Raw genomic sequence first — 115,343 nt, 5'->3', positions numbered from 1 at the left:
TTCCAGATCCTCCAAAGAAACGAAGGATTGCCAGAGTTCATTCACATAGCCGCCTTTGAAACCAAATGGAGCGAGTAACGGTTCGCGTTCTACAATAAAATTCGTTTGCTTGATCGTTATCATCCTAATGTCCTTTCACTTTCATTCGATACTGTGCAGCGAAAGCGGGTCCTTCGTAACCTTGATCTTCGTCTGATAAATGCTTCAAAGCTACTTGCTGTCCTCCCGACAAGAATGATTTTCTCGCGGCCATCGCAGCGAGTTCTGCTTCTAGCAACTGACTTATTGTAACGAAAGGTTCCGCATCCCCTGCCAAGTATGGCAAGCTCGCTTCCAAAAAAGAACGATATAATCGGCTGCTATCCACCTGTAGATGCTTGACTGTATGTTCGGTCACAATCGTCGCATAGAAGGGCAAGTATCCCTTTGTATTTCCGACACTTAAGAATCCCTTGCGCCCATCCCGCCATATGAGCTCAATTTGATGCTGTAGGTAGATGCCTGTGGATCGTACGCTTTCAATACCCGCTCCCATAATCGCTTGTAGGAAGTAGAACGCATGTATGCCGTAATTAAATTCATCAACGGAACAGCCCGCTAGCACAGTCACAATCTCGTCGTTCGGATCATGTTGCCGATGCCATTCTTTGGCCTCTTCGCAGACGCTTAACGAAGAACCTCCTGTTATACGAGCACCACTGCGTTCCCACTCCAATAGTTGCTGGATGTCACGCATGTTCCCTGCCATAGGTTTATCTATCAGTATAGCTTTACCCGCGTTGACAAAAGGACGTGCACGCTCGACATGCAAGTCCCAATTCACGCTATGGATAATGACCGCATCTACGAGTGGCACCATGTCTTCCAACGAATCACAAACCATTTGGATGTCATGCTTCTCCGCAAATTGTGTGGCATACCCTTCCTCATGAACGGTTCCCCCATCGAATACGGCAACCACCTGATGGCCTAGTTCCTTAATGATAGGCACCCAATTGCCCGGATGTGATGTGTCTAGATCTACAATTCCAATGCGTAGCGTTTGCATTCTTATGCCTCCTATTTAAAGCTCTATTCGCCAAGGCATGAAAAGAGCCTCTTCTGCACGATGATATCACCGTGATTATGTGCATATCTTTATGTCGCCGTCATTCACTTACGGGTACAGATCGGTGCTTAAATATTTCAAGCCTGAATCGTTAATGGTCAATACGATCCGAGCTCCTTTCTCTCGCGACTTCAATAGCTGCAGGGCTGCAGCGATGTTGGCCCCGGAAGAAAAACCCGCAAATATTCCCTCTTCGCGCGCTAATCTCCTACAAGCTTCAATCGCTTCCTCATCGGTAACCGTCAAGAAATCAGAGATCAAGTTTCGATCGACCAATGGCAACTCCATACTGTACCCGCCGCCTTGCAGCCTGTGGTTCGGATTGGTCTGCGTCCCACCCGCCAGATAAGGAGCCCCTTTCGGTTCTACCAAATAACTGCGAATGGCAGGATTATAGGCATTCAACCTTTTGGCACAGCCAGCAAACGTTCCACCGCTTCCTGCAAAGTCAAGAAACACATCAAATTCACCGCAAGTTTGCTCCCATATCTCTTCTGCCGTATGTAACTCATGAGCGAGCAAACTCCCTCGATGATGAAATTGATCCGCACGGAATGCGCCTCGTTCTTTAACAATGTGCAGCGTTTCTGCATCTACTAACGCAAGATCTTCGCCAGACACTTGACCAGGTACTGACCCAGTTGCTTGTTCAACCAGTACGACCTCAGCTCCTAGCGCACGCATCATCCGCGCTCGCTCCATCGAATTCCCTTTCGACATAACAGCAACAAACGGGTACCCTTTCACCGCGCAGACGATGGCAAGCCCAGTACCGGTATTGCCACTCGTTAGTTCCACAACGTTCTGACCTGGCGTAAGTGTGCCATCTTGCTCTGCTTCTTCTATAATTTGGAGCGCAATTCGGTCTTTCTTGCTAAAGCCAGGATTGAGGTATTCGAGCTTGGCATAAATTTCCCCGTCTAATTCCTTGGTTAAGCGGCTCAATCTAACTATAGGTGTGTTCCCTATCGCTTGATGAGCACCATCCAGAATTGTTTTACGATAGTCAATCATTGGCACCACTCCTTCCAAATTAAAGCTCTATACGCCCAGGCATAAGCCGGGCCTCCTCGGATCGACAGAAATAATCATCCATCAGCTCCAGCCCAAACTCTGCAATAATATCGTTCACAGTGAAGTCCTCAGATTCGCTAGTTAACAGGACACAACCCAAAAAACCAGGGTCATGAATCTTGACTTTCGTCCCATATTTCTGTTTGATTTTAAGAAAATGTGCACCATTCTCATCAATATGAATAACAGCGTAATCCAAGTTAACCTTGGTTGTAATAAATGGATAGTAATTCGTGCTCTGTGCTGCCACCTCCCCCAATGGAGAGATAACTGTGCAAGGTAAGCCCGATATCGCACCGGCAAAATAGGATCTGCAGGAATAAGCCCAATAGTTTTGCATAATCCCACCATGATACATGGAAGGAAATACGATTAAATCCGGTTTTGCTTTCACATACTGCTCCCGAAGCCCATCAAAGTTCAAATCAAAGCATATCGCTGCTGCAACTCTCCCAAAATCACATTCAAAAATGGGGGCTTCCTTCCCATAAAGAATATGATGCTTGTTATATTCATCAGGAACCAAATGGTTTTTATGGTAGGACCCCATCACTTGCCCCTCGCGATCAATCAACTGCATCGCATTTCGCCAGCTGCCGTCCTCAGCTTCAATATGTGCTGGATACGTGATATAACAACGGTGCTGCTTCGCAACGCCTGCCAGAAAATCACGAATTTGATTTTTTCGGAATCGATAATAGGCTAATTTTTGATCTTGCGGGAACTTCCGTTGATCCGGCCTGTCACTGGCTTCGTGCAGTACGATTAAATCTGGACGATCCGGGAGCACCTGGTCTAGTTGACTCTGCCAATGTTGAATCATACGTTCCACAGCCTCTTGAGCAGGAATATCTGCTTCTATCACCAAAGGTCTAGGACCTAAACAACTTATCGTTACATATTTCGCCATGATGACTCGCCACCTTGCTTGAATAATTGTACATGATGCAGTATGTGTCCGAATTATACGATCCGTACAGAAAGCTGATTAAATTGGAACTGATTTAATAGTTGCAATACCATGCCCCCCATTCATACACTCATCCAACATAAACTGGAATGCAATCAAAAGAAAAGTGCAAGATCTGCACTTTACTCTCTTATGGAACTAAATGTTTTAAATTCTTACTTTTGAATAACCGAGGTTCATTAAAATATAAATGTTTCAGCTTGATTCAAGAGTAAAGTACGGATATTAGACTTTTTATTATTTGGCAAATTGATAAGTTAGAAGTATGGATATTGTCCATAACTACTTATCGAGGAGGCTTGTGTAATGCGAAAAAAATCGAAGCTTGGGTATGGCTTGGCGTTAACGTTAACGCTAGGCTTTATCGGTGGGTTGCTGCCCGCACCAAGCGCATTTGCGGCTGCAACGACCTACTACGTGGCTCCGAACGGAAATGACGCCGTAGCAGTAAATTCAGAGGCGACACCATTCAAAACGATCAATAAATGCGCCCAAGTTATGCTGGCAGGGGACACCTGTATCATCGCATCGGGTACGTATCGCGAGACGGTTACTCCAGCTGCGTCCGGTAATAGCGGCCAGCCCATCACCTTTCGGCCAGCCACGGGCGCAACCGTAATTGTAAGCGGTACCGAGCCAATTAGCGGCTGGACGCAACACACAGGACAGATATATAAAGCAGATTTATCTTGGAGCCTCGGGAAAGAAAACCAGCTTTTCGTAAATAATGGCTCGGCTGTTGCTCCCCTTTGGGAAGCGCGTTGGCCAAATATCAGCGAATATACTCTGCCTGGTTTAAAAGCAGGTGTCGCCACCGCAGACTCAGGATCAGCGACGTCGATTGTTGATTCAGATCTGACGCAGTCTAATGACTTTTGGAAGAACGCTCTGGTCTGGGAAAGAGGCGGGAATGCTTACCAAGGCATGACCAGCAAGGTAACAGGCTACAATAGTGCGACCCATACCCTTACATATGAACCGATTACAGGTGACTATCAGGAACTGTATCCTCGGTTAGGCAGCACGTACTTCCTTAGCGGAGTTTTAGGCGCATTGGATGCTCCAAACGAGTGGTATGTGGATGAGACAGCCCAAAAGGTTTATTTGTGGGCACCGAACGGCGGGGTTCCCTCCAATGTTGAGGTTAAAAAGCGCAAGACCGCATTCAATTTGAACGGAAAATCCTTCATCCAAATGAAGGGGATTCGCACTTTTGCTGCCAACATCACAATGAACGGTTCAAGCAATAACGTTTTGGATGGCATTCAGGCTGATTATGTGTACTTTTCGAACTATTCCCAAAATACAACAAATGCCGATCAGCTTAATGGCGGAATTAGCATCGTCGGAGACAATAACGAAATCAAGAACAGTAAGATTGGCTACTCCTCGGGAACGTTAATCAATATTGAGGGGAACAGCAACCGCATTGTGAACAACATTATTCATAACGGCAGCTATATGGCTTCCTATGATCCCCTGGTGAAGCTTTCTAGCGGGACCAGCAACCTGATCAGTTACAACGAGATTCGAGACTCTGGAAGATTCAATATTTATTGGAGATCCGGCAGCGGGGAGATTTCATACAACGATATTTCTAATGGGATGTGGCTTTCCCGAGACGGAGCCCTGCTATATAGCTGGGGTCTCGATATGGGTAACAGCGACATTCATCACAATCTGATCCACGACAGCAAAGGCTCAGATATGAGCGTCGGTCTCTATTTTGACAACTATGCGAACAATGTGGTGGCGCATCATAACGTCATCTACAACAATGACGTAGGGATTCAAATGAATACGCCTGGTAATTACCGACTCATCTATAACAACACAGTTGTAAATCATAGAACCAGCAGCATAGGCTTCTGGGGATCTCCACCCTATAACCAGGAGTTGTTTGGATCTAGGGTGTATAATAACATTTTTACGAACAGTGTCTCCTTAACAACAGATACGGCCAACGGGTACAACACGACATCTGGCACTGGCGTGAATTTTGTGAATCCAGCTGCCAATGACTTCCGACTAAATGCCGGTTCAACGGCTATTAATACAGGGGCGGTTATTAAGGGAATCACGGACGGTTATGTGGGTATTGCTCCGGATGCAGGTGCCTATGAGTTCGGCGGTGTCAATTGGAAGGCAGGGCCAGATTTTGCTAATCCTCCAAGCGTGACCTACACCCAGATCGATACGCCTTATATGAACCTGATCAAGAACAGCGGCTTCAACGGGACGACCGATAACTGGCTGAAATGGACGACCAACGGAACCACTGATGTCCAATCCGTACCCGCATCTCCAGACTGGCAAGTACGAGGAAGACAATTCCGTTTGAAGCTGGGGCCAGGTGGAGCTGGTGTGGAACAAAAAATTACAGGTCTAAAACCGGACACCGAATATAAATTTGTGGCTTGGGTATACAATGAACCTGGGGAATCCATCGTTCTCGGCGTATTTAATTATGGCGGAAACGCAATCGAAATCACATCAAAAGATACCCAATATGTTCGCAAAGAAATTACTTTCCGAACAGGTCCTACGAATACGGATGCACGCGTGCGCATCTACAAGTCTGGTTCAGCTGTAGGCCTTTCATATGCAGACGATACCGGTTTGATTGAAAATACGCCGTTCGATGCTGGCGTTAGCCAAACCTTCTTGAAAGAAGTCCAGTTCACGACACCGGTAAATCTCTTTACGGTTGGAGAGCAAGGGACCTTGAATTTGACAGGAGCACAGCAAAATGGCTCGCCGGCGGATCTGTCTACTGCCGATATCCAGTTGGTCTCCAGCGACCCTCAAGTACTGCGTATTAATAGCGTAAGTAATGGCTCCGCTTCCGTGACAGCCCTTGCAGCAGGTCAAGTCACCGTATCGGCAACCGTCTCCAGGGACGGCATTACGAAAGCGGCAACACAAATATCGACGGTCTTCCCTACCGGCGGAACGGACACTGGGCCGGCAGGCTGGGCTCTGAAGACTTACGGTTCTCATAGCAAGAGCTTCGTCACAACGAATCCCGATGGCACCTATTCGCTCGTAGGCGTAGGGGACAATGTATGGGACAAAACGGATGATTTCGTCTACCTTAGCAAAAACGTTCATATCGCTGACCCTAGCGCTAAAGTCACGTTTACAGCAACGATAGACGCCTTCGATTTCCCGGATCCTGCAACGATTGGATTGATGTTCCGTGCAAAAGACACGGCGGATTCGAAGCATGTTCAATTCCGCACAGACGGAACCGGCAAGGTGCTAAGGTATGTATTCCGCAACAACGAGAGCTTGCTGGATGCGCAGAATCCACCTGCTCAGCAAAAATACTGGGGCTCATCGACAGGGCTGCTGCTGGACTATGCGGGCAAGAGCATTAACGCCCCATTCCAAATGAAATTGGTCAAAGAAGGCAACAACGTTACTGGATATTACTATAAAGATTCACAATGGCTATCCATCGGTTCCACGACTGTGGAGTTCGACGGAACCGACTTCCTTGCCGGTATCGGCATGTTCTCGGGAAGCGGAAAGCCGCCGGTAAAGGCGGTCATCTCGCAGTTGGACATACAAGTTGAAGATGTGCTTTCTTCCGTTTCGATGACAGCAGATAGCATGTATGTAGGAGCTGGAAGCCCGGCCCAATTGTCAGTGACCGGCTATGTATCTGATGGGTCTCTTGCAGATCTAAGCCAGGCAACATTCTCGTACAGAAGCGACAATAGCGCAGTAGCCACTGTGGATAGCAATGGAATCGTAACCGCAACTGGGGAAGGCATTACTTCCGTTCATGCTTCAGTTACCCTGGGCGCTGTAACGAAGGAAGCGAGCGTAGGATTCCTAGCTGATCTAAGAGCTCCAATCACAGTAGCTGAGGCTGTCTATGGGGCACAAACGACGGTGGTGGCCCTCTCATCAACCGACAATTTGTCAGGTGTCGCAAGAACCGAATATCAGATTGATAACAGTGGGACTTGGAGCACGTATACAGGACTTATATTATTGGGTCAAATCGGCACACATACGGTCCAGTATCGTTCTGTCGATAAAGCGGGCAATACAGAAGCAATCAAATCCATCGTCGTAGGCTTAATGGACAGGACAGCTCCGGTACTTAACGTAGCGCTAAGCAAATCTTCGATTTGGCCGGCGAACCATAAGATGGTCGCTATCCAGGCCAGCGTGAACGCAAACGATGCGGATTCGGGCGTTGCATCGGTCATCTTGAGCTCCATTACAAGCAGCGATCCAAACAGCAGCGCAAGCGACATCCAAGCTGAGATCGGTACTCCTGCTACATCATTTAGCTTGCGAGCCGAGAAGGATCGCACTTATACCATAACCTACACGGCTACCGATAAAGCAGGCAATAAAACCATTGTTTCAAGCGTTGTCACCGTCGAGAAATAATAAAAATCGCAAAGAAACACCCTCGTATCGGATTTCGAAACGAGGGTGTTTGTTTTCTTCCAGTCTCACTTTGGTAACAAGCTGCTCCAATCCATTTCCAAAGAATGCCCCGATTCCATGGAAGTATCGGCCCGAAACCCGACAAGGTGACCAATGATGCTATGCTCCAAAGAAGTGGAAAATTGGGCGGAAGTGTCTCCTCGCACAACCCGCACAAAATCTTCGACAAGCCGGTGATCACCACCGCCATGCATATCCCGGCTGACCGGAATATCGACGCGTTGCTCGCTATAAACACCGCCTTCTCGCAGATGCGGGTGACGCACCACGAAGGAGCCTTCCTCGAGCTCTCCGTAGATCTCCCCCTTCGTTCCCGTAATATGCACGGTGCGACAGGCCTTCGCTGCCCCGCCTACTAGATTGTGAACGGCAGTACTTCCGTTCTCAAATTCCATCATCACCGCCTGATGATCGACGATATCGTTATCGCACCGCCAGACGCAGCGGCCGAATGGGTTGTCCGTGCGCAGGCTCTCTAGCTTCTCCTCGTCACTGAGCCGCACGCCGTCCAGGTAACGTGGCCACACATAAACCGGCCACAGCGGCTGGTCAACGTAGAGCTTCTTCGCCGAATACACACAGTTCTCTTCGATTGCGCAGTCAGTCAAGCAGCGGGTGCCCGAGCCTTGAGGAGCCCGCGACTCGCGAAAATACGAACGACTGCCGAAGCTGCTCACCTTGACTGGCCGCACCTTGGATTGAAACCAAGTGACGAGGTCAAGGTCATGGCAGCATTTTTGCATGAGGAAAGACGAGCCTCCTCGCTCCTTATTCGCGAATTTACCGCGAACGAACGCCGTGGCCATGTGGTGATAGTCCACATTTTCCTCGGTCTGAATATGGAGGATGTCCCCAATTGTCCCAGCCTCCAGCTCCCTCTTCAGCTCCACGTAGAAGGGAGCATATCGAAGCACATGGCAGATCATAACCTTGCGGCCGTAAGCTTGGGCTGCGCGATGCAGTTCCAGCACCTCATCCTCCGCAATCCCGATCGGCTTCTCCAGCAGCAGGTCGTAGCCTTTCTGCAGCAGCGGCAAACTCGTCGCTACGTGCTGCGCGTCCAATGTCCCGTTAATCGCCGCATCCGCCAGCTTCGGCCTTGCTACAAGCGCCTCCACATCAGCGAACACCATGTCCTCCGCCAACCCATAACGTTCTGCCGTATGCGCGCGCCGAAGCGGATTCGGGTCCACTACCCCAACCACCCGCATTTGCTCCGGATGCTTCAGTGCATAGCTCGCGTAATTCATACTGCGGCTGCCTGCACCAACAATGATAACCTCTATCGGTTTATTCTCAGCTTTCATCGCTATCTCCCCTTCTGGTTGACTCCGATGCAACACTTATCGCTCGATTGACCCTTTCCCGAAGCCCGAGCAGCCATTCTGCATCTGTCGGATAACGGCTAAAGCTCAAAGGTTCTGTAAGTCCCTCTTCAATCAACGCCAGCACCCGCTCGCGCCCGACCATGCTTTCCAGCAGCTGCAGCGCCCTAAGGTCCTGCAAGCCCTCATAGAAAACTTCCATACGGATCGACTCTATCGGCCCTTCTTCCCCTGGATAGACCAAAAAGGCATCGCCGGATGGGAAGCTGCGGCCAGCGTCTGTCACGCGATAAGGATCAATTGCTTGCAGCGAATACTGCGTATTCCAAAAGTTATATCCCCAATGCAAGAACCCGGCAATTTGGAACTTGTACAGTTGAACGCCGATCACTCGATTGCGGGCGGACGGCATGTTGAAAAACCGATTGGATACTTGCCGGTACTGCACGCAACAGTAATACGTCCACAGGCCGGGAACTTGTCGCTCAAGGAACGGTTCGATGTGGTCGTTCGCTGGAATCGGACCTTTCACAAGCCCCTGTTCATAGTACTCATAATTCGTCAGCGCATCGATAATTGGGAAGTTACCTAAGTGCGCCTGCATCAACTCGCTCGCGCTGCGATACCAGGGCATATGCTCTAGCAGAGGCTCATCTGATATATGAAAATAGCAGCGATTCTCAAGTCCTCGCTCTCGAAGTAACGCTGTAAGTGCGGGTAAATATTGATTCAGGAATGACCTATACGCTTCCCCAGTCGCATCTGTATCCCAGCCGAAAATGCGACTCAGCTCTCCCCGCTCCTCCGCCATCACCTTCGGAGCGTGCTTTGCGCCCCATTGGGTGAACAGGTGCGAGAATTCAAAAAAACGGATCCCGACCTGATCGCACAGCTCGATCCAACGAACAAGTCGGCTGAAGCCGAATGCGTACGTGCCGTCCGCCTCCTTCCGCACATCCACCAGCTGAACCGTTGGGCGCTCACCGCCCACCTGAGTATCCAGCGGTGGCGTGAAGTGCGGCGTGAGTACCATGTTCATGCCGTGCCGCACGGCAGTTTGCAAGTATTGATTGATGAGCCCCCAGTGCGCATCGCTAAATACATCAACCTTGTAGTAATTCGCCAAGCAATCGGCATGAAACCACTCCGTGTGAATCAGCGTCTGAGGAGGCAGCACGGCTGGAATGACCTCTAAGTGAAAGCTCTCTTCACCAAGCTTCTCCCCCGTGGTCGTTGCAAACTGTACAGTCACGACATAAGCTTCCGATGGCGTCTCTTCATTTAGTTCAATGGTTACCCAGACGGATCTCCATTGATAATGGATTCCCACAACACCATGCTCTTCGTCTATAGGATACAACGGATCGGGATAAAGGCCTGGTGTGACTCGCAACACATTATCATCATGGCGACGCTGGCAGGGGAGCTCCGACGGTGCCAAACCGACTTCCCGCAAAATAATGGCCGCCTGCAAGGTGGAAGTGACGCTCACCCGGATCGGCTTGGTCAAAGCAGGTGCCCGGTAGGCGACCTGGAAATCAAACATCTCCCCGCGTAAGACAGAGCCACGCGTATAAGATTCCGCACGAAGCTCCTCGTCCGGAAACACTTTAACTAAGGAATGGAGACTCCGTGTCTCAAATTCAACTACATCTTGCATGTAAATTCCCCTTTGTTCTCGACATAGGATCAGCGTAACCCCCAGAAAAAGCAAAAGAAAGTGCAAGATTCGCACTTTCTTTCACCAAATCAATGAACAATTTGAACTTTTATGCACGATGAAGATGTGAACCGATTTGTCTACAACGACAGCGATTTCTTGATGCGGTAATCCTTCGGCGTCGTGCCGAAGCGCTTCTTGAACAGCTTGAAGAAGTAGCTCGGCGAGCTGAAACCAACCTTTTCGGAGATTTCGTTCACCGGCAGGTTATTGTTCTCGAGCAGCATGACCGATTTCAGCAACCGAATTTCGTTAATGTAATCCGCCACTGAGATCGTCTCCTGCTTCTTAAAAATGCGGCCAACATACGCAGATGACATCCGCAGCATATCGGCGATTTCTTGCAGGCTCAAATTCGGATTGGAGTAATTCGCTTGAATCACATCTTTGATCGTATCGATGATAAAATGATCCTTCGTCTCCGTCCCGCGTTTCTGATCCTCGAAGATCGAGCTAAGGATGGCACCGAATTCCGCAAAGATTTCGTCCAGTGTTTCCTTCTCGAATACGAGGCGATCAATGGAACGAAGGTCGATGAGCAGCGGCGACAGCTTGTTCTGGTTGATTTCGCGAACCGTCTGTTTGATCAGAATGCCGAGTTGAATCACGGATTGTACAACGGCGTCGGAGCTCATTCCGGCAATCACCCGACGCAGGTGCTCCAGCTCCTGGAAGACGTTTTCCGGATGTCCTGCTTTAATCGCCTCCGCGAATTTCCGCTCGAGCTCCAGCGGGATGTGAGCCTCAAGATTCGCGAGATTGCTCTGCACCATCTCCGGAGTGATTACGGTGCTGTAGCCAAAATTCATTTTATATAGATGGTAATCCAATGCTTTCTCGTAGCGGGCCGTAAGCTCGCGATAATGGGATGCGACATCGCCCAGCGCAGCCGTGAAAGTGACGTGATAGTACTCGCCGATGGTTTGCTGCGCCTGCTGCAGCAACTTCGTGATTGCAGTGTAACTTTCTTTTGGGCGCGTACCGGCCTCAAAGACCAGCACGAGATGCTCGCCACGAATGTCGACGACGTCCCCTCGCAGCTCCTCCGTTACAAATTCTCGAATGATATTGGACACGGCAAAATTCAGCAGCTTTATATCCACTCCGAGCATTTTTTCTTTCAGCTCTTCGTAACGATCGAATTTAAGGACCCCTACGATGGTCTCCTTTTCCAAATCAACGTTCACATATCCGCCCCGCATACACTCAGCCAATTCCTCAGATGTGAAGGCTTGGCTGTCAGTTACGAGCTTGCGCAGATAATAAGAGTGCACGATCGCTTCGTTGCTGTCGTGCCTCGTCTGCTCGGTCATGAGCTTCTCGATCAGATGGTTGTAAATGTGTGAGATATAGCTGATCTCATCCTGCTCGTTCGTGCGATCCGGCTCGCCTCCAGGAAGCCGCTTGGTCTGCTTAAGCAACACATTGATCGGCGAGTATAGACGGTTTGAAATGACCAAAGAAGCAAAAACAGCGATAACGAGACAGATTGCAGCTACCGTGATGAAGACGACCTTCAGCTTATCGACCGCAGCGATCACGCCTATATAAGGTTCAACATCGACGATCACCCAATTGACGGAACGGTTCACGATGTAATTGACGATCTGCTTCTCGCCGTTAACCATATATGTAAATTGGGACACCTGGCGGCCCGAAGAAGCGATTTGCCGATACACCTCGTCCTTTAGGTTCCCCAGATCTTGGTTGTCTTTAATATCTGGACTATACATTTCTTTATTCTGGTCCAAAACGAATATCCGGTTAGCCCGCTTTGAGGATTGGCGGTTCATCAGCTCCAGCTTTTCAAACAGCCATTCTGGCTTGACATTGATGATCAAAGCGCTCTCCTTCTTCGTATATGCGTCTAGCGAGTCATACATAAACAGGGAGAATACTTGTTGCGAGCGCTCCGGATGCTTTAGGTCCGGGACGTAGCGTAGCGGCATCATTTGCATTTTGAAAATTGGCTTACCGCCACTTAGAAATTCACCGATTTGATTCATGAGATTGCTCGTTGAGCTCGTGATCGCGTCGTCACCGCTCATGAAGTACATGCTTCGCTTGCTGTTGTAGATAACGATGGAGTGAATAAAGGAGTTATAAGCGATGGTCTTGTTCAACTTGTTTACACGGTTGGTGTCTTCAAAGGTTTCCTGTTCGCCACTAAATAACAAATGGGCCATATCTGTATCGTAGAACATAGAGATAGCGAAATTTTTCACGGTGTCATTCATATAAGTGATATTGTAGTTGATTTGTGAAAGCACCTTCTCATTGGCTTCTTGCTGCGAATCTAAACTAATTTTTTTTGAATACAGGAAAGCGGACAGTAAGGAGGCCAGCATAACGGATATAATAAGCAGATTGATCGATAGAATGATACGCATGAAATATTTCCGTTCCCGGTACTTACGCAAGTAATTGTTCAATGGTCCATCCCCTCTTCTCTCTCTAACTTTCTTTATTGGTTCCAATCGCCTCGAAATCTAGTCCGCGCGAAGTTGACCCTTTCTTATTTCAACATAAAACCCAGATTTCCTTTTCATTATAGATATACACCCTTCGGATGACCGAAGGGTGTACTTTTATTTAGCGGAACCTCCACTTAGTAATTTTTTGTAAGCTGCAGATCCGTAATGATCGCCTTCGCATTAGGCCGCCCGGCACTGGAGTACAGTGCAATCCCCGCAAGAATGTTGGCGCCGTTCGTGAAGTTGACCGTCGTTTGGCCGAACAGAATGTAATTGTTGCCGTCCAGATAATAGCCTTTCACGATGTTCCCTTCCTTGGTCAGCATGATCGGCATTACCCGAGGCACCACACCTGTTGTGGCAGGTATTAGCTTCACACCGGTTTTGTAATGGTTAATCAGGTCGGTCGATCCAGATGCTGTATTCCGGAACACAAGTCGAAGGATATCGCCTGCTCCGTCCATCCGGAACTCCGCATGCTCGGAACCCGCTGTGTCCTGCTCACGGAACATAAGACCGATAGAACCTGGGTCGTACGAGCTGAATTCAACGTTCGCCTTCAGCGTAATCTTGTTGCCGGCCGTATTGGAGTTAAGCACGGACTTATTCAGGAAGACGAAGTCGTCGGAAGTGCCCCAAATGTTATCCCCTTTGCCGACGAGTGTGTACGTATTCGTGGAGCTGTTGAACGTCGTGAACCCACTAGCATTCGTTCCGTACGCCTTAGCTGTAAAGTCCGTCGCAGCAGGTGTGCCGACCGGATACACGGTGACGATCTGACTCGTTGCCTTGGCGATAATCCCTTTCCTTGCAATAGCGGTCACGGTCGTTTGACCTGGACCCACCGCCGTGTAGCTAACCGTTCCTCCGGTAGAGCTGTTGATACTCACGACGTTAGGATCGCTCGAAGCAAATGTAATCGTTGCTCCCGACCAACTAGCTGCACTGCCGTTTTGAAGCGTGCCGTTCAAGGTCAAGCTTCCTGTTGCTCCCGTTGTTGTGCTCGTTGCCGGCGTACCAACGAAAGCTACATCTTTCAGATTGGTACCGTCGCTAAGTCCTGAATTAAACGGTGCGGATTCAATCAAGCCAGCGTCGTCTGCGAAGGAATAATGGTTAGCGTACGACTTGTTTTTGAAAATTTGCACACGCGGCTTGATCGGTGTTCCATTCTCAGCAGTAAGCGAGCCTGTTGTAAAATTCAGTTCCTGACGCACATACTTCCCACTGGTCGAAGGCACCGACACTTTAGGCACGGTTGGTGCAGATGCATCGTAATTCTCTGCTCCTAGAAGGATCGTTTCCGTTGACACAGGTGTCGTTATATTCGGATCCACCGGGATGTTGTAGACCCAGGCAGAGAACGTATAGGCCGTATTCGGCTTAAGACCTGAGATGGACTGTTCAATTCCATCTCCTACCGCCGATCCTCCTGCTGGGCTGCTGCCATCTCCAAGCCGAAGCTTGTTATTCTTGCCCCGGTTGACCCAATTCGGCTTTGTTGGCATTGGAGACGCAGGTACGGCATATTGCGTGTCGGAACCGACCGTAGTTTCTGTTCCCGCCGAAGACCAAGTTAACCAATCGGCCAAACCCTTCTCGAAGGCGCTATTCTTAATACGATTCATGTACGGCGTGTCGATCAACTGCCAAGCCGGTGAAGACGGATAATTGGAGTGATTGTAAGACGGAATCCAGTTGGAGCTGTTCGAGCCTCCCCCGAACTCATAGGCGCCGGCGTCTGGAGCAGACCCGCCCCATGTATACGTACTGGTAATGCCATCGATCGCTGCCCCGCTGTCAATCGCCGTGGAGCCTGTTTGCAGCCGGAAGTCATTGCCGTTCGCTCCTGCCGGGTTGACGAAGTTCAGTCCAACGGACGAGATGGTGTTGTAGCCCTGGGCAACGGTTGTAGGAAACAGCTTGCGATCCGTGTCAATCGCAAAAGCCTTATCCGTCATAATGTTGTTATAAAAGCGGGTGCCGAAGAACTCGTCGGGATATCCAGCCGCACCGTGAAACCCAATGCTTTTATCATTATTGACGATCGTGTTGTTGTAAGCGAGCTTGAAATTGCCTGGCGCACCCATCTGAATCCCGGTATCGTTGTTATAGATGACATTGTGATGGATGATCACGTTCTCCGTGTAATTGTCGAAATAGATGCCAACACTCGTGTCGTCCCCCTTGCTATCGTGAATCCAGTTATGGTGGATTTCAGTGTTCGCAAGCTCGGAGCCCCAAGCGTAGATCAGGCCACCATCACGGGAGAGCCTCATGCCTCGATTCATATCGTTGTAGCTGATCACTCCGCTGCCCGCGTAAATGGAGAGCAGCCCTCTGCCGGAATCTCGGATCTCATTATGGTCGATCACGTTCTCGGTTCCGCTGGATAAACGGATGAGCGAATCGTGCGTGGCCATGAAACTACCGTCATGGATACTGTTGTTCACGACCCGATTGCCTTTGCCCGCGATTTGCACCAACGTTCCAGTGGAATAGACGATCGTGCTGTTTTTCAACTCATTGTAGTCGCCAACCATATTAATGCCCCGCTCGCGCTGACTCTCGATCGACGTGCCGTGGCTGTAATCGGAGAAATACAAATACTCGGCTTTTACCTTGTCGAGCACATTGTAGGTGGACGGTGTGCTGCCAACTGTACCCATTAGGATGTTCGCCGCCATCGTTCGAATGCCGGAGATGGTGATATAGGATTTACCTTTCAGATTGAATGCGGTTTGGCGCGTCTTGGCTTCAACATTAGTAGGAACACCACCCGAAGGAGCCCACAAATAGAGATCCGTCGCATCCGTATGCCACTCACTTGCCACATCGAGCGCTCCCAATACGCCGGAGAGGAAATACGTACTCCCTTGCCGTGGCGAGTAATACGATTGGTCGTTTGTGACCGGATTCATCGTAAGTGTTTTGGTCGTATTGTTGAAGCCGGTAATGGTCGAAGTTTGCCCGGTGTAAGCGTCCCCTCCCCGCTCCCAGATCGACGCGCCAACCCAATTGATATTAGGCAAAGTGCTATCTGTGACTGTATAATAGGTCGTCATATTCGAGGCAGACTCCATGTAGGCCATCTTGTCTTTTAGCGCGTTCAAGTTGTAAGCTGTAATGTTTGGCCAGCGAGCTTCCCAGAGAAGGGTAGGATCAGCAGCCAAGTTTCCATTTGCGTCTTTCGGAACGACAAAAAACTGCTCTTCCGTCTCATCAAGCAAAGAGCTTCTAGTATAAGGAGTCTTGTAAACCGGCACACCAGTAATTCCTGCTGATGTCCATGCGCTCGTAATCGGATCGGTACCGCTGACTACGACGTTCGCTCCGCTTGCCGCCATAATCGTAATTCGCGTCGAATTGCTCGTTCCGCTGGTCGGAGGCGTAATGGTCTCGCGATAAATACCGGATGACACTTCGCACGTATCACCTGGCGTCAAAGCATTCGCGCAGCGTTGAATGGTCCTGAACGCAGCGGATAAGGATTTCCCATCATTCGCCGTATCGCTGCTGCCTGAGGCCTGTGATACATAGTAGGTAATACCAGCTGCTGAAACGGGCTGGACCGGTAACGCACCCATCACCACTGCAAAACTCATCATTGCGGCAAGACCTAAGCGAATAGTAGATTTTACCTTCATCAGTTAGCCTCCTTATTTATCGATTCATGCGATGTATTAACCCTTGTTGCTACTCTCCTTTCTATTGATAAACTGAAAAAAACTGCAACTGTATATCAGATATAACGGGATTTCTGGTATCTACTTTTGCAAAACCCGTGTAACGTCGGATTTTCCTCAAATTGATACCATTTCCCGATTATATTAGCTGAACGGCAGAGCTGAGTCCTACTCAGCATCCTGCTTCCTTGTTGTGCTGATAGATTAACTGGAAAGCATACAGCTATTTTCGTTCAAATCGCGAGAATGAGATTAATAACTGGAAAAGATCCAGTTAAATTCCACCCTTTTCACGAAAATGGGCAACTCGCCTAAAATTAGCTGTATAAAATCCAGTTACTTGTTCTATTTCACCAGAATGACCACAATTACCTGTACATTTTCCATCTATTTTGGTGCAGGGGAGCCAGCTCGCAAAAGCAGCGCAAATGCTCGACCTCAAGCCAGCAAATGCATCTGATCCGCCCGAACTTCGCCGCTCAGAGGGCGATCTTCGAGATACGCTTGCAAATCGTTCACTACGGATTTCGCGATGCGGCCCATGCCGTTATTAACGGCGCCTGCGATATGCGGAGTTAGTATCACGTTCGGCAGATGTCGAAACGGATGGTCCACTTGTGGAGGCTCCGGATCCGTAACGTCGAGACATGCGAACAATCTTCCCTTGCTCAATTCGGCTACGAGAGCCTCCTCGTCGATAACCGAACCGCGAGCTGTATTGATGAGCACACAGTCGTCTTTCATCAAAGCAAGCCGTTCGGCATTAAACATGTGATTCGTCTCTGGCAGAGATGGCAAATGAATGGAAATGACGTCGCTCTGGCGCAACAGGTCCTCCAGTTCTAATTTCTGAGCGCCCATCTCCCTAGCTCGCTCCTCGCTGACAAATGGATCGTAGAGCGCGATCCTAACATCGAACTGACGAAGTAATTTAATGTAGTGAGAGCCTGCACGTCCTGCTCCGACAACTCCGACAGTAAGACCGTACACTTCGCGCACGCGTGAGCCATCGCCCCAGCCGCCAGCAGCCGTTTCCCGGCTAAGCCGCCACATGTCCTTGAGCGACACGATGGTAAAGCCAAGCGCCGTCTCCGCTACCCCTTGGCCAAGCGCTTCCGTCGCGTTGGATACGCGAACTCCGCGATGCCAAAGAGCGTCCGTCACGATCGGCTTAACAGTACCAGCGGCATGCAGAACGAGCTTCAAATTCGGTGCGTTCTCCAGCACCCGTTCCGTCAATGCACAGCAGCCCCATGACGTGATGGCAACATCCGCATCGGCAATGAGTGCACGTGCTTGCTCCTCCGTCGGGTTTACGTTTTCCTCATTAAGTATCACTTCACCTATTTCGCGGAGCTGTGCCAAATGTTCGGGACCAAATACTCGCTCCCTCATGTCTTTTCGTTGCAGTAAGGCAATCTTCACTTCAAGTCCTCCTCTTTCTCTTGTTGCAAATGATTGAGCAAAGCCCATAAAACCCGGGCTATTCCGGAAAAACATTGCTGTTTTAGGGAGATAGCCCAGGTTATCCATGCGTTCGTTCGTCAAGCTTACTTCTTTTTGCCGTTCGCCACTAGCCACGCATCAAGTTGCTTCTGACGCTCAGCTACGATCGCATCAGCGCCTGCTTTCTTCAGTTTCTCTTCATAGATCGGCAAGTACTTCTCTGGATCGAGTGTTCCACTTCCGAGACCCACATAATACTCATCGTTTACAGCCTTGACGTTCGCGGTTTCTGTCTTGACTGGTTCCGAATTGAAGACAAATCCAGTAAGCGGGGAAACTTCACCTTCAGCGTTAACTTTTGCTGTTTGCTCCAGTTTGTCGGCTGGTGAGCCTTCTGGTAAATACTCATTGATGATACTACCGAAAATCCAATCCGTGTTCGTGAAGTAGCCTGCTTCTTGATTAATTTTGATGAAATTGCCTGTCGTTTTCGTATAATGCTTACCTTCAATACCGTAAACGAGTGTGTTATACAATTGCTTATCGGTGTTCACCAGTTCAAGGAACATCATCGCTCTCTCTGGATTCTTGGAAGTTCGGGAGATCGCATTCAGCGTACTTGCAGCACCGCTAAACACTGCTTTAGCCAGTGGTACGAGCACGACATCATTACCAGCGTTCGCTGCTTTGAACTCAACCTCAGAGCCTGGCTTGCCGGTATGGTCGAACCATACTGCAGTTGTGCCTTTGTTGTAAGCGTCTGCTGCAGCTTTTATTGTTGCAGCATCTTTATTGATGTAACCTTTCGTGTACCAGGAGTTCATCAGTTTGAAGTTGGCTCTCATTTCAGTTGTCACATCTGGTAGGACTTTGAATGTCGTATCGTTTTTGTAAACGGGCCCCTTCACATCAATGTTGTAGAGAGAACCTTGATAGGGTCCGCGCTGGGTTCCGAATGGTATGATCCCAGGCTCGTTATCCTTGATCTGCTTCAGGTACAGCTCGAGGTCTTCCAACTTCTTAATTGTGCCTACGTCCAGTTTGTATTTATCCACAAAACGCTTCTGCATGACTAGTCCTGCTCGAGTTGCGGAGATTTGATAGTTGGGTATCGCATAGATTTTGCCGTCTAGCTTCGCATCATTCCAGAATTTCTCTTCCAATGATTTGTAAAGTTTCTGTCCTTGATTCTTTAACAAATCGTCGAGAGGTTGGAATACACCTTTCTTCTGATTCAGGTCGAATTTAAACAGCCAGTTCGACGTCCAGATAATATCCGTTACTTCGTTAGCAGCAACAATCGTGTTCAACTTCTGCTCATACGTACCGAAGTCAACCGGCATCAACTTGATTGTTGCGTTAATTTTCTCTTGTGTAATCTTATTAACAGCATCATTCACGAGTTGTAGATCTGGATTTGCTTTGTTCTGAGGGTAATACCAAGTCAATTCGACAGGGTCAAGCTTCTTTGTCGCAGGTGTTGCTGATACGGCAGGAGCCGCACTGCTGGATGGAGAAGGCGTGCTAGTGTTGTCTGTACTACTTCCACAGCCGGTAACAGCAATGGCAAGTGCGGAGCTAACTGCGATTGTGGACATCCACTGAAACTGTGATTTTATGGTCTTTTTCAATGAAGAAACCTCCCTTAAAATGATTATCAAGCATATTTATGAAAGCGGATGTGAAAAGCCGAATCCTAATTTCCTCGGTTCCCCTCCTTTCAAGCTTTTCCCCACCCGAGGCTTGCCACTTAACCTTTAATAGCACCGATAGTAAGTCCCTTAACGAAAAACCGTTGAAAGAACGGGAATACCAGCAGCATCGGACCAGCCGATAGAACGGCTACAGCAAATTTAGCAGACGTCTTCGGAAAATCTCCCATACCAACATTGAGCGTAACCAACGCTGAGGCGAACTCGGGACGCGATGTGATGAAGTCAAGTGTGTTCATGGTCCTCACGAGCAGCAACTGAAGTGGAACCAGTTTCTCGTTGTTGATAAACAGAAGTGCGTTGAACCATTCATTCCAATAGTTAAAAAGGATAAACAATCCCAATGTAGCGAGTGCCGGCTTCGAGAGCGGAAGGATCAGTGCTGTGTAAATCCGCCACTCACGCGCTCCCTCCACTTTCGCCGACTCCACAATCTCGGTCGGGATTTTCGCCATGAAACCCTTCATAATTAGTACGTAAAATGGACTGAGTAATCCAGGCACGATGAGTGCCCATATTGAATTTTTTAAATGCAGTATCTGGGTAATCATAATGTAGAACGGCACAAGACCACCGTTGAACAGCATTGTGAAGAACACATAGAATGCCGTTACTCTCTGCAGACCATAATCCCTCCTGGACAGCACGTAGCCCAACGTAGAGGTTAGAATTAGACTGATGCAAGTGCCAATAATAGCGACCATAATCGTTACACCGTAGGCCCGTAGGATCGTTTCTGGCGTTTTCAGAAAGTAATGGTACGCCGCAACGCTGAACTGATCCGGAATAAGGCGGAAGCCATTATGCAGAATCGACTGCTCATCAGAAAACGAGATGACGATAACGAGGGCAAATGGAACCAGCATTGCGATCGTGAGCAAAATGAATATGGTATGTATGACGAGTTGGCTCCATACCGCTTTGGATTGTTGGACTACCACGAAATGTTCCCTCCTTAGAACAGAGAATTGTCCTCATTAATTCGTCTAACGATTAAATTGGCGCTGACTACGAGAACAAAACCGACGAACGACTGGTACAAACCTACGGCCGATGCCATACTAACGTCCGCAATTTCACTGAGCGCCCGATAGATGTACGTATCGATAATATCCGTTGTCGAATACGTCATTCCGTTGTTGTTCGGGATGAAGAAATGTAAGCCGAAGTCGCCTCGGAACATATTCCCGATACTGAGGATAAGCAGAATAATAATAAGCGGCGTCAGCTGCGGGATCGTGATATTCGTCACCATCTGCATCCGCTTCGCACCGTCAATCCGGGCGGCTTCATACAGTTCTCCATCAATTCCGAGAATGCCGGCGTAGTACACCATTGCCGAGAAGCCGATCGCTTTCCACAAATGCACAATGTTTAGAATGTAGGGCCAATATTGAGCTTCGAAGTACCACGAAATTTTTTCCATGCCAGCCGATGCCAGCCAGCTGTTAATAAATCCATTATCGTGATCGAGAAACGCCTGAGTAATGTAGCTCATGACGACCCATGAGAGAAAAAAGGGCAATATCAACGATGTCTGATAAATTTTAAGCCACTTTTTTGCAATTTCATTGAGAAGAATAGCTACGGTGAGTGCTGCGATCGTCGTTAGCACCATATAGCCCAAGTTATACACGACCGTGTTGCGAGTGATTCGTAATGCCGTTTCGCTTTTAAACAGAAACTCGAAGTTTTTGAAACCGATCCATTCACTTCCCAGAATACCCTTGTCATACTTATAATTTTTAAATGCGATGACGACGCCAAACATCGGAATGTACGCCATGATAAAAATATAGATGACTGCGGGAAGCGAGAGCGTAAACAGTTCGATGTTCCTGCCGAAAAACCGGAATACCTTCTTGCGCTTCATAGGATGCCTTCCTCCTTGCCTGTAACGATTTGCTTGGCTTGCTGCCTGAGATCAATTTAGCTGAAATATCACCTATAAAACAGTGCAAAAACTGTACTTTTGTCGCCACTACGTGTAAACGATCTGTATTTTACTCACTGAAGTCCGAGTGGGCTATAGAATACGCCAAAAAGGCCGAGAACCGCACGGTGTGATTAGCACCGTCGTTCTCAGCCTTTACCTACAACGCTTGCGATTATTTCTTCCCCTTCGCCTTCAGCCATTCATCCAGTTGCCTTTGCTTCTCGGATCTTATCATTTCGCTGCCAGCTCTATTCAGCTTCTCTTCGTAGATCGGCAAATACTTCGCGGGATCGACCGTTCCGGTGGCCAGCGCTGCATAATACTCGTCGTTCACCGCTTTCACATTGGCGAGTTCTGCCTTCAAGTCATCGGTTCGGAACACAAAGTCGTAGTAAGGGGATACCTCCGCCTCTTCGTTGATGCGAACGGTCTGTTCGATCTTGTCCGCTGGCGCTCCCTCTGGCAAATATTCATTGCGGATGTTGCCGAATACCCAATCCGTGTTCGTAAAATATCCGGAATCCACATTCAGCTTGACGTAGTTTTCGTCACCTCGCGTATAGTGCTTTCCTTCAATCCCATAGACGAGCGTATTGTACAACTGCTTATCGGTATTCACCAACTCGAGCAGCTGCATCGCCTTGTCTGGATGCTTCGACGTCCGGCTGATCGCGTTCATCGAGCTAACAGCACCGGAGAACGAAGGCTTCGCCAGCGGAACAAGCACGACGTCAAAGCCACCGTCGCCTGCCTTAAACTCCGCTTCGGAGCCCGGTTTCCCCGTAAAATCGAACCAAATAGCCGTATTGCCCTTATTGTAGACGTCCGCAGCGTTCTTCAGTGTAGCGGCGTCTTGATTAATGTATCCTTTGTCGTACCAGGAGTGAACCAAAGCAAAGTTCTGTCTCATTTCCGCCGTGACATCAGGAAGTACTCGGTGGTTAGCATCACCTTGATATACGGAAACGCGCCAGTCAATGCCGTAAATATGGTTCATAAAGAAGCCTCTTGTCGTGCCGAAGGGAACGATGCCCGGCTCCCCTTCCTTCAGCCGCTTTAAGAAAGGTTCGATATCGTCGATTTTGCGGATCGCACTTAGGTCGAGCTTGTATTTATCGACGAACCGTTTCTGAATGACCAAGCTCGGGCGCATAGCGGAAATTTGGTAGTTCGGCACGGCAAGCTGCTTGCCATCCAGCTTACCGTCGTTCCAAAATCGCGGAGACATCGATGCTCGAAGCTTCTGTCCGTAGCGCTCAAGCAGCTCGTCTAGCGGTTGGAACACACCCTTTCTGGCATTGGCGTCCCACGAGAACAGCCAATTCGAGGTCCAGACAATATCCATCGGATCGCTTGCCGCCACGAGCGTATTCAATTTCTGCTCATAGTTCGCAAAATCGACGGGCTGCAGCTTGACACTCGCATGAATTTTATCCGCGATTAGCCTATTGACTTCGGCATTCACTAGATGCAAGTCGGTATTCGCCTTATTCTGCGGATAATACCAGATCAGCTCATCCACCTCAGTGCCGCCACCGCCACCCTCTTGCTGTAACTTCGTGCAGCCGCTCCCGATAAACATCAAGAACGTGACCAAGCTCAGAACCACAAACAACATAAAACGATGTCCTGGAACCGTGCCCCGAATTTTCCCAACGTTTATCTTGTTCAAGGCTATTCTCCCCTCTCCCACTTCGATCTCCCGTACACTACTCCTATTATATCTTATTGTCTAAAGAGGCATAAACAGTTTCTAGGTAAGCAACTGAAACTTGCTCTGCTTCTCTTTTATATTCGAAATCACCTGATTGCTGACGAAGTTGTCGGTAGAGTCGAATGGTCATTTGTAAAGCGTGATAACAACTCTCTATACTATGGTTTGGAATCGTTTCCTTTAATTCTGCTATTCCTTCACTCACATGTTTTTCGAGTCTTCTTACTCCTGTTGGAAGTTCACCGTTCTTGATAAGCAACAATGGTCCAAGTACCGCGTTTCGCATATAGGAAAGGTGATCGATTAACTCGAACAATTCTCCCCTGCCCAGTTTAGTCGCTCCATAGTGCACCCATACCCAAAATCGATCTTCGATCCATTGGGAGCTGGGAGATGGATAGATTGGTGAGGTGCGTTGAATCAATGCGCTGATTTCCTCACCTTTTTCCCAAAGGATGATCGGATTCTCAACCCTTTGTTCAAGCTCCTGAACCGTAACAAACTTTAAATCCACGTGTAGTGGCGGTGGTCCATATAAGCAAATCAGTAGCCGCGGTTCTCCCACATGATCGCCTGTAAAGCCAGATAACAAGTTTCCTAGCTTCTCTGCCATTTGAAGACGTTGATTCATGATCTCTTCTTGGTATTTAACATCGTATACCACAATTAGATCCAAGTCGCTGTACTCATCCATTGTACTTGTAATCATGGAACCCCCAGCAAGCAGTCCAAGCAACCGGTGATCCAGTCGAAGTTTCTCTCTAGTGTGATTAATAAAATCTTCAAACATTTGTAAAGGCATGGATAACCCCCCTATAATAACCCTGAAAAAGGGTATTAGATCATCGTATCAAGTGTCACAACACCAGTCAAACAGTTTTGAAATATGACTCAGACGCCGCGTCGATTGAAGTTCAACTAGATCAATTAAATCTTGCACATACCGTCTTCCCCGCAAATACCGCCCTCTGAATCGCTATTTGCCCCCTTGTCAATTATCTGTAGAGGATGTTCCTCTCTCCACACTTGTTCAATTACGTCGAGGAATGCATCGCTGCTTCTTACCCCGGATACGGCATACTTATCTTTGAAGATATAAAATGGCGTTCCAGTAATTCCCCTCTTGAACCCATTCTGTCGCTCCTTTTTGACCGTATCCATGTACCGTTCACTGGACAGCATGGTAAGAACTTCACTGCTGTCAAGACCGCTCTCGCCAGCAAGCTTGGCAAGTGTAGAATGATCGCCGATATCCAAAGCATCGGTAAAGTAGGCTTTATATACCGTAGCCATCCACTCCGCTGCTTTTCCCTGTTCCTGCGCAAAAACTCCCACGCGAAGAGCATCTGTCGTATTGGAAGGAATCAATGTGTCAAGATTATAAGTGATGCCGATATTTGTGCCCATCTGAACCACCGCTTTATTTCCTTCTTTTACATAGTCAGGAGTCATTCCGCCACCATGAACCTCTGCTGTCCATTCATAATAATTCTTGCCGGTATGGCTTGGAGCATCGGGGAATAGTTGGAATGGTCTGTAGATGACTTCTACTTGATCCTTTTGAGCGAATTGTTCCAGGGCTGTATCTAAATTCGTTTTACCGACATAGCACAACGGACACATGACATCCGACCAGACCTCGATTTTCATAATCTCTCCGCCTCTTTTCTGTCATTTTTATATCTAGCAGTACATGTGAATAGTTCAACTTAATTAACGACAAGTGTTGATTAACTCACGTGTATTGATTTAAATTATATAGAGTCCACGCGATATCTCAATCTTCAAAAAAGTAAAATGTGTCTAGTAATTGACGCATCGTTCAAATCTGTTCAGAATTTTAAGCTGAGGGGAATTCATGACGCCATGTCTAAAGTAGACAGAAGAACAGTCAAGACCAGGGAAGCAATTCATCAAGCTCTGATTGAATTGATGTCCGAGAAAGACTTCGATACGATTACGATCAACGATATCTCTCATAGAGCCAATATTCATAGAGGCACCGTCTATCTTCATTATTCGGATAAATATGATTTGCTCGAGAAAGCAATAAAAGATCATTTGGGCAATATGTTGGAATTTTGCTTTCTCTCTAAGCCTTCAGAGGAGAAATTGGATCTTGATCATTCCCTTCTTCCGATGTTCCTTTATTTCGAAGCACATTTTTCATTTTATTTCACAGTCCTAACCAACAAAGGTACGGCTTGTTTTCAGGAGCAGTTCATTCTGCTGGTCAAAAATGCAATTATCAAGCGATTGAAAGTAAGTGGGAATTACGAAGAAGGCAGCAAAGAGGTTACCATTCAATTTATGTTATCCGCATACATTGGCGTCGTGGAATGGTGGATCAAAAACAAGATGCCGCTGTCTCCGCAGACCGTTACCGAGCAGCTATGGAATCTGTTAGAAAATAATTTTCATAACCTCAGTCATTGAGCGAAAACAGGGAGCAGCAAGCTGATCTCTGTTTTTTTGTGCAATCGTTCTTCACCTTTTTTTATCCTTCTTTGGAAAGGTGTCCACATACATATTCTTAGGATTTTTAATCCATATTATAGACATGTTGGTATTAAAGGAAGGTAATGAAGTTGAAAACTATTATAAAACCGTCTAATGAGAAAACAAGGAAAGAAGTTAATATTGAAGGGACACTCGCAAAATTAGAGGATAGTTTCGACCTTGTTCACCGTTCATTCCATCACAATACGATTCACATTATATATTTAAATTCATTAGTAGACTCCAACACATTAGAGTGGGAAATCCTTTCACCTTTACGAGAACTGTCATTCAGTGAGTTCGAACAGTCGGTACAACAATCACTTTTTAAACCTGTAACTAAACAAGAGGAAGTTGTACAAGGCATACTAGACGGCAATGTGACAATGTTCACTGAGGAGAATACCTATTTAATAAATGTGTCTGGATTCGAGGAACGTGCCCTTTCACAATCTGAAACAGAAACTGTCATCAGTGGGCCACATGACGCTTTTAATGAGACATTAAAAACGAATGTATCGTTAATAAGAAGAAGAGTCAGAAGTTCTCGCTTAAAAATGATTACCTTAACTGTCGGGGAAATTTCAAGAACAAAAGTTCTAATTCTCTATATTGAGGGTCTTGCGAAAATGGATGTTGTGAATCTTCTAAAAGAAAAGATTCAATCGATTAAAGTTGATTCCATTACTGACTCCAATGTTTTGATTCAAATGTTAGATGATCATAAAAGCTCGCCATTCCCTCAATTTTATACCACGGAAAGGCCAGATATTGCGGTGACAAAACTATATGCTGGAAAGGTCATTGGCCTTGTCGATGATAGCCCAAACATTTTTTGTACGCCTTCCAGTTTCTTTGAATTTTTCGATTCACCAGATGACTACAATCAACGTTGGTCTATAGGAACAGCGGTTAGAATTCTACGATACTTTGCATTATTTATTACCTTAGTACTCACAGCTTTTTATGTCTCTATCTGTACGTTCCATTACGAAATGATTCCACAATCCCTTCTACAAAGCCTTATGCAATCTAGGAGTAGAGTCCCTTTTCCTCCTTTCGTTGAAGCTATGTTTTTGGAAATCGTCATTGAGCTTTTAAGAGAGGCGGGTGCGAGACTGCCTACAAAAATCGGTCAAACAATTGGCGTAGTAGGCGGTATTGTCATCGGTCAAGCAGCTGTTGAAGCGGGAGTTACCAGTAATATCTTAATCATTGTTGTTTCTGTATCGGCCATAGCCTCGTTCATAGTACCAAGTTATATTATGAGTTCTTCCGTTAGAATCGTTAGGTTTCTATTTATTGTAATGGCAGGTGCCCTGGGCAATATCGGGATTTTTTTCGCGTTAGGAATCGTAGTTATCCACTTAACCGGGTTAAAAAATGTATCCGCACCTTATATTAAGCTTGATTCCCCTGCCTTCTTTCAAAAGTTGATGGACCGTATGGCGAGAGGAAAAAAGCGGCAACCCGCACATTCTTTGATGCAAAATGATGGTGAAAATGAGAGGAATTAATGGTGAGAATATGAAAGCACGGCTCCATCCCCTACAACTGTCTATACTCATCTATAGCATCCAAAATAGCCTTGTCTTGTATACTATTCCTCGATTAACTGCCCAGTATTTTGGCACAAATGGCTGGTTAAGTCTCTTTTTCATTTTCATACTTGTGAATATAAATATTGGGATGATTGCGATAAGTTATAAGCTGGGTAAAGGAAGATCCATTTTTGAAATCATTGAGGCAACAGTACCCAAATGGGTCATGGTCCCCTTCTATTTGTTTATTATTTGTGTTTGGATTGGGATGGCCAGCATGATTATGAGGGAATATATCTTCATCATGAAATTAATGTTTTATCCAACATTACCTGCCATATTTTTTGTTATATTCTTTACACTACTTAGTTTTCAACTATTAAGAGGTGGATTTCACCATATTGCTAAAGCCATTGTGGTTTTATTCTTCTTCGTGATTCCAATGATCTTTTTGCTCTTTTATCTTACACCAGAATTTGAGTTTGCACGTTTCACACCCTTCATTTTTAAAGGTGGAACAGACTTTTTCAAGGGGACCCTTCAAGTTTACTCCGCTTTTTTAGGGATTGAAGTATCCATGCTGTTTTTTCCTATCATAGAAAATAAATGGACAAAAACACTCTTTATTGGCAATTTTCTCTCAACACTCACCAATTTAATTGTCACCGTTATGTGCTTTGGTTTTTTTAGCTTCAATCAAATATTAAATGATCTATACCCCGTTATGACATTGTTTGAATATACAGAAGTTTCTTTCCTTTCACGCGCGGAAAATCTTTGTTTTTGTGTTTTTTCCTTCAAGGTACTTTCGACAGCTGTCATCTATTATTGGGGGGCTCAGCAATTTTTTGGGAATATGATGAAAAGTGTAAAACCTACGGTTTGGATAATGATCATAGTAACAACGGGATTTATACTTGCTTTGCTTCCTGATTCTATGTTGGATGTTAAAAAATGGTTGACCTTATTGAGTAATTGTTCAATCGGAATTGCTTGGGCATTGCCTCTATTCGTATTAGGCAACTTGTCTATTCAAATTCTAAAAAAAAGGATGCCTAGGGAGACAGATCATGCAAAATAAAAGACTTGTATTGATCGGAATATGCTGTTTGTTATTAACTGGTTGTGCAGAAAAGAATATTATTGAAGACTTAGCCATATTAGAAGCTGGTGCTTACGATTTGTCGGAAAGTGATGACAATCCCATTACAACAACAGTCCTTTTCCCCACTGTTACTAAAGAAGGAAAGGTCGATACAATGACTCTTACTGCTAATGGTAAATCCGTTCATGATACTTTCCTTAAAATTCAAAATTTAACTAATTTAAAGCTAGTTGGTGGACAGGGTACGATTCTCTTTGGTGAGGAACTTTTGAAAAAAGGTCTTATTCAAGTTGTGAAGTCATTTACAAGGGATCCTGAAATCGGTACGCGCGTTAAATTTGCTATCGTAGAGGGAAATGCAGGAAAATTGCTAAAAAAAAAATTACGCTCTGTCGAAGATAATGCGGAGTTTCTTTACACGTTCTTGGATAAAGCCGGCAAACTAAATAAAGCTTTAACGACAAATCAATATCGTTTTTTAAGAGATTATTATGACGATGGTATTGATCCTGTACTACCTTTATTTTCATCTGAAGGCGACAATCTTGAATTAAAAGGATTGGGTATTTTTAAAAAAGATCAATATGTTACTCACCTATCATTAAGTGAAACACAGATCCTTAATTTACTATTGGGTGACATCAAAAAAGGCAGATTAATGATAAATGCGGAAGAGATCGGAGATAATTATCAGCTTTTATTAAATAGTGTTCATTCTAAAAATGATAAGAAAATGAACTCAGGAAATATGTCGGTCGAAATCCTATTAGATATAAAAGGAAGCGTCCTTGAATACACAGGTAGCATGGATATCAGTCAAGAGAAATATCAAAGAGAACTCGAAGCTCAGGTTGAAAAATATATATTAACCAGTTCACAAAAGCTGTTAGCCAAATTACAAAACTATCAGACAGATCCTATCGGGATAGGAAAAGTGGTACGTAATCATTCATCCTATGAAAAATGGAGCCATATGAACTGGAAAATGATTTACCCCAACTTGAATATAAGTGTAAAAGCAAAAGTTGATCTTGTTAATATTGGAAAATCAAAGTGAACGCGATGTTTGTAACCATCAATATTGACAATAAATAGTTACTTGTCTGTCATTAAGGTTCATGATATAGTATGCAAAAGCATGGCAACTATCGATGTCGAGAATTTTTTGAAGCATAACGAAAAGCATATTTTCACAATATAACGAGAAGGGATAGATAACCATGGAACGCATTCAAACAAACCAGCAATTTCAAGAGAAAATCAATGGTAATAGCTACACGATTATGAAATTTGATGCGACTTGGTGTCATGATTGCAAAAATTTAGATCGATTTATCGGTGATATTATAAACGAGCATTCGGATAAGCAATTCTATGCGGTAGATTCCGAGCAATTCGAAGAGCTTACAGAAAAATATGATGTTAGAGGAATCCCAAGCTTACTGGTATTTAAAAATGGAGAGAAATTAGCGCATCTGCATAGTAAATTCGCAAAGACGCCTGCACAAATCCGAGAGTATTTGGATACGATCAATTCGAAAGGCGATGGCAACGATGTTTCCACTTCGTAATGTGAAACGAAGCTCGACGGATGACGATAAAATCCAACACTTTCTTAAACAAGCCAAAATTGGATTTCTCGGCCTATCTTCCGAAGATGTGCCCTATGTCATTCCACTTAATTTCTCATTTCTAAACAACGCTATTTATTTTCATGGGGCTGAGGAAGGAAGAAAAATCACATATATCGAGCAAAACCCTCGCGCCTGTTTCACCATAAGCGAAAATTACGGAACGATTACGAGTCCGGTACCTGCTAAAACAGATACTGCCTTTATGAGTGTTATCATCGAAGGCAACTTGGAACGCGTAACCGATTTAGATGAAGCGACAGCGGCTATGCAGGTCATGTTGGACAAGTATGTACCAGGCTATTATGATAAGCCGCTGGGGCGAACTCATTTAGATCGCTACGTTTCTCCGTTAGGTAGTAAGACCGCGATCTATAAATTAAGCGCGGCCTCCTTGGTAGCCAAAGAGAAAGTAGAAATCCCTGATCGTATGTTTTATGAAGGTAGAACCGTTCAGAACGACCGGGGGTAATGCCGCTGTCAGCAGTTTGTAACCTAGTACTGTCCCCTTCCTTTCCGGCGATAAATTGAAATCATACACAATCGAGGAGTGCGATTATATGAAAACAACTATTTTCGAAGAACTGATCAATATTAGAACGGAAACACTACGCGCATTTGATGGCTTAACGGAGGAACTCGCGGACCGCATCCCCACTGGATTTCGCAATAATATCCGTTGGCACCTTGGCCACATCTATTTCGTTACGGAATATTTGGCGCTATCGCAGCTGAAAATCCCGCTTCATTTGCCAGAAGGCTTTACTGATCGGTTCGTTTCGGGAAAGTCGCCAAAGGATGACACGTACTCTGCTTCACTTCCTAATCCGACAGTGCCAGAACTGAAGGCTCTGCTGACAGAACAATTGGATAGAATTCGAAAGCAGTATCCGATGGAACGCTTGAACGAAAGTGTAGCCGTAATTACTACATCCACCGGACTCGCTCTAGTAACGCCAGAGCAGTCGCTCCGTTATAACCTGTACCATGAAGGGCAGCACTTCGGAGCCCTCTCCATTTATAAAAGATTATTGTCTCAATAACTGCAAAGGTACAATCACTTCCCTAGAAGAAGCGATTGTACCTTTTTTTCGCTGGCGTGTCTAAAAAAGGCTTAATCTAGTAGTTAAATGCCTTTCCTAGTACTTCGTTGCGTTCATATCATAAGTAGAGAGGAGGGATCATAGATGGAAGAAGAAATGCTGCACAAATTGAATCAAATTCGAGTACGAAAAAGCGAGACGGTTGTTAACATCGATAATCCGTCAGGCTACCGTTTAATTGGCAAAGGAAAGCAAGGCGCTGTTTTTCAAATTGATGAGCATCGTTGTGTGAAAGTGTACTACCGTGAAGAAAGCTGTCAGCAAGAACTGCATAGTTTAACGCTGGGGGGACAAGCTGGTATTTGTCCAAAAGTGTATTTTTGGGGCAGTAATTTTATTGTGATGGACTATTTAACTGTTCCAAGCTTGTATGATTATTTGCAGCAAAATGCGATGACTCGCTCATTAGCTGCAAAAATTATTAAACTGTTGGAGACGTTTGGGGAGGTCGGATATAATCGATTTGACCACTCGGCTCGGCATATTTTTATGATGCCGGATGAGACTATGAAAATCATCGATGTCGTCCACGTGATTAAACCGACTCCGGTTTATTTCGCGCAAAAGCTGATTTCGGATATGGGACAATACGCGCCGGAATTTATCGACTATGTGCGTGAAATCAGTCCCAAATGGTACGATCTTTGGGTGAGTCAACCGGATTTCCAACAAGTCATGAGTATGATTAAAGAAAAAACCGAAGCTTCGAACGAATAACGTAGACTTCCTTAACTCCTTACCTTTAGACTAACCACACAAACTAAAAATACTCGTTTTACGCGACGTAAGTAGCATAAAACGAGTATTTTTCCAGTTAAGAAGAACCGCATAATTTTTTGAATTTCACTAAGAGATCTGGTAATTTATTTCTTGCGTTGATTAGATGCGATAACAAAGCTTCTCTTTCCGCACCTGACACATCCCAATCCTGAGGAATCGAGAACACAACTTGCTTGATCGCTTCATCAGACAAAGAAAGGATCCGCACCAAATAATCATTTAACTCTCCCTTATCTTTTAAAAGAGAGTAACACCATTGATGAACCTTCAGATTCAAATTCATCTTCGTGTTTTTCAGCGTTTTTATCGTCCAATTCGAATCGGCAAAGCATCGTCCATGATCGATCATGTAAAAGTAATGTTCACTGGCACCCATTGGCTTTAAAAGTGTGTTTTTTTCTTTACGATCCGTATTACTGAGCCAAAGGTCAAACAGAATGACCCCGGCAAGTATATCCTGATTGCGGATCCGTAAGCTGCTTTTTTTAATAAAATCGGGGGTAAGATAAGTGCTGCCTTCGATATACTGACTAGCGAACTGACTGCCGGATTTAAATTTACTTTTAACCAATTCAGGTATGTCTTTGATAAAGTCATTGGAAACAGAGACGACTTTAAACGGGATTACTGGCAGAGAAAGAAGCTGCCCGAAGCTTGCCGCAACATATTCGTTAACCAACACCCTTGTTCCGGTTGGGTTATTTTTGAATTTAACTACATAACTCATGCCATCGCTAAACTGGATCAATTGGGGCTTCGAATATCCTTCCGGCATACAGCTTATATGTTGAACAGGAACTAAATTAAGATCCATACCCACAATCAACTCCCATGTCAAATGATCCTTCGAAATGTGTCAGCGTTAATCCTATACAGACACCGTGGCCGAAAACCGGGGACCGGGGAATATGCCATTTCACACCCGAAGTTGTTGGATAAACCCAAGTAAACAGGTTTCCGGTTCGGATGCCCCGTTTCCCCCCTTCTGTACAGGAATCTAACGAAGCACGTCCCTCCCGTATAATTCGAAGGTAATCGGTAGACATCCCAATATCGAGCGAAAGTGGCAAAATGGAAGGAGGAATCTGCTCATATCCGATATTGATCCGGCTTTCATTCTTGTTTAACAGGAACCTTTTCTTTAAACCATACGCTGGACTGTTGACCTGCCTATTCACAAGTACCAACTCAGCAGGAGAGTCTTCTGCAGAAGTAGCACTTTCGATTTCATATACATCATGCTCGTATCCATAATCCGCAAGTGCTCCTGGATGATTCATAGGCGTATCCATAAAACCGTTCAGTTCTTCAAGCAAGTTCCAATCGTCCGTCGGATTGCCTATAAACATCCGTCCCTCCTTATCTTTGAACGAAAAGGCATATAGAATCCGCCCACCGAACGTAGGACTAATGACCACAGCTAAGATTTGGTTGCGCAAAATCACTTCTTCATGCCCGTCCTCGTCGATATCCTGTACCTCCAGCTTCAGCAGTCCCTCGCTGTCTGTATCTTGCTGCCATACTGCCGCCTTCAGTAGTACATAAGCAGCGCGGGCATGACTCGCAAGTGCGCGGGCCCAGGGTGCTGGGGAGGCGTCCTTCCATGATACGCCCGGATCGTGCCAGCCCGTTTCATATGCGGAGGCAAGCAAATGCTTGATTGCCAGATCGAGGAGCAAGCATGGTGCAGCCTGCTGTTTTGAATACGTAAATACTCTCTCCCAAGCATTTTCAAGCATTAGCTGATAGGGAGCCCAAGCCGACGAGCCTGCCCAACCGGAGTAATCCTCCCCAGCACCGAATATCCCTGCCAGCTCCATATAAGTGCCCGGGCCAACCGAGCGGGTCGGCCAGTCTGTCCGCTTGTTAAGCCAAGCTCCAAGCAGAACCGGCTCGACATCCTGCCTGTTTGTCAGCCACTTCAAAAACAAATCGTAGTGCTGAATAGATTGGGGATCCCACATGGGAGGAATTCCTGCTGCCTTTTCCATGTCATCACCGTAGATAGCGATAACATCCTCCCCACGGTCAACTTCCTGACGCAATTCGTCCATTAATTGATCCAGCTTTTCTTCATTTATCCTGCTATGGAATGGAACATTCAGTCTCATCTCCGTAGAGATAGGCAGAGCTATTAAACCACTAGCGTCTTTCACCGAATATGGCTTGTATAAGCTGGGATCAAAACGGCGTTGTTCGTCGAAGCGAGTGCGTTCATCCCCTTGCAGTAACAAACGATCATCCGCTAATACGTACCGGTATCCACCATTGCAAAGAGCCGAATTCGTTACTGTTTCAGCAAGTCGTCTAGTGTCCCAGACCCTTTCTGGAATCCAAAGCCCTTTCACTTCGGATGGGCTTGCTCCTAGCCACGCTTGATATAACCGTAGTTCTTCTTCCAATTGAAATCGATTAAAATCATTACTGAACAGCGTCATTATATTTTGCGAGTAGGTTGAACCTACCAATTCCACCAATCCGGCCTTCCACAAATCAGAGATTTCCTCCAGAAAAAGTGGATCAAACCATGCGCACGCTTCAATTAAAGTACCGCTTATATGAAGGTGAAACGGAATGTCATATTTGCTGTGAAGTTCTAATATGGCACGCAGTCCCGACGATCCGTCCGTTGGCCCGATCGTTTCCCCAATGCCAGGACGATTCACATAGCCATTGGTTATTAAATACTGGTTTGCGTGATGGACAATCGCGATCGGAATTCGGGCGGGCCTCATCCGAAAGCACTTCCCTGCAAGGATAGCTCACATTCTTGAAGAAATGGATCAACGATGTCCAAGGCTCCGGTCTTACATACACATAATTCATAATGGAGACTTTCAAATAAAGATCGGGAACGGCATTGAAATAAGCGTATTAGGAAAGACTGATGTTCCGATTCCGGAATCCCGGTAAGGTAAGTATCGATTAACATTTTTACGGCCGGCTGAAAGAATTGGAAATCACCCTTCTTATAAAATGCGCTCAATTGAATTTGGCTGGCATGATAAGCGACATCCCAAGCCGGATCTCCAATAAAGTGGTGATCAAAATCAATGGCCGTCACCTTATGCTCGTTCCAAAAAACATTTTTGATATGAAAATCCCCGTGCAGCATAGCTAAGTTATCTCTCCTAGCAGTTACTGGATGGAGCATCAACTGATTGACAAGCGATTGGAATGCTGCCTCCTTTTCCGGAACAACCTTCGTCAACTCTGTGATTAAACGGGTAAAATCTACATCTGCCCTCGTCCTTCTGAGCTGCTTGATTTGCATAAGCGGGACTTGGTGCAGTTGTTTTAACCAGATAGCCACTTGGTAGGCAGCATGAACTGCTTGATCCGTTTCGTACATCCAATCCCTTATGATTTTCCCAGGTGCTTTGGACATAAGCAGCAGATTATAGGATTGAAGATAGGCAATAGGGCGTACGATCGTATAGTTAACTTCATCATTCATACCATTTGCCCAAAGATGCCGCATTATATAGTAGCCCGCCATTCCTTTTTCCGGGTCCGAAAATATTTTCCCTATGACCGCTTCCTGAGCTTCCTCACCATTCTGTTTTCTGTACGTTACTGCATATTCCAAAATCCATTTTTTCATCTTGGGCATACACGCTACTAAAGTAAACGATAAGACATGCCTCGGTTCATCGATAAAATCCGCTTCATAAGCGGCAATCATTTCCTCCATAGGGAGAATAGGATATTCCTCTTTCATTGTTAAGACTCCTTTCTATCAGCTTGTTCACACCACTGCGAGTAGAGCAAGATGGTTTGGTCGGCAATCGATTTCCATGAAAAGCTCTGTACTTCTTGAACTCCTCTTTGAGCTAAAGACTTCTGCAGGGCGGGATCATCTAACAATGTAAGGATGGCTTTGGCCAATTGTTTTGGGTTACCCGGTTCCACGCGGCATACGCTTTGGACGATTTCACTAGCTCCTGTAGTCGTTGTGATGATTGTCGGAACCCCCGAGGCCATCGCCTCAAGCACCGTAATTCCGAACGGCTCCGATATAGACGGAAGCACATAAACCTGTGCATCCTTATAGCATTTCTGTACCTGCTCCCCTTTGACAGTGCCTGTAAAAGTTATATGTTCATCGATTTTCCAGCGATGCGCTTGCCGACGCAGGGGACCCAGCAAGTTGCCATCCCCTGCGATCATAAAGCGTGTCTCTCTTTCAGCAAGAATCATCCTTGCTGCTTTCAGGAAATCACCAGGTCCCTTTTGTCCAGTCACTCTTCCTAAAAATAAAACATACCCTTCGGTTGTTCCGTAATCCCGATCCACTGCCAAGCTTTGAAAGGAGGAGGCATGAATACCGTTATAAATCACGGAGACCGTGCTCGGGTCAGCACCATATTTCAAAACCAAACTTTCTTTCGTACGGGCAGAAACAGTGATGGTATGGGTTGCCACTTGAAACGCCGCCTGCTCAATAGCTAAAATCCCGGGATGAGGGGGCAAACCTGCCGCCCGGTCATACTCTGTAGAGTGAACGGTCCAAATTAAGGGAATTCCGTACAGTTCTTGGATACGCATCGCTGCAAAAACGCCCATCCAATCATGTGCATGAATGACATCTACTCCCTGCGGTTGAAAAACCTCCTCAAGGCGGTCTCGGAACGAGTGGATACTCTCCCAAACCCTATTATCTCCTTCCGAATAAGCGGATGATTGCTGACCTATATCCAACCGGTGCATAACCATCCCCTCCGGGATATGAAATACCGTATCCCTGTCAGTCGGGAGATAAAAGTCAATACATACCGCTTGTTTGACCAGCTCCTCAACCAGCGATTGGCAGTGTACACCCAGTCCTCCTGAAAATTGCGGAGGGTACTCCCAAGCGATCATTGCAATTTTCATCCAGAATCCCTCCTAAAGCGATGTCTTTGTAACATATTTTTGCGACTCAGGATGATTGATCCATTGTTGGTGCAACTCGGGATCCAATACCTCTACGTGTTGGAGAAAAACACCAGTCCACGTCCCCAACCCTTTCAGCAGCTTCTTAGGGGGATAATCCGCAGAGACAGCTTTATCACTGATATTGACAACCTTTAGAGTCCCGTCCGGCATCACATAAATGTCTTCAGGTGCATGACCGGATCCCCATCCTAATTCTTTAGAGACACTAAGCAAGCGCAACAGACGGCTTGTAAATTCCTGTGAAAGTCCGTTCATCTCCATGTAGCCGAGCAATGTCGAAGTCTTCATGGATTCCATCACCAAGAAGGTCGGGCCAAATAAGTAAACCTTTGGCGTTATGCCGTAGACGGCTCCTTTATGAAGCAGATTGTACTCCTCCTCTGCTCTGCCCTCCTTGGCATAAATTTTAACGATGCGCGTTTCATCCAAGTGAAAGGTTGCACTTTTTTTCCCAATACCGATCAGTGTCAGGTCTGTCGGGTTATCTACTGTTAATTCTTCAGTTGGATCCACCCGGTCCACTTTGATAGATTTAATCTTTCTGGTCACGCTTGCCTCCATTAGCTTTCTCAACTCATTCATCATCGAAAACATATCTATCATCCTTTCCTCTGTTTAATAGATTTAGATTAATAGTTTAATAGCCAAACACTCTAAATTCATACTTTATTGTCATTTTTTAGTATTAAAACGAAAAAAAAACGACTCCCATATTCCCCCCTAAATGATTAAATTCCCACGATAAACAGTCCATTTTCTACCTGTCTTACCCTGTTACTCTAAAATATGATTAATAAATTATTAAGGAACGGCTAATCTATTAATCTATCTGTCCAATCCTAGTCTATCTTCTTAAAATATTAAGAATATGCCCCATTTAATAGTTGGCTTTTCTCGCAATGAGCAGAGATAAACGAAAATAGCCCATACCTGAGTATGGACTGTGGTTGGACAATATTCTGGACTAAGTTCGGATTCCCAAACTCATTTATTATAAATGCTATACATAATTAAAGCCTGATTCAGTCAACCTTCACTTTTTTCTTCTTTGGGTTCTCTAAACGAACCGAAAAAACCTGCTCAAATTATAGGATTATTTCTTCCATTTACTGCTAATAATATCGAGTATAACGATTAGATAGATGAGTGGTGAACAATGAAGGACATTACGTTTAAGGCCTTGGCTATTACGAATGAAATAGATCTGAACAAAATTGCTATTCACTGCGGTATTCCCAAAAAATATACATGGGAACAGCCTTTAATCCTCAGTTATAAAGTCCTTCAAAAAATCTATCACAAGGATTTAGACGAACTGCAGCAAGTACTGGTCTTTTCCTTCGGCAGTGTTGTCTTCGTGAATTTGACACATCAGAATGAAATTACGGCTTTATTGAAGTTTATTCAATCATTTGAGCCCGATATCGCACTCGAAAGAGCCGATAAATACACAGATGATTATAGTCTGCATATCGAAGAAACCGATAGTATGACATTGACGGATGAATATGTGGTTGTTCCGGAGTATGAGTTCTTTTTTCCTGAAATAATTGCAACGGTTCTAGCCAAATCAGTGGCACTTGAGAGGAGTGAGGAGCAGCTAGGGAAGATTCAAGATAACCTCGAAGTCATAATAGACCGGCTGGAAAAAGGAAAGCTTCGCGTAGGCAACAAAGAATTGGCTAAAACGACTGCCAAAATTGTTCGCCACGAGTTTAACACGTTAGCCTATATCATGATTTTGGATAAGCCTGAGTTGACTTGGACGCATAGCTCAGCAAGTCAATTTTACGATGAGATGATCGTTTTCTTTGAGTTAAATGATCGCTATACCATATTAAAAAGTAAAACTGATATTCTCTATCATATCTTAGAAGGCTTTTCGACGATTAGTCATTCAATACGAGGACTTTTTGTTGAATGGATTGTTGTGATTCTTATCGTTATCGAGGTCGTGTTAACGTTATTGCAAATTATCGGTTGGCTTCCTTCTTCACATTAAATAGATCGTGAGATGCCGGAATGTCATGCTCAGTTCACTACCCCATACCTGTTTCCATCTGGATCTTGAACTGAAAATCCTCGCATTCCATCGAACTCTTCAATCTCACCAACATCGGCTCCTCGCTGGCGCAGCAGTTGATATGTCGACTCAACATCGTGCGTATGAAAATTAAAATACTGGCCTACACCATACTCATTTTTTGGAAAAGGATGCTGTTCAATGTTGTTGGAACGCACGAGACAAAAAATGATTTTGTTATCATTCATCATGGTCACAGTAGCATTCGGCTCATCATGATGCCTGATTTCAAATCCTAACACATGGGTATACCACTCCGTTGATCGTTTCAGATCGCTGACTGGGACGAAAATACCAATACCAAAAAATGGGCTTTGATTCATTTTGATGATCTCCTTTTTATGTATGAGTGTGGTCTTGAGTAGAATTTCCCATTCCATTGCCCGCGGCGATAATCAATGGGGCAATCGGCTATAACGGTGAATGGCTTTAATGTATAGTTCGTATATTCCCTCTCCATAATACAGCACATTTGTTCCCATGTAAATATTTTCCTATTAACGAAACCTCCCCGTTGCATAAGAAAAAGCAGCTAATCCTCTAATCGATAACGTACTTCCGTATGATGTCTTCACGAAATTTTAGCCCATGCCCGGGACGATTCCAAACACTAACCATACCGTCCCTGATCTGTGGAACCTCTTCAAACAGATCGTCGTACCAATCCATGTACTCTATGTAGATGCCGTTGGGAATGGCGGCAAAGACCTGGATTTGAAGTTCCCATGCCAGATGAGGAGTAACTGGAATTCGATGTGCGCTTGCCATATTGGCAATGCGGAGCGCTTCGGTAATCCCCCCTGCTCTGAGGTTAATCATCAGAATGTCTCCAGCTTTCCTGTCGATCAGGTCCCGAAACCCGTATCGCGAATACTCGGTCTCACCGGTCGTAATCCGAATATCCAGCGCTTTGGCGATCTCAGCATGACCTATCATATCGTCAGCAGGAACAGGTTCTTCGAACCAATATACGCCGAGCTTTTCCAACTCTCTTCCGAACTGAATTGCTGTTGCCACATCAAGCCCCTGGTTCACATCAACCATAATGTCAACATCCGCACCCAACGCTTTTCTAACGGCGGCTACTCGTTTCAGGTCGACTCTTACATCCGGAAACCCTGCTTTCATCTTGAACGCTTTAAATCCCCGAGAAATATAATTTTCTGCTTCCTCGACGAGCTCTCCCTCCGTTAATGCCATGAATCCAGCACTTGCATACGCTTTAACTTGATCCGTATAAGGCCCAAGCATCCCATGAATCGACGTGTTCTGAAGCTTCCCGGCCAAATCCCATAGGGTAATATCCACCGCAGATATTCCGTAAAGTGCAACTCCCTTGCGACCAATCATGTTGAGCGCCCACCAAAGCTTCTCCCATATCTTATTGCGATACAACGGGTTCTCACCGATTAGCAAATCGGCAATATCATGATCCAAGCATGTTTTAATCGTTTCGCTTCCTAGACCCAGGATAGGCAAATATCCCATTCCGGTAATACCTTCATCCGTCTCAATTTCAACAATGATTGCATTTCTTTTAGCAATGTAAAACGTCGATACTCGAATAGGAGTCGGGAATGGTACTGAAATAAGCTTCGTTTTAACAGATGTGATTTTCATATAACCTCCTGCTTAATAAATAGGTCATTTTTCTGTCCCTGCAGCAGAGCCATACTTTTATTTTATTTACGATATACTTTGAATACGTCTATTCTATGCCTGAATATTTTAATGCGTCGGAGCTTTGCGAGAGGAAATAACGGCCTTAGAGAGTTACGTTGATTTGATGCATATCCGATATTCGGGAAAATTTTCCTTTTATATGGATCTTGATCCTCTCACCTTAGAGCGAAAGCTACCGAAATTCGTGCTGCAACCTTTAGTGGAAAATAGTATTTTTCACGGTCTAGTACGAGCATCTTGATCGTGGATGACGAACAGATGGCAAGGCAGTATATTCGTACACAGTTTCCTTGGGAACACCCTGCAGTGTTAAACCGTTAGAATCCGTAATCGTAATGTGACATTCTTTCGTTTGTTGATTGCCACTTCCTGCATCATGGACCATTCCCTCGGTCTGCAGAAGCTTATTGGAAACTAATCGATATCTCCCTGGTTCAAATACGACCCGCTCCGCTCCCACAGCTATAGCCTTATCAATCGCTTCACGAATACCTGCTGCGCTGTCCTCATTGGAAGGACGTGTAAAATCTTTGACATAGATACTTTTATTATCAGAAAACATTAGATAATCCTCCTTCAATCCGGCAAAAGCTCTTAATATGTCATTATTATAGAGCTTCCATAGGCCACGAAATATGAAGGATTTAACGAAAAAGTTTAAAATATAACAATTGATGAACGGATAATGATTGCTTTTGATAAAATTGCCCCGCTTGTCGTCCATCGATCACATAAGCTGGTCCTTCAGCTCTTCCTCCGCAAAATGGATAAAGGCACGCGCCGCATGATTAAGGTATTTATCCGATCGATAAATGATGCTCATCTCTCTTACAGGAGGAAAGTCGCGAATCGGGAGAAAATGGAGGTCAAGGCTGTCGATAGATTCGAGCAGCGAATTCGCGGCAATTCCTACCGCAATATTGGCTTTGACGAAGTGAAAGAGCGAGGGATTTGAGCTAGTCTCAACCACTACGTTCATTTGAAACCCATGCTGCCTGCACCAACTATCTAAGAAATCTCTCCCCCACAGCCCTTTCGGATACATGACAATGGGAAGCGTCTGAAGATCGGTCAAAGCTACCGAATCGGCCTGCGACAGCTTATGGTTCTTGGACACGACGATACCATACTCCTCTCTGGCCAATGGACGAATGACTAGTCTCGAATCGAAAAGAGGTTTTACAGCTATTCCGATATCCAAATCTGTGTTTAACACCAGTCCGGTCACATCGACTTCCGAGATAATTTTCAATCGGATGTTCGGGTATCTCTGGAAGAAACGAATAAACATCGGAGTGAGGCGATAATCCAGTTCTGATGGCAATGCCGCAATGCTCAGATTCCCCCCTTTTTGATGATAAAGATCGTCCATCTCTTGACGCGCATTGCTGAGATTCTGCATCATCATCCGGACGTGTTTCTTCAATACAGCACCTGCGTCTGTCAGTTCGATTCGTTTGCCGATCCGATTGAACATCGGCATTCCAATCTCTTCTTCCAGCGCTTTAATAGATAAGCTCAAGTTAGGCTGGGATATCCCAATTTTCTCCGCCGCCTTTGTAAAGTGCAGTTCATCACTCACTGCTAAGAAATACTCCAATTGCCTTAGTTCCATAATGACCATCCTTCCTGCCGAATATCCCGCTAATCATTTGCATTATAAATGATTATTATAAATTTAATATAATTGATAAATTCATCTTCTCCAAGTAAAATTTCTTTACCAGTCAATACTAAACGGATGCGGCTTTGGTAAGTACACATAGAATTGGAGCAACGGTCATGAAAAAACATTTTCTTATAGCGATAGCTATGTTTATTGCTTCACTGAACTTACGTCCTTCGATTAATTCAATCGCCCCCTTGTTAGACAACATTAGGACGGATCTCGGAATGAGCGGAGCAGTAGCTAGTTTGCTCACATCCATCCCTGTGCTCTGTATGGGGCTCTACTCCCCGTTGGCAGTTAAAGCCGGTGGCAAATGGGGAATTGAGAGGGTAATCGGTGCATCACTGATGATTATCGCAGTTGGCACCATTCTTCGTGTATTCACAAATTCAGTTATTTATTTGCTCGTCACAGCTCTTATCACGGGGATCGGAATTGCCTTTATCGGGCCGCTATTAGCAGGCTTCATTAAGAAGTATTTCCCAAAGCAGGTCGCTACTATGATCGCCGTTTATACGGTCGCCCTTACTTTAGGGGCTACAGTCAGCTCAGCGTTGTCCACGCCATTCCAGCATATATTCGCTTCCTGGCAGTACTCTCTAGCCTCATGGTCTGTCCTTGCCATCATTGCGGCCGTTTTCTGGTGGTCGATCATTCGGCCGAATGACGTAAGTTCGACTCCTGCCGCGGGAACGGCCAGTGCCAAGTTGCCTTGGGGGAACAGCAAAGCTTGGCCACTAACGTTGTCCTTCGGGTTGATGGCGATGCTATTTTACTCGTATACGGCATGGCTACCTCAAATTATTCAAGGAATGGGCTATTCAAAAAGCTACTCGGTGACCGCTTTAACCTTATTTGTTGTCATTCAAATCCCGGTTAGCCTACTGGTACCTCTCCTGCTGAAAAGATTCCCTTCCCGCCGGTTGTGGTTGGTCATTTCTTCTTTGTTAGAGCTCATCGGCCTCGTTCTGTTACTTTTAAAGGCCGAACCATCGGTTGCGGCTGCGTTAATTGGGATCGGCGCTGGCGGATTGTTCCCCCTGAATCTTCTTCTACCGATTGATGCAACAAAGAGCGCTCAGGATGCCGCTGCGTGGTCGGCCATGGTGCAATCAGCTGGTTACGTCATCGGTGCTACCGGCCCTATTCTGCTTGGAAGAATTCACGATGCCACCAACAGCTTTAACTTCGCAATCGTAGGAATGATAGTTATTATACTGCTGATGATCTTTGTTCAATTCGCAGCTACAGCATCCAAAAACAAACGTATGAGTACCGTGCTCCAAACGCCATAATCAAACAAAGCGCTACGCTAAATATCAGATGACCACAACCCGACATCCATATTTTGAATAATAGAGAATTAATAAGTCAATCCATAGCAAAAAAGTCTGTTTAAGCCTTTTCCAAGGCTTGACAGACTTTTCAATATCCAGATTTGTTTCATTCAGCTGTCACCCTTCAAACTGCATTTCACCTTCGCAACTTGAACAGCTTTCTGAATCTCTTCGTAGCTGGTACAGCGGCACAGATTTGACTGCAGCCAGCCTCGAATCTCATCCTCATCAGCATCTGGCTTGGATTGCAGCAGAGCATGACAAACCATAATAAACCCCGATGTACAAAATCCGCATTGAAAAGCAAACGTTTCTATAAACGCTTGCTGCACGGCCGTTTCTCCACCTAAGCCTTCAATTGTTGTCACCTTGCTACCGGGAGCTTCAACGGCAAGCATAAAGCAGGACTTGATTGGCGTCCCATTAACCAGTACAGTGCACGCGCCGCAATCCCCATTCTCGCATCCAGCTTTAGCGCCGGTAAGCCCCAGACTTTCCCGCAACACGCGCAGCAGCGTGTCCGCTGAACGAATGGTCAATCGGTGCCTTTTCCCATTAACTGTGAGCTCGACTTCTCTCTTTCCACTACCTCGTGCTTGCATCGTCAGCCTCCCCTCCGTTCCAGTGCTGCTAATGAATCTGATAAGGAATTGCGAAGCACGAATCTGCGATAGTCGGCTGAAGCGAGTATATCGTTTAGTACGGGGAGCGGCCAGCTTCGAATAACCTGATCGATCCGCACTTCAGGAGGAAATGAAGAGTCGTTCAGCCGTTCATCGATCTGTTGTGAGCGAAAGGGCACTGCACTTACGCCACTGAAGGCGAACCGCATCCAGCCTCCCGTATTCATCGCGCAAATGCGAACGATCGGGTAATCGATGTAAGCTATTTTGGTACGCTTCACAGTGAACGTCGGTTGATCCAGATACTTTCGATCGGTGATGATCTGAATTAGCATTTCCCCTCTCTCTAAACGGAGTCCCCCGTTGAAGACAGAGTGAATCGATGCCTGCCGGACGCCATTTGGACTCGCAAGAACAACCTCACTGTCTGTGAGTAAGAAGGGTAGCAGAGCCTCTCGATAAAATAGCTTCCCGCACAAATGACCTCCAATGGTTATTTTGTTACGGTTTGTCTGATCGGCTAAATGATGAACCGTCTCGGTGAGCAGTGGAAAAGAATTGTCATTGGCGAGTTCTGTAAGTGTCCGTGCCGCCCCGACGATCCACTGCCCATCTTTATGCAGCAGCACATTGGATTCAGGAATGCCCTTTACATCGATCACTGCCCCCGTTCGAAGCTGATTTAGGCGCGCCCTCGTTATAATCTCTGTACCTCCGGAGTAATAGATCGGATCTAGTCCCAATGAGTCGGCGCGCTGAAATGCTTGAATCGCTTCTTCCAATGTAGATGGTAATTCATACTCGAAATCAAAAGAGATCACGTGCAGCCCCCCTTACGCGCCATATATACTCGGGTGTAAGCGGCAGCTGATTCAGCTCAACTCCGGCTGCGATCGAAAGTGCATTCGCCAAAGCACCTGGCATACCGATCGTTCCATTCTCCGCTACACCCCGCGCACCGTAAGGGCCATCGACAAAAGGCGTCTCGACGAAATCAACCAGATATTCGGGCTGATCGCCAAATCGGGTTATTTTATAACTGCGCAACTGAGGATTCAATACGACACCTGCATGATTGAACAGGAACGCCTCACGTGTCGCGAAGCTCAAACCCATATTCATTCCGCCTACGACTTGCCCATGTGCGGTCCCAGCGTTGATCACTTTGCCAGCGTCAATGACCGAAGCTGCTTTCAGGATCCGGTATGTACACTCCCGCGTATCGAACTCAACGACAACTGCTTGTGCGCTTACCGTCCACTGTTGACCAGGAATTCCCTTACCTGTCTGCGGATCCAGCGCCAACTGATGATGCACACGATATCTTCCTCGGCCAATCACCAGATTTCCAGACGCACGACCATCCGGGTACATATATCCACTAACGAGTGTTCGTATCTCTAGATAAACACTAGGCTCATTTTGCACATATACGTTTCCACCGCCAACCGCAAGCTCCTCTATGGGCCTCTTTAGAACGAGAGAAGCGTTGTGCTTCAGCTGTGCGATTGCATCATCCGCTGCATCAAGAACTGCCCGGCCAACCATCATCGTGCTGCTGCTTGCAACCGTCTTCCAATGCTCAGGCGTGATTTGGGTATCAATATCCATTTTGACATGAACCTGATCGACCGACATATTCATTCTCTCCGCTGCAAGCTGAGCCATGGCCGTTCGGTTCCCTTGACCGATCTCGACAGCGCCAACACTCAGGTTAAGCGACCCGTCGTGATTAAACGTGATGGTAGCGCCTGATCCTAGGTCGATCATTGAACCGGACACTTTCCAAATGCATGAGAACCCTGTGGCTATAACTTTGAAGGGATCTTCCTGCACGCGCTGCACATCTTCATACTGCATGAGCGCTCTCAACTTGCGAATGCATTGCCTTAGATCGCCAACACTGCTACGGCTCAGTAACGTTTGCGTCGGAGTGGTGTCCCCTGGTTGAATGGCATTCAGATCCCTTAGTTCTAGGGGATCGATTTGCAGCTTTTTCGCCAGCATATCCATCGCTCGCTCTGTACAATAGAGCACCTCGCTGTGGCCGAACCCTCGAAACGCGGTCGCATAGGGATGGTTCGTATACACGCTCAGTGCGTCACAATGAACATGCTCGATACGATATGGACCTGTACAATCCACGGCTGCAGATTCCGTTACGATAGCTCCTACATCCGTATAACCACCATTGTCAAACAAAAGTGTGATCTCTGCCGCAGTTAGCCGACCGTCACGAGTAGCACCGAGCTTTACTCGCGCCTCCAATCCGATATGGCTTGGCGATCCGATCATATCGCTCTCGCGGGTATTGTTCAGCTTGACAGGGCGACCGCCGCAGGCAAGTGAAGCCAAATAACCGATATATTCGAGTTGGACGGATCCTTTCCCCCCGAAAGCACCCCCGACCAGCGGAACGCGAATAATGACTTTCGATTGGTCTATCCCAAAAAAGCGCTGAAACAATCGTTTCATCGTGAAAGGGTCTTGTGTCGACGTCTCAATTTCTACCGTACCGTCCGGCTTCGCTTCTACAATAGCGCAGCGCGGTTCCATCGCGCAGTGATCTGACGTATTGAAGGCATAACTGCCTTCAACCGTGACTTCGCTTAATGCCCAGCCGGCTTGCATGTCACCTTTTCTAATCTTCACGTGATTTCCAATATTTGTCCCTGGTACAGGATGAACATCATTTGTTTTTTGATAGCTGGACAAGTTTTCATGAATTAATGGTGCTCCGCTCTGTAGCGCGCTACTAGGAGAATTAACGACAGGCAGCGGCTCGAAACCCGTTCGAATCAGCCTTGCTGCTTCCTTGGCAATGTGTTCGTTATCCGCAACGACGACTGCATATGGCTCTCCGTAATATCGTACTTTCCCTTGTGCTATCGGTGGCCGATCGAACAGTACACTACCGACAAGCACGGAGTGATCAGCCCCCGTTATAACAGCGTGAACACCCGTTACTTGCAGGGCTGCAGCGTAGTCAATATATTGAATCCGGGCATGGGCATGGGGACTTGTCACCAGCCAGCCATGCAAGTGACTAGGAGACTGCGTGTCATTCGTATATCGAGCAACGCCTGTCACTTTATCTTTGGATTCGACTCGTGGAATCGCTTTGCCAATGACGGTCAAGTTTCACTCCCCTCCCTTTTTCCAATCGTCATTGTACATCTTATATGGAAAAAGGTTGTCCTATACGTCCTACTTATTAAGCTTATATTCCACCACCAAATTAAAACCAAAATGTTGGATACCTGCGTTTTTTGTCTAGATTATTAATGATCAAAGCTACAATGACAATAAGCACAGATCCTAACAAGACCGGTGTAATCAAAAAAGACCAGCTGCTGCCGCTTAGAATAACTACCAAGGGATCTGCCCCAGCAGGTGGATGTGTTGTTTTGCTCAACATCATCAACCCAATCGCCAGACCAACAGCCCCTGCCATAACCCAAGTGCCATGACCAAAGAGATGAAAACAAAGTAGCCCTACTAAAGTTGAAATCAAATGTCCTCCGATAATATTGCGTGGCTGGGACAATGGTGCATCCCAGAGTCCAAAAGCCAAAACACAGGTTGCACCAAATGGAGCCATAATCCATACACTTGAGGTTAGCTCCGACAATAAAGCTAAAAGTGCAATAGCCGTAAACCCGCCTAACGAGCCGATTAACGCATTCCTTGGAACGATTTTTAGTGGACTTCTATCTTTGCTTGTCATCTTCTGCCAAAATCTAGGCTTAACATCGTTACTCATTTTAAATTTCACCTCATAAGTTAAAGTACTAGTTAACTAGTTATATGACAGATTTACCGTTGTGTCAACCGCTATATTTAGTCATAAATTTTATGATTCCTTGGATTTCGATTGAAATACCTTTATAATATAACTAGCTAACTATGAAAAGAGGTTATTTGTAGTGGAAGAAGAGAAAACGTATATCCTTCAAGTTAATCCCCAACTGACCTTTAACGTAAATACACAAATCAAAGAACAGATCAAATGGCTAATCGGGATTGGACAAATGGAAACCGGTGAAATGCTGCCTACAGCAAGTCAATTAGCGGATGAGCTCGGGCTTAATCGAAATACAGTCAACTGGGTATATAACCAACTGCGTGATGAGGGGCTCGTTACGATACAGAAGGGACGCGGTACACAGGTCAGCAGTGGATGCGAGATTCAACAACTCTTGGAAGAGCGGAAACCCATGCAGCAGCTTTTGAATGTGACGATTAGCGAAGCTGCTGCAATGGGATTCGATTTACAAACCTTTTTCACGGCAGGTCTTGCCTACTCTTTGCTACACCCTCCTTACCAAGCTGCTAAGCCGCGAATTCTACTCGTGGAATGCAGAGGTCATGATCATCCTTTTTATCGCCAACAGATCGAACTAGCTACTGATTGTGAAGTCGAGACTTTATTTCTCGATGATAACTCCTTACAGGATGATTCTTTAAGAGAAGCGGCCTTGCGTTCTGATGTTATCATCACAACCTTGAATCACGCTGAGGAAGTTAAAGTGCTTTTTGCCCGCTTCGACTGTAAGGTTATCGTGATCGGGGCAACAATCGAAACATCTCTTCTGCTTGAGATCGCTAAACTGCAGCAAGGAACCCATGTTACCTTTGTTTGTCTGGGAAAAATAGGGGGAGAATGGATGGCCAACCGGATTCAGGAAGCGGGGATTACTCAGCTTCATTTTGAGAGTTTAGGGATGAGTGAAACCGATCATCTAACTGAGACGTTTCAGCACACGGACAAAATTTATGCCTCTGCCGCCGTATTTCCAGAACTGAGTAAATTACTTCCTGAAAAAACAGAGCTATTCCCTATGAGGTTAGAAAAAAGCAGCGAAAACTTATTGCATGACATCGCTTCTCAAGTGAAGCGATGATTCCCCTAACTCGTCATCTTTTCAGTTTTGCAAAAAAAGCCCCTCAGCCAACGGGCTGAGGGGCTATATTCAAAAAGATCCCCTAGACGGAACACATTCTGAAAAGTGTCCAGTCTAAGGGGAGCTCTTTTATCTTTTGGAAGCCTGTCATTTGAACCATCCCTTCTCTTTGAAACGCATAATAGCCTCAATTCGGTTACTGACATTGAGCTTATCGAGAATAACGGAGATGTAGTTGCGAACAGTCCCTCTTGTTATGAACATGTGATCAGCAATTTCCTTCGTATTTTTACCATCAGCGATCAGGTTCAATACTTCCTTTTCCCGCTCGGTCAAAGGATTTTCTTCCTTGTAAGTCTCATCTACCAGTTCTGAGGCGTAGATGCGTCTGCCTGCCATCACACTCCGAATCGAAGTTGCCAGTTCCTCGCTTGGGCTATCTTTCAGCAAATATCCGTTGGCCCCAGCCTTCACAGCCCTTTCAAAATACCCGTAACGAGCAAACGTGGTCAATATAATGACTTTGCAACCCAGTCCCTTCAGTTCCTCCGCCGCATCTAAACCGTTCATAATAGGCATCTCGATATCCATGACACAAATATCTGGCTTATGCAGTTTAACCAGTTTCACAGCATCCTCGCCATTGCTTGCTTTACCAACGACCTGCATATCCTCTTCCAAATCCAGTAAGGATGCAAGTGCACCGAGTAGCATCCGTTGATCTTCGGCAATCACAATTCGAATCATAGCTGCACCTCCCTTTCTGGTGGTATGATGGCATTCGGTACTTTGATAACAATCATGGTTCCATTGTCTGAGACGATTTCCATACAACCATTTACAAACTCAAGCCGCTCTTTCATGCCCCGTAATCCATTTCCAAGTAAAACAAGACATTCCTTTGTCATGCCAACCCCATTATCCCCAACCTTGATAACGAGATCACTTGGTGATGGCTCAATGGAAATTGAACACGTAGTAGCACTGCTATGTTTGATAATATTCGTAACGGATTCCTTCAAACACATGCTCAGCACATTCTCATTGATCAGCGACGTGTTGGTTAACTTCGGATCTCCCTCCAGAACGAGGTCGATCTCTGCAGCTTTCAAAATCTGTTTGATTCGAAAAATCTCTTCCACTAGTCTCGTTCCGCGCATTTGCGTTACGATTTCCCTGACTTCCTTTAAAGCTATTCTAGCTGTCTGGCGAACATCATTGATTTCGATTTGTGCTTGCGCCGGATTTTTGGTAATTAACTTCCCAGCCAAATCACTCTTCAAACCAATTAACGAGAGCTTCTGACCCAGTGTATCGTGTAGGTCGCGGGCAATTCTTTGACGCTCTTCCAGCTTCACTAACTCAGAAATCCGCTTATTGGCATCCTCAAGTTGGCCCTGGAGCTGCTCACTCCGATTTCGGTTGAACGTGGTGACTGGAATGAGAATAACGGCAATCACACTAATGATGATAAAAGGCAATTGGTCAAAATACACAGGATTTTGCGATACCAATCCATAGTTAATCGTGACAATCGTCGTTACTAGATGAATGCAGTACAACGTAATAAATCCTGCCTTACTTTTCATGGTGCCAATAAAAAATGCCAAAAACAGAGAGAAGTACACATAGCTGAATACAACAGCCATGATAATCGAAATAATAATTTGTACGCTAGTCCAAAAGTACACAATCCATCCTTTAGATACGAAGGACAGCACATAACAACTAAAGAAAACCATGATCATGATTGTGCCTAATACAATATGGTAGGTCGTCGAAGAACGAAATATGAAATAAAAAGGGAGGATATAAAAGACTACCCACACATACGGACTAAGACCGGTGTTTTTGTGAAAAATTTGATACCACTTTTGCATAGTCCGTTTAGCCTCTTTTTCTTTAACATAGATTTACCTATATTTTAGCACAAACATGAAACGATGTATTTATTGCCCTTGTAAACTTGAGTTATGGACTTTTACTTTTATTTTGTTAGCCAAAGGATCTTGCTCGTCTTCCTTAAGGTGTACCTGTTTCCTATTTTTATAACCGACAAACGTTTTGTTTTGCTCATCCCATAGACGGAAACGTAGCGACTTCAAACTGGTGCCGATTGTAATGGTCGTAGCTTTTTGAAGTGGAGGCGTTGCATTATGCGCTTTTTCCAAATTATAATTTGGCACTTTTGGACTCAAGTGATGGACATGATGAAACCCAATGTTGCCAGTAATCCATTGCAAAAGCTTCGGCAACTTATAATAGGAGCTTCCATCTACCGCGGCTTTCACATAACTCCACTCATCTTCATTCTCGAAGTAGGAGTCTTCAAACTGATGTTGCACATAAAATAACCAGATGCCCAACAAGCCCGCTACGAACATGATTGGAGCTTGTACCAGAACAAATGACTGCCATCCAATGAGCCAGATCAGTCCACCATATAAAGCAAGGATAGAGACGTTGGTCAAATAAGTACTGATTCTCTCCTTACGTCTTGCGCCTTTCGTATTAAAGCGATTCGTAACTAGGAACAAAAAGATAGGACCCAGTCCGAACATAATAAATGGATTTCGATATAAACGATAAGCAATTCGAACCCATATGGAGGAAGCCGCATATTCGTCAACGGTCAGTACCCACATATCACCAACGCCACGTTTCTCAAGGTTACTGCTCGTTGCATGATGGATGGAATGACTATTCTTCCATTGCTGATAGGGAAAGAGTGTAAGGATACCGGTAATCGTACCGATGATTTCGTTTGCTCTACGGCTTTTGAAGAACGATTGATGACAACAATCATGGAAAATGATAAAAGTTCGTATCACGAATCCAGATGCGATGATCGTAATTGGTAATGTGATCCAATAAGAAATAGATAGGCTTATATACGCAGCTAACCAGAGTAGGACTAGGGGTCCTAAGGTGTTAATTAGCTGTTTAATACTAGCCCTCGTATTTGATATTTCATAAGGGGCAACCTGTTTTTTCAAGTTAGTTAGCGTCGATTGTGTCATCGTATAGTTCCTCCTCGATATGGTGCGCAGGACTTGTTAGCGATTATCAGTGGTAGTTTCCTATCTTCATTATAGATATCGCTTTCAATTCGTTGCAGTCATAAACATCATGTAGACGGTATGACATTTGTCATATAGGACAGAGAGAACGAATACAAATTTGCTTATCATAGAAGTGTGTGCTATGATTGTTGAACAAACGGCTTTGACATAAACTCACATATTGAAAAAGTGATCATTTGTGTATGGTACCTTTTTCAATGTGTGATTTTTTTTGTTTAAAAAAGCATGTTAATAACAATTTGGAGGTAATTATATTATGGAAACAGGAACAGTGAAATGGTTTAACGCAGAGAAAGGTTTTGGATTTATTGAAATGGAAGGCGGAAATGATGTATTCGTTCATTTCTCCGCAATTCAAGGAGATGGCTTCAAATCATTGGACGAAGGACAACGCGTAGAATTCAATGTTGCTCAAGGCAACCGCGGTCCTCAAGCTGAAAATGTTGTAAAACTGTAAATCACAACGAACTGCCCTTAACACGAGTTAAGGGCAGTTTTTTTATTAGAAGGAGGAACAAACTATGTATTTTCGAAGAAAATCGGTTGAGGATCTCATTCAAGAAAACACAAAAGTCTGGGCATGTAATAATGAAGATTGTAAGGGTTGGATTCGGGACAATTTCTCCTTTGAATACGTACCAACTTGCCACCAATGCCTTTCTCCCATGATTAGCAGCTTAAAGATGCTCCCTATCATTTCTAACTCCAATAAGAATATGAAGTCTCTTCATAAAGGTAGATTGATCTCCTAGTCAATTAATGGCATATATGGGCTGTTGTTGATTTCTTTGATCATTGTGAACACGAAACAACATCAAATAGGCGTTCACCCCATAGAGTGAACGCCATAAAACCATTTAGATTCAGTTACACGCGAGTAGAACAAGGAAACTCTTTTAAGAAGAAATGCTGGGTTTCCTATTTACTTGCTGTGGCTTCCCCCACTTTTCAACCCATTTATTCATCTCGTTCAGCGCAGTTTGGAAATCGCATCCCTTTTCTGTTAATGAATATTCCACCGTTACAGGTACTGTCGGAAAGACTTGGCGCAGGACAAGACCATTATGTTCTAAATGGCGAAGTGTATCCGTAAGGGACTGCGTTTTTATAATAGCTACATTCCTTTGCAGCTGATTAAATCGCTGTGGCCCGCGAAGCAATTCGTTCAATACAAGAAACGCCCACTTGGCTCCAAGGATTTGCAATACTTCGCAGATGTCAGAACTCCCCGTAACCAAACAGGATTCGGAATTACCTTGCTCAGTCATCCGGTTTCCCCCTAACAAAAAGTAAGTTAGTCAAAATAGATGGATTATATCCTAATACTTTGCCTTCTTACAATATTATCCCAACCCTTCTATAATGACAATAACTCAAATGGAAGGGAATGAAAGCAATGAATAAATGGACGATTTACGTACTCGCTCTAGGGGTATTCTTAACGGCTACTTCCGAGTTGGTTGTCGCTGGAATCCTGCGTGTACTTGCAAAAGACTTAAACATTTCCATCGCCTTTGCCGGGCAATTGATTACAGCCTACTCGCTAGCCTTTGCCATTGGAACGCCTCTCCTGGTATCACTAACATCCCGCATGGGACGTAGAAAAGTGCTGTTAGGCGCATTGGCTGTATTTATCCTGGGGTGCTTACTCTCCTTCTGGAGTTCGACGATCTCCACCTTGATGGTGTCACGGATTGTCCTTGGTGTAAGCTCTGGCGTTTATATTGTCGCAGCCTTTAGTGCAGCTGCCAAAATTGTTCCCCCTGAGAGGATAGGCAGTGCCATTAGCACGATTGTTCTCGGCTTCAGCAGCGCGATGATTCTAGGTGTCCCCATCGGCATAGCCATTACGAACTGGTTGAACTGGCAGGCGATTTTCTTGATTTTAGGACTGATTAGCGTGGTGATTACCTGCGTCATTTACCGCTTGTTACCAGAGATTGATGGGGACGCACCGATGTCATTCCGACAACAATTCAAAGTGCTGGGAAGTGCCGTAATCGTAAGCGGTTTGTTTCTAACCTTTTTTAGGGAATCAGGAAATTCGGTGTTATTTACTTACTTAACCCCTTTTATGCAAGACATTCTTGAAATTAAAGCATCCAACATCAGCATCGCCATGCTTGTTTTTGGTCTATTTGGTGCAGTCGGCACTCGCTTGGGAGGTTACGGAATCGATCGATGGGGAGCAGCGCGCATCATAGCTTTCAGCACTATCGTGCTCGTTGTCATTCTAGCCCTTTTGCCTCTGTTTGCCGGGTCAACTCTCATCGCTTTACTATTAATTTCACTCATGATGGTCTCGCTGTTCATGGCCGGTCCAGCGACTCAAACGTATTTCATTCAACAAGCGCCCCAATCTTCCAGTCTCGTGCTAAGTCTAAATACATCGATCATTCATTTAGGATTAGCGACAGGCGCTGGGACTGGCGGCGCGATGATAAGTGCCAATTCCACCGTCCTCTACAATCCCTGGATGGCCAGTTTTATTGTCGTGTTAGCACTCATATCTGCCTTCATAAGTTTCTCCATGGGAAAAAAACAGCTGAGCCATCTACAAAAACATCAGATTTCGTAAACTATGTATTTGTCGCAAGATATAATAATTTCTCTTCATATATTCTCATTTTCCTCAAAAACAATTCATATTTTTCTCTGAAATTTTGGAAAACAAAATAGAATTGACTAGAGACAAAAGTTGTTGCATCATGATGTGTAAATAGGTTTTCTACTTATCAGGGGGGCACAAATTTTGAACAATCTTTGGTCTACGTCGATGTCCGAATCTTTCATGCTGCAATATCCACTCGTATCTGACATGCCATTTCAAAAGAGTCGATGCTGGAATTACGAAAACGGTTGCATTTTAACGGCCTTTGAACGGATGTATCATACAACGGGTGAAGAATGCTACTTAACGTACATCAAAGATAACATGGATTTGTTTATTCAAGATGACGGTTCCATTACGACTTACAATTTGAATGAATATAACGTCGATATGATTAACCAGGGAAAAACGTTGTTCCTGCTGTTCGAGAAAACCGGCGATCCCAAGTACCGTAAGGCCATTGAGTTATTGGTGGCGCAATTGAAGGGCCATCCCCGCACCAAAGAAGGCGGTTTGTGGCACAAAAAAATATATCCGTTCCAAATGTGGTTGGATGGTGTGTATATGACGTCTCCTTTTTTGGCTCAATATGCACACGTGTTCAATGAACATGAATGGTTTGATGATATCGCCAATGAAATTCTGTTAATGGAGCGTGTCGTGCGCGATCCGCAAACCGGATTACTGTACCACGGATGGGATGAGAGCCGAGAGGAGCGTTGGGCCAATAAAGTAACAGGCTGTTCCGAACATTTCTGGGGACGTGCTATTGGCTGGTACGTTATGGCGATTGTTGATGTACTTGATTTCTTGCCGCTTGATCATTCGCAGCGCGGGCAAATTATCGGTATTTTCCACCGTTTGGCCAAAGCGATTGTTAAGGTGCAAGACGCTGAGAGTGGTTTGTGGTGGCAAGTCATGGATCGTGCCGGTGAGGAAGGGAACTATTTGGAGGCTTCCAGCACCACGATGTTTACTTACGCACTGGCCAAGGGCGCAAATAAGGGCTATCTCGAAAAATGGGCCCTTGAAGCGGCTCGTAAAGCTTACGAAGGAAGCCTAACACAATTTGTAGAGCGCGACGCTGACGAATCCTTGCATTTGAACGGCATTTGCAGCGTAGCAGGATTAGGCAATACGCCGTACCGCGATGGATCCTATGCCTATTACATCAGTGAACCGATTCGACGCGACGATCCGAAAGGTTTTGCACCATTTGTTTTGGCTTGCCTAGAAATTGAAGCCTCTTTGAGAAAAGAATAAGTCAACTGTGTCTGCCTCAGAAACGATAAATGAAAACAATAAATCCGCTAACCAGATTGGTTGCGGATTTTTGCTGTGTTCTAATTATTCACTTTTGAAGTTAAGTGCATTTAATAAATTCCAATCCCAGAAGAAAGAGCCTTGCGATACAACGAGACGTTCAAACCATAATTCAAAGTTTAGAACGATATCTTCTGCATCGGGAACATACGTTGATCCAACAAACATATAATCCTCTCTTCCTTCTTTTACTCTAGAAGAATTAACATAAATAAGAATTGAATGATACTTGGCAATTACATACATATTCTCAGGAGCTTCTTTTTTATCGATAAAATCCATAATGTCCTCTAGACCAAAAATATGCCAAGCACCATTAGCCTTTTCAGAGGTATCATTAAATAGGAGTGCACCATCATTTATCATTAGAAAATCTTTGTAACTCTCCGGCAAATAGTACCCTGTTTCCTTAACAAAATTCATCATGTGTATATCTGTTGTTGGTTTATAAAAGGAAAAGGAACATGGCTGTAAGTGCCCCGATCCGCGATGGACATACATTGTTGGTGATTTTTCGATATGCTCTTTCAATCCCATTAATGTCTTGTAAACTATTTGTTTCATATAGACGTCAGCAGCCTAAGCTAAACCATAATCTTTCGCTAAACCACCAAGACCGTCTCTATATCCACTTCCTACAGCTGAGAACTTCCACTCACCCGCATTTCTATATAACTCCCCTACGACAACAGCAGTTTCAATGGAGAAATCTTCACCTAGGTCAAAACGGATGAGTTCTTGGCCATCTGTTTCGTTAACAATACGAACATAAGCATTTGAAACTTGACCGAAGTTTTGATTACGCTCTGCAGCTTCATGAATCGTAATAGCAAAAGCAATTTTCTCGATACTAGCAGGAACCTTCGATAAATCAACTTTAATTTGCTCGTCATCACCATCGCCAGCACCTGTACGATTGTCACCATTATGTACAACAGATCCATTTTCATTTTCCTTGTTGTTATAAAAAACAAAGTTTTTTTCGTTATCCACTTTACCTGCAGCGTTAGTGCAAAATACAGAAGAATCAAGATCGAAAGCGCCGCCGCCATCGTATTTATTCGTGTCCCAACCAAGACCGACAAAGATTTTAGCAAGTCCAGGATTTGTTTTTGTAAGATCTACTTTCTGACCTTTAGATAGATTAATTGCCATTGTATAATTACCTCGCTTTGTAATGAATTATTTTTCCCCGCATGATACATACGACCTTATTCTCAAATAGTTCCAAAAAAGAAATAACGTTCAAAGTTAAATTACTGTTAAATGTTTCTAATTGACTTAAAGTGTTTACATATGATTTATAGCATTAAAATAAATCATAGGAGAGTGGTTAGTATGAGTTTTTTAAAAACAAAATTGATGTTGCTTGTTGCATGTTCGAGTATAATGGTTCCTAGCGTAATTAGCGCTGCAACTGAAACGGTAGATGCGCCAGACTACACTTATATGAATGGCAGTGTTCACACTCTTATCCATGGTATTTATATTCCTGGTCGTTATTTAATTGATGAAGATACAGTAGCCGTTTATATCCCTGGAGGGATAGGTATCATTGCAGTCGATAAGAACACTGTATTACCTGAAGGTTCTGTCGTCTTAAACTAGGCTCATCGTTGCTCACTGCAAGGGAGACTCTTTACAAAAACAAAATGTCCGCGATATCAAAACCTCTGTATGGGAGGAAACGATAAAGCGGACATTTTGTTTTGTAGTTTTTTTATGTAGGTATACTTTAAAAAGTTGTATTGTTGCTCAGTGCATCTGCGAATATGGAAAAGAAAATAATTGCAATAATCGCATAGAAGGCAATTACAATAAGCATCAGCAATAAACTTGCTTTGGCGTAATTAGCTTTATTTTTGTTCGCATTGTCACCAAATGCCCAAACAAATAACATGACGATATTTACGATTGGGATCATCAGAATTAAGCTAGTAATGAGCCAATTCTTCACCGTCATCACATTTTCTCTTTGATCTAGCCCATAGTTTGTTGTTTCCATCGACATTTTAAAAAATCCCCCTTAAGTATCTCTGTGAATAATTTCCATTACTTAATATATCTGAAAATACACAAATGTAAAGGAATATTTTTACAATATTTAAATATTACTCCACAAAACAAAAAAACCGCGCTGCACGCGGATCTCTTTCGTTGTTTCGTCTGTACGCATACATGTCGATAGCAAAGCGGCAATGCCTGATTAGCAAGTTTCACGAAATCCCTATATGCTCCTTTGCAGGTCTAAAAGAGCATCTGCAAAATGTGAGGTTCCATTTTTCCCTACTAATTCATTTAACTGCAACTCCAATTCACTGTCCAACATGCTCACAATCGACGTATTTCTTACTTGATTCTTCACCTTATTCAGAATTGTTCCCTTTTTAATATGGAGGAGTTCTAAAAAATAACGCAATAGTCTATTGTATTTATCCATCTTTTGAAGCATATACAGATCTTCCACGATATCGTTTAACTCTTTTTCATCCATAGATAGAGAACCTCGCAAAAATGTCGTGATGCAAGCGAGAACAATATCAATATGTGAAATATCATTATATTTATGACAAATATAATCGAAGCTTTTAAGAGCTTCCCCTCTTGCGTAATTTCTTGGATGTGCCTGATGGACATTAATAATATCCAGAAGTTTAAAATGACATCCAGCCTTATATAGCCGAATCCCAAGATCATAGTCTTCAAAACCCCAATTCACGATCTTTTCATCAAATCGTCCGACTTCGACTACTTTACTTCTTGATACGGATGAATTATTGGTGATAAAAAACCGCCAAGGTAGATGATAGCCTTTTAAGTCTGAACCAAATTCTTGAATGACTTTTTCTAGAGAATGGATAAAAGGCGTGTCTTTTCTAAAGCTATAGTTCATGAAACTACCATCGATAATTTTTTCTCTAGGTATCAACGGGCGTACATCAAGTTCTAAATCATCGGATGGGAAATCAAATTGATCTTTCACTTTATTAAATTCAGGGATTCTGAAATCCTCAAAATTTTTATAATAATAGGTGAAAATCTCCTTCCAAGTCTTCCCGCACACGACCGTATTCTCATTTAGATGTGCTTCGATATGTTTTCTTACAAAACTTCTCTCAGCAATCATATCACTGTCATGAAAAATGAGGATGTCTCCTGCCGCCTTCGAAATACCCTGATTTCTTCCATGCGCAATTCCTTTATTCTCATCTATTCGAACAACTTCAAGGCGGAAACTCGCTTGAAATTCGGATAGCATTCTCGCCGTATTGTCAGCAGAACCATTATCGATCACGATGACTTCAAATTGGTCATGTGGATAGTCCTGTAGATTTAAGGATAGTAGATTATAATAAAGACGCTCACAGGCGTTGTAGGACGGAATAATAATGGTTCCCTTCACAAAGGTTACACCTCACTTATTTTAGCGTGAACGTGTAAGTCAAGCACTAACCACGTTCTTGCAACACTTTTACCCCTTCGGGGGAGAGTACCCATTCAACTAATTTCTGTTGCTTTGTAAACGCAAGATCTCCTTTATTAATAAAACTCCCAAAAAATAATCCAAGTTTAGCAATCATACTAGGGAGTACGCTTTGCTCTTGTTCAGATAATCCTCCATAACCTTGAATAAAAGGCTTCACCAAAAACTTACCTTTATCTTTTAATAAGAAAAAGTAAAGGGCGTAGGCTACATCGAAGACACATTCCCCTCGCTGAATCGAATCGAAGTCTAATATACAGCACACTTCTCCGCTTTCCTGATAAAGTTGATTTCCTGGGTTCCAATCCCCATGTAGAATCGTTGTTGGTAAATTTTCGGGGAAGCTTTCTAGATTCTGAATATGTTTCTGGATCAAATCATTGATGTGATAAATTTGGGCCATATGTTGGGGCGTCCAGTTGTACAGTAACTGCAATTTAGGTGCGTCATCTAAAACATTCCAATTGTAAAAATGATAGATAGACTCTCTTGTTGGAGGATCTTTATGAGTAGTCAAAAGTGTTTGGTGCATGTTTCGCAGCATGCTCCCGCTGAAATAGGCTTGCTTCGGAAGCCATTGAAAATGATGGGCATCTATGAATGGTGTCACTTCTATAAAGTAGTCATTATAGGTAGAGAAATAGCTGCCAAGTTTATTTTTTAAAGGCAATAATGCCGGTAGATTGAATGAACGTAAAATGGAAACAATCTCGTGTGCATAGTGAATACGCTCGGGGTCAAACTTTTCGCGATAGATTCTGATGACATAAAAGCCTTTTTTCGTTCTGATCTTTATATTCGTATTGACATATCCGCCAAGTTTACCTTCAGCGGAGATGAAATCTCCAATATCATATTCCCTGCAGATCGATTGGAGATCATTTAATGGATAGTCCATATAGAGCCCCCTTCGCTTTTTGAAACCCTCCATTTTACGTCTTTGAAATATATTGATGTAAGGTAGATAAAGCTTCAGAAAAACGAATCATGCCGTATTTCTCATTAAGCTCATTTACCATGTCATAACATGCATCCGAATGGATTGGCGTGAGCTCAAGCTCCCTATGGTTCAAGTAGGTATTTTTTGCATGCTGCAGCATTTCCCGAAAAAGTTCCAAATGATCTTGATAGTCTGCTTGTTTCTGCATTTCGTTTATTTCTTCCATTAATTCGTTTAAATGACTCGGGTCGATAATCGGTTGCATAGGGGGGAAAATGGCTGAAATATCAAATAATAAGCTTAATAGCATATCTAAACTATGAATGTCGTTATACTTCTCAAACCAATAGTCCGTACTTAATCTAATTTCTTTAGTCGTATAATTTCGCTCATGTTCTTGATGGGCACTAACGATATCGTGTTTGACCATAAATTCGCTTCCGGATTTGTAGAGCCTATAGCCTAAGTCAAAGTCTTCAAATCCCCAATTCGGATTATTTTCATCAAATAACCCCAGTTCCACAACTCTTTTACGTTCAACGGATGCGTTATTGGTTAGGAAATATCTCCATGGAAAATGGTAACCCCTTAAATTCTCCCCATAGGTTTGAACGGTATCTTTTAGATAGGAAAAGAGCAAAAGGTTATCAAAATCGAACGAATAGTTCATAAAAGAGCCGTCTTTGATCTGTTTCTCCGTAATGAGTTGATAGATCTGATCGTTTACACGTTGAATCTCAGGATATGTGTTGTTTAACTTTTTGAATAGCTGCTGGTGAAAAGATTTAAAACTTTTATAATAAAAGCTATAAATTCTTCGCCAACATAACCCACAAACTACATTGTTTGGTACCTGATGTGCCTCGATATGCTTTCTAACATAATCTTGGGATGCGATCATATCACTATCATGAAAAATCAGAATATCTCCAACAGCCTTTAATATGCCTTGGTTCCTTCCATGGGCAATTCCCTTATTCTGCTCGATTCGTACGGTTATAAGGGGGAAGTTCGCTTCAAACTTGGACAGCATGTCAGCCGTATCATCTGTCGATCCATTGTCGACCACAACGACTTCAAAATCCTGCAGTGGGTAATCTTGGTACGACAAGGAGACTAGATTTAGATATAACCGATGCTTGGCGTTATAAGACGGGATAATCAGACTTGCTTTCATTTTTCACCTTCTTTACTTCGTGGGGATGGGGCTACCAGTATCGTTTCAAATCTTCTTCCGATGCATATCCGCTGAAAGACGAGTCGATTTGTTCTGTCAAATCAATTGCTTCCCGGAGCTTCTGTTGATAAAACTCAAAGATGAAGGGAATATGTTTTTGGTTAAATAGTAACTCGATTTTATTTTTATTTACCATTCTTAAACCACAAAAATGATAAAAAATTAACCTATGTTCATTGACATAAACCGAATCTTCATTTTCAGTGAATTGGAATTTCAAATCATTCCATATCCCGATATTGACGCCCGGGGTTGTGATATCACAACTACTGGGAAATAATTTTGGAACTTGATCTAGATATTTTTGATCACCGAAAAAACCTTCCGTAGGTTTAATTTCGCATCTTTCAATACATTTCTCTTTCCACCACTCCAAACAAGCTAGACCCAATTCGTCTTTTTTGAAACTTATATAGCCAGAGTTATAATACCCGGTTACTTTTTGCATATAGCGTGTAAAACTGTCACTCCAAGAGGGGTTGTATTTTTCTTCCGGAGACAAGAGGACCGAGCAGTCTGGTTGATTTTCGAAGATGATTGAAGGGTCGTTCCAAAAATATAAATCACAATCCAGATAAGTTAATCTAGTTGCTGTAGGATGTGTCATCATAAGATGCTCTAAAAAAATAGGTTTTAACGTCCAACAGTATTCATGGATCTTTCTTGTTTTCTTGATTGCTAATACATCGTCCCCCAGTGCTTTATCATGAACTACATGAAGTTCTTTCATGTTTATTTTTCTTAATAACTCATATACCTCGTCGTCAACACAAAGTACAAATAGTTCAAAATCCTCTTTAGACACCTTTTTCATCGAACCAAGCAGGGCTAGGAACTGGTATACCCTCCCCTTAGATAAAATGGAACAATATACATTGTCCATGGAACCACCTCATTTCGACTTTATTTACACATCCATTTATATGTTTTGATACTCGTCAATCTGCTTCATGCAAATTGCCATCAAATCACCATTAGATTGATAGACTTGTGACCATTCCATAACTTTGTCTATGGCGGTTTCGACACACCATTTAGGATGCCAGCCTAATTTGAATTTTGCTTTTGAACAATCCAGCTTTAAATAATGGGCTTCATGCAGATGATGGTCATTTTCCACTTCATAAGCAGCACCATTCCCCCATTTGGCACACAGATGTTTCACAACCCACTCTACTGTTTTTCCCCCATCGTCATCCGGTCCAAAGTTCCAACCTTCGCTATACCTTGTGCCACCCTCAACTAATTTTTCCGCCAATAACAGGTATCCACTTAGGGGATCCAGTACATGCTGCCACGGCCGAATGGCATAAGGGCTTCGAATTTTTATTTTCTCACCTTCTGATAAGGTTCTAAGACAATCCGGGATTAAGCGATCAGCTGCCCAATCACCGCCGCCAATGACGTTGCCCGCCCTTCCAGTTGCAATTGCCACTCCGTGAGATTCATAATTTTTGATAGGAAAAAATGATTTACGGTAAGCATCTGTTACTAATTCCGAACAGGCTTTACTGTTAGAATAGGGATCATATCCGCCAAGCGCATCATTTTCACGGTAACCCCATAGCCACTCCTTATTCTCATAGCATTTGTCCGTCGTTACATTGATTACTGCTTTAATAGAAATGCCTTGATGGACGGCATTGCGGACGGCTTCTAGTAGGTTAACGGTTCCCATGACATTAATTTCAAAGGTTTCAACAGGGTTTAAGTACGAGGCTCTAACTAGCGGCTGTGCGGCCATATGAATAATAATGTCAGGCTTTTCTTCTAAAATGGTCGCTTGTAACGAGTTGAGATCCCGAATATCGGCATATCGGGTAGGGACAAGTCGTTCAATCTGGCCTAATTCAAATAAACTGGGAGAAGTAGGAGGTCTTAAACTGTATCCGGTTACGGTGGCACCTAGGGATGAAAGCAACAAACATAACCAGGAGCCTTTAAACCCTGTATGACCAGTAACAAGCACCTTTTTTCCTTTCCAAAACTCTTTATTCATCCATGAGCACCTTCTTTATTCCTCCACATGTCATATTCACTCGGATAAGTCCCCTAAGTTAGTGAAGTATTTTTTATACCAGTCGATCGTTCTTACTAAACCTGTATCCCAATCAAAGATGGGTTGCCAGCCTAATAGTTCTCTTGCTTTTTGGGCAGATAAATATTGCCTTTGTGTTTCATTGGAAGCTATATTCAGAACGATTGGCTGCAAATCGCTATCCATACCATTCAGTATTGAGGTGACGACATGTGAGACACTGAACGGATTTTCATTACTAAAGTTAAATGCTTCTCCAGCAATCCCTGATTCCTCCACCTTTTCTGCTAACCGCATCATGGCATGTACAGCATCCTCGACATATAAGTAGTCACGAACCAACGTGCCGTCGCTCCTAATAACGGGCGATACATGATGAATGACAGAGCTGATGGTATGAGGAATAATGCGATTGAAGTTTAAATCCCCGCCCCCAAAGACATTTCCAAATCGGGCAATACAAACAGGTAATTGGTACGTGTAAAAATAGGCTTGAGTGATTAAATCCCCACAGCTTTTTGAAACGTCATAAGGATGTCTCCCTTGAAGAGGGAAGCTTTCACCCAATGGAAGACTGGCGTGCTCACCATAGGATTTTTCACTGGATGCGATAATGATCCTTTTAACTGGATGCTGCCTGCAAGACTCCAACAAATTCCAAGTGCCTTGGATATTGGTCTCAAACGTTTGAACGGGATTCCGGTTCGCTGTCCCTGCGATGGATTGTGCTGCTACATGAAAAACGGTGTCGATACGATTGTTTTCCAGTGCATTCTGGATTATCGAGAGATCCTTTAATGATCCGTGAACGAGGTTGATTTTAGAAAAAAGCTCCTCTTGAAACGTAGACGTAACAGAGTCCTGCACATTCCCCCGTACAAGTCCTGTAATATGGGCACCTGACTTTATTAATTCTTTTATCAAATGCCTGCCCAGAAAGCCTGTACATCCTGTAATAAACACATTTCGATCCTTCCAAAATGGTTTCATATGACTCATCATCATTCATTATCACTTACTTTGCCCAGAGATTCTTTCCTTGTTTCCACATCTCATTCAGCTCTAGCACGTTTTTATAGGTATCTGCTGCCATCCAGAATCCCTCATGCAGATACACGGCCAATTCACGATCTAGTGCCAAATTTTTCAAGGACTCTTCTTCAAATACGCAAAAGGGACTACCTGACACGTAATCGAAAACTTTAGGTTCTAATACAAAAAAACCACCGTTAATGATCCCTTCGCTCTGTGTTTTTTCATGAAAGGATTCCGCTAACCCGTTTTTAACCGTTAACGTACCGAATTGGCTTATTCTATTAACTCCTGTTACGGTTGCAATAGCCCCCGTATTTTTATGAAAATTTAGTAGATTCAATAGATTGATATCTGCTAATCCGTCCGCATAGGTTAGCATAAATGTTTCGGTTCCTAGATGTTTCTCTGCTATCTTGATTCTTCCGCCCGTCATCGTCTCTAATCCGGTATCAAGAAATGTAATTTTCCAATTTTCTGGCTCTTGCAGCAACTGAATGCTGCCACTAGATGTATCTAATGTAAAACTATGATTTTTCCAGTTATAGTTCATAAAGTATTCTTTGATCATTTCTCCCTTATAGCCTAGCAGGAGAATAAATTCATCGAAACCATATTGGTTGTATCGTTTCATGATATGCCATAGCAAAGGTTTATCTCCTACTTTGGCCAAAGGTTTGGGGACTTCATTTGTCAGCTCGCTCATCCTCGTTCCCTTCCCGCCGCAGAGGATTACTACTTTCATCCGCTTCCCCCCATTTACATTTTGATTTTTCCATCTTATTCGGGCAGTTCCTCCTTGATAACGGCTTATACCTATAACCCAAAAAAAGAAAACCGGGCTATCCGGTTTCCTTTTCACATCGCTGCTATCATCTTCAATTTAAGAACATTCATCTATTCATAATATCCTTAAATAATTGTTCACTTTCCTCATACTGATCTTGATAGACACCAAGGTAATCAAAGATTTCAAAAGAGAAATCAACAAATGCGCGTCCAGCCGCAGTAATAACATGACCGTCTCTTACCACACGTTTATCTAAAAAATTATCACGAGGAAATGGATCTACGACATTCAATTGGTTGATTCTTTCAATTGAGCATGAAGTCGTGAAATGTCTTGCATGTAGAATACCGGCTCTACCTAAATATTGAGGGCCATTACATATGGCTGCTAGCATCTTTTTTTCTCGATCCAGTTTTATGATGAGTTCGGTCAACTCCTTCTGTTGATTCCGAATCGGTCCGCCAGGGATAATAAGTCCCTCTATATCTTCCAGTTCCAAGGCATCAAAAACTGTCACATTAGGTTTATAAGACAGACCAGATTCACTAGTGACAGAGTCCAGATTGTAACCCATGGATACGACTTCTTTGTTGCCAACATTCTTAATCTTATGGAATGCTAAGGTAATCTCAAAATCAGCAAAATCTTCTGATATAAAACAAATGATCTTCCCCATTTATTACACCTCCATAGTAATAGATGAACTCATTATCGGACTACGTTCTTGTTACTTCCTTCAGCTGATAATACAAACCACTCGCATCTGACCATTCCGCAAAAAGCACACTCTCATGATGTGTAATTCCACTTAGCTGCAAAAGCTGCTCCACCCAAATCCTGTCTCGTCCGAGGCGTTTCAAAGTATCTTCATTTATACTGCCATTTTCAATGATGTAAGCGGGAAGGCTGACGCTGCCCTGTTGGTCTTTTGCATTGCCGCTAAACATTTCCGGATCTTTCTGGCGCAGCACGCTGATGCTGCCGTTCGTCTCGAACAAGGCATAAGCCACTTCGCGGAGCGAGAACACATTATTTTCCCTTAGCAGCATGCCCAATTGAGCGAAATCGAGATTATTGCGTTTCATTGCCTTGAAATCAACGACGCCATTGCGGATAATCAGATCAGGCGTTCCTGCAGCATAGCGAGACAGTCTAGGGAATTTGGCGATAAACTTTTCCAAGCCCAGCGCTAAAATCGTCCAAATAATCAGCGCAAAAAGTAGATGGCTAAGATGAACTTCTTTATCATAAATCGTATTGCCGACTAGTTCGCTGAGCATTAAAGAGGAAACGAAATCAAAGGCGGTCAATTGGGATATCTCTTTTTTCCCCAGCAGTCTCGTCATAATCAGTAGACCAATTAAAGCGACTGTAAGCTTGACACCGATACTTACGTAGAGATTACTATCCACCTTCATCTTTCCTTTCGGAGTTTATATTCAGTAGAAATCATTTCGTATTGAATTACCTGATTATATATTAAATAATACCACATATTGGAACTCTCCTGCCCATTCCCACAATTCATATCATAGATCTCAGAATAACGCTGAATAAAACTATGAATCAAGATATACTGTTCATAGAACTTGACTATGAAATTTATATTTGATAAAACGAAGCTACAACTGAAGAAGGCGGTGTAAGGGATGGGGAAACCAATAAGATTCAGTATTATAGGCGGTGGAGGCTTTCGCGCACAGTATTTTCTAAGAATTGCGCAGGCTCTTCCAGAACAATTTTGCGTGAGCGGGATGGTCATTCGCGACGAAATCAAAGGTAAGGAAATGGAAGACTTATGGCGAGTGACCACTTATCGAACAATGGATCAGCTCTTGCTAAATGAACAACCGGACTTTGTTGTACTATCTATTAATGCGTCTGCTGCTGTCGATTATATGCTGGAGTTAGCGGAGCGAGGAATACCCGTACTTACAGAGACACCTCCTGCACCTCATTTAGAAGGATTATTACAGATACATGACAAACTTACACGACAAGGCGCGCGAATTCAGGTTGCAGAACAATATCAATTCCATCCAATACAAGAAGCACGACATCAGATTATTAGGTCAGGACAGTTAGGTCATGTTAATCAAGTGACTGTATCCATATCTCAGTACTATCATGCGGTAAGCTTAATACGGAAAATGTTAGGTGTGCGCTTTGAAGAAGTCCGAATTAAGGGAATGCGCTTTGAATCCGATTGGGTCGCAGGGCCGAACCGAAGTGGTCCGCCTACCGAAGATAAATTAATCAAATCTGAGCGAGATATTGCTTGGTTGGATTTTGGTGGAAAATTAGGGATTTATGATTTCACCAAGGATCAACATCGTTCATGGACCCGTTCAAATCATCTATGTATTAGGGGAGAACGTGGGGAAATATTTGATAATCGAATTAGCATACAAGATCCATCTTGCACTCAGATTCAAATGGAATTAAAGCGCATCAATAAAGGTGAGTACGAGAACGCAGAAGGCTATTTCCTTAAAGGAATTATGGCGGGAGACCGATGGGTATACGAAAACCCTTATATGCCTGCCAGACTATATGATGATGAAATTGCGATTGCAGACTGTTTGAAGAAGATGGCGATCTATGCCGAGGGTGGGCCGGGATTCTATGGTCTTCCGGAAGCTTCTCAGGATCACTATATCGGCATGCTGATTGAGCAGGCTATTAGAACCGGGGAGACCGTAACGTCCGTTCGACAATCATGGGCTGATAACGAATAATAATGGCACAAAAAAGCATGCTGCTAATCTTAAGCAGCATGCTTTTTTCGTATTGGGCTATAATTTAGTGAGGGGATCCTTCCAATTCCAATTGCTTATCATCATTTGGCTTGTAGTAATACCAAAACAACACGACTGCAGCCGCGCAGATGAAGGAGCTAACTGCAAACCCTGAACGGATGCCGAACCAGCCAGCGTACAATCCGCCTAGCAGCGAACCCAATGTGCGACTGATGGCATTCATCGTCAAAGAATTCATCATTTGGCCACTCGCTTTCAACTCTTTGGGTACATGTGTGCTCACGTATTCGGCAAGACATAAGTAAAACAGCATGAACGTTCCGCCGTGTAACACCCACGTCGCCAGATAGATAGCTGGGCTTAAGGCGCCGCTGAACAGTAACCACCGTACGGCAAGGATTATGCCGGAGCAAAGCAAAATTTTAAAAATCCCGAACCTTCGGTACAGGGGTTGAAAAAACAGCATAAACGGAAACTGGCTGATCGAACCTATACTGACTCCAAGACCGATCAGCGCCGTACTCATTCCCTGTTCTTTACTGTAGACAGCTTGAAATGTCGTAAAAAAGCCCAGCGTACAGTTGACCACCAACGTGTACAAGTAAATCACAACAAGCTTTCTACTGGTGAATAGCTGTTTTAGTTCCACCTTTGACTTATTCTGATGGCCTTCCACCTTAGGGATGCCCCATGCCAGCACGAAGGCAAGGAAGACGAGCCCAGAGAACAAAGGGAACATATAATTCAGGTTACGGTCCAGCAGCCAGCCGGCAATAATCGCCATCAAGGCATAACCGACGGACCCTGCTGTACGGATGCGAGAAAAATTAAATCCCGACTTGCGTGAAATCTCTAGTGTAATCGTGTCGCCAAGCGGGTTGATCACGCATTGGACAGCACCTAACACAACTGTGCACGCAAATAGCAGCCAGAATCGATTACCTGCAGCCGGCAGCGTCCAGACGAGAATAGAGGTCAGCAACAAGGAAATTAGGAGCAAATGATTTTTCGATGCCGCTCTGTCGGCGGCCAATCCCCAGCGTGGCTGTGCAATCATCGCGGTAACCGCTGCCGCTGTTGAGAGCAGACCAATCTGGAAATGATTAAGTTGAATGTCGTTGTAATAGATCGGAATATAGTTACTGAAGGCGCCTAGTGCCATAAATACCAGCGAGTAATAGACGGACATGTAGACATACGTTGATTTTCCTGCCATCGGATGTTTCGCCTTCCCTATCGGAAATGCCGTTACACGGAATTTGCCGTTCTTTTATAGTAACATCTTACAAATTCAAACGCGTGCCACGCGGCTGCTTCATAGATCATTTTAGTTGGTAACTCTTTTTCCTGAATCACTAGATTCATATGTTTGTCGAGTGTGTTTCTAATTCCACCATTAATTTCACGGATGGCGTCAATGTAGGAGAAATAATCATTTAGCAATTCTTTCGCTTTTTCATTACCTTCATGTATAACGAACGACGCCTCATCTTCTGAGATCTGATAGCACTCTTTCAGAACATCTTTAATTCCAACCAATAACTCGGTGTATTCGTCCTCTTGTAGATTCGCTAAAATGAAAGTCATTCTATGCCACCTCCGAAGGTCTTTAATCCTGATTCTTTGTAAGCACCATTGTCACCAATCGTGACGACAACGTATAATTAGAAGGTATCGACATTACTATCATAGCTCATTTTTAGCCCAACATAGTTATATTCTTGAGTCATAAAATATCACTCAAATGATATTTTAAAATGATGGTTGGATGGTGAACATCGTTGAAATATACAAATCAAATCGATGAACGTGCACAAGTCTTTCATGTTCTCAACAACCGGGGAATCCGACTTAAATACAAGGATGTGTCCACCGAGTGTCCACCTACTATTTACCATTATCATAAGGGAATCGAAATCCTATATGTCCATCAAGGAACAGGAACCCTGACCCTCAACCGTAAGATTTACACATTAGAGGCTGGGTGCGTTCTGATTCTACACCCCTTCCAGCTTCACCGTATTCAATTTGATGCCACACCTCAACAACCCTATGTACGAACAGTTTTAACCTTTGAACCCTCCATCGTTGCACCTTATATAAAACATTTTTCTGTGCTGTCTCGTTTTTTGGAACAGATATGGAAAGGACAATTGTCCAATCAGGTGTTCCGTGAGGAGCACAACTCGACTTATCTGTTAGGCGTTCTTGAACGATTCCATGACTTGGTTTCGGGCTGGAATGAAAAGGATGAAGATCACGAGACTGGTTCCATGTTGATTCTCAACATTTTAGACTATCTGATTTCGCTGCATATTGGAGGATTTGGAGGCGTCGCTCGTCCGGAGCGACATGCTGAAAAAATAATGAATTGGGTCGAAGAGCATTATACGGAACCTTTTGACTTAATAGAATTAGCAAAGGCACTTCATCTCTCTACGAATCATGTCTCGCGGTTATTTCGGACCGAAACAGGGGGAAGCATTACGGAATATGTGATTGCACGAAGAATTAGACAAGCCTGTTGGTTGTTAAAAACAGAATCAAAATCCATTGAACACATCGGTTCTTTGGTTGGCATACCTAATTTCCCTTACTTCTGTAAAATTTTTAAACAGATAACGGGATTTACGCCTATTCAGTATCGAAAAAGCCAGTTAAATTAATTAATCGTCTAGTGAAATTTCTTTTCCACCTCTCCCATAAAGCGCTAGAGTTGCCTGGATAACTCAAAGAGACTGCTGGTTACGACCAGCAGCCTCCAACTGTCTTTCATATCTACAAAGATTACTGCGTAACCAACGCGTCATCAAAGCTCGCCGTCGAGGACGCCATACGGTAACCGATTTTGCCTGTAGTTAGCTCCGTAGTTCCATTCGTATAATTAATTAGCTGCGTTCCGTTCACCGAACCAAGGATATTATTCCCGGTTATCTTCACCTTGAGGTCGTACCATGTGTTAATACTTGAGCTGAAAGCAGTACTTGTTAACAAAGTCAAAGTCCCGCTCACCTTTTTATATAAATCAAGGGAATTCGTGCTGTTGTTGATGCGCAGCATATAGTAGTTGTTAGCATCTGTAACGCGGAATAGCAGTCCTGCATTGGCATATGCATTATTTAGCTTGACCCTCGAGGAATACGTATAGTTACTCCAAGAACTCCCCGCAAAGGCAAGTGCTTCACCAGTAACCAAAGACTGATTGAATACTTTACTTCCGTCTGTAAGTACGCTCCACGTACCGCCACTTGTTGTCCAGTTGCTAGATCCACTTTCAAAATTATCACTGAACACGGTAACTGGTGCCGTACCTATGCCCGAACCCTCGTATGCCCCCCGGTCTGTTACACTGTTAGTTGGAACTGCACTGCCCCAATAATCCTGACCTCCGCCATTACCAGTGATCGCAACACCGCTATCAATAGCTGGTGAACCAATCTGCAGCTTGTAACCATCCAACGCAGTTCGACTCGTTCCTGTTCCAGGGTTAACTAGAAGTGGATTGCTTGTAAGCTTGTGCGCATCGCTTGGCTCAGAACCAGGATGATTACCATAAAAAACATTATAATCAAACACCGTATTCGTGCTGCTTCCCAAAGAATATCCACCGCTACCAAGGTTATAGATGATATTGTTTTTAAAATACGTATTGCTCGCGTACCCTCCCCAATCTCCGATGGTTAGAATATTGGTTCCAACGCTTGCTTTGACATAGATGGTATTGTTATAAATACTCGTATTGGTGACAGGCCCTGCCAATTGGAAAATGCGGGTACCATCGTTCTGACTGATGTTATAACGGACAATGGTGCCATTGTTAAAATTACTTGCTCCGTTATTACATATGAGAACGAAGCCACCTTCGTTGTCGTGGCTATAGTTATATTGAATTATCGTTCGATTCGAGACATAGTCAGAGTCAAATCCTTGACCGTCCAAACTTCCATGCGTGCTATACGCTTCATTGTATTGCACGAGCGCATCGTCGGTATTGAATGGCCAGATCGCAACCGCTTCAGCGCCAGATCGCATATTGGCATGATGAACGACATTATATTGAATGACTGGCGCTGTACTTACCCTAACCAGAATGCCATCACGTCCGATGTCATAGACGGTATTATACTGAATAAGCACATTGGTGAAGCCCGACCAAGGACCAGAATCAACCATACCGCCACGGTTCATCCAGCGAGAGTGCGTCTGAATACCTGTTGAATCCACGGTGTACACGGTATTTCCTTCGATCTTAACATCGTTCCACTTGGTTGATACGGAAGTTCCTAAGGCCTGCACAGCGATGCCGCCGTTTTTCTTATCCGTGTTGATCCCGTTTACATCGTGCACGGTGAGATTGGAAATATGTATGTAGTTCGCTGTCCCATAATCCGAAGCAACTACATTGACGCCTAAACGTTTGGCAGCGGTCGCTCCCTTGTTCGTCACTTCCAGATTCTTAATTTCCCAGTACTCTTGATTGTACAAATAAACAGCTGATCCCCCGCTGCCATCCGCATTCATCGTAAGCCCGTTGCCGTTAATAAGCGGCTTACTTCCGCTGCCGTAGCTTGAAATGGTGATCGGACTGCCAGACACACCAGAACCCTTTGGATATAGTTGACCCGTCCACGTACCTCCCGATTTGAATAGGATCTGATCGCCAGCTGCGAACGTTGTAGCATTGACTTTGGCCAAGCTTTTCCAAGCAGTCGCTGTGCTTTGCCCATCTCCGCTATCATCGGGTCTCGAAGCATCCACATAATATAGAGTCCCCGCAGCCAAAGCATCTTTAGGCATCGCTCCTAGTAACGAAAGCAGAATAACGATGGCAGAAATGATGGTCATTAGTTTTTTAGCAGCATACATGATTGATTCCTCCTACATAATTAAAATTGATTGCGCTTTCATTATTAATCGTAAAATTCAAGAAAATCAAAGAACTCAACACCTCCAAAACCATATCTGTTTGTAATGTTAAATCATTTTGGTCGCAAGTAAATATGATATTATTATGATTTCTGTTGCTATCCTAATGATTTATTGCATGGAGATAACTTTAACAATAATAGGGATCGTCTGACTTTGAAACAGCCAGCGATCCCATTGCAATTAATTAATAACTGCCGCAGTAAACGTAATAGGTCCTATGACACTTGCTGATGATTGTCCATTAAATAGCAGTTCACCCGTAAGCGTGTATTCAATTTTGTCATCATCGTCGGGGCTATCAACATGAGCAAGTTGTGTCACTGCAAAGTGATCATCCGGGTATGCCTGAGCCGTGTCAGCTGCGCTGTAGATGGTTGTTCCCGTCAGTTGGTTTCCTCGCCAGATACGGAATAATACGTCAACATGATCAAATCCTGATCCATTCCTAACTACATTCCAACCTACATTGGCAGTTAACCATACAGTTGCATCACCTTTTACAGAAACCGTTGCTAACGTAACAGGTACATCAAACAATAGTGAAATATTAACACTACCGGCTGTATTTGGTGTCAAGACTTCATACTTGAATTTTTTGAGTTCATGGGACATGACTATCACCTCCTTGATTTGAGCTACTATATCGTATTCAATTCTACTAATCTATGAATCTAGTAATTGACTGATAGTAATCGTACATTTTTGAAAATTATAAATTGTCCTGAGCGAGCCTCATAAATTTGGTAACAACAAGACATTTGTCCAAACCTTACGGGGAAGGATCTCATATTTTGTTGTATTCATCCTAATCATCTCTATCAATGATGAGTAACATGGAGGGCAAATCAATTGAAGCTAAAAAAAAACGTTCAGACTCAGCCCATTAATGTGAAGGGACTGCGCATCCTATCCCGTCGGATATTACCTCTTTATGAACGCCTTGCAAGCGACCGTCTGTATGCGATGCGACTGATAAACACCATAAGGACATTTAATTTAGATCGCACCACACAAGTGATCCAGCAAGTGCTGCCAGGCGCAGAGGCCTCTATTGGAGCCGGATTCACGGCAAGCTACAGTCTCAGGCTCACAAAAAAGACGAGAGTATATCTGGCAACTGGTATCTTTAGCCCCGGTCGGCTACAAAGTATGCATGCCGAGGATATCCGTAGCGTAAGCCAAATCATGCTGCAGCTCCTGCACAAACTTGCCTACGATCGTATATTTGCAGCGCGTTTCATCAGGCTCGTGAAAATGAGAAAGGACGCTGAGTTATTGCGATTGGTCAATCATGTCGATCCGAAGCTTATTGTTTCCGCCACGTTTAGCGAATACGGCCCATTATTTGTTGTCCGCTTATCTAATGGAAAACGCTATAACCTTGCTTTTGAGCCATCTTAATGTGAAGGATTCTATTTCTATTAGTGGCTAGGACGATCTAGTTATTCCCCCACACCGAGTCTTTTGGTTCCACATATGTTGTGAGAGTACACACCAATTGAATTGAGGGAGTGATAGCTATGCCCGGACTACTGCGCACAGTCAACGGAACGACTACCCTTTTTGCAACAACAAGTATAAAGTCTAAGCAAGAAGGCATCTTGAGCGCGAATATGGAAATCGTTTTGAACGCCAGTCGAGGTGTTTCCGACATTTTCCTAAACATCACCCAGAATGCCTGTAACTTAGTAACATTCAAAATAGAATCTCTGAATCGCACAAGCAGCAGACTCACGGCTTCCTTTGGTAAACAAGTGGACGGCGTCTCCAGTGCCAACATTATTCTCCAAGATAAGAACAACACTATCACTGCTAGAGGATTTATTAATAAGAAAGCAATCGTTCCCGTTAGACTTGAAAGCGCTTGTCAATGTGGTTGCTCTTGCACGCACACCAAAAAAATTAGATTTAAAGACGGTACAACATTAAAGATCAGCATCGATAAATCGCTCCAATTTGCCCTAAAAAGACTATTTACTAAACTTGAGCGTGTGATAAAGAAGCTGACTCCGAAGAGAGGCAAAGGCGCGACCGCTGATCCCGAATGCAATGCAAAATGTTATCGTATTGGAAACGCTTGTCGAGCAGCATGCGGCATCTTCGCTGTCTTATGCACACCGGTATGTTTGAGCGCGCAGGCGGTTTGCCTCATTAGCTGTTTGCCGACATAGCGACACGGACTGCAAGCTTTAATTATTTCCGGGGAAATGGATCGCTTACCTTCTTTCATAGTGAGACACCAAAAAAACGGCAGCAGAATAAATAGCTACCGTCTCTTTATTTTTTTACATAATTTACCACATGCTCAAATAACCAACGGACACCGAACGTATGCCGGTTTCCGTTGGATCATGATAAAACTTCCTTAGCGTCTTGTTATCATGTCTTCTACTTTTGCTTTCATGGATTGCACCGTTGTTTTCCTATATTGAATACCTAGCCGAATTACCTTCAACTGCTGACTGCGAGAGAGCATCCGAAAACGTGGTTCTTGCTTTAAAAATTTTCGAATAATGGTCCAACTGTTGATTTCAAACCGATTTGGTTTGAGGTACGGGATGTCATAAGGCAGTTGCCGTTTCCGAAATCGATTAACAAAATTCCCGAAATTAGTTGAAATCTTGCTTTCATCCACGAGGCACACAGCCCGATTTTTATTGGTATGCTTTTTGAGGAATGCGAAATGATGATGTCCATCCTGGATAATATAGTCACCATCTTTCTTGCTTTTTTGCACAATGAGTAATTGCATGAGGTCCTGTGCAACTTTTTTAAACTCCTTCTTACGTGGTGAAGTCTTCGTATTGGTACTGTCCTGCTTAATCTTATTTAGAGGTATATATTGCACTGTATATCTCAACGCTACCCCTCCTCAATACCGCTGCTTAATGTAATGTATTCCATGTTGTTACAGTGTATGTATGTTAGCGTATTGGAGGTGCATGCCTTAAATGGATACAACTTGGCCGTAATACCTATTCTTATGCTCCCAGAGAGTACAAGTAAACCAGGTGCTTTTCGCACTAAAATAGCCCCCACCTGATAAATCAGATGAGGACTACGGCTTTTTATTACCGAAGAAGATTGGTTTTCGCTAGCTCGATAATTTCGTTTCCTTGCCCGTTCAAAACAGCTTTCAGCATCCACATCGTAAATCCGCGTGCCTGCTCGAAGTTGATCTTCGGCGGCATAGCCAGCTCCTGACGATTGACGATGACATCCAGCAGTACCGGACCGTTGTGTTCGAACGCTCGACGAACGGCGCTTTCCAAGTCGTTCGGATCCTCGACCCGAATTCCTTCGATTCCCATAGCTTGAGCCAGGGCCGCAAAATTTGGGTTGTCGAGTTCCGTTCCGAATTCCAAAAAGCCGGCTGCTTTCATTTCCAATTCCACGAATGCAAGCGCGCCATTATTAAAGACAACGATCTTGATCGGGAGTTTATGCTGACGAAGGGTCAACAGATCTCCGAGCAGCATGGTGATTCCCCCATCTCCCGACAGAGATACGACCTGGCGTCCCGGCTGCGCAACCTGCGCCCCAATCGCCTGGGGCATCGCGTTCGCCATTGTCCCATGGTTAAACGAGCCAAGAAGCCTTCTTTTTCCATTCATTCTCAAATATCGGGCAGCCCACACAGTCGGCGTTCCAACATCGCAAGTCAAAACGGCATCCTCATCTGCGAGATCACTGATTACCTTCATGAGGAATTGCGGATGAATAGGCGCTCTGCCGGGAGCTGCAAGATTGTCCAGTTCCTGGCGGACTTTGGCATAATGTGCGGCAAACTGCTTCAAATGATCAGAAGAGTGCGGTTCGTTTAGCAAGGGTATCAACATTTCGACCGTCGTCTTCACGTCTCCGCACACTCCGTATGCTAACGTCGTTCGCCGGCCTAGTCGGGATGAATCCAAATCAACCTGAAGGATGGTCGCTTCGTGCGGATAAAATTGTCGGTATGGAAAATCAGTACCTAGCATGAGCAAGACATCGCATTCCATCATAGCGTGGTATCCGGAAGAAGATCCGATGAGGCCGGTTAATCCAACGGAATACGGGTTGTCGTATTCCAGATATTCTTTTCCTCGCAGCGCTATCACCATCGGGGATTGTAGTTTCTCGCACAACTTCATGAGCGAAGCATGAGCTCCCGCGCAACCAGCACCGCACAGCAAAGTGATTCTCTTACCTTTGTTTAAGTAGTCGGCAAGCTTCTTCAATTCGTCTGCTGAAGGGCATACAATCGGATGTGTGGAATGGATAATGCGTTCCGGAACAGGGCTTTCGTCGTATTCGAAAGCTGCTACATCACCTGGAAGCACTAAGACAGAAACTCCTGACCTTGCCGTCGCGGTTTGCATTGCCATCGTAACCGCTCGAGGCATTTGCCCCGGTCCAGTTACGACCTCACAAAAAAAGCTGCATTCCTGAAACAACATATCCGGACGGGTCTCTTGAAAAAAACTGCTGCCAATTTCACTGCTCGGTATATGAGCGGCAATCGCAAGAACTGGCACCCGGTTTCGATGGCAATCGTATAATCCGTTAATGAGATGCAAATTACCTGGTCCACTGCTACCTGCACATACGGCGATTCCTCCGTTCAGGGCAGCATCTGCCCCCGCCGCGAAAGCTGCAACCTCTTCATGGCGGACATGGATCCATTCTATTTTTCCAGAACGTCGGATTGCATCTAGCAAGGCATTTAGCGAATCGCCGATAATGCCGTAAATTCGCTTCACCCCGGCATTTAGAAGGGATTCCACGATGGAATCCGCAATCGTTCTTCTCAAGGGAATCTCTCCTTTTTGTTTTTATTAATTGCCTAATGTTGCACTCATACATAGCATACAACCGTGTAAGGGATTGATTTTAGGATTGGAAAACGTCGACATTAGGCACACCACTTGCTGCTATATTTTCCTGTAAGTTATATTTTTATCCCCAAAATAAGTAATAGGAAACTATCAAGTTCAGAAACCAAAAAATCCCCTCACAGCAGAAGTATCTAAGCTCATAAGCTTAAACACTCTCCACCATAAGGGGATGATTTTTACTAGGCTGTTGCTTCAACTTCCTCATGAACGGTTTTGATTTGAATCATAACCGTATTCGCATCCGTCAACACTTCAATGCCATCCTTGAAGATCAAGTCGGAAACGAGAAGCTTGTCGCCAGTATCAAGACCACTGATATCCACTTCCATGGAAGTCGGCAAATCACCAGGCATGCAACGTACTTCTACTTCATAGATTTCAATCTGTAGAACCCCACCGGATTTAACCCCGATTGCCTCTCCAGAAAATTGAATAGTCACTTTGCTGTCCATGATTTCAGTCATGTTCACATGATGAAAGTCGATATGCAGCAGATTGCCCGACATCGCATCCTTTTGGACACTCTGAACGATGATCGGAATTATTTTCTCATCGGATGTATTACCCTGCAGAATAGCTCGCGGATTTTTTTTCAAAATATCCAACATTTCTTTTTCATTTACTTCTACAGACAAAGTATCTTTACCAATCCCATACAACACAGCCGGGATGCGTCCCTGTTTTCTTGCTAGATTCATAGTGGACTTTGTTTCACCAGTGCGCTTGTTCAATTGAATAAATTTACTCATTTGTTTGTTTCCTGCTCTCTTTGACCATAAATTCTTGTCAAAGTGATTATAACATGACCATAAAATCTAGTCAAATTTTATTGAAACCCAATTCGTTCCTATTCATACTCCATAAATGGATCAGGAATCTCTATCTGATATGCCTCCGCATCACTAACGCCAACAGAAAGGACTGCGCGGCCATTGCCAGACCGTATAAGCCCACCGCTAAAAATGACATCCTCTAGATCTGGCCGTTTGCCAGGACCTCTGGGAAAATCACTTCTTGTCGCTATAATTTTCATGGGTGTTTTCTCACAGGTCTCAGGGTTTATCGCAAAGACCATAGAGTAATAATGCTTATTTCCTACGGTATCAAAGCAGGCTACATGTCCCAGAACGCCCACATGACCATTCGCCAGTAAATGTGCTTCGTTCGCACCGCCCCATTCTTCGGAGACGAATTGCTCTTTCAGAATTTCTGCATGGATGAAGGTTTGCTCATTGAGCTCCTCCAGCGAGTTGATGATCGTAAAGCCAATTTGCCCTCTTCCGCCTCTTGCTCCTTGCGGTCTAGTAAATACACCTACTCTACCGTCGATAAGCTCTATGAGACGAATATCCTTCATCGTACCGGGCCCAGATGAGAAATGACACAATGAATCTATTTGAAACCCACGATAAAATTGAGTAACCCACGACACAATTTTACTTGGATTATCGACAGCCGTGATGACTTCAACTCCGCCAACGATTAGTTCACCTTTAATGATGGTCATACATGGATCCTGTAAGTTATACGTATGTGTATGTATTCGGGGGCTCCAAATCTGATTCTTGCATGTAAAAAAGAAGACTTGAGAGAACTCACTATCCCGTTCCTCAACTCTTCCTAATAGGACTTCCTCCCCGTCGTACTGAAACGGGGCCGTTATATTGTATACATCGCGATTTCCAACTCCGGAGAACACTAGTTTCTGTACTTTTGTTACTCGAGGGTTATCATAAAACGTTTCCAGAAGCTGCTTGCAGCTCTCCGTTTTAATCGATTTCCTTGTCATTGACGTCCTCCTGATAATCCATCGATGCATCTATCGTCCAATCACTTTCCTCATCCATTTCGATGCCAATGAGCTGCCCAGGCTGGACATTAAAATACAGACAAAGCTTTAGCAATAAATCCCTAGGATACTGTACCATCTCATCCTTATACATACGACGAACGGAGTCAAAGTGGTAGTTAATCTCTTTAGCGAGCCTACGTATCGATAACTTAGGATCGTGATTTTCCATGACTTCTTTTAATTTACTGCGTATGACTGACACACATACACCCCCTCCATAAATATACAGGGTGTGGATTGGAGAGTCAATAAATTGACAAGAAAAAATGGTCATGATATAGTTGTATCAGGAAATAATTTTGAATTTTCTGAAAACATCATACCCCTTCCCCCAAAAGAATTAAAGATCTATCTTTAGATTCTTTTTTTTGTGTTCCAAAAATCGCGAACCAACCTGGAGGCTCATTATATGAAGGTTACAAGCAGTAATCGAAATATCGTTTTTCTAGGCACTAGCCTGCCGAGAGAATGCGGTATAGCTACATTTACACAAGATTTATTAGATGAACTCCAACACATCAAAGGCTTTAACAAGCCTCGTATCATTGCCATCAATAACAACGAAACTTACGACTATGAAGACCAAGTGATGAAGGAAATTGACCAACATAAACTGTCAGATTATATAGAGACAGCCGATTATCTTAGTACATCAGACGTTGATCTTCTCGTTATTCAGCATGAATTCGGTATTTATGGTGGAGAAAGCGGTGAATATTTGATTCCATTTGTCGAAAGATTGACTATACCGTTTATCGTCATTTTTCATACCGTGTTATCGAAACCCTCTGCCAAGCAGCGTCACATCATGAATCGAGTTGCAGAGCTTAGTGTTACTGTTGTCACGATGGCACAATCTACGGTGATCGATTTGATCTCCATTTATGGCGTTGATGCCGCCAAAATTGCTTTCATTCACCATGGCGTCCCCCATGTTCAGACTGGTTCAAGATCAGAGCTTAAGGAGCAGTATGGCTTTGCAGATCGGAAAATATTATCCACCTTTGGCTTTTTAAGCCCTGGCAAAGGAATTGAGTACAGCATTGAAGCCATGCGGGGCGTGGTCAAACAGCATCCGGATTCACTCTATATAGTTTGGGGGAAAACTCATCCAGTCGTTAAACAAGAAACAGGCGAGGTATACAGACAAAAGCTGATGAATCTTGTAGAGGAATTTGATTTAACCCATAACGTTCGCTTCGTCGATAAGCTTCTAACGCAAGATGAAGTCATTCAATCCCTGGTCATGTCAGACATTTATATGACTCCTTATTTAGGAAAGGATCAAGCTGTTAGCGGAACATTGGCGTATGGAGTCGGTTATGGAAGGGTTATTGTCTCCACACCTTACCGATATGCCGAGGAAATGCTGGCAGAGGGCAGAGGTTTACTAGCTAACTTTCGCGATTCGGCCTCTTTGGAAGCTTGCATCCTTCAGTTATTAAATGACCCTTCTAAAATAGCTGAAATGGAAAATCGCACATTGGAACTCGGAAGAACTATGCTCTGGAACGAAATAGCTAAAACCTATGCTGCCATCTTCAAAGAAAAAATAGTTGATTCAGAATCTAAAGTTAAACACTTAGGAGTGATGTAATGCAAGTACAAACGATACTGCAATTTAAGTCTGATTACATGCGCAGGATAACGGATGATACAGGCATTTTTCAACACACCAAATTTGGAGTGCCCGACCGGTCGAAAGGTTATACAACAGATGATAACGCGCGGGCTTTAATCGCAGCCATTTTATTGTACAGCAGCCAAAAAGACTCCAGTACGTTAGACCTCATTCACACTTATATTTCCTTCATTTATCACGCACAGAATACAGATGGTAACTTTAGAAATTTCATGGACTATAACCGTTCTTTCATGGAGGATAGCGGCTCTGAGGATTGTCAAGGACGCACACTATGGGCATTAGGTTTCGCTCTCGCTCATTCCTCCTTGCTCCCCGATAATGTAGTTAATACATGCCGTTACTTAATCAATCAGGCATTACCGCATATCGAGAAGCTAGGTTCTCCTCGTGCTGGAGCCTATGCAGTAATCGGTCTAAGTTATTTAATAGAAACCCCTGGTGCTTTAACATACTCTTTCCCCTATCCCCACACGCCAAGCACCGCAGTAGAGAAAGAATTTCTACCAAGAGCTTTCATTATCAGTTTGATCGAAAAAATAGCGGTCCGACTGCACAAGCAATTTGATCGCAATAAGGGAAACGGTTGGAATTGGTTTGAAGACAGCCTTACCTACGGAAACTCCATGCTGCCATGGGCACTTTTAAAAGCATCACACATCTCGAAAAACATCAGTTTGAGGGAAACGGCTAAAGAAAGCTTGGATTTTCTAGTATCCAAAACCTTTACTAAAGAAGGGTATTATAAGCCAATTGGCAGCCATGGCTGGCAGTTGCGGGGTGAAAAGGCCGCACTCTACGACGAACAACCGATTGAAGCCTGTGAAATGCTTCTTGCTTGTAATGAAGCCGCGATCGTGCTCAATGACCCAGCTTATCTGAAAGTAGCAGCCTTATGCTATGAATGGTATTTAGGCCATAATTCATTAAAAACCTCACTCATTGACCCTCAAACTGGAGCTTGTTACGATGGCATCCATGCCACAGGGCTGAACCTTAATCAAGGCTCTGAGAGCATCATTTCTTTCTCCATAGCCCATTTGGTGATGCATCATGAATAAATTTGCTACTATCCTTGCTGGTGGGGGCGGAACTCGCTTCTGGCCGCTCTCTAGACAAGAGATTCCAAAGCAGCTTCTAAATATTAGTGGAAATGATATTATGCTAAACGATACGATTGAACGATTCAAAGGCATTATCCCTCAAGAAAACACCGTTATTGTTACGAATCGTTCTCAAGCGGTTCTAATGGAAAGCATTATGCATAGTAGTGTTTCTAAAAGCAACATATTGATCGAACCCGTTGCCAGAAACACGGCTGCAAGCATACTTTTCGCGGCATTATCAATAGAAAAATCACACGGTGATTCCGTAATGGTCGTCTTGCCTTCTGATCATTATATAACCGATGAAGAACAATTTCGGCTTACGTTAGACGAAGCTTGTACGGTCGCAATGACGACAGACAAAATTGTTACCATCGGAATAAAGCCAACATTCCCTTCTACCGGGTACGGTTATATCGCATTTGATAAAGAACCTATCTCTACAAATCCTGTTGCCGTATACGAGGTAGCTGAATTTGTGGAAAAACCAAACTTTCAGAAAGCACAAAGCTATCTGTCATCCGGTAATTATTTATGGAATAGCGGTATATTCATTTGGAAAACTTCCGTCATTATTGATAATTTCAAGCGTTACCTACCTCGACTCTATAAAACAATGCTTCCAATCAGCGAATTTCTGGGTACGGATCAAGCAGAGGAAATCATTACAAACATCTATCCAACTCTTCAAAATATTTCGATTGATTATGGGATCCTTGAGCGCTCCGATGAAGTCGTTGTTCTGTCTGGTCAATTTGGCTGGAATGATATTGGCAGTTGGGATGCGCTCGGCGCTATCTTCCCTCCGGATCCGTCAGGAAATATTATTAAAGCTAATCATATGGGCATAGATACACGAAATTCAATCATATATGGAAATGGTAGACTAATCACAACAATTGGCGTAGACGGCTTCATCATTGCAGATACTGGGGATGCACTTTTAATATGTCCCAAAGACAAAGCGCAATCTGTTAAAGATATCGTCGATCTGCTGAAGGAGAAAGGAATGACGGAGTATATTTGAAATCAGTCATATGAAGGAACACAGTACATTGCAAAAAATGTATCCAAAAATCGTACAAGGGATGAGGTGAATTGAATGTTATATCCTTCAATTGATAAACTACTTGAGATTGGAAGCAAGTATTCGCTAGTTGTTGCTTCGTCCATGAGAGCAAGATCTTTACGTGACGGTGCAAAATCAGATTTGAAAGGCCAAAGGTCTCACAAACATGTGGGTGTTGCATTAGAAGAACTTTATGGCAACTTTATCGGTTTTGAGAAAACTGAGACGGAGATAAAGAAGTAAACTACTATACCTAAGAACTGACGTCATCGGAGAAATTCGGTGGCGTTAAATCTAAATTGTCTACGGTTAAATTTCGTTTGACTGATTGACGAAAGTGATTCGGGGACATGCCTACCATATTTCTAAAGGTGCGGTAAAAGGCGGACACCGTCTCATAGCCTACTTCAAAGCAAATGGAGACGATATCTTTATCCGTTTCTAACAGAAGTTTGCTGGCAATTCCAATACGTACTTCGGTTAAGTATTGCGATGGCGTTTTCTGATATCGTTCTTTGAAAATACTGCTCACATGCCGTACGCTCATATTCATCCGAACGGCAATGTCTGTCGATGTGATGGGTTCGAAATAGTGGGTATCTATATAGGTACAAATGCGTTCCGCGCGAAGTGAGTTCGCATCAGGCGTATGAGGAATTTGTTGGGAACGGGCAAGTTCAAGCAGAAGCTCTTCCATATGCAGCTTAATTGCAAATGTGTTCAGTAAATCTTCCTGCAATTGCTCGTAAAGCATTTTACGTAGCAATCTCCGAAGCTCACTGCTTGCAAACGCATTCAGTTTTAACAGGGAAGACGCTCTGAAGAACTTGCCGAGCAATTCCTCTTGCGCATAGATATCGATCGAAGTTCGGTGAAAGGCAAGCACCAGAAGTGTCAATTTGGAGGTCGTAATAATCGCATGCTCGGAATAGGGCACAATCAATGCGGCTACATCTTGCCCAATCGGGTAGGTTTTACCGTTCAGCGTTATTTGTCCTTCGCCCTCCATCCCATATAACAATTGATAGACGTCATGATGATGACTACCTACAACATTACCATCCCGATGCTGGCTTTCATACAAGTGGACACCATGATGTGGAAGATATAGTTTTCTAAACGTCATGATGGGCTCGCCTCCTTTATATCTCCCAACTTGGAAACCCTTTCATCCATTGTAGTTCGGAGTTTTACAGGAGACAAGCGCTTTCTTTTCGTAAAGCTGATTAGCATCCCTTTTTACCTGATGTCTTTCGTTTCGTATATTTTTTTTTGACTTTGGGCTTCAGCTTCGTTTGCTTCATCTGATCATCTGAGACAATGACTTTTACATCATCCTCTCTCCAATAGAGCAACTGCGCTACGAAATCCGCATCATGAATAATTACCACCTGCCTACCCTCGTCTATTTAGACGTTTGATTGACCTAGAATAACCTTTACACATATTCCGTGTATCGCTGTATCATTGTAGTAATTACTTCATCTCCGGGCTGATCCCAGATCGACCTATTAAAAATTTCAACTTCAATTGGACCCTTATAACCTGCCTCTTCAACCATTTGACGTATTCTTCTTAGCTCTATCACGCCGTCGCCCATCATACCTCGGCCAAGAAGCAAATCTGGCGTCGGAACGATCCAATCGGATACGTGAAAGCCTAGTATGCGATTGCCTGCCCTGCGTATTTCGGTATACAACTGGGGATCCCACCAGACATGAAACACATCTACAACGACGCCTACTTCACTTGCTGCGTATTGCTCCGCCATTTGATTGGCTTGACCCAGCGTGACAATAACAGACCGTTCTGCCGCATACATCGGATGAAGCGGTTCGATGCCAAGTTTAATACCTCTTTCTTTTGCATAGGGGACTAGACGGTCTATACCTTCTTGAACCCACCCCCTAGCACGATCGATGTCGCGGTCGGGAGCAGGGCCACAAACGAGAACGAGAGTCTCTGCTCCTAGCGCTGCTGCTTCATCAACAGCACGCCGATTATCATCCAGACGTGCTTCTCGTTCAGCCGCTGTTGCCGCAGGAAAATAGCCCCCTCGACATAGACTAGATACGCGCAAGCCAGAGTCTTTAATGATTTTCACACTTTCATTAAGTCCCAGTTCAGCTACTTTGTGTCTCCAAGGTGCAATCCACGGAATGCCGGCACGAACGCATCCATCGACTGCCTCTCGCAAACTCCAGTTATCCGTTGTTATTTGATTCAAACTAAGACGTGACATCGAAGGTTGACTGTACATCTCTTAAGCCCTCCTCTTTATGAACTTGCGGAGTTGTTAAATAATACCGTGCAAAGCCAACACGAGTCGCATCCGCTCCGCTGCTAGTTCGGGATCCACGAGGAGCCCAGCTCTATCGGCAAGTACAAATAACTCACATAAATGAGTAAGCGAACGCGAGCTTTCCTGTCCGCCTAGCATGCGAAAGTGGGATTGGTGTCCATTCAAATAAGCCATGAATACGATGCCAGTCTTGTAAGCATAAGTAGGCGTTTGAAAAATATGACGAGAAAGTGCGACAGTCGGCTCTAGAATTCTTTCGTATGCCGCCATATCTCCTCGATCAAGCGCTTGAATGGCAGCAGATGCTGCAGGTGCAATCGCATCAAATATACCAAGGAGTGCATGACTATATCCGAACTCGTCACCACGGATAAGGGTTGGATAATTGAAATCGTCTCCGGTATACATCTTAACCGAGCTCGGCAGACGCCGACGCATTGCGATTTCTTTATCTGCATCGAGCAGCGAAATTTTAATCCCATCCACCTTATCTGCATGAGCGTGAATGACTCTCAAGCAAACATCCATAGCCTCATTCAGATCCCGATGACCCCAGTACCCTGCGAGTGCAGGATCGAACATATCTCCAAGCCAATGCAAGATTACAGGCTGAGAGACTTGGCTTAAAATGCGGCTGTATACCCTTTCATAATCTTCAGGTCCCCGAGCAGCGGCGGTAAGTGCCCGGCTTGCCATAAGTATAATTTGCCCGCCTTCTCCTTCGACGAACGCGCATTGCTGCTCGTATGCCGCCTCAACATCCTCGAGTGTTACCTCATTCGATGGCAAAAGATGATCCGTTCCAGCACCGCAAGCGATGCGGCCATTCACTGCTTTTGCCTCCGAAATAGAACGAGAGATAAGCTCTTGCGCACGTGTCCAATGCAGACCCATGCCTCGTTGAGCTGTGTCCATGGCCTCGGCGACTGAAAGACCGAGCGACCATAAATGCCTTCGGTAAGCTAGCGTGGCATCCCAATCTATTCGCGAATCATGCAGTGGATTCGTGTCAGCAAACGGATCGCAAACGACATGAGCCGCAGAAAACGCCGTACGGCTAATAAGTGGCTTTTGCGGTTGCGCGAACGAACCGCTTCGCCCTGGCGTGTAAGGAGATAACGTTCCTCCTGTTCGTAGGAGCTTCAACACCGTTGACAACGTGGTTTCCCCCTAATCAAGATTAATATCGAGAGCTTGAGATCCGTTCAAGCTCTCCGCTTACTATTTATCACAGCTTTAACTCCGGTATATCAATCCAGCGTCGTTCTTTCCACGACTGCAACCCAAGTTCGGCTAGTTGAGTACCTTTCGCTCCTTCGAACAAGTCCCATTTGAACGGTTGATCTGCCACTACATGCTTAAGAAACATTTCCCATTGCACTTTAAATCCGTTATCAAAAACCATATTATCAGGCACATTCTGCCATTGTTCACGGAATGAATGCGGGTTCGGAATATCTGGATTCCACACTGGTTTTGGTGTTTGGACGCGATGTTGCGTTTTACATTCACGTAACCCCGCGACCGCGCTTCCTTCGGTACCGTCAACTTGAATGGTCAATAAATCATCGCGATCCACTCGAACTACCCATGACGAATTGGCTTGTACGATGATGCCGCCTTCCAATTCAAATGTTGCGTAGGCAGCATCATCTGCTGTGCCTTCATAGACTTGATTGAGTTCGTCCACACGTTGTGGGATATGAGTGACACCGAGGCAAGATACAGAGCGCACTTCTCCGAACAAATTGTCCAATACATACCGCCAATGCGCGAACATATCGACGATAATTCCACCGCCGTCTTCTTTCCGATAGTTCCAAGATGGCCGTTGAGCTGGCTGCCAATCTCCTTCGAACACCCAATAGCCAAACTCCATTCGGACAGATAGAATAGTCCCAAAAAAACCGGAGTCCACCAAACGCTTTAGCTTTAACAAGCCAGGAAGAAATAGTTTGTCCTGAACGACGCCGTTCTTCAAACCCGCTTCCCTTGCCAATCTAGCTAATTCAAGTGATTCTTCCAAGCTGGTAGCTGTTGGCTTTTCCGTATAAATATGTTTCCCCGCACGAATAGCTTTGCGCAAGCTCTCTGCCCTCATCACCGTCGTCTGCGAATCGAAATAGATTTCGTTATAAGGATCCGCAAGAGCGGCATCCAAATCCGTACTCCAACGGGCAACGCCGTACTTTTCTGCTAGTGCCTTAATTTTCTTCTCCTGCCGTCCAATTAATATCGGGTCAGGCATAATGTTATCGCCATTGGGCAGTGTCACACCGCCTTGTTCGCGAATAGCGACGATGGAGCGTGCTAGGTGCTGGTTCGTTCCCATGCGTCCTGTCACGCCGTTCATAATAATACCTATTGAATGTGTCGTCATTGTAAAACTCCTTCCTTCTTCTTAGGAGTATTCTACCTTTTACTTTGACAGATTGTCGTACTAAAAACCGAAATGGATTCCTGAAATTGGAAGTGTTTCTTTGATAGGATTACCGGATATAAGCCGTTTCTGACTGAACTCCATATTGCTGTCTGAATTGCACGGGAGTTAAACCTGTATAGCTCCGAAAATGTTTCGTAAAATAGCTTGGCGACGTATACCCAATCTGATCTGCTACCGCGTTAACGGGAAGTGCCATGTTGCGCAGGAGCTCCTTCGCCTTTTCCATTCGGCTGAACTGCAGTTTTTCTCGAAAAGTCACACCATAATAACTCTGCATGAGGCGTTCTAATTGACGCTGGCTAATACCTATTTGAGCCGCAAGCTCCTTGGAACTCATATCCTTATGCGGAAGTCGGAAGTAATCATCCGCCAGGAAGCGTCTGGAATCATTCAGCAGTTTCTTGGGAATGTGGTAAGTGGAACGCCTCTCCCCTGCAAAACTACGCACCGCATTGACAATAATTTGGGTAGCGAGACTCTGAATCACGGTATATTGACCGAGCCATTGCTGTTCAAATTCGTCCATGATGCTACGAAAAAGATCGACGGTCCCCAGCTCATCCTGTCCGAACCAGAAGGAAGTGTTCAACAATGTATGCCATATGTCTTTCGTTTCTTGGGTCAAATACGTATCGTTCTTTTGTGGCTTCCGCTTTCGCAGTCTTACTTCGAAATTAATGCAAAATTCATCCATTGGATCTTCACTGTCAGCAAGCTGCCGATGATAGACGCCTGGACCTGTTAAATAAAAAGTACCCGGCTCTATGTGAAACGTCTTTTCCGCTACCTCTAGTGTGCCTTTTCCTCGCGTAATGTAGTGTAACTCATAACTGCTGTGACAGTGGTTAGGGTATCCCCACGAAGCAATCGGTGCTTCATAGTTAATGTAGATCAGATTGATTAACATGGGGCCAAGCGGAATCTTAATATCCAGATCGGTATAGCGCATTGCTAATTGTGGCGATTCATGAGATGTGGACATAAGAATCAGCCTCCTCGTATGTATACTATAACAAAAACGACATTTTTGCGAAACGATGTCGTTCCTGTCTCTTTTCGACTAGACTGAGAGTTTGTATGCTGATACTAGCAACATATTATAGGAGGCTCACCTACTCATGCTACCTCAATTCCGCTATTCGCCAACACCTGCACTTACCCCTCAACCCGACTGCGATTGGGCTAATAAAATGGTGCTCAACCCCGCTATCGTGCAAGATCCTAAGTCTGAGCGGCTTCACATGCTGTTCCGGGCAACTGGACCATGGCCACAGGCGCGTCAGGAAGGCAAACATGACCCCTATCCGATTTTTCTTGGATATGCTTTCAGTGATGATAAAGGAATAACTTGGCAAGCAGATTTCGGTCGCCCTGCGATTATTCCTGGCTTAAAGCAGGAGAAAGAAGATATCTATATAACAGATATCCACGGCAAGCGTGTACGCGATTATTCGAACGGTTGCATTGAGGATCCGCGTATTTTTTACATCGAAGACGAACTCTATGTGTCCGTTGCCTGCCGGATGTTCCCTCCAGGCCCTTACTGGTTGGAAGATCAGGATCCGCCGGTCATAACCAGGTATGAGTATGTACCCGATTGGGTTCATGAAGGAGATGATGCCTTCACCCAAACCGCTCGTACAAATGACACCGTGACCGTGCTGTATAGACTGCATCTCGATAAACTTAGCGAGGGCAAGTATGAGGAAGCATTCCAGTACGTGTGCCCGTTATCTGAGGGTCATGTTAGTGATAACCGTGACGTCTTCTTGTTCCCTGAGAAAATGTTGATCGACGGCAAGCCGCAATACGTGATGCTCCATCGTCCAATGAACCCTAAGCCGTTCCCGCAAGGCGACGAAGTGACCCGACCATCGATTTTTTTGGCTGCCGCAGAGCACATTGAAGATTTTGCATCCCCAAAAGCAACTCATCGATTACTCGCAACCTCCCTCTTCGATTGGGAAGCTAACAAGGTAGGCGCTTCTTGGCCGCCACTTTCAATTGGCGATGGGGAATGGCTTGTGTCGTATCATGGTAAGAAAGATATTTACTTTGGGTATACACAATCCTTCATGATCGTGAAAGAGCAGGAGAACGACTTCCCTATGGTCACACATCGCTGCTCAGATCGGTTAATGTATGCCCAGCAAGAATGGGAAATGCCCTCTGACTACCCAACTCCGTGCTTATTTACCACCGCTGGTATTTTTGTCGGCGAAGAATTGATTATGGCTTATGGCGCTGCTGATCAGAAGGTCGGCATCTCTTGGGTAAACCGCGATGAGCTTATTGGGCACATTCGCCAATACGATTCACAAGGCAATCAAATCCATAGGTAAATGAACTGTCACTGATTTGCAGGGTCGCATCCAAGTAATCATCGGCATCGAGAACCAACGTATCATTGCTGTGAAAGTAAAAAAGAGACCCTCAGTTGAGGATCTCTTTTTATATTTTCTTGACTACCGCTGAATCCCGATTGTCACGATCTCACAAGGACCCACTGGCAACGTCAAACCGCCGTCTGCCTCCACGGCCAAACGCTCGCCTTGTATTTCCAAGATCGTGCTCTTATAGAAATTCTGCTGAGGAAGTTGCGTACTAACTTTAACCTCCGCATGCTGTGAACGCATGTTGTACCAACGAAGCAGTACATCATCTGATGCTTCATTCAGTTTCATGGAGGATAAAGCCAGACCTTCACCTTCCCATTGGAAAGGTGCATACGTCGCAGCAATTAACCCATCATGGATGCCGGTTTGTGCCAATGTCCAAGGAATTTGGAATTGGTACGCAGACGTGTAGGCTTCATATTGTGCGCCATCACCCTTGTGCGGGAAGATCGCCAATCGAACTGTGTGCTCACCTAGACATTGCGCCTCCGGCGTCGGGAACAAGCCCCAATCACCGAGTTCGCCAACCGCACGCAAAAGCGTGACGGCGATCGTATTCCGCCCATCGCGCAGAACCTCGTATTCGTTCAATCCGAGATTCGCAACAACCAAGCCTGCTTCCGCTTCCCTAACATCAACGAATGCCTGCTGATGCTGGGTATTGCTTGGGTTTTCCCACTCTGAGGCCGGCGTATTATCGCGTTGTACAACTTCAAACATCGAATCGACATGATGCGTTTGCGCCGTCAGATCCGTTGGGAATAACATCCGCAGACGATGATCCTTCGCCTGATTGTTAAAGGATGATTCAATCTCTACCCCTTCTCCGCTGCGGCTCAAGCTAACTACCGTGCGGATTCGCATCGGAACCATGCGTGTTGAACGCTGTGCTTTACGATGCGGATAGTACACCAAGTCACGTTGTTCAACGTCCAGCATGTCGTCGCCCGACGCAGGAATTTCCCAGTCATGGACGATTTCGACGGAAGCTTGGTAGGCCGTATCTTGGAGCACACGGATTTGAGCTCGCAAGCCGCTCGTTGTCAAAGGCTGTTCGCCATCCGGTTGGCGGAACATATACTCGTTGCCGATATCTCCGGTATTCTCGTATACGCCCAAATCCCGGTACGTGCGGCCGTTCTTCTTATCCGAAAGTGAGAAGGATCCGTTATCCGCGATTTCGATTTTAAGTGTAGCATTTTCCATGATCCGCTCATTCGTGAACAACGAGGAATAGGCCAATTCGGCTTCCCTCTTCACCCAAGCGTAAGTTTTCAAGCCTAGTGCTGGCACCTTGTCGGCTTCGAAAGTCAGTCTTACTCTTCGGCACATATACGGCTGACGGAACTTGTCGTCCGGCAAATCGTATCCGAATTGCAAGCCTAGATCCTCGACCGTGCATGGCAGAGGCTGCGAAGATGCATCCACGAGTACGCGTCCTGTGAGATCTGCCGCTTTGGCTAGAGCGCTTGCTTCTTCCAGCGTATAGCCATCTCGGAAATAGAGACGTAGAGCATCGATCTCGATACTTACTACCCCAGAGCGTTCCCAACCCGACGTATTAAACACGACTACGGGCAGAGCATGTTCGCCCTCAAGCTGAAAGTCAGACGTATTGATCGCATCCGCAATGGCTTGCTTGCTGTCATCGATAATGGCTTCAGCAACATGACGGCTCTTATCGAATCGCGTGACCATTTCACGATGCACTTCGTCCACCGAGCAGCCGCAGATGCTATCATGCGGATGGTTTTGCATTAAGGTTTTCCAGGCGTAAGTGAAGAGATGATGCGGGTACTTCTCCCCGACTTTGAGAACATGAGCGAATGCGGCAAGAGGCTCAGCCACTTTTTCCAACATCGCTTGTCCGAGCTGATTCATTTGCTTCAAGTACACGCGTGCTGAAGCCGTATTGACGAGAGTAGACCATCCGTCTGTCCGCTGGCTGCGAAGTTCACCTTTGACCGTCGAAAGCTCCTGCTTGCCTGAACGCTGAACGGCTTCCAAGTAATCATTGAAATTAGAATGAACAAAGGTTGTATCCGGGAAAAGCTCGCTCGCAGCTTGAATCGCTTCTGGCAGATCCAACTGAACAGGCTGATGATCGCAGCCATTCATGAAGAGCAGTTCGCCTGTCGAAGCGTATTTCTCCGCGTCCGCCAGTTTGCGCTCCCAATAGGCTTGCGCTTCTTCCTTATCAACCGGGATCTCGTTGCCGTTGGAATACCAGTTGGCAAATAGAATACCCAACACCTGGGAACCATCTGGTCCTTCCCAGATCAACTCCGAGAAGGAGGATTCAAAATCACCGTCGGAGACTGTGTTGTTGAATCCAGTCGGCTTCACGCCTCGGCCGAATAGGGCATTCGTGATGCCAGACTGCTGCATCAATTGCGGCGTTTGCCCGACTAAGCCGAACGTGTCGGGAAAATAACCAATTTTCGACACATCGCCATAGGCTTTCGCATCTTGATGCCCAATCTGCATATTGCGGACATTGGCTTCGCCGCTCGTTAAGAAGGCATCCTGCAAAATATACCAAGGTCCGATGAGGATACGGCCATCCCGGATTAATTTGCTTAGGCGATCCTTTTGTTCGGGTCTGACCTGCAAGTAATCCTCCAGAATAATCGTCTGCCCATCCAAAAAGAAACTGCGATAATTCGCATCTTGATCCATTTTATCTAATAACGTATCTACGAGTTTAACTAAACGCACATGATGCTTCTCGTAAGGTAAGTACCACTCCCGATCCCAGTGGGTATGGGAAATGATATGAGCCGTTCGCTTTGTACTCATGGGTTAGCTCCTTTCAATGTGAACTTCATCTGGGCGGTAAATGGAAATCACTTGCCCTTGTTTATCTGCGGCAAAGAGCACAGAACGCTCTTTCTCTAGGGTGAACGCATACGTGGTTTCGCTATCGGTATCCCGAACTTTTACCGTGACATCCCAGGCAAACTCGGAGACAAATACATACAAGAAACCGTCCTTAAACTGAAGCTTCCTTCCGTAAATCCCCGCAATATCGCCTTGAATCCATTCCAATCCGCTGCTGACACCTGCGGTATTCACGGCGTGTCGGTAAAGTGCCTCGACCGTATCCATCCGGTCGTTTACTTCCACTGGCAGCGAACTCCAAATCAATCGGCCATTGCCTAAAGGAAGATCGACAACACGATCTCCGCCAGTACTCGCTGCTCCACCTTCAACACGTACTTCTTTCAACGTTTCAGCAATTCGACGACGCCCATAGGAAACTGGATGCAAAGTACCTTCCAGTTCAAGCATTTCTTCCCGGCGAACATTGTAAAGTTCGGCTTCACCCAGCTCACCTTCGAGTCGTGGCGTTTGCTTCCAGTACGCGTCCAGACTAATTGGACCTGTCGCCAATAATGTTGCACCTGTGCGTTTCACAATATCGATCAGCTTATTCCATGCTTGCTCATCCACATTATGCGCGCTTGGGAGCACAATCAGCTTCGCGGGTTGCTGCTCTAGCGCCTCTAAATGATATTCCGAAGCCGCACGGAACGGCAGCTTCATCTTGTAGGACAGCACGCGCGTCATCGCCGTCGTTGCATCGAACGCTAATTTCCGGTTGGAGAAATCGTTGGAATAAGGGAATACAGCCACAATATCTTCCAGCTCTCGCTCCTGGAATAGATCTCGGATCTCGGCCATAAAGCGGCCGAATTCATAGGAAACATCCGCTTCCGGTTTCTCCGTACCATCGGCACGAAGTGCTCCGATATGGGACTCGTTCGCGTTATCCATATAGAAATTGGTGTTCCATATCCAATGAATCGCTCCTGCGCCTCCCGTTGCAAAGGCGTAAGCATATTTGCGCTCCAACATGCTGCGCAGCTCATTCTCCGAACGTTTCGCACGTCCATCTGGAGTCTCTACGTACATAATGCCTGTCTCTTGAATGACATTCGGTTTATTGGCTGTTTTGGCAAAGATGCCATCCCATACGAGGTTATCATTCAACCACCACGAATGGACCGTTGTGTAATCTACCGCTTCTTCGTAGAAAAGCGGTGAAGGCCGCTGTGCGCCAAGCGCTTCATCCTGACCGACGACAACAAGATGACCAGGCACGATTTCTTTGATGGTGTCATACAGCTGTTTGGCCCACTGGTTATGCATCTCCATCGAGAATAGGCAGTAATCGAGCCAGCGTGTCCCCTTTTTCGCACGGTGCATATCCTGCACGTCGAAATTGATATCAGCCGCCTCTGGAATGGTAGCCGATTCATAAGTCGGAAGCTGCGCAGGCGTCATATTCCAGCGCTCTTGCAGCAGTTCGATGTTCTCATGACGCTGCTTGAGCCACGCAATAAAAGCTTCTTTCTCATACTTGTCCCGGCTGGAACGAGGTCCATCCGAGAAAATCTGAGCTGGATCGAACATCGATGGCTCGTTGATCAGGTCCCAATCCACATGGGTCGTAGCCCCATGTCGGGAAACGATTGAGCGGATAAAACGCTTCTGAGCTTCCACACTTTGCGGATCGAGATAGGGATTAAGCCCTTCCCAAGTCTCAGGTGTGAAGGAGAAGAAGGTAAACGTCACCTGCAGCTGGTGCTTTTTGGCCGTCAAGAGGAAAGCATCGATGGCTCTCAATACTTCTTCCGAAGCATGGCCATCCACCTGCATGATATTGCGGTACGCGGTCCAAATGCCTGTACGAATCCAGTTAATGCCTGCTTTCGCCATTTGGGCCATATCCCGATCCCAAACATCGCTATTCGGCAGGAATAAAAATTTGCGAGCCACATCGGACGTCATGTACGTCATGCCAACTACGGGCAGTGGCCGACCATCCTTGATAAAATAATCGCGTCCGCAAGTGATGGGCTGACCTTCTGCAAGCAGTCCCGCGTCGTGGCCCCAGAATCCTTGACGCAGCAAACGCTGCTCGCCGTCCTCGGAGACTGCCTTGCACGTTACGCGATACAATCCGCGCTGTATATCAAGAGGTACTGGAATGCGTACCACATTGAATTCTTTGTTAACTTGAACGGTTAGACGATGCGTCCAAGCATCTTGTGTACCTATTTCATGCTCGACGCGAAGATCAAATGTCCACGTCTTAACGGCATCTTTATGCCCGAAAAGTTGTGTTTGAATCGTCAGCATCGCATGCTCGCCTGGTTCATAGCTGGCATAATTCGGCTTGATCCACAGCTCTGTCACACCGCTCGCACAGAATTTCGCCCACTGGACCAATCTCTGTGCACCGCCCTCGTTCCAAAACGAAGGACTCAGCGGTACATTGACGAAAAGCCAACGCGAACCGATAAACGCACCGCGCGAATTTTCCCATAGGACGACAGGTGCCGCTACTTCGCGGCCCCTCTTGTCGATGCTTTTCAACAGCGGATAAATCTGCGTGCTCATCGTACCCGCCGCACCCATCTGATGAGGCAAATCACTGTCTCGCGTCGTATGCGGCACCATATTCCAAGTATCGGCAAGCGCGAATAGCGATTCTTGCCCTTGCAGCAGCGGTAACGTTTCTGACGTGATATAAGAACGGAATGGCGTACTTTCAACTCGTAGAATTTCATGAATATGCAGCTGTTGGTGGTAACCAGTCTGCTCAGATTCCACATACCATTTCTCATCTTCCCAACGGACAGGGTGCTTGAAAGCAGCGCCGCCAACACTGAGCAAGCTGCCGCCGCGCTGCAAGAACGCTAGAATATCCGTCCACGCCGCTTTCGGAAAATACGGCGCATGCAAATTGACGAAACATCCTCCGATTGCTGATCGTAGTGCCTCTCCAAGTGCATCGGCACCTACCACAACCGCTCCTTGCGCCGTCAATTGTTCGATAGGCACATCGCTCAACGAGCTGCTCGGGAATCCAGGTTCATGGAATATAAGGATCGGACGACTCATAGAAGACCATCCTTCATCGCTTGATAAACCAATTGAGAGAACAGGCTATTCGACCATGCAAACCATTTGCGTGTGAAAATCGTTGGGTCATCAACGTGAAAACCTTCATGCATGAATCCCGTATCTGCATCTGTCGCTTCCAGCATCGCGATCATCTCGAGCTTCTCTTCCGCCGTCGATGCTGTAATACCTTGCATGGATAGTGCCATATGCCAAATGTAGTCATCCGGCGTATGTGGACTGCCAATTCCTCGAGCCACCTTGCCCTCAAAATAGAACGGATTCTCTGTGCTAAGCGCAAAACGTCTTGTGTTTTGATAAATAGGATCGTCCGCTGTTACATAGCCCAAGTAAGGAATCGACATGAGACCCGGTGTCCCAGCATCATCCATCAGGCAGTGATTGCCGAAGCCGTCCGTTTCATACGCATAAATGGGACCAAATGTCGGATGACGATAAATCCCATACAATTGAATGCCATGGTCAATGTCCGCTTCGAGCGCTTTGAGTTGTGCGAGAAAATCCATGTCTCGGAACACCCATTCCGCGAATTCTTGCATATGGCGAAGGGCGACTACCGCGAACATATTCGCTGGAATGTTGTAATGAAAGTCACACGCATCGTCACTAGAACGGAAACCTGACCACACCATCCCCGTATAATTCACAGGCATTCCCAAGCCGTTATTGCGAAGAGAATCGGTTGGAATCCCGTTATTGCGGGTAAAGCGATAAGGCGACTTTTCAAAGTGATGCTGCTCGGTTAGGAACAACTCATAGATCTTAACCATCGCGGCTTTAAAACCAGCGTCAAAGATATCCGTCAGTTCAGTTTCCTTCCAATACGCATAGGCCAGACGCATCGAGAAGCACAAGGAATCGAGCTCAAATTTACGCTCCCATACCCATGGCGACATCTCTGTTTGGTCAGCTTTGTTCCAATGCCAGTCATTGGCCGACTCATTAAACGCATTCGCGTACGGATCAATATGAATGTACTGGATATGACGTTTAATTAAACCGCTAATGATCCGTTGAAGATCCCCATCTTCTTTGGCAAAAGGCACGTAATGCATGACCTGTTCGACAGAATCACGCAGCCAGGACGCCGGAATATCTCCCGTGATGACAAACGTGGTGCCATCTGGCATCAGCTTGGTTGTTGTTTCTAATGTATTTGGAAAACAATTTTTAAATAATTGCAGGAGTTTTGGACGATGCGCCAGCTTTTCTTCGGCTTCCAACAAGACATCTTGAATGGCTTGAGGCAGTTCCAGTTTGGGCATCGGAATTTTGGGCAGTCTGAATTGTTCCACGGTAAATCCTCCACATTTCTATAATCTACGAAGTTGCTTACAGTACTACTCTTTTACAGCGCCGATCGTTAAGCCTTGAATGAAGTAACGTTGAAAGAACGGATAAGCGAAAATAATCGGTCCCGTCGCAAGCACAACCATCGCCATCCGCGACGTATCCTGCGGCAGCGATTGCAGCAAGCCTATGCCAACCGATGGGTTGCTCGTGTTCTGGAGCAGGAACTGCATACTGTTCTCAATCCGCATCAACATCGATTGCAGCGGCACCAAGTTCGGCGTGTCGATGTACAATAGCGCATTGAACCAATCATTCCAGTACCCCAAGGTACTGAATAAACCAATCGTCGCCAGCCCTGGAAGGGACAGCGGCAGCACGAGCTTGACGAAGATGCCGAATTCGCCGGCTCCGTCCATTTTGCCCGATTCAATAATGGCGTCCGGTACAGATGTAACAAAGAAAGTACGCATAATCATGATATAGAAGGCGTTGCCCGCTAATGGCAGAACCAAAGCCCACAGGGAGTCCTTGAGCCCGAGCAATTGCGTCATAACAATATAAGTCGGTACAAGTCCACCGTTAAAGAGCATCGTAAAAAAGGCGAAGAAGCCGAAGAAATTCCGAAATTTAAAACTTTTCCGCGAAATCGCATAGGCGAACGTTGCGGTCAGAATCAAGCTGACAAGTGTACCTACGACCGTCACAAGGATTGTGACCCCATAGGACATCAGCAATTGATCACCTGCTTTGAAGAGATAACGGTAAGCTTCTAGGCTCCATTTCTCCGGGATGATGCGATATCCGTTCGTATTCAGCGATTTCTCATCCGTGAACGAAATAATCGTCACAAACAGAAACGGGAATACACAAGCAAGGGTAAAAAGACCCGCAGCCAAATGTGCAAACACATTCAAAAGTGGCGGCAATTTATGAAAGTCTTGCTTTTTCATCGCTTTGACAGCATTCATAATCAGTTCCTCCTTTCCGCAATCCTAGGTTAAAAGAGTGCATTGTCTTTATCAAATTTTCTAACGACATAGTTTGAAGTCATTACGAGAATGAAACCGATCACCGACTGATACAAACCAGCCGCTGTACTCATCCCAATTTCTCCCGTAGATTTAAGGCCGCGGTATACATACGTATCGATAACATTGGTTACGGAGTATAACGTTCCGGAGTCTCTAGGCACTTGTAGGAACAAGCCAAAGTCTGCATAAAAAATGCGTCCGATCGCCAGCAGCGTCAGAATCGTCATTAACGGTTTTAACATCGGGAAGGTAATGTGGCGAATCTGCTGAAATTTACTCGCGCCGTCAATCATGGCTGCTTCATAGAGCGATTTATCAATCCCCATGATCGCCGCCAAATACACAACAGAGCTGTAGCCGACTGATTTCCAGAGGTAAACGAGAATAATGATCAGTGGCCAATACGTCTTATCGTTATACCAACGAATCGGATCCACGCCAAACCAGGGAAGTATATGATTAAGCATTCCTTTATCCACACTTAGGAAACTGAATACAAAATAGCCGACGATGACCCAAGATAAGAAATAGGGCATGAACATACCTGTTTGATAAAGCTTTGCAAGCTTTTTATTCGTAATTTCAGATAACACAATGGCGAGTCCAACGGACAGCACCAGACCTGCAATAATGAACACGATATTGTATAGCAAGGTATTACGCGTAATGATGTAAGCGTCGTTCGTACTAAAAAGGAACTTGAAGTTCTGTAAGCCAACCCACTTGCTCTCCACAATACTTGCCCAAAAACCATCACGGCTGTAACGGTACTGCTTGAAAGCAATGACCATGCCTGCCATCGGTAAATACGAGAAGAACAGGAACCAAAGTGTTGCCGGTAATGCCATGAGCAGCAGCACTCTGCTTTGTTTAACATCTTTGAAAAAAGTTCCTATTCTGTTCATACAATCACCCCTTCGCTGATAACAAGACAAAGATCAGGTGAATGCAGAACATTCACCTCATCCTTAAACTTGCTTCTATTTTTTGTTAGCTGTTTTCCAAGCGTCAATTTGACTTTGTGCTTCCGCCATAATTTTATCCAATCCAGCTGCTTTGAATTTTTCGTTTGCAAGCGGAATGTATTTATCTGGATCAACGGTACCCGTCATAAGAGTTGCCCAGAACTCTTCTTTCACGTTCTGTACAGCGGCGATTTCGTTGATGACTTTGGTTGGATCGAAGTTAAAGCCAAGTAGTGGAGCAGGTACGCCTGTATCGTTAAACTTCTTGAACTCTTCCCATTTGTTCTCAGGATCTTTTACATCTTTGTATGTCAAAAGTACATTACCAAGGGAGAACGTAGGCATATCATAGTTTTTGGATGCCGGTTGGTTTTCCATTTTGTCATTGCCGACTTTTTTGTAGTGCTCGCCTTCAATACCAGAATCAACCATGTTGCGAAGGACAGGATCTGTGTTGAGCAGGTTCAGGAATTCCATCGCTTTTTCTGGATATTTGGAGTTAGCTGAGATCGCTTGCATGGAGCCCATGACGGACCAGTTATAAATGAGAGCAGGGCTAGCTGGTTTGGATACAACAGGGTATCCATAGCTTGCTGACCAAAGGTTGTCCGCGAAAGGTTGATTAGTCGCTTTATCGGAGAACCATTTGCCAGTCACTTGTACATCATTCAAGGATGTCAGCGTGGATGCTTCTGTTGGAATGTAGCCGGCTTTGTAATATTTATTCATGGTTTTCAAAGCTTGTTTCATTTCTGGTGTATCGAGAATGTTAACGACTTTCAAATCTTTGTTGTCTACGCTAACCGCCATTGGCATTTTCTCAATGATGTAGTCGTATGGCACATAAGGCATGTAGTTTTTATCAACAGCCAATCCGTACGTGTTCGGCTCTTTGGCTTTAATGACTGAAAGAAGCGGCTCTAAGCTTTCCAGTGATTTCACGTTATCCACACTAAGGTTATATTTGTCAGCCAAAGTTTTGTTGAAACGCCATACGTCTTGTGCTGGCAGCTCTTTATTCGCTGGAACACCGTAGTTATGTCCATCTACTTTGGAGCCGTTTAGGAAAGCAGGGTCCAATGCTTTGACGATGCCTTGTCCATTTTTTTGCAACAGCTCGTCAATCGGCTTGAATGCGCCCTTACGCGCATTTTGCACATAATCAAATGCCCATGAAGACGTGAACATAATATCCATAGGTGTGCCGGAAGCGGTCATTACTTGCATTTTTTGAGCATAGTCGCCCCAATCCGTCATATTCATCTTCACGGTAACACCGATTTTCTCCGCGGTGTACTTGCTGACTTCAGCCATAACACGATCCACATCTTTCTGTGGCGTTCCGATTGTATACCAAATTAATTCAACAGGTTTATTCGCTGCCGCATTCCCTTTCGCATCGTCAGCCTCTTTGCTGCCACATGCGCTAAGCGTCAAGGAAACAGCTAACGTTAACCCTAGTGTAGTGACCAAGTTTTTTTTCATTTTTCTCATTTTTTGAGTCCTCCCTAGTGAATACTCGTTTTCTACGCCCGTAGGGGCTATATTTACAGTACTTCATGAAAGCAATTACAAATAGACGATAAACTAAATGAACCCTGTCTAAACTAAAGAAAAAAACGCTACCAAAGCATTTTCACATAAAAAAAGGACTGCTACTAAGTTTCCCTAGAGCAATCCACGATAATCCGTTGGCGAAATACCAACATATTTTTTGAATTGTTTATAAAAGTAACCCAATTCGGAGTAACCTACCTCACTCGCAATCTGATGAACCTTTGCATGCGTTGTCTTGAGCAGTTCTTTCGCCTTCTCAACCCGAAACCGGTTCATATACTCCGTGAATGTCTCATTAATTTCTTTCTGAAACAATTGTCCTAAGTAAACAGGGTGAATATGGTAGTGAGCGCCAAGCATTTTGAGTGAGAGCTCCTCCGCATAGGATTGTTGCACATATTTTAACACCTGCTGCACAATCGGACTTCGAACGTCCGAAACCAAAAAGCCAACGGTCTTCTCCGCAATCTCCAGGATGGCAGCTTCCAATTCTTCCAGTGCAACCGCCTCGCGAATCTGGTCAAAAGCAAGATGATACACCTCTAGTTCTTCGGTATGGCGGATGGCTTTGATTTCCAACTTGAAATGAATGACCATCTCAAAGGCGATATTCTGAAAATCGCGCGGCGTTACGCCAGGCAAAGCTTGAATTCGCTTGAAGTCGTTTTGGATGCAAGTACGCAGGTTTTCAATATCTTTGGCAATAATAAGCTTCGCGTAGGCCGGCCAATCAATGATCGAGAAATCCACCTTGGGATTGTCTTGATGCATAGCCAACTCTTGATAATCAATGACTGGCAGCTCAGGATAAATCCAGAAATACTCCTGTGCTTTTTTGGCGGCTTCATAGCTTTGTGCGACGCCATCTGGCAAGTGACCGATGCTCCCTATCGAGATGCGAACCGATTGGTCTTGCAGCGCGGTATGAAGCTGATGAAGCAGTGCCATCAGTTCTTTTTTGCCCTCTTCCATGTGATCCATGGATGCAAGCAGCAAGATATCTCCGTCCATATCACGGAAAACGGTCACCCATTCGTAGGCATCTAGCTGGCTAGCGATAAACTCCAGGCCCTTATCTGCATCCACAGGCATTCGCAGAACGGCTGCGACCATATAAGCGTTTGCTAAGTTGATACCTAAAAGTTCTGCACGCTCATAGAACTCCAGTGGCGCAATCTGTTGCGTCAACCAACGATGCAGCGTGTTGTCTTTCAAAATTTGCTTGCTGTACGCCTGAACCAGCTGCGTCTCGTTCATGGTATTCAGCTTCTCTACGATATTTTGCAGCGAAGCCTTGAGTTCTTGGATGTTAATGGGCTTGAGCAAGTAATTTTCGATGCCTAGCTGCATGCCCTCTTTCAAATAGGAAAACTCATCAAATCCACTGAGCACGATCACTTTCAGTTCCGGGTGAACCGATCTTGCGTGCCGAATCAAATCCAACCCATTCATAATCGGCATGGAGATGTCTGTTACCAAAATATCGACCGATGTTTCCTGCAAAGCGTCCAAAGCCTTCTGTCCATTGCTGGCATGCCCCACAATCTCCAATCCAACCTCTGCCCAATCAATAATGTCATACAACCCTTCGATAATGAAAGGTTCATCGTCCGCAAGAAAGACCCTAAACATGGTCCACCTCCCCTTCACAGTCTATCGGCATCCAAATATCAATGATCGTACCTTGGCCTGGTTCGCTATGTAATTTCACGCCGTATTCACTGCCGTACAGCAGTTTAAGCCGTTGATTAATGCTTCGCAACCCAAAAGACTCCCCTTCCAATTCCTCATCCTGCAGAAATAACGCTAATTCATTAAGCCGCTTAGGTGAAATCCCATTACCATTGTCTTCAATCTGCACATGCAGATACGTTTCTACCTGTTTCACCCGGATATGAAGCTCATTATCCGAGCTTTCGCTTCGCAAACCATGCACGATGTAATTCTCAATGATTGGTTGCAGCGACATTTTCATCACACGCACAGACCCGAGCCGTCGATCCCAATCCATGGTATACGTAAATTTATCTTTATATCGAATTTGGAAAAGTTCCAGATACAGTCGACAGGCTTCCAACTCATGTTTGAGCGTATAGATTTTCTTCTGTTGGACAAAACTTCGGAACAGCGCTGATAAGCTGTAAATCATTTCACCAACGTCATGTGCGCCTTGCGAAATTGCCCGCATCCGAATCACTTCCAGCGTATTATAAAGGAAATGCGGATTCACCCTAGCTTGCAGTGCCGTCAGTTCCGTCTGTTTTTGCTTAATGTTTGCCTTATACACCCGATCAATATAGAGGTTCAATTCCTCAATCATCTCATTAAAGCTCCGCGATATTTGCCCGATCTCATCCTCTCGCACATCAGGTATCCGCACACTTAGATCGCCTTGCTTCACCTTTCGGGTGAATCGGATGATTTGATTCGTCCGCTTGGCGACACTCATCACAACTAGGAACGGTATCAGGATGGCGAAAAAAATACAAATCGCACTGATGAGGAAAATCATACTGCCAATTTTCTTTGAGGAAGCCTCCAGCTCTTGGCGGGGGATGATGCTGACTGTGCTAAAATTCCCCTTGCTTTGTGTAAGCTTCGTCACATAGTCACCTTGGCTGGAACCACTATTTTCATACATCGCATTGATTTGATCCATATGTGGATAGATCTGCCCCACGTATTGATTCGAAGAATCGAAGAGCACACCGCCGTCCGGGGCCAAGACAAGAATCATCCCTTTCAGCTCGTCCTTATCATTCTTCAAAATTTTCCATATCCCATCCGTACTAAAATAAACGACCTGCTGGCCAATTGTCTTCAGCGTTAACTTGTCCGAGATTGGCGTTCGAATCGCATACAGGTTTTGATCCCACTGTCCGATTGCGTCACGCACCCAAATATTTGGCAGTTCCACACTCTTACTTTCGAGAGCCATCACATCCGGGATATAAGAGCGTGCGCGATTGGTGGGAACGAGCTTCATCTGCCCATTTCGCCCCAGCGCATATAACGTCTGCTGATCCTCACTGTATAACAGCAAATTGCTAATATCTTTATTGTCTTCCACTTGATTTTTAAAATATTGCAGCCCATCATTCCACATGCTTTTGCCGCCTAAATTGTACTGCTCCAAACTGTGTTGCACATATTCTTGAAAAGGATGTTGCAGCATAAATGATACACCAGAGGCTAGCGAACTATCCCGATAAAGGCCAAATAGGATCGACTGGGCTGAATCATAATTTCCACCCAAATAATTATTAACACTCGTCAGCGCTTTCTTATGGATATCCAACTCTCTATTAATTGCTGCTTGGGACATCGAATAATACATAAAATAAGAGAACGAAATAATCGTTACAACCGTAATCATAGAAAAGAGGAGCAGCAGCCTCATAAACAAATTATTTTGCAAATAATTCCGATAGATCTTGCGCAACACCATCTAGTTATCATCTCCTGCTGTTAATCGGGTTCATTATAGCATAATAATCTCGAGCAAATAAATTCTGTCCTACTCGCACAAATCCCTAAAACGCAACAAAGGACTGCAACGTTGCAGTCCTTGTGATCGTTACGTATTGTTTTCACGGAAGAATCTCGTTCTTTACATATTGCGGTGTCCTTGTCTTCTCATCCACTGGGTTGCTACCCATTTCTCCCCGATTGTAACGGGATTTCCTGCATGTAAGGTTAGCTCATTTAAGTGATCATCGTTATATAAATATTCAAAATAGACGGCCCTTCCTTTTTTCGGTGTTACGGAAAAACGAAGCGATGGGAAATACGTTTCGCCACCTTCTTCCACGTCATTTAAATACATCAGCAATGTGCTGATGCGATTATTGACAACATTCTCGGATGTGAAATAGTCAAAATGAGGCCGATACTGTTCACCAGCTTTATAATGTAAAATCTGCAGTGGTTCTGCATGTGCAATCGGGATATTCATCAGTTCAGAAACTCTGCTCTCAATTTTTTGAATCAATTCATTTTCGCTTTCCTCAAAAAACATGTTGCTGCTTGTTCGAATATCGCTTACTACATGAGATTTGCCAATTTTAGCTCGCTGCATTCGGTTATTAGCTAAATCAATCAACGAGTCACATTCTGTATAGCTTAATACATTGTCCAAAATTAAAATTAGCGGTTCATCCAATTTCCCGACAATTTGAATCTCTCTATCCTTCGTAGTAATTGTGTTTCCAGATGAATTGAAAATCGTCTGCTCTATAATGGTCATCGTTGCATCCTCCATTATTGACTACTAGGGAAGTAATCTACATGATGTCAGTCGATTTGAACAACAGCTGTGTTCTAAAGTCACCTCCACCTGCTACGCAAACTCTCTTTAGTTGAAAAAACGGCAGACCTTATCTCGGCCTGCCGTTTCTTCATATTTATTCAGCTATCCTTATTCCTATAACTTGTTTCATTCCACATTATACCACACTTATGATAGTAGTGAGTTTTTCAAACTCATCCTTTGTAAGTCCATACACGTACTCGTCGTAATGCTTGCCCTTCGTAAAAATCATTTCTCTGAGGATCCCTTCTTGTCTAAATCCAAGATGCTCCTGCAAAGCCCGTGACCCCTCATTAAAGCCATAAACATAGGCATTTACTTTGCGATACCGTAATTCTTCAAAGTAATATCGAAGCAATATCTTTATAGCCTCAGATGCATAGGCTTTGCGCCAATGTTTACGAAAGATAGCTATACCATATTTAAAGGTGCCATTCCGTCTATCACAACTGCTTGCCGTAATACTGCCAACCATAGTTCCATCCATTGTCTCAATCGCAAGAAATACATTATCACCTTCGGATACCATAGCGGAAGTCCGTTCCGCCCATGCCTTGGTTCCTTCTTCAGACCTCGGAAAGTAGATGGCATCACATAGTCGTGCGCACTCCGAATCCTGATCATTATCATGAAATTCTTTCCAATCCGAGGGTGTCACCGCGCGTAATCTGACTTTTGAACCTGACCAACTATTAGCGATCATTTTATCCCCCTTCATAAGTTTTTGCAGCTTAATCCAAATCCACATTCCAAAGTCTTACAACTTCTATTAATTCTAAATTCTCAAAACTTAATTGATAAATATCTGGTTTCTTTAATTGATCTAAAAAATCCAAGCCATAACTTGAATCAAAATAATTCATCATCAAAGTCATTACAAGTCCATGAGTGCCAATAGCTATTTTTTTCCCTGCGTGTTCTTTTAATATGTTTTTGATCACAGATATCGATCTCTTCTGGCAATCAGAATTAGACTCCCCACCCGGTAAAGCATAATCAAAATCATAAAATTTCTCTCTAATAACTGACATTAAATCAGCAATAATTTCTCCAGCAAAATGCCTTTCCTTGAGATCTTCATATGTTTTGATATCGATTCCTAAGTTTTGTGCCAATCCCTCAACACTTAGGATCGCTCGGTTATACGGGCTAGATATAACAACATCTATGCCTTCTTCTTTAAGAATTTCGGTAACTTTGTCAACATCGCCCTTGCCCTTAGTGGTAAGCCCTCTTGTTCTTTCGGTTCCTTCATTGTATGGCGATTCTGCATGCCTAACCATATAGATGATAGTCTTCATCTGATCCTCCTTGAAATATTTCTCATTAACCTTTACTAAAGTATAATTAACTAGAGTAAAAATCATTGAATTGCATGCGGGCATAGTTCCTGAAGGAGAGCAGGGTAGTTTTGTCCCAGTTCTTCCCTCCTGTTCTTCTTTGCTCCTCGTTTACTCCATCCGAAGAACGATAAACATCAAGTGCTCGTTGAATCAATTGATGGTACTCCTGTGGTAAATGTTTAATTCCCCATTCACCCCCTTCATCTTTACTGTAGACTTTCTGTTCGTCTTCTCTATGTAGTTGAAATACACGACAGATGTTCAAAACACTATAAAATGGCGTATCTAGAATATGCTCATCATGAAGTATCCATTTAAATCATCCATAATTGAGTCTATTACATACTCCCAATTTACTTTGCCAAATATATCTGATATGGGTTTACCGTATAAACAAATGCCACGCTGCGTTACATAGGTTACATGTGAGGGTAGGTCAATGTCTGTTCTCACTTTACTATAATCGATTTCATCATTGAGTATCTTCTCATGCCATCCCGAGCTGTAATGAACTTCGAAAGGCGTTGGATCGGAGACTCGCCTTGCTGCCTCGGACGTAATAACACTAAGTTCAACATTACCAGTTGTAGGTCTGTTGACCGTCACGTTGGCGATGGAGACTCCAACTGTTTTAGCCAAATCGGTTGCTAATTTACCGTTAACTACCACAATCAGATCAATATCACTTTTTGGCCGATAGTAACAGCCCATAGCCAATGAACCGTGGAGATAGATACCTATTAACTGATTTCCCAGAATAGTTTTCAACTGGTTTACCAGTTTTTCAATGAATTGCTTTATATCCTCATCACAGTAAGGCCAGATTTGCGGTCTAGCAACCATTGACATCACTCCTTCTCTCATCGTAACATCCCATTGTTATCTTATTCTATTCATTAATTATTCGTCGAATTGGTTAAACAAACCTACACTTTATTTCAATGAAATAGGGACCGTCCAGACTGTGCGACAGCCGGCGATCCCTGTTTAAGTAACGTCCCGAGTTTTCTCCAACATTCTTCAAAAATTCAACTCGCTATCTCTATTTTCCCATACATCAAATAGGTTTCCGTCTAAATCCTCAAAGACAAAAAACTTTCCATATATACCTTCATCACTGATATTTCTAACAGTGACTCCTTCGGATGATAATTTCTTATGTAAAGATGCAATGTCATCAGTAAAAAAAGTTATAACCCATCTAGTTCGCCCGTTTACTTCAAAAACCGCTCTTGTTTCATTATCGGATTCAATTAAAACAAGTATAGGTCGGTTTTCCTTGAATAAACTTAAATCTGTACCTCTATCATTTCTGATATTAAAACCAAAATGTTTTACAAACCATTCCCCTGATTTTTTTACATTCGATACAGGCACTACATTATATGCAATCCCCATAATTCTTCCACTCTCCATTTTAATCACTCCTTTTAATAGATTTACTTTTAAAAGACTTCGCTATACTCTTTTCTTTATCATTTATCTTGTAAATAATCTTCTTTGACCATACCGTAGAACACTAAGTCCTCATAGCGTCCCCACTTTAAAACATGTTGAGGAAAAGTACCTTCTTGTTTCATTCCAATTTTACTCATTACCTTATAAGAACCTGGGTTTTTCGTCATTGCAGCAGCGAAAATACGGTTTAATTCCAAATCTTCGAATCCAAATTTAACTATCCTTTGGGCGGCCTCTGTTGCGAATCCTTGTCCCCAAAATGGCTGTCCTATCCAGTAAGCAAGTTCAGCTCGTTTATGTTTTTTAGAAACCCCCAAGCTCATACATCCAATCAAGGATTCATTTTCCTTTTTTACCATAGCGAAAGTATAAATATCCCCTTTTTCAGAAGATTGTCGGGTGGTTTCTATCCAAACTTCAGCTGCCCCATCTGGATAGGGATGAGGAATCGAGAGTGTTGTGCCAGCTACTTCTACATTCCCAGCCAATACTTGAACCATTTTTGCATCAGATGGCTCGAAAAGCCGAAGGTTTAAGCGATTTGTTTCAAAATTAAGTATCATCTCTTCTCCTCCAATTATAGCTGTAACTATTGGATTACTCGTCACACGGTGTTATCCAGATCAAGTATCATCGGTAATGCTGGTAGTCGTATTTAACGAAATAAACTGATTAACACTGTTGTCGCACCAAATCCACTTTTCGTGGCTTGCCTTATTCGATTTATGTTCGCTCAACGCTGTTGGCATTTTTTCCATACAATTTTTGCGGGATTTGCTTCGTTCACAATAGCAATCGCTTGCAAGTCCGCCGTATAGTCCGCGCAGACTTCATCCGTGATATTGTCGTAAACGTGTTTCTCCGCGTTCAATCCAACACGGTCAAAGGCAATTGCCGCCGCTGCGTAAAAAAACATTTCTAACGTGTGGTTTAGGATAATGATGGATGACGTTGCCTGACCGATGGCGCGTGCAGCAGCTTGAGCGGCCGGGTCGCTTTTCAATTCTCGGGCAGCGACATCACAATCCTTCATGAGTACATCCTTTACCGCGAATAAATCTGTGCTACCGTTGAGGCAGTTGCGAGCCATTTGCAGAGCGTTTCGCGGGCGGTTTTCGTAAGGGTATCGTTTTTCAAATATTTCCAGAATCTTGTGTTCAGCGAAATCTAAACACCATTTGCGCAGAGTCGCTTCACTTTGGGTTTCCATCAGATCCTGTAGCTCGCAAATCAGCGTTGATGCTTTGCCAGAATAGCCAAGGGTTTTTCGTTTAATTTTCGGCATAGTATCATCCTTTCCATGAATACTTGCATCATATAAAACATATGTTCTTTATTCAATGGGACTCTGAGCTAGCCAATTTTTGAGTTCCACGTTCGTAAGATTGCATGAGTCAAATATGGCGGTACTTAAATCACTGTTGTTAAAGATTATTGGTTCGACATTCACCCAATTGTCAGTACCAGGCTCTTCAGATAAATGACTTTTTCCGCTTTAGGACGAACAATATTCTCAAATATAGATCCTCCCATTTGAATCATATTAATGGTTACATTCGAGAAATAAATATGTTCCATCTTAGAATTGCAATTTCAACCCATTATTTGAATACAATATTTTCTTTTCTGTTAATGGCACTACAAACATCCTCTCACTATTTTTTTTAATTTTATACCAGAACGTAGAAAGACCCACAAACGGTGGTTTGCAGGGTCACTCCTCTTTCATCAACTATTTCTCTTCGATTGGGCATAATTAGCTGTTTCGTATAAAGCTAATTTTTCACCAATTCGATTTTGGATTTCCTCCATACGACTTAGTAAAGAGTCAAATGATTGCGGAATTACGATTGGGTATTCTGAATACTTCGCTTCATGCCTTGTTCCAATTGCTGAGAATCCTCTTTTGACCACTCTACACGTATTATCTTTAACGCCTAGTCCGCTCATTTCGTTTCTCCTTTCGGTTTCTGAATCGTATAAAAAGGCATTTAATAACGTTTCGATTTATATCCATATTTTCCCTTCTAAATCGCATTTGATTTCAAAAAAAGTATTTGATTAAACTGCCCTGTAGCGCAACGAGGCTGCCGATCTACACCGGCAGCCTCGTATTGGTTGCTTAAACCAATGGGTAATCAACTACAATAACATTTTCCAGTATACCTTCCAGCGATTTAACAAATTCCTGATGAACGGGATGCGGACCATATGAACGCAACGAAGCAAGATCTTCAAACGTTACCCGTAATCCGAGAGTATAGCCCTTCATATTTTCCGTTTCTTCAGTTACATTGATGCCTGCACTTATATCACATATCCCGGGGATACGATCCCGAAACGTTAACAATTGATCCAGCAATTCCTGTTGCTTGATTGGCGTGACATTAGTATTGAACTTGAATACAACGAGATGTTCATACATCACTAAATTGCTCCTTTTTTAAGCTTAATGTTGTGGTGCTATAGTTATCGTTAGATTAATGACTTACTCTGTTGAATTTCCTGTTCTTCAACGTAATTTCGGTACTTATCGCCGTTGTAATAATTAATAATGTCCTCATTAATTTCTGGATATAGTTGAATAGAACATAATTTTGAAATAGGAATCCACTTTACACCAATTTGCTGGGGATCAGGATTATCTGGTATTTTGGGGCATGAACCTGTTTCGAGTTTTCATTCAAATGTAACTCCTACAGAGTGAGTGTCACCGTAGATGTAATTACTTTTCGTGGGTTGATATTCGTACACAAATGCAACTGGACCGACTTCTACTTCGACACATGCTTCTTCTTTTGCTTCCCGTACTACAGCTTCAGTCAGTGTTTCACCTGGCTCAAGTCCTCCTGCTGGAAGGTTGTAATGTACGTCATCATCATTATCGTTTTTGAACTCAACAAGTAAAATAGAACCTCTTTCAATAATTAATGCACAAGCACGAAGTCTTATCTTTTCCATCTCATATCACATCCCATGGTAAATATTATTCGCATGGAATATTGTACCATTAAATTAATATTGTACCTATTACTTCTTCAATATGAGGAATAGTATTGAAGATAACTGCACTTTAGCTTAAATGAAAAAGGAGCAGTTGCCGCGTCGGCAAACTGATCCTGGGTCTCTAAACTAACATTCACCGTTAGGGACTTTTCTGACAAAAGTAATGTTGCCTCTCGATAAATGTACGTATTCACCAATCATTTCAAGACTCTGTCCATTCATACTTAATATCATCAAGCTGCTCTTCATTTTCATTTCCTCTGCTAACAATTCTAAAACCGTTTCTCTCATAAAATCTCTGTGCTTTCTTGTTGACATCAAAAGTGAATAAAAACAGATTACCTTCAGATTGCTGTTTGGCGAGGTTCAAGAGCCTGTTCCCTATTCCTCTTCCTTGATATAGCGTATGAACGTATAATTGATTGACCCCGTTTGTAATGCATATGAAGGGTCATATTCAATAATTGTAAATTCCATTCGAATCATCTCCTTTTGTATTATTTATTCATATGCGGTTATATGGAAACATTAACATTAGCCACATGGTCGAATGTACGTGACCAAAGTTGCTTAATCTGACCAATAGCTGAGAAGGCTGCCGAAGATTATTCTCGGCAGCCTTCTCTTGTTATGTTATTGAACAAACGTTCTCCGTTAGTTGAAGAACGGCTCACTCCCGTAATAGACAGCCCTTTTGTATTAGTTATTCAAGGAATTTTGACTGAGATGTTCTTGTTGTAAAGCTTCCTCATACATTTCCAACAAATTTTCTCGGGTCTTGTGTTCACCTCAATAACCCAGGGTTTTAAGTTTTGATCCATGCCAATATCAATCCCAAAAAGCTGAATTCCAGGATATTTTTTTTCGAGCTGCTTGCATATACGACTTCCCAATTTATTTAACTTCATGATGACTTTTTTTTGAGTAGTTGGATTGGTATGCGAGGCTAACAGGTCCTCGACGGATAATGCGGTACCTCCACTGCGGATATTCGTCACAATTTTTTTGTGATGTGCAACGCGACCAACAAAGCCTTCATTTCGCCAAGTATGATCCTTTTGTTTTGTAATCATTAAGCGAAGGTCAAACGGGCGTTTGTTCCATCGGAGCAGGTCTATGCCTTGTTGGATGAGATAATCGGCGTTCACTCTATTGCCCAAAAAAAAGGCATATACTTCTTCTTTTGCTTGAAACTTATGTTGCTGGGTTCCTGAATGGATAAGAAAATACGGTTTTTTTTCATGCACAATCCTTCGAACCTGCATGACCCCCACTCCAAAAGCTCCTTGATTAGGTTTCAAATAAACAGTCTTATAACGAGAAAGCATAGCAATGAAAGATTGTTTATTTAGTTTCATCGTTGCGGGAAGGTGTCTGTTAACATGGCTGTTCTTCATTAATTCACGATGTTGATCCCACTTGATACCTTTTGCAGGTTTTTTCGGCTTGATAGGAACAGCAGCATTACTTTGTCTCATCGATTAGTCTCCTCACACTAATATTTCCATATCATATTCAGCTAGCTGTAACAGGCTATAGGACACCGCCTATTCTGCAAACAATAATTCCTTTCATTGAATAAATTAGTCAGGGAAGGAGTGAGTGCATGTGATCAAAATAACGATTGCCGCTGTCGGAGATTTATTGATGAAAAGTGAAATCATTGCCTCAGCTAAAAGATCAAGCGGCTATACGTTCAGTCCTATTTTTGAAAAAGTTAAACCTTATCTAAAAAAACACGATTTATCGATCGGGAATCTGGAAACGACGTTCTCCGGTAAAAGGAAATTAGGCGTTATCGGAAGCCGTCCAAAATGTAACTGTCCGAGAGAGCGAAGGAATCCGAAAACTGGTTTTCCATTATTCAACTGCCCTGACGCGTTGGCGTCAACTTTGAGAAACGTCGGGCTTCATGTATTAACTACTGCAAACAACCATTGTATGGACGGAGGAGTAACCGGTTTAAAACGAACACTGAATGTCCTCGATAAACAAGGACTCAAGCATACGGGAACCTTCCGTTCCATCCAAGAATCTAAGCGTCATCTGATTATGCGTGTAAAGGGAGTGAATATTGGGATTTTATCGTATACGAAAGGCACTAATTCCATGCAAGTACCTAATCGGTGGTTGGTTAACCACATCGACCAAGAGAAGATGATAGCGGATATCCGTGAAATGAAAAATAAAACAGATTTCATCGTTGTTTATCTTCATTTCGGGAGAGAATATCAACCATTTCCGAGCAAAAATCAAAAACAACTGATGCATTTACTTTTTAAACAAGGCGTGAATGTGGTTTTAGGTGCACATCCTCATCTGCTATACCCGGTAACTCAGGCAAAGGTGAAAGACATCTATGGTCAAGTACGAAATCGAGTGGCAGCTCCTTCTTTAGGTAACTTTGTATCAACGAGGCTAATAAGAAATAATAATACGATCCGGGGAATGATTTTGTCATTGACTCTATCTAAAAATGAACGAGGGATAACAGATATCTTAAAAATTGATCGTATTCCTACGATTGTGGAGAGGAGAAAGACTAATAAGAAAACTTTTATAGTTATCCGAAGAAAGGAACATAAACATGTCGCTCAACGGAATTAAGAGTATAAACATTCCTTTTATCCTGAGCATATAATTACTGGATTCTGGAGGTATTAGAAGAACTATGAGGACTAAGCGGTCCAATACTCGATCAATCATTGAGGTATCGTGCATTAAGACTGTACCGGTTGAAAGAAACCCTTCAAAATCTATCTTATTGAGCCCCTTAAACGAAGTTATCTACTGTTTTCCTAAATCCATCGAACTTTTGCTATCACTTTGAGTTGTTATATTGGATTATTTATAAATTAAAATCTCCATAAAATAGTAATAACTTACTTAGCAAATCTGCCCGTCCCTCGGTTTTAACGGTTTATCTAACGTATTCTCACTCATTCGCAGGATTTCATTACCTTGAAAATGACGACTACTTAGAAAACGAAGTCCTTTGGATAAAAT

Annotated in this window: 107 protein-coding genes (1 of these 107 running past the window's edge); 27 read left to right on the top strand and 80 right to left on the bottom strand. The window is 44.3% G+C overall.

What is annotated here, in order from left to right; all coding sequences use genetic code 11:
* The 4 genes from AC58QM_RS10935 to AC58QM_RS10920 form a co-directional block, all read right to left on the bottom strand.
* Positions 1-123, bottom strand: partial view of an enolase C-terminal domain-like protein gene (locus AC58QM_RS10935; protein ID WP_497283813.1) — the 5' portion only. The gene continues 1,182 nt to the left of window position 1, outside the view; only the first 123 of its 1,305 coding nucleotides appear in the window; its start codon is at positions 121-123; its stop codon lies off the left edge, out of view.
* Position 124: 1 nt separating this feature from the next.
* Positions 125-1,048: a Gfo/Idh/MocA family protein gene (locus AC58QM_RS10930; protein ID WP_497283811.1), complete on the bottom strand. Its 924-nt coding sequence runs from the start codon at positions 1,046-1,048 to the stop codon at positions 125-127.
* Between the two features lie 108 nt (positions 1,049-1,156).
* Entirely contained in the window at positions 1,157-2,122 is a 966-nt protein-coding gene (locus AC58QM_RS10925; RefSeq protein ID WP_497283809.1) for a PLP-dependent cysteine synthase family protein, read from the bottom strand.
* A gap of 19 nt (positions 2,123-2,141) precedes the next feature.
* On the bottom strand, positions 2,142-3,092 hold the full coding sequence (locus AC58QM_RS10920) for a carbon-nitrogen hydrolase family protein (RefSeq protein WP_497283808.1): 951 nt from the start codon (positions 3,090-3,092) through the stop codon (positions 2,142-2,144).
* Between the two features lie 366 nt (positions 3,093-3,458).
* On the opposite strand from AC58QM_RS10920, the gene AC58QM_RS10915 reads away from it, so the two are divergent.
* On the top strand, positions 3,459-7,562 hold the full coding sequence (locus AC58QM_RS10915) for an OmpL47-type beta-barrel domain-containing protein (RefSeq protein ID WP_497283806.1): 4,104 nt from the start codon (positions 3,459-3,461) through the stop codon (positions 7,560-7,562).
* A 65-nt stretch (positions 7,563-7,627) separates the two neighbouring features.
* Here the strand turns inward: AC58QM_RS10915 and AC58QM_RS10910 are convergent, their stop codons facing one another.
* The 11 genes from AC58QM_RS10910 to AC58QM_RS10860 form a co-directional block, all read right to left on the bottom strand.
* Positions 7,628-8,929 carry a Gfo/Idh/MocA family protein gene (locus tag AC58QM_RS10910; RefSeq protein ID WP_497283805.1) on the bottom strand — a complete coding sequence of 434 codons (1,302 nt, stop codon included), beginning with the start codon at positions 8,927-8,929 and terminating at the stop codon, positions 7,628-7,630.
* A complete protein-coding gene (locus AC58QM_RS10905; protein ID WP_497283804.1) occupies positions 8,919-10,607 on the bottom strand; it encodes a DUF4091 domain-containing protein in 1,689 nt (562 codons plus the stop codon). Before AC58QM_RS10905 ends, AC58QM_RS10910 begins: the two co-directional genes overlap by 11 nt.
* A gap of 140 nt (positions 10,608-10,747) precedes the next feature.
* Positions 10,748-13,099: a helix-turn-helix domain-containing protein gene (locus tag AC58QM_RS10900; RefSeq protein WP_497283802.1), complete on the bottom strand. Its 2,352-nt coding sequence runs from the start codon at positions 13,097-13,099 to the stop codon at positions 10,748-10,750.
* 176 nt (positions 13,100-13,275) lie between these two features.
* On the bottom strand, positions 13,276-16,788 hold the full coding sequence (locus AC58QM_RS10895) for a right-handed parallel beta-helix repeat-containing protein (RefSeq protein WP_497283800.1): 3,513 nt from the start codon (positions 16,786-16,788) through the stop codon (positions 13,276-13,278).
* A 477-nt stretch (positions 16,789-17,265) separates the two neighbouring features.
* The gene (locus AC58QM_RS10890; RefSeq protein WP_497283798.1) at positions 17,266-18,252 is read right to left on the bottom strand and encodes a hydroxyacid dehydrogenase; all 987 of its coding nucleotides are present in this window, start codon (positions 18,250-18,252) and stop codon (positions 17,266-17,268) included.
* Between the two features lie 125 nt (positions 18,253-18,377).
* Entirely contained in the window at positions 18,378-19,904 is a 1,527-nt protein-coding gene (locus AC58QM_RS10885) for an ABC transporter substrate-binding protein (protein WP_497283797.1), read from the bottom strand.
* Positions 19,905-20,023: 119 nt separating this feature from the next.
* Positions 20,024-20,926, bottom strand: a complete 903-nt coding sequence (locus AC58QM_RS10880) for a carbohydrate ABC transporter permease (RefSeq protein ID WP_497283795.1) — start codon at positions 20,924-20,926, stop codon at positions 20,024-20,026.
* A gap of 14 nt (positions 20,927-20,940) precedes the next feature.
* Positions 20,941-21,858: an ABC transporter permease gene (locus AC58QM_RS10875; protein WP_497283793.1), complete on the bottom strand. Its 918-nt coding sequence runs from the start codon at positions 21,856-21,858 to the stop codon at positions 20,941-20,943.
* Positions 21,859-22,093: 235 nt separating this feature from the next.
* Complete coding sequence (locus AC58QM_RS10870; protein WP_497283792.1) at positions 22,094-23,593, bottom strand: ABC transporter substrate-binding protein; 1,500 nt, start codon at positions 23,591-23,593, stop codon at positions 22,094-22,096.
* A gap of 46 nt (positions 23,594-23,639) precedes the next feature.
* Positions 23,640-24,437 carry an oxalate:formate antiporter gene (locus AC58QM_RS10865; protein WP_497283790.1) on the bottom strand — a complete coding sequence of 266 codons (798 nt, stop codon included), beginning with the start codon at positions 24,435-24,437 and terminating at the stop codon, positions 23,640-23,642.
* A gap of 125 nt (positions 24,438-24,562) precedes the next feature.
* A complete protein-coding gene (locus AC58QM_RS10860; RefSeq protein ID WP_497283788.1) occupies positions 24,563-25,285 on the bottom strand; it encodes a DsbA family oxidoreductase in 723 nt (240 codons plus the stop codon).
* 216 nt (positions 25,286-25,501) lie between these two features.
* On the opposite strand from AC58QM_RS10860, the gene AC58QM_RS10855 reads away from it, so the two are divergent.
* The 8 genes from AC58QM_RS10855 (at position 25,502) to AC58QM_RS10820 (ending at position 32,231) form a co-directional block, all read left to right on the top strand.
* A complete protein-coding gene (locus AC58QM_RS10855) occupies positions 25,502-26,071 on the top strand; it encodes a TetR/AcrR family transcriptional regulator (protein WP_497283787.1) in 570 nt (189 codons plus the stop codon).
* A 152-nt stretch (positions 26,072-26,223) separates the two neighbouring features.
* Positions 26,224-27,651: a spore germination protein gene (locus AC58QM_RS10850; protein ID WP_497283785.1), complete on the top strand. Its 1,428-nt coding sequence runs from the start codon at positions 26,224-26,226 to the stop codon at positions 27,649-27,651.
* Complete coding sequence (locus tag AC58QM_RS10845; RefSeq protein WP_497283783.1) at positions 27,638-28,756, top strand: GerAB/ArcD/ProY family transporter; 1,119 nt, start codon at positions 27,638-27,640, stop codon at positions 28,754-28,756. Before AC58QM_RS10850 ends, AC58QM_RS10845 begins: the two co-directional genes overlap by 14 nt.
* The gene (locus tag AC58QM_RS10840; protein WP_497283781.1) at positions 28,746-29,837 is read left to right on the top strand and encodes a Ger(x)C family spore germination protein; all 1,092 of its coding nucleotides are present in this window, start codon (positions 28,746-28,748) and stop codon (positions 29,835-29,837) included. Before AC58QM_RS10845 ends, AC58QM_RS10840 begins: the two co-directional genes overlap by 11 nt.
* 163 nt (positions 29,838-30,000) lie before the next feature.
* Positions 30,001-30,351 (top strand): thioredoxin family protein, encoded by a 351-nt coding sequence (locus AC58QM_RS10835; RefSeq protein WP_497283779.1) that lies wholly within the window; start codon positions 30,001-30,003, stop codon positions 30,349-30,351.
* A complete protein-coding gene (locus AC58QM_RS10830; protein WP_497283777.1) occupies positions 30,335-30,883 on the top strand; it encodes a pyridoxamine 5'-phosphate oxidase family protein in 549 nt (182 codons plus the stop codon). The genes AC58QM_RS10835 and AC58QM_RS10830 overlap by 17 nt, the downstream gene beginning before the upstream one ends.
* 88 nt (positions 30,884-30,971) lie before the next feature.
* Positions 30,972-31,454: a DinB family protein gene (locus tag AC58QM_RS10825; RefSeq protein ID WP_497283775.1), complete on the top strand. Its 483-nt coding sequence runs from the start codon at positions 30,972-30,974 to the stop codon at positions 31,452-31,454.
* Positions 31,455-31,598: 144 nt separating this feature from the next.
* The gene (locus AC58QM_RS10820; RefSeq protein ID WP_497283774.1) at positions 31,599-32,231 is read left to right on the top strand and encodes a hypothetical protein; all 633 of its coding nucleotides are present in this window, start codon (positions 31,599-31,601) and stop codon (positions 32,229-32,231) included.
* Positions 32,232-32,328: 97 nt separating this feature from the next.
* On the opposite strand, the gene AC58QM_RS10815 is transcribed toward AC58QM_RS10820, so the two are convergent.
* From AC58QM_RS10815 to AC58QM_RS10795, 5 genes are read right to left on the bottom strand one after another with little or no spacing between them, the layout of a single operon-like run.
* Positions 32,329-33,108 carry a HipA family kinase gene (locus tag AC58QM_RS10815; protein ID WP_497283772.1) on the bottom strand — a complete coding sequence of 260 codons (780 nt, stop codon included), beginning with the start codon at positions 33,106-33,108 and terminating at the stop codon, positions 32,329-32,331.
* Positions 33,098-35,029 carry a polysaccharide deacetylase family protein gene (locus AC58QM_RS10810; RefSeq protein WP_497283771.1) on the bottom strand — a complete coding sequence of 644 codons (1,932 nt, stop codon included), beginning with the start codon at positions 35,027-35,029 and terminating at the stop codon, positions 33,098-33,100. Before AC58QM_RS10810 ends, AC58QM_RS10815 begins: the two co-directional genes overlap by 11 nt.
* Positions 35,026-36,015 carry an aminoglycoside phosphotransferase family protein gene (locus AC58QM_RS10805; protein WP_497283769.1) on the bottom strand — a complete coding sequence of 330 codons (990 nt, stop codon included), beginning with the start codon at positions 36,013-36,015 and terminating at the stop codon, positions 35,026-35,028. The genes AC58QM_RS10810 and AC58QM_RS10805 overlap by 4 nt, the downstream gene beginning before the upstream one ends.
* A 2-nt stretch (positions 36,016-36,017) precedes the next feature.
* The gene (locus AC58QM_RS10800) at positions 36,018-37,169 is read right to left on the bottom strand and encodes a glycosyltransferase family 4 protein (RefSeq protein ID WP_497283767.1); all 1,152 of its coding nucleotides are present in this window, start codon (positions 37,167-37,169) and stop codon (positions 36,018-36,020) included.
* Positions 37,170-37,181: 12 nt separating this feature from the next.
* A complete protein-coding gene (locus AC58QM_RS10795) occupies positions 37,182-37,781 on the bottom strand; it encodes a hypothetical protein (RefSeq protein WP_497283765.1) in 600 nt (199 codons plus the stop codon).
* 607 nt (positions 37,782-38,388) lie between these two features.
* Here AC58QM_RS10795 and AC58QM_RS10790 point away from each other — a divergent pair.
* Positions 38,389-39,234, top strand: coding sequence for an RMD1 family protein (locus AC58QM_RS10790; protein ID WP_497283764.1), 846 nt, complete (start codon positions 38,389-38,391; stop codon positions 39,232-39,234).
* Between the two features lie 29 nt (positions 39,235-39,263).
* Here AC58QM_RS10790 and AC58QM_RS10785 read toward each other — a convergent pair whose 3' ends face one another.
* From AC58QM_RS10785 to AC58QM_RS10770, 4 genes are all read right to left on the bottom strand, one after another.
* Positions 39,264-39,638, bottom strand: a complete 375-nt coding sequence (locus AC58QM_RS10785; RefSeq protein WP_497283762.1) for a VOC family protein — start codon at positions 39,636-39,638, stop codon at positions 39,264-39,266.
* A gap of 217 nt (positions 39,639-39,855) precedes the next feature.
* On the bottom strand, positions 39,856-40,935 hold the full coding sequence (locus AC58QM_RS10780; RefSeq protein ID WP_497283761.1) for a mandelate racemase/muconate lactonizing enzyme family protein: 1,080 nt from the start codon (positions 40,933-40,935) through the stop codon (positions 39,856-39,858).
* 286 nt (positions 40,936-41,221) lie between these two features.
* Positions 41,222-41,560: a hypothetical protein gene (locus AC58QM_RS10775; RefSeq protein ID WP_497283760.1), complete on the bottom strand. Its 339-nt coding sequence runs from the start codon at positions 41,558-41,560 to the stop codon at positions 41,222-41,224.
* A gap of 165 nt (positions 41,561-41,725) precedes the next feature.
* Entirely contained in the window at positions 41,726-42,613 is an 888-nt protein-coding gene (locus tag AC58QM_RS10770) for a LysR family transcriptional regulator (RefSeq protein ID WP_497283759.1), read from the bottom strand.
* Positions 42,614-42,780: 167 nt separating this feature from the next.
* Between AC58QM_RS10770 and AC58QM_RS10765 the strand changes: the two genes are divergently transcribed.
* Positions 42,781-43,962, top strand: a complete 1,182-nt coding sequence (locus tag AC58QM_RS10765) for an MFS transporter (protein WP_497283757.1) — start codon at positions 42,781-42,783, stop codon at positions 43,960-43,962.
* Between the two features lie 152 nt (positions 43,963-44,114).
* Here AC58QM_RS10765 and AC58QM_RS10760 read toward each other — a convergent pair whose 3' ends face one another.
* From AC58QM_RS10760 to AC58QM_RS10745, 4 genes are all read right to left on the bottom strand, one after another.
* Positions 44,115-44,606, bottom strand: a complete 492-nt coding sequence (locus AC58QM_RS10760) for a (2Fe-2S)-binding protein (protein ID WP_497283755.1) — start codon at positions 44,604-44,606, stop codon at positions 44,115-44,117.
* A 2-nt stretch (positions 44,607-44,608) separates the two neighbouring features.
* Complete coding sequence (locus AC58QM_RS10755; RefSeq protein ID WP_497283754.1) at positions 44,609-45,448, bottom strand: FAD binding domain-containing protein; 840 nt, start codon at positions 45,446-45,448, stop codon at positions 44,609-44,611.
* On the bottom strand, positions 45,435-47,765 hold the full coding sequence (locus AC58QM_RS10750; RefSeq protein ID WP_497283752.1) for a xanthine dehydrogenase family protein molybdopterin-binding subunit: 2,331 nt from the start codon (positions 47,763-47,765) through the stop codon (positions 45,435-45,437). The genes AC58QM_RS10755 and AC58QM_RS10750 overlap by 14 nt, the downstream gene beginning before the upstream one ends.
* A gap of 100 nt (positions 47,766-47,865) precedes the next feature.
* The gene (locus tag AC58QM_RS10745; RefSeq protein ID WP_497283750.1) at positions 47,866-48,390 is read right to left on the bottom strand and encodes an HPP family protein; all 525 of its coding nucleotides are present in this window, start codon (positions 48,388-48,390) and stop codon (positions 47,866-47,868) included.
* A 163-nt stretch (positions 48,391-48,553) separates the two neighbouring features.
* Here AC58QM_RS10745 and AC58QM_RS10740 point away from each other — a divergent pair, with 163 nt between their 5' ends.
* Positions 48,554-49,531 carry a GntR family transcriptional regulator gene (locus tag AC58QM_RS10740; protein WP_497283749.1) on the top strand — a complete coding sequence of 326 codons (978 nt, stop codon included), beginning with the start codon at positions 48,554-48,556 and terminating at the stop codon, positions 49,529-49,531.
* Between the two features lie 147 nt (positions 49,532-49,678).
* On the opposite strand, the gene AC58QM_RS10735 is transcribed toward AC58QM_RS10740, so the two are convergent.
* From AC58QM_RS10735 to desA, 3 genes are all read right to left on the bottom strand, one after another.
* Positions 49,679-50,278, bottom strand: a complete 600-nt coding sequence (locus AC58QM_RS10735) for a response regulator (RefSeq protein ID WP_497283747.1) — start codon at positions 50,276-50,278, stop codon at positions 49,679-49,681.
* Positions 50,275-51,411, bottom strand: coding sequence for a sensor histidine kinase (locus AC58QM_RS10730; RefSeq protein ID WP_497283746.1), 1,137 nt, complete (start codon positions 51,409-51,411; stop codon positions 50,275-50,277). The genes AC58QM_RS10735 and AC58QM_RS10730 overlap by 4 nt, the downstream gene beginning before the upstream one ends.
* A gap of 69 nt (positions 51,412-51,480) precedes the next feature.
* Complete coding sequence (gene desA, locus AC58QM_RS10725) at positions 51,481-52,551, bottom strand: Delta(5) desaturase DesA (RefSeq protein ID WP_497283744.1); 1,071 nt, start codon at positions 52,549-52,551, stop codon at positions 51,481-51,483.
* A gap of 319 nt (positions 52,552-52,870) precedes the next feature.
* On the opposite strand from desA, the gene AC58QM_RS10720 reads away from it, so the two are divergent.
* Entirely contained in the window at positions 52,871-53,071 is a 201-nt protein-coding gene (locus AC58QM_RS10720) for a cold-shock protein (RefSeq protein WP_056625586.1), read from the top strand.
* A 64-nt stretch (positions 53,072-53,135) separates the two neighbouring features.
* Positions 53,136-53,366, top strand: coding sequence for a cold-shock protein (locus AC58QM_RS10715; RefSeq protein WP_310225745.1), 231 nt, complete (start codon positions 53,136-53,138; stop codon positions 53,364-53,366).
* Positions 53,367-53,510: 144 nt separating this feature from the next.
* Here the strand turns inward: AC58QM_RS10715 and AC58QM_RS10710 are convergent, their stop codons facing one another.
* Entirely contained in the window at positions 53,511-53,882 is a 372-nt protein-coding gene (locus AC58QM_RS10710; protein ID WP_497283742.1) for a winged helix-turn-helix transcriptional regulator, read from the bottom strand.
* A 128-nt stretch (positions 53,883-54,010) separates the two neighbouring features.
* On the opposite strand from AC58QM_RS10710, the gene AC58QM_RS10705 reads away from it, so the two are divergent.
* Both AC58QM_RS10705 and AC58QM_RS10700 read left to right on the top strand, forming a co-directional pair.
* Positions 54,011-55,192: an MFS transporter gene (locus tag AC58QM_RS10705; protein ID WP_497283740.1), complete on the top strand. Its 1,182-nt coding sequence runs from the start codon at positions 54,011-54,013 to the stop codon at positions 55,190-55,192.
* 198 nt (positions 55,193-55,390) lie between these two features.
* Positions 55,391-56,488 (top strand): glycoside hydrolase family 88/105 protein, encoded by a 1,098-nt coding sequence (locus tag AC58QM_RS10700; RefSeq protein WP_497284447.1) that lies wholly within the window; start codon positions 55,391-55,393, stop codon positions 56,486-56,488.
* 84 nt (positions 56,489-56,572) lie between these two features.
* Here AC58QM_RS10700 and AC58QM_RS10695 read toward each other — a convergent pair whose 3' ends face one another.
* Both AC58QM_RS10695 and AC58QM_RS10690 read right to left on the bottom strand, forming a co-directional pair.
* Positions 56,573-57,112, bottom strand: a complete 540-nt coding sequence (locus AC58QM_RS10695) for an SMI1/KNR4 family protein (RefSeq protein ID WP_497283738.1) — start codon at positions 57,110-57,112, stop codon at positions 56,573-56,575.
* Positions 57,113-57,127: 15 nt separating this feature from the next.
* Positions 57,128-57,703 carry a TerD family protein gene (locus tag AC58QM_RS10690; RefSeq protein WP_310225753.1) on the bottom strand — a complete coding sequence of 192 codons (576 nt, stop codon included), beginning with the start codon at positions 57,701-57,703 and terminating at the stop codon, positions 57,128-57,130.
* Between the two features lie 183 nt (positions 57,704-57,886).
* On the opposite strand from AC58QM_RS10690, the gene AC58QM_RS10685 reads away from it, so the two are divergent.
* Positions 57,887-58,156, top strand: a complete 270-nt coding sequence (locus tag AC58QM_RS10685; protein ID WP_497283737.1) for a hypothetical protein — start codon at positions 57,887-57,889, stop codon at positions 58,154-58,156.
* Positions 58,157-58,283: 127 nt separating this feature from the next.
* On the opposite strand, the gene AC58QM_RS10680 is transcribed toward AC58QM_RS10685, so the two are convergent.
* From AC58QM_RS10680 to AC58QM_RS10635, 10 genes are all read right to left on the bottom strand, one after another.
* The gene (locus tag AC58QM_RS10680) at positions 58,284-58,559 is read right to left on the bottom strand and encodes a hypothetical protein (RefSeq protein WP_310225755.1); all 276 of its coding nucleotides are present in this window, start codon (positions 58,557-58,559) and stop codon (positions 58,284-58,286) included.
* Between the two features lie 216 nt (positions 58,560-58,775).
* Positions 58,776-59,951 carry a glycosyltransferase gene (locus AC58QM_RS10675; protein ID WP_497283735.1) on the bottom strand — a complete coding sequence of 392 codons (1,176 nt, stop codon included), beginning with the start codon at positions 59,949-59,951 and terminating at the stop codon, positions 58,776-58,778.
* Between the two features lie 46 nt (positions 59,952-59,997).
* Positions 59,998-60,930, bottom strand: a complete 933-nt coding sequence (locus tag AC58QM_RS10670) for a phosphotransferase (protein ID WP_497283734.1) — start codon at positions 60,928-60,930, stop codon at positions 59,998-60,000.
* Positions 60,931-60,964: 34 nt separating this feature from the next.
* Positions 60,965-62,149, bottom strand: a complete 1,185-nt coding sequence (locus AC58QM_RS10665) for a glycosyltransferase (RefSeq protein ID WP_497283732.1) — start codon at positions 62,147-62,149, stop codon at positions 60,965-60,967.
* Between the two features lie 31 nt (positions 62,150-62,180).
* A complete protein-coding gene (locus AC58QM_RS10660) occupies positions 62,181-63,092 on the bottom strand; it encodes a glycosyltransferase (protein WP_497283731.1) in 912 nt (303 codons plus the stop codon).
* A 36-nt stretch (positions 63,093-63,128) separates the two neighbouring features.
* Positions 63,129-64,208 carry a CDP-glucose 4,6-dehydratase gene (gene rfbG, locus AC58QM_RS10655; RefSeq protein WP_497283729.1) on the bottom strand — a complete coding sequence of 360 codons (1,080 nt, stop codon included), beginning with the start codon at positions 64,206-64,208 and terminating at the stop codon, positions 63,129-63,131.
* 36 nt (positions 64,209-64,244) lie between these two features.
* A complete protein-coding gene (locus AC58QM_RS10650; protein ID WP_497283728.1) occupies positions 64,245-65,237 on the bottom strand; it encodes an NAD-dependent epimerase/dehydratase family protein in 993 nt (330 codons plus the stop codon).
* A 25-nt stretch (positions 65,238-65,262) separates the two neighbouring features.
* On the bottom strand, positions 65,263-66,024 hold the full coding sequence (locus tag AC58QM_RS10645) for a sugar phosphate nucleotidyltransferase (RefSeq protein WP_497283727.1): 762 nt from the start codon (positions 66,022-66,024) through the stop codon (positions 65,263-65,265).
* A gap of 148 nt (positions 66,025-66,172) precedes the next feature.
* On the bottom strand, positions 66,173-66,745 hold the full coding sequence (locus AC58QM_RS10640; RefSeq protein WP_497283725.1) for a DJ-1/PfpI family protein: 573 nt from the start codon (positions 66,743-66,745) through the stop codon (positions 66,173-66,175).
* A gap of 40 nt (positions 66,746-66,785) precedes the next feature.
* The gene (locus AC58QM_RS10635) at positions 66,786-67,481 is read right to left on the bottom strand and encodes a DUF421 domain-containing protein (protein WP_497283723.1); all 696 of its coding nucleotides are present in this window, start codon (positions 67,479-67,481) and stop codon (positions 66,786-66,788) included.
* 237 nt (positions 67,482-67,718) lie between these two features.
* Here AC58QM_RS10635 and AC58QM_RS10630 point away from each other — a divergent pair, with 237 nt between their 5' ends.
* A complete protein-coding gene (locus AC58QM_RS10630) occupies positions 67,719-68,807 on the top strand; it encodes a Gfo/Idh/MocA family protein (protein ID WP_497283722.1) in 1,089 nt (362 codons plus the stop codon).
* Positions 68,808-68,871: 64 nt separating this feature from the next.
* Here the strand turns inward: AC58QM_RS10630 and AC58QM_RS10625 are convergent, their stop codons facing one another.
* Positions 68,872-70,044 carry an MFS transporter gene (locus AC58QM_RS10625; protein WP_497283720.1) on the bottom strand — a complete coding sequence of 391 codons (1,173 nt, stop codon included), beginning with the start codon at positions 70,042-70,044 and terminating at the stop codon, positions 68,872-68,874.
* Positions 70,045-70,076: 32 nt separating this feature from the next.
* Positions 70,077-70,415, bottom strand: coding sequence for a hypothetical protein (locus AC58QM_RS10620; RefSeq protein ID WP_497283718.1), 339 nt, complete (start codon positions 70,413-70,415; stop codon positions 70,077-70,079).
* A gap of 194 nt (positions 70,416-70,609) precedes the next feature.
* On the opposite strand from AC58QM_RS10620, the gene AC58QM_RS10615 reads away from it, so the two are divergent.
* A complete protein-coding gene (locus AC58QM_RS10615; protein WP_497283716.1) occupies positions 70,610-71,494 on the top strand; it encodes an AraC family transcriptional regulator in 885 nt (294 codons plus the stop codon).
* Positions 71,495-71,615: 121 nt separating this feature from the next.
* Here the strand turns inward: AC58QM_RS10615 and AC58QM_RS10610 are convergent, their stop codons facing one another.
* Positions 71,616-73,694, bottom strand: coding sequence for a 3-keto-alpha-glucoside-1,2-lyase-like domain-containing protein (locus AC58QM_RS10610; RefSeq protein ID WP_497283714.1), 2,079 nt, complete (start codon positions 73,692-73,694; stop codon positions 71,616-71,618).
* Positions 73,695-73,937: 243 nt separating this feature from the next.
* Positions 73,938-74,369 (bottom strand): hypothetical protein, encoded by a 432-nt coding sequence (locus AC58QM_RS10605; protein ID WP_497283712.1) that lies wholly within the window; start codon positions 74,367-74,369, stop codon positions 73,938-73,940.
* Between the two features lie 237 nt (positions 74,370-74,606).
* Between AC58QM_RS10605 and AC58QM_RS10600 the strand changes: the two genes are divergently transcribed.
* Both AC58QM_RS10600 and AC58QM_RS10595 read left to right on the top strand, forming a co-directional pair.
* Complete coding sequence (locus tag AC58QM_RS10600) at positions 74,607-75,158, top strand: hypothetical protein (protein ID WP_497283710.1); 552 nt, start codon at positions 74,607-74,609, stop codon at positions 75,156-75,158.
* A gap of 119 nt (positions 75,159-75,277) precedes the next feature.
* A complete protein-coding gene (locus AC58QM_RS10595) occupies positions 75,278-75,928 on the top strand; it encodes a hypothetical protein (protein ID WP_497283708.1) in 651 nt (216 codons plus the stop codon).
* A 194-nt stretch (positions 75,929-76,122) separates the two neighbouring features.
* Here the strand turns inward: AC58QM_RS10595 and AC58QM_RS10590 are convergent, their stop codons facing one another.
* The 5 genes from AC58QM_RS10590 to AC58QM_RS10570 form a co-directional block, all read right to left on the bottom strand.
* Positions 76,123-76,617 carry a hypothetical protein gene (locus AC58QM_RS10590; protein ID WP_497283706.1) on the bottom strand — a complete coding sequence of 165 codons (495 nt, stop codon included), beginning with the start codon at positions 76,615-76,617 and terminating at the stop codon, positions 76,123-76,125.
* 211 nt (positions 76,618-76,828) lie between these two features.
* On the bottom strand, positions 76,829-78,550 hold the full coding sequence (gene poxB, locus AC58QM_RS10585; RefSeq protein WP_497283704.1) for a ubiquinone-dependent pyruvate dehydrogenase: 1,722 nt from the start codon (positions 78,548-78,550) through the stop codon (positions 76,829-76,831).
* Between the two features lie 263 nt (positions 78,551-78,813).
* Positions 78,814-79,383: a 50S ribosomal protein L25 gene (locus AC58QM_RS10580; RefSeq protein ID WP_310225795.1), complete on the bottom strand. Its 570-nt coding sequence runs from the start codon at positions 79,381-79,383 to the stop codon at positions 78,814-78,816.
* Between the two features lie 98 nt (positions 79,384-79,481).
* Complete coding sequence (locus AC58QM_RS10575; RefSeq protein ID WP_497283701.1) at positions 79,482-80,423, bottom strand: DUF1861 family protein; 942 nt, start codon at positions 80,421-80,423, stop codon at positions 79,482-79,484.
* Positions 80,404-80,688, bottom strand: a complete 285-nt coding sequence (locus tag AC58QM_RS10570) for a helix-turn-helix domain-containing protein (RefSeq protein WP_235550500.1) — start codon at positions 80,686-80,688, stop codon at positions 80,404-80,406. The genes AC58QM_RS10575 and AC58QM_RS10570 overlap by 20 nt, the downstream gene beginning before the upstream one ends.
* A 207-nt stretch (positions 80,689-80,895) precedes the next feature.
* Here AC58QM_RS10570 and AC58QM_RS10565 point away from each other — a divergent pair, with 207 nt between their 5' ends.
* From AC58QM_RS10565 to rpoZ, 4 genes are all read left to right on the top strand, one after another.
* Positions 80,896-82,083, top strand: a complete 1,188-nt coding sequence (locus tag AC58QM_RS10565) for a glycosyltransferase family 4 protein (RefSeq protein ID WP_497283699.1) — start codon at positions 80,896-80,898, stop codon at positions 82,081-82,083.
* Complete coding sequence (locus AC58QM_RS10560) at positions 82,083-83,189, top strand: glycoside hydrolase family protein (protein WP_497283698.1); 1,107 nt, start codon at positions 82,083-82,085, stop codon at positions 83,187-83,189. The genes AC58QM_RS10565 and AC58QM_RS10560 overlap by 1 nt, the downstream gene beginning before the upstream one ends.
* Complete coding sequence (locus tag AC58QM_RS10555) at positions 83,182-84,261, top strand: mannose-1-phosphate guanylyltransferase (protein WP_497283696.1); 1,080 nt, start codon at positions 83,182-83,184, stop codon at positions 84,259-84,261. The genes AC58QM_RS10560 and AC58QM_RS10555 overlap by 8 nt, the downstream gene beginning before the upstream one ends.
* Positions 84,262-84,336: 75 nt before the next feature.
* The gene (rpoZ, locus tag AC58QM_RS10550; RefSeq protein WP_497283694.1) at positions 84,337-84,546 is read left to right on the top strand and encodes a DNA-directed RNA polymerase subunit omega; all 210 of its coding nucleotides are present in this window, start codon (positions 84,337-84,339) and stop codon (positions 84,544-84,546) included.
* A gap of 10 nt (positions 84,547-84,556) precedes the next feature.
* Here rpoZ and AC58QM_RS10545 read toward each other — a convergent pair whose 3' ends face one another.
* From AC58QM_RS10545 to AC58QM_RS10520, 6 genes are all read right to left on the bottom strand, one after another.
* On the bottom strand, positions 84,557-85,429 hold the full coding sequence (locus AC58QM_RS10545; protein WP_497283692.1) for a helix-turn-helix domain-containing protein: 873 nt from the start codon (positions 85,427-85,429) through the stop codon (positions 84,557-84,559).
* 100 nt (positions 85,430-85,529) lie between these two features.
* The gene (locus AC58QM_RS10540; protein ID WP_497283690.1) at positions 85,530-85,694 is read right to left on the bottom strand and encodes a hypothetical protein; all 165 of its coding nucleotides are present in this window, start codon (positions 85,692-85,694) and stop codon (positions 85,530-85,532) included.
* A 47-nt stretch (positions 85,695-85,741) separates the two neighbouring features.
* Complete coding sequence (locus AC58QM_RS10535) at positions 85,742-86,563, bottom strand: sugar phosphate isomerase/epimerase family protein (RefSeq protein WP_497283688.1); 822 nt, start codon at positions 86,561-86,563, stop codon at positions 85,742-85,744.
* A 36-nt stretch (positions 86,564-86,599) separates the two neighbouring features.
* Positions 86,600-87,763, bottom strand: coding sequence for a dihydrodipicolinate synthase family protein (locus AC58QM_RS10530; protein WP_497283687.1), 1,164 nt, complete (start codon positions 87,761-87,763; stop codon positions 86,600-86,602).
* A 70-nt stretch (positions 87,764-87,833) separates the two neighbouring features.
* Complete coding sequence (locus AC58QM_RS10525) at positions 87,834-88,985, bottom strand: Gfo/Idh/MocA family protein (protein WP_497283686.1); 1,152 nt, start codon at positions 88,983-88,985, stop codon at positions 87,834-87,836.
* 109 nt (positions 88,986-89,094) lie between these two features.
* Positions 89,095-90,030 (bottom strand): AraC family ligand binding domain-containing protein, encoded by a 936-nt coding sequence (locus AC58QM_RS10520; protein WP_497283684.1) that lies wholly within the window; start codon positions 90,028-90,030, stop codon positions 89,095-89,097.
* Between the two features lie 136 nt (positions 90,031-90,166).
* Here AC58QM_RS10520 and AC58QM_RS10515 point away from each other — a divergent pair, with 136 nt between their 5' ends.
* Positions 90,167-91,390: a glycoside hydrolase family 130 protein gene (locus tag AC58QM_RS10515; protein WP_497283683.1), complete on the top strand. Its 1,224-nt coding sequence runs from the start codon at positions 90,167-90,169 to the stop codon at positions 91,388-91,390.
* A 123-nt stretch (positions 91,391-91,513) separates the two neighbouring features.
* Here AC58QM_RS10515 and AC58QM_RS10510 read toward each other — a convergent pair whose 3' ends face one another.
* The 21 genes from AC58QM_RS10510 to AC58QM_RS10410 all read right to left on the bottom strand — a co-directional run bounded on the left by AC58QM_RS10510 (position 91,514) and on the right by AC58QM_RS10410 (position 113,815).
* Positions 91,514-94,243 (bottom strand): alpha-mannosidase, encoded by a 2,730-nt coding sequence (locus tag AC58QM_RS10510; protein ID WP_497283681.1) that lies wholly within the window; start codon positions 94,241-94,243, stop codon positions 91,514-91,516.
* Positions 94,244-94,246: 3 nt separating this feature from the next.
* Positions 94,247-97,354, bottom strand: coding sequence for a beta-galactosidase (locus AC58QM_RS10505; RefSeq protein ID WP_497283679.1), 3,108 nt, complete (start codon positions 97,352-97,354; stop codon positions 94,247-94,249).
* A complete protein-coding gene (locus AC58QM_RS10500; RefSeq protein WP_497283678.1) occupies positions 97,351-98,670 on the bottom strand; it encodes a glycoside hydrolase family 125 protein in 1,320 nt (439 codons plus the stop codon). Before AC58QM_RS10500 ends, AC58QM_RS10505 begins: the two co-directional genes overlap by 4 nt.
* 45 nt (positions 98,671-98,715) lie before the next feature.
* The gene (locus tag AC58QM_RS10495) at positions 98,716-99,636 is read right to left on the bottom strand and encodes a carbohydrate ABC transporter permease (protein ID WP_497283676.1); all 921 of its coding nucleotides are present in this window, start codon (positions 99,634-99,636) and stop codon (positions 98,716-98,718) included.
* A gap of 29 nt (positions 99,637-99,665) precedes the next feature.
* A complete protein-coding gene (locus tag AC58QM_RS10490; protein ID WP_497283674.1) occupies positions 99,666-100,604 on the bottom strand; it encodes an ABC transporter permease in 939 nt (312 codons plus the stop codon).
* Positions 100,605-100,679: 75 nt separating this feature from the next.
* The gene (locus AC58QM_RS10485) at positions 100,680-102,158 is read right to left on the bottom strand and encodes an ABC transporter substrate-binding protein (protein WP_497283673.1); all 1,479 of its coding nucleotides are present in this window, start codon (positions 102,156-102,158) and stop codon (positions 100,680-100,682) included.
* A 174-nt stretch (positions 102,159-102,332) separates the two neighbouring features.
* Positions 102,333-103,853: a response regulator gene (locus tag AC58QM_RS10480; protein WP_497283672.1), complete on the bottom strand. Its 1,521-nt coding sequence runs from the start codon at positions 103,851-103,853 to the stop codon at positions 102,333-102,335.
* Positions 103,846-105,669 (bottom strand): sensor histidine kinase, encoded by a 1,824-nt coding sequence (locus AC58QM_RS10475; RefSeq protein WP_497283670.1) that lies wholly within the window; start codon positions 105,667-105,669, stop codon positions 103,846-103,848. The genes AC58QM_RS10480 and AC58QM_RS10475 overlap by 8 nt, the downstream gene beginning before the upstream one ends.
* 162 nt (positions 105,670-105,831) lie before the next feature.
* Positions 105,832-106,467 carry a 2OG-Fe(II) oxygenase gene (locus AC58QM_RS10470; protein ID WP_497283668.1) on the bottom strand — a complete coding sequence of 212 codons (636 nt, stop codon included), beginning with the start codon at positions 106,465-106,467 and terminating at the stop codon, positions 105,832-105,834.
* Positions 106,468-106,666: 199 nt separating this feature from the next.
* Entirely contained in the window at positions 106,667-107,233 is a 567-nt protein-coding gene (locus AC58QM_RS10465) for a GNAT family N-acetyltransferase (RefSeq protein WP_497283666.1), read from the bottom strand.
* Positions 107,234-107,261: 28 nt separating this feature from the next.
* Positions 107,262-107,831: a histidine phosphatase family protein gene (locus tag AC58QM_RS10460; RefSeq protein WP_497283664.1), complete on the bottom strand. Its 570-nt coding sequence runs from the start codon at positions 107,829-107,831 to the stop codon at positions 107,262-107,264.
* Positions 107,832-107,877: 46 nt separating this feature from the next.
* On the bottom strand, positions 107,878-108,138 hold the full coding sequence (locus AC58QM_RS10455; protein WP_497283662.1) for an aminoglycoside adenylyltransferase domain-containing protein: 261 nt from the start codon (positions 108,136-108,138) through the stop codon (positions 107,878-107,880).
* Between the two features lie 20 nt (positions 108,139-108,158).
* Positions 108,159-108,716, bottom strand: a complete 558-nt coding sequence (locus AC58QM_RS10450) for a nucleotidyltransferase domain-containing protein (RefSeq protein WP_497283661.1) — start codon at positions 108,714-108,716, stop codon at positions 108,159-108,161.
* A gap of 177 nt (positions 108,717-108,893) precedes the next feature.
* Positions 108,894-109,289, bottom strand: coding sequence for a VOC family protein (locus tag AC58QM_RS10445; RefSeq protein WP_497283660.1), 396 nt, complete (start codon positions 109,287-109,289; stop codon positions 108,894-108,896).
* 59 nt (positions 109,290-109,348) lie between these two features.
* On the bottom strand, positions 109,349-109,894 hold the full coding sequence (locus AC58QM_RS10440; RefSeq protein WP_497283658.1) for a GNAT family N-acetyltransferase: 546 nt from the start codon (positions 109,892-109,894) through the stop codon (positions 109,349-109,351).
* Positions 109,895-110,064: 170 nt separating this feature from the next.
* A complete protein-coding gene (locus tag AC58QM_RS10435) occupies positions 110,065-110,616 on the bottom strand; it encodes a putative immunity protein (RefSeq protein ID WP_497283656.1) in 552 nt (183 codons plus the stop codon).
* Positions 110,617-111,059: 443 nt separating this feature from the next.
* Positions 111,060-111,281, bottom strand: a complete 222-nt coding sequence (locus AC58QM_RS10430; protein WP_497283654.1) for a hypothetical protein — start codon at positions 111,279-111,281, stop codon at positions 111,060-111,062.
* A 172-nt stretch (positions 111,282-111,453) separates the two neighbouring features.
* Positions 111,454-111,756, bottom strand: a complete 303-nt coding sequence (locus tag AC58QM_RS10425; protein WP_497283652.1) for a Dabb family protein — start codon at positions 111,754-111,756, stop codon at positions 111,454-111,456.
* Positions 111,757-112,010: 254 nt separating this feature from the next.
* Positions 112,011-112,292, bottom strand: coding sequence for an NUDIX domain-containing protein (locus AC58QM_RS10420; protein ID WP_497283650.1), 282 nt, complete (start codon positions 112,290-112,292; stop codon positions 112,011-112,013).
* A gap of 247 nt (positions 112,293-112,539) precedes the next feature.
* Positions 112,540-112,707 carry an N-acetyltransferase gene (locus AC58QM_RS10415; protein ID WP_497283648.1) on the bottom strand — a complete coding sequence of 56 codons (168 nt, stop codon included), beginning with the start codon at positions 112,705-112,707 and terminating at the stop codon, positions 112,540-112,542.
* 337 nt (positions 112,708-113,044) lie between these two features.
* Positions 113,045-113,815, bottom strand: coding sequence for a YheC/YheD family protein (locus tag AC58QM_RS10410; RefSeq protein ID WP_497283646.1), 771 nt, complete (start codon positions 113,813-113,815; stop codon positions 113,045-113,047).
* Positions 113,816-113,945: 130 nt separating this feature from the next.
* Between AC58QM_RS10410 and AC58QM_RS10405 the strand changes: the two genes are divergently transcribed.
* On the top strand, positions 113,946-114,944 hold the full coding sequence (locus AC58QM_RS10405; RefSeq protein ID WP_497283645.1) for a CapA family protein: 999 nt from the start codon (positions 113,946-113,948) through the stop codon (positions 114,942-114,944).
* Positions 114,945-115,343 lie beyond the last annotated feature (399 nt).

This window comes from Paenibacillus sp. J22P165, from assembly GCF_059692015.1.
This window is presented reverse-complemented; position numbering and strand designations above follow the sequence as displayed.

Coding starts and splice junctions, on each gene's coding strand:
- AC58QM_RS10930 (WP_497283811.1), bottom strand. CDS start 1,048: ATGCAAACGCTACGCATTGGAATTGTAGATCTAGACACATCACATCCG.
- AC58QM_RS10925 (WP_497283809.1), bottom strand. CDS start 2,122: ATGATTGACTATCGTAAAACAATTCTGGATGGTGCTCATCAAGCGATA.
- AC58QM_RS10920 (WP_497283808.1), bottom strand. CDS start 3,092: ATGGCGAAATATGTAACGATAAGTTGTTTAGGTCCTAGACCTTTGGTG.
- AC58QM_RS10915 (WP_497283806.1), top strand. CDS start 3,459: ATGCGAAAAAAATCGAAGCTTGGGTATGGCTTGGCGTTAACGTTAACG.
- AC58QM_RS10910 (WP_497283805.1), bottom strand. CDS start 8,929: ATGAAAGCTGAGAATAAACCGATAGAGGTTATCATTGTTGGTGCAGGC.
- AC58QM_RS10905 (WP_497283804.1), bottom strand. CDS start 10,607: ATGCAAGATGTAGTTGAATTTGAGACACGGAGTCTCCATTCCTTAGTT.
- AC58QM_RS10895 (WP_497283800.1), bottom strand. CDS start 16,788: ATGAAGGTAAAATCTACTATTCGCTTAGGTCTTGCCGCAATGATGAGT.
- AC58QM_RS10875 (WP_497283793.1), bottom strand. CDS start 21,858: ATGAAGCGCAAGAAGGTATTCCGGTTTTTCGGCAGGAACATCGAACTG.
- AC58QM_RS10865 (WP_497283790.1), bottom strand. CDS start 24,437: ATGCCTTTACAAATGTTTGAAGATTTTATTAATCACACTAGAGAGAAA.
- AC58QM_RS10860 (WP_497283788.1), bottom strand. CDS start 25,285: ATGAAAATCGAGGTCTGGTCGGATGTCATGTGTCCGTTGTGCTATGTC.
- AC58QM_RS10855 (WP_497283787.1), top strand. CDS start 25,502: ATGTCTAAAGTAGACAGAAGAACAGTCAAGACCAGGGAAGCAATTCAT.
- AC58QM_RS10845 (WP_497283783.1), top strand. CDS start 27,638: ATGAGAGGAATTAATGGTGAGAATATGAAAGCACGGCTCCATCCCCTA.
- AC58QM_RS10840 (WP_497283781.1), top strand. CDS start 28,746: ATGCAAAATAAAAGACTTGTATTGATCGGAATATGCTGTTTGTTATTA.
- AC58QM_RS10835 (WP_497283779.1), top strand. CDS start 30,001: ATGGAACGCATTCAAACAAACCAGCAATTTCAAGAGAAAATCAATGGT.
- AC58QM_RS10830 (WP_497283777.1), top strand. CDS start 30,335: ATGTTTCCACTTCGTAATGTGAAACGAAGCTCGACGGATGACGATAAA.
- AC58QM_RS10825 (WP_497283775.1), top strand. CDS start 30,972: ATGAAAACAACTATTTTCGAAGAACTGATCAATATTAGAACGGAAACA.
- AC58QM_RS10820 (WP_497283774.1), top strand. CDS start 31,599: ATGGAAGAAGAAATGCTGCACAAATTGAATCAAATTCGAGTACGAAAA.
- AC58QM_RS10815 (WP_497283772.1), bottom strand. CDS start 33,108: ATGGATCTTAATTTAGTTCCTGTTCAACATATAAGCTGTATGCCGGAA.
- AC58QM_RS10810 (WP_497283771.1), bottom strand. CDS start 35,029: ATGAGGCCCGCCCGAATTCCGATCGCGATTGTCCATCACGCAAACCAG.
- AC58QM_RS10805 (WP_497283769.1), bottom strand. CDS start 36,015: ATGAAAGAGGAATATCCTATTCTCCCTATGGAGGAAATGATTGCCGCT.
- AC58QM_RS10800 (WP_497283767.1), bottom strand. CDS start 37,169: ATGAAAATTGCAATGATCGCTTGGGAGTACCCTCCGCAATTTTCAGGA.
- AC58QM_RS10790 (WP_497283764.1), top strand. CDS start 38,389: ATGAAGGACATTACGTTTAAGGCCTTGGCTATTACGAATGAAATAGAT.
- AC58QM_RS10785 (WP_497283762.1), bottom strand. CDS start 39,638: ATGAATCAAAGCCCATTTTTTGGTATTGGTATTTTCGTCCCAGTCAGC.
- AC58QM_RS10780 (WP_497283761.1), bottom strand. CDS start 40,935: ATGAAAATCACATCTGTTAAAACGAAGCTTATTTCAGTACCATTCCCG.
- AC58QM_RS10775 (WP_497283760.1), bottom strand. CDS start 41,560: ATGTTTTCTGATAATAAAAGTATCTATGTCAAAGATTTTACACGTCCT.
- AC58QM_RS10770 (WP_497283759.1), bottom strand. CDS start 42,613: ATGGAACTAAGGCAATTGGAGTATTTCTTAGCAGTGAGTGATGAACTG.
- AC58QM_RS10765 (WP_497283757.1), top strand. CDS start 42,781: ATGAAAAAACATTTTCTTATAGCGATAGCTATGTTTATTGCTTCACTG.
- AC58QM_RS10760 (WP_497283755.1), bottom strand. CDS start 44,606: ATGCAAGCACGAGGTAGTGGAAAGAGAGAAGTCGAGCTCACAGTTAAT.
- AC58QM_RS10745 (WP_497283750.1), bottom strand. CDS start 48,390: ATGAGTAACGATGTTAAGCCTAGATTTTGGCAGAAGATGACAAGCAAA.
- AC58QM_RS10735 (WP_497283747.1), bottom strand. CDS start 50,278: ATGATTCGAATTGTGATTGCCGAAGATCAACGGATGCTACTCGGTGCA.
- AC58QM_RS10730 (WP_497283746.1), bottom strand. CDS start 51,411: ATGCAAAAGTGGTATCAAATTTTTCACAAAAACACCGGTCTTAGTCCG.
- desA (WP_497283744.1), bottom strand. CDS start 52,551: ATGACACAATCGACGCTAACTAACTTGAAAAAACAGGTTGCCCCTTAT.
- AC58QM_RS10720 (WP_056625586.1), top strand. CDS start 52,871: ATGGAAACAGGAACAGTGAAATGGTTTAACGCAGAGAAAGGTTTTGGA.
- AC58QM_RS10715 (WP_310225745.1), top strand. CDS start 53,136: ATGTATTTTCGAAGAAAATCGGTTGAGGATCTCATTCAAGAAAACACA.
- AC58QM_RS10710 (WP_497283742.1), bottom strand. CDS start 53,882: ATGACTGAGCAAGGTAATTCCGAATCCTGTTTGGTTACGGGGAGTTCT.
- AC58QM_RS10705 (WP_497283740.1), top strand. CDS start 54,011: ATGAATAAATGGACGATTTACGTACTCGCTCTAGGGGTATTCTTAACG.
- AC58QM_RS10700 (WP_497284447.1), top strand. CDS start 55,391: ATGTCCGAATCTTTCATGCTGCAATATCCACTCGTATCTGACATGCCA.
- AC58QM_RS10695 (WP_497283738.1), bottom strand. CDS start 57,112: ATGAAACAAATAGTTTACAAGACATTAATGGGATTGAAAGAGCATATC.
- AC58QM_RS10690 (WP_310225753.1), bottom strand. CDS start 57,703: ATGGCAATTAATCTATCTAAAGGTCAGAAAGTAGATCTTACAAAAACA.
- AC58QM_RS10685 (WP_497283737.1), top strand. CDS start 57,887: ATGAGTTTTTTAAAAACAAAATTGATGTTGCTTGTTGCATGTTCGAGT.
- AC58QM_RS10680 (WP_310225755.1), bottom strand. CDS start 58,559: ATGTCGATGGAAACAACAAACTATGGGCTAGATCAAAGAGAAAATGTG.
- AC58QM_RS10670 (WP_497283734.1), bottom strand. CDS start 60,930: ATGGACTATCCATTAAATGATCTCCAATCGATCTGCAGGGAATATGAT.
- AC58QM_RS10665 (WP_497283732.1), bottom strand. CDS start 62,149: ATGAAAGCAAGTCTGATTATCCCGTCTTATAACGCCAAGCATCGGTTA.
- AC58QM_RS10660 (WP_497283731.1), bottom strand. CDS start 63,092: ATGGACAATGTATATTGTTCCATTTTATCTAAGGGGAGGGTATACCAG.
- rfbG (WP_497283729.1), bottom strand. CDS start 64,208: ATGAATAAAGAGTTTTGGAAAGGAAAAAAGGTGCTTGTTACTGGTCAT.
- AC58QM_RS10650 (WP_497283728.1), bottom strand. CDS start 65,237: ATGAAACCATTTTGGAAGGATCGAAATGTGTTTATTACAGGATGTACA.
- AC58QM_RS10645 (WP_497283727.1), bottom strand. CDS start 66,024: ATGAAAGTAGTAATCCTCTGCGGCGGGAAGGGAACGAGGATGAGCGAG.
- AC58QM_RS10640 (WP_497283725.1), bottom strand. CDS start 66,745: ATGGGGAAGATCATTTGTTTTATATCAGAAGATTTTGCTGATTTTGAG.
- AC58QM_RS10630 (WP_497283722.1), top strand. CDS start 67,719: ATGGGGAAACCAATAAGATTCAGTATTATAGGCGGTGGAGGCTTTCGC.
- AC58QM_RS10625 (WP_497283720.1), bottom strand. CDS start 70,044: ATGGCAGGAAAATCAACGTATGTCTACATGTCCGTCTATTACTCGCTG.
- AC58QM_RS10620 (WP_497283718.1), bottom strand. CDS start 70,415: ATGACTTTCATTTTAGCGAATCTACAAGAGGACGAATACACCGAGTTA.
- AC58QM_RS10610 (WP_497283714.1), bottom strand. CDS start 73,694: ATGTATGCTGCTAAAAAACTAATGACCATCATTTCTGCCATCGTTATT.
- AC58QM_RS10605 (WP_497283712.1), bottom strand. CDS start 74,369: ATGTCCCATGAACTCAAAAAATTCAAGTATGAAGTCTTGACACCAAAT.
- AC58QM_RS10595 (WP_497283708.1), top strand. CDS start 75,278: ATGCCCGGACTACTGCGCACAGTCAACGGAACGACTACCCTTTTTGCA.
- AC58QM_RS10580 (WP_310225795.1), bottom strand. CDS start 79,383: ATGAGTAAATTTATTCAATTGAACAAGCGCACTGGTGAAACAAAGTCC.
- AC58QM_RS10575 (WP_497283701.1), bottom strand. CDS start 80,423: ATGACAAGGAAATCGATTAAAACGGAGAGCTGCAAGCAGCTTCTGGAA.
- AC58QM_RS10565 (WP_497283699.1), top strand. CDS start 80,896: ATGAAGGTTACAAGCAGTAATCGAAATATCGTTTTTCTAGGCACTAGC.
- AC58QM_RS10560 (WP_497283698.1), top strand. CDS start 82,083: ATGCAAGTACAAACGATACTGCAATTTAAGTCTGATTACATGCGCAGG.
- AC58QM_RS10555 (WP_497283696.1), top strand. CDS start 83,182: ATGAATAAATTTGCTACTATCCTTGCTGGTGGGGGCGGAACTCGCTTC.
- rpoZ (WP_497283694.1), top strand. CDS start 84,337: ATGTTATATCCTTCAATTGATAAACTACTTGAGATTGGAAGCAAGTAT.
- AC58QM_RS10545 (WP_497283692.1), bottom strand. CDS start 85,429: ATGACGTTTAGAAAACTATATCTTCCACATCATGGTGTCCACTTGTAT.
- AC58QM_RS10535 (WP_497283688.1), bottom strand. CDS start 86,563: ATGTACAGTCAACCTTCGATGTCACGTCTTAGTTTGAATCAAATAACA.
- AC58QM_RS10525 (WP_497283686.1), bottom strand. CDS start 88,985: ATGACGACACATTCAATAGGTATTATTATGAACGGCGTGACAGGACGC.
- AC58QM_RS10520 (WP_497283684.1), bottom strand. CDS start 90,030: ATGTCCACATCTCATGAATCGCCACAATTAGCAATGCGCTATACCGAT.
- AC58QM_RS10515 (WP_497283683.1), top strand. CDS start 90,167: ATGCTACCTCAATTCCGCTATTCGCCAACACCTGCACTTACCCCTCAA.
- AC58QM_RS10510 (WP_497283681.1), bottom strand. CDS start 94,243: ATGAGTACAAAGCGAACGGCTCATATCATTTCCCATACCCACTGGGAT.
- AC58QM_RS10505 (WP_497283679.1), bottom strand. CDS start 97,354: ATGAGTCGTCCGATCCTTATATTCCATGAACCTGGATTCCCGAGCAGC.
- AC58QM_RS10495 (WP_497283676.1), bottom strand. CDS start 99,636: ATGAATGCTGTCAAAGCGATGAAAAAGCAAGACTTTCATAAATTGCCG.
- AC58QM_RS10490 (WP_497283674.1), bottom strand. CDS start 100,604: ATGAACAGAATAGGAACTTTTTTCAAAGATGTTAAACAAAGCAGAGTG.
- AC58QM_RS10485 (WP_497283673.1), bottom strand. CDS start 102,158: ATGAGAAAAATGAAAAAAAACTTGGTCACTACACTAGGGTTAACGTTA.
- AC58QM_RS10480 (WP_497283672.1), bottom strand. CDS start 103,853: ATGTTTAGGGTCTTTCTTGCGGACGATGAACCTTTCATTATCGAAGGG.
- AC58QM_RS10475 (WP_497283670.1), bottom strand. CDS start 105,669: ATGGTGTTGCGCAAGATCTATCGGAATTATTTGCAAAATAATTTGTTT.
- AC58QM_RS10470 (WP_497283668.1), bottom strand. CDS start 106,467: ATGACCATTATAGAGCAGACGATTTTCAATTCATCTGGAAACACAATT.
- AC58QM_RS10465 (WP_497283666.1), bottom strand. CDS start 107,233: ATGATCGCTAATAGTTGGTCAGGTTCAAAAGTCAGATTACGCGCGGTG.
- AC58QM_RS10460 (WP_497283664.1), bottom strand. CDS start 107,831: ATGAAGACTATCATCTATATGGTTAGGCATGCAGAATCGCCATACAAT.
- AC58QM_RS10450 (WP_497283661.1), bottom strand. CDS start 108,716: ATGGTTGCTAGACCGCAAATCTGGCCTTACTGTGATGAGGATATAAAG.
- AC58QM_RS10445 (WP_497283660.1), bottom strand. CDS start 109,289: ATGGAGAGTGGAAGAATTATGGGGATTGCATATAATGTAGTGCCTGTA.
- AC58QM_RS10440 (WP_497283658.1), bottom strand. CDS start 109,894: ATGATACTTAATTTTGAAACAAATCGCTTAAACCTTCGGCTTTTCGAG.
- AC58QM_RS10435 (WP_497283656.1), bottom strand. CDS start 110,616: ATGCCGAAAATTAAACGAAAAACCCTTGGCTATTCTGGCAAAGCATCA.
- AC58QM_RS10430 (WP_497283654.1), bottom strand. CDS start 111,281: ATGAGCGGACTAGGCGTTAAAGATAATACGTGTAGAGTGGTCAAAAGA.
- AC58QM_RS10425 (WP_497283652.1), bottom strand. CDS start 111,756: ATGTATGAACATCTCGTTGTATTCAAGTTCAATACTAATGTCACGCCA.
- AC58QM_RS10420 (WP_497283650.1), bottom strand. CDS start 112,292: ATGGAAAAGATAAGACTTCGTGCTTGTGCATTAATTATTGAAAGAGGT.
- AC58QM_RS10410 (WP_497283646.1), bottom strand. CDS start 113,815: ATGAGACAAAGTAATGCTGCTGTTCCTATCAAGCCGAAAAAACCTGCA.